Source organism: Paenibacillus sp. CECT 9249, assembly GCF_918697855.1.
Classification (GTDB): Bacteria; Bacillota; Bacilli; order Paenibacillales; family Paenibacillaceae; genus MSJ-34.
In genome coordinates this window covers 1-102,902 of the sequence record NZ_CAKKLI010000016.1, presented here as the reverse complement: position 1 = coordinate 102,902, position 102,902 = coordinate 1, and the positions used below count along the sequence as shown (strand labels likewise).

Annotated in this window: 84 protein-coding genes, 1 tRNA gene, 1 pseudogene and 2 riboswitches; of the genes and pseudogenes, 11 read left to right on the top strand and 75 right to left on the bottom strand. The window is 51.6% G+C overall.

Annotation, left to right across the window (positions count from 1 at the left end):
• Positions 1–553: 553 nt before the first annotated feature.
• From LQ229_RS13825 to LQ229_RS13785, 9 genes are all read right to left on the bottom strand, one after another.
• Positions 554–1,555 carry a polyprenyl synthetase family protein gene (locus tag LQ229_RS13825; protein ID WP_230192057.1) on the bottom strand — a complete coding sequence of 334 codons (1,002 nt, stop codon included), beginning with the start codon at positions 1,553–1,555 and terminating at the stop codon, positions 554–556.
• Positions 1,542–2,024, bottom strand: coding sequence for a hypothetical protein (locus LQ229_RS13820; RefSeq protein WP_216536416.1), 483 nt, complete (start codon positions 2,022–2,024; stop codon positions 1,542–1,544). The genes LQ229_RS13825 and LQ229_RS13820 overlap by 14 nt, the downstream gene beginning before the upstream one ends.
• 51 nt (positions 2,025–2,075) lie before the next feature.
• Complete coding sequence (locus tag LQ229_RS13815; RefSeq protein WP_230192056.1) at positions 2,076–3,950, bottom strand: FAD-dependent oxidoreductase; 1,875 nt, start codon at positions 3,948–3,950, stop codon at positions 2,076–2,078.
• A 44-nt stretch (positions 3,951–3,994) separates the two neighbouring features.
• Complete coding sequence (locus LQ229_RS13810; protein WP_230192055.1) at positions 3,995–4,891, bottom strand: FMN-binding protein; 897 nt, start codon at positions 4,889–4,891, stop codon at positions 3,995–3,997.
• 172 nt (positions 4,892–5,063) lie between these two features.
• The gene (locus LQ229_RS13805; protein WP_230192054.1) at positions 5,064–9,071 is read right to left on the bottom strand and encodes a sugar-binding domain-containing protein; all 4,008 of its coding nucleotides are present in this window, start codon (positions 9,069–9,071) and stop codon (positions 5,064–5,066) included.
• A gap of 378 nt (positions 9,072–9,449) precedes the next feature.
• Complete coding sequence (locus tag LQ229_RS13800; RefSeq protein WP_230192053.1) at positions 9,450–11,345, bottom strand: substrate-binding domain-containing protein; 1,896 nt, start codon at positions 11,343–11,345, stop codon at positions 9,450–9,452.
• Positions 11,342–12,547 carry a response regulator gene (locus tag LQ229_RS13795; RefSeq protein ID WP_230192052.1) on the bottom strand — a complete coding sequence of 402 codons (1,206 nt, stop codon included), beginning with the start codon at positions 12,545–12,547 and terminating at the stop codon, positions 11,342–11,344. The genes LQ229_RS13800 and LQ229_RS13795 overlap by 4 nt, the downstream gene beginning before the upstream one ends.
• 15 nt (positions 12,548–12,562) lie before the next feature.
• Positions 12,563–14,401 (bottom strand): sensor histidine kinase, encoded by a 1,839-nt coding sequence (locus LQ229_RS13790; RefSeq protein WP_230192051.1) that lies wholly within the window; start codon positions 14,399–14,401, stop codon positions 12,563–12,565.
• A gap of 126 nt (positions 14,402–14,527) precedes the next feature.
• Positions 14,528–15,208, bottom strand: a complete 681-nt coding sequence (locus LQ229_RS13785) for an NAD(P)H-binding protein (protein WP_230192050.1) — start codon at positions 15,206–15,208, stop codon at positions 14,528–14,530.
• A gap of 264 nt (positions 15,209–15,472) precedes the next feature.
• Between LQ229_RS13785 and LQ229_RS13780 the strand changes: the two genes are divergently transcribed.
• The gene (locus LQ229_RS13780) at positions 15,473–15,622 is read left to right on the top strand and encodes a hypothetical protein (RefSeq protein ID WP_230192049.1); all 150 of its coding nucleotides are present in this window, start codon (positions 15,473–15,475) and stop codon (positions 15,620–15,622) included.
• A gap of 89 nt (positions 15,623–15,711) precedes the next feature.
• On the opposite strand, the gene LQ229_RS13775 is transcribed toward LQ229_RS13780, so the two are convergent.
• The 6 genes from LQ229_RS13775 to LQ229_RS13750 form a co-directional block, all read right to left on the bottom strand.
• Positions 15,712–16,905: a GTP-binding protein gene (locus LQ229_RS13775; RefSeq protein WP_230192048.1), complete on the bottom strand. Its 1,194-nt coding sequence runs from the start codon at positions 16,903–16,905 to the stop codon at positions 15,712–15,714.
• 238 nt (positions 16,906–17,143) lie between these two features.
• Positions 17,144–17,755 carry an NAD(P)H:quinone oxidoreductase gene (gene wrbA / locus LQ229_RS13770; protein WP_230192047.1) on the bottom strand — a complete coding sequence of 204 codons (612 nt, stop codon included), beginning with the start codon at positions 17,753–17,755 and terminating at the stop codon, positions 17,144–17,146.
• 100 nt (positions 17,756–17,855) lie between these two features.
• Positions 17,856–18,659: a pirin family protein gene (locus LQ229_RS13765; protein ID WP_230192046.1), complete on the bottom strand. Its 804-nt coding sequence runs from the start codon at positions 18,657–18,659 to the stop codon at positions 17,856–17,858.
• Between the two features lie 58 nt (positions 18,660–18,717).
• Positions 18,718–19,155 carry a MarR family transcriptional regulator gene (locus LQ229_RS13760; RefSeq protein ID WP_216536406.1) on the bottom strand — a complete coding sequence of 146 codons (438 nt, stop codon included), beginning with the start codon at positions 19,153–19,155 and terminating at the stop codon, positions 18,718–18,720.
• A 119-nt stretch (positions 19,156–19,274) separates the two neighbouring features.
• The gene (locus LQ229_RS13755) at positions 19,275–19,508 is read right to left on the bottom strand and encodes a hypothetical protein (RefSeq protein ID WP_230192045.1); all 234 of its coding nucleotides are present in this window, start codon (positions 19,506–19,508) and stop codon (positions 19,275–19,277) included.
• Positions 19,505–19,873 (bottom strand): hypothetical protein, encoded by a 369-nt coding sequence (locus LQ229_RS13750; protein ID WP_230192044.1) that lies wholly within the window; start codon positions 19,871–19,873, stop codon positions 19,505–19,507. The genes LQ229_RS13755 and LQ229_RS13750 overlap by 4 nt, the downstream gene beginning before the upstream one ends.
• 176 nt (positions 19,874–20,049) lie before the next feature.
• Between LQ229_RS13750 and LQ229_RS13745 the strand changes: the two genes are divergently transcribed.
• Positions 20,050–20,457, top strand: a complete 408-nt coding sequence (locus tag LQ229_RS13745) for a hypothetical protein (RefSeq protein ID WP_230192043.1) — start codon at positions 20,050–20,052, stop codon at positions 20,455–20,457.
• 593 nt (positions 20,458–21,050) lie between these two features.
• On the opposite strand, the gene LQ229_RS13740 is transcribed toward LQ229_RS13745, so the two are convergent.
• The 11 genes from LQ229_RS13740 to LQ229_RS13690 form a co-directional block, all read right to left on the bottom strand.
• Positions 21,051–21,209, bottom strand: a complete 159-nt coding sequence (locus LQ229_RS13740; RefSeq protein ID WP_216536402.1) for a hypothetical protein — start codon at positions 21,207–21,209, stop codon at positions 21,051–21,053.
• Between the two features lie 101 nt (positions 21,210–21,310).
• On the bottom strand, positions 21,311–22,072 hold the full coding sequence (locus tag LQ229_RS13735) for a DeoR/GlpR family DNA-binding transcription regulator (RefSeq protein WP_216536401.1): 762 nt from the start codon (positions 22,070–22,072) through the stop codon (positions 21,311–21,313).
• 131 nt (positions 22,073–22,203) lie between these two features.
• The gene (locus LQ229_RS13730; RefSeq protein WP_216536400.1) at positions 22,204–22,887 is read right to left on the bottom strand and encodes a DNA alkylation repair protein; all 684 of its coding nucleotides are present in this window, start codon (positions 22,885–22,887) and stop codon (positions 22,204–22,206) included.
• Between the two features lie 657 nt (positions 22,888–23,544).
• Positions 23,545–24,150: a pentapeptide repeat-containing protein gene (locus tag LQ229_RS13725; protein ID WP_230192042.1), complete on the bottom strand. Its 606-nt coding sequence runs from the start codon at positions 24,148–24,150 to the stop codon at positions 23,545–23,547.
• A 1,288-nt stretch (positions 24,151–25,438) separates the two neighbouring features.
• Complete coding sequence (locus tag LQ229_RS13720) at positions 25,439–26,197, bottom strand: SDR family oxidoreductase (protein WP_230192041.1); 759 nt, start codon at positions 26,195–26,197, stop codon at positions 25,439–25,441.
• Between the two features lie 32 nt (positions 26,198–26,229).
• Positions 26,230–27,384 carry a mandelate racemase/muconate lactonizing enzyme family protein gene (locus LQ229_RS13715; protein WP_230192040.1) on the bottom strand — a complete coding sequence of 385 codons (1,155 nt, stop codon included), beginning with the start codon at positions 27,382–27,384 and terminating at the stop codon, positions 26,230–26,232.
• Between the two features lie 18 nt (positions 27,385–27,402).
• Entirely contained in the window at positions 27,403–28,251 is an 849-nt protein-coding gene (locus tag LQ229_RS13710; RefSeq protein ID WP_230192039.1) for a carbohydrate ABC transporter permease, read from the bottom strand.
• A 3-nt stretch (positions 28,252–28,254) separates the two neighbouring features.
• Entirely contained in the window at positions 28,255–29,127 is an 873-nt protein-coding gene (locus LQ229_RS13705; protein WP_230192038.1) for a sugar ABC transporter permease, read from the bottom strand.
• Positions 29,128–29,190: 63 nt separating this feature from the next.
• Positions 29,191–30,483, bottom strand: coding sequence for an ABC transporter substrate-binding protein (locus tag LQ229_RS13700; protein ID WP_230192037.1), 1,293 nt, complete (start codon positions 30,481–30,483; stop codon positions 29,191–29,193).
• Between the two features lie 25 nt (positions 30,484–30,508).
• On the bottom strand, positions 30,509–31,237 hold the full coding sequence (locus LQ229_RS13695; RefSeq protein WP_230192036.1) for a creatininase family protein: 729 nt from the start codon (positions 31,235–31,237) through the stop codon (positions 30,509–30,511).
• Between the two features lie 12 nt (positions 31,238–31,249).
• Positions 31,250–32,593 carry a hypothetical protein gene (locus LQ229_RS13690; RefSeq protein ID WP_230192035.1) on the bottom strand — a complete coding sequence of 448 codons (1,344 nt, stop codon included), beginning with the start codon at positions 32,591–32,593 and terminating at the stop codon, positions 31,250–31,252.
• A gap of 447 nt (positions 32,594–33,040) precedes the next feature.
• On the opposite strand from LQ229_RS13690, the gene LQ229_RS13685 reads away from it, so the two are divergent.
• Together LQ229_RS13685 and LQ229_RS13680 are read left to right on the top strand one after the other, a co-directional pair.
• Positions 33,041–34,051 carry a LacI family DNA-binding transcriptional regulator gene (locus tag LQ229_RS13685; protein WP_230192034.1) on the top strand — a complete coding sequence of 337 codons (1,011 nt, stop codon included), beginning with the start codon at positions 33,041–33,043 and terminating at the stop codon, positions 34,049–34,051.
• Positions 34,052–34,156: 105 nt separating this feature from the next.
• Complete coding sequence (locus LQ229_RS13680; protein WP_230192033.1) at positions 34,157–35,023, top strand: hypothetical protein; 867 nt, start codon at positions 34,157–34,159, stop codon at positions 35,021–35,023.
• Positions 35,024–35,539: 516 nt separating this feature from the next.
• Here LQ229_RS13680 and LQ229_RS13675 read toward each other — a convergent pair.
• From LQ229_RS13675 to LQ229_RS13575, 22 genes and pseudogenes are all read right to left on the bottom strand, one after another.
• Positions 35,540–36,211, bottom strand: coding sequence for a GNAT family N-acetyltransferase (locus LQ229_RS13675; protein ID WP_216536513.1), 672 nt, complete (start codon positions 36,209–36,211; stop codon positions 35,540–35,542).
• 33 nt (positions 36,212–36,244) lie between these two features.
• Positions 36,245–36,910 carry a GNAT family N-acetyltransferase gene (locus LQ229_RS13670; RefSeq protein ID WP_230192032.1) on the bottom strand — a complete coding sequence of 222 codons (666 nt, stop codon included), beginning with the start codon at positions 36,908–36,910 and terminating at the stop codon, positions 36,245–36,247.
• A 31-nt stretch (positions 36,911–36,941) separates the two neighbouring features.
• Positions 36,942–37,799, bottom strand: a complete 858-nt coding sequence (locus LQ229_RS13665; protein ID WP_230192031.1) for a carbon-nitrogen hydrolase family protein — start codon at positions 37,797–37,799, stop codon at positions 36,942–36,944.
• A gap of 57 nt (positions 37,800–37,856) precedes the next feature.
• On the bottom strand, positions 37,857–37,979 hold the full coding sequence (locus LQ229_RS27115) for a hypothetical protein (protein WP_290370035.1): 123 nt from the start codon (positions 37,977–37,979) through the stop codon (positions 37,857–37,859).
• A 244-nt stretch (positions 37,980–38,223) separates the two neighbouring features.
• Complete coding sequence (locus tag LQ229_RS13660; protein WP_230192030.1) at positions 38,224–39,231, bottom strand: iron ABC transporter permease; 1,008 nt, start codon at positions 39,229–39,231, stop codon at positions 38,224–38,226.
• Positions 39,228–40,236, bottom strand: a pseudogene (locus LQ229_RS13655) (iron ABC transporter permease). Before LQ229_RS13655 ends, LQ229_RS13660 begins: the two are co-directional and overlap by 4 nt.
• Positions 40,237–40,243: 7 nt before the next feature.
• Complete coding sequence (locus LQ229_RS13650) at positions 40,244–41,194, bottom strand: iron-hydroxamate ABC transporter substrate-binding protein (RefSeq protein WP_230192029.1); 951 nt, start codon at positions 41,192–41,194, stop codon at positions 40,244–40,246.
• A gap of 416 nt (positions 41,195–41,610) precedes the next feature.
• On the bottom strand, positions 41,611–43,041 hold the full coding sequence (locus LQ229_RS13645; RefSeq protein WP_230192028.1) for a M81 family metallopeptidase: 1,431 nt from the start codon (positions 43,039–43,041) through the stop codon (positions 41,611–41,613).
• A 19-nt stretch (positions 43,042–43,060) separates the two neighbouring features.
• Positions 43,061–44,431, bottom strand: coding sequence for a glycoside-pentoside-hexuronide (GPH):cation symporter (locus tag LQ229_RS13640; RefSeq protein ID WP_216536382.1), 1,371 nt, complete (start codon positions 44,429–44,431; stop codon positions 43,061–43,063).
• 74 nt (positions 44,432–44,505) lie between these two features.
• Positions 44,506–45,480: an ROK family glucokinase gene (locus LQ229_RS13635; protein ID WP_290370034.1), complete on the bottom strand. Its 975-nt coding sequence runs from the start codon at positions 45,478–45,480 to the stop codon at positions 44,506–44,508.
• A 39-nt stretch (positions 45,481–45,519) separates the two neighbouring features.
• Positions 45,520–46,254, bottom strand: coding sequence for a glucosamine-6-phosphate deaminase (locus tag LQ229_RS13630; protein WP_230192027.1), 735 nt, complete (start codon positions 46,252–46,254; stop codon positions 45,520–45,522).
• 262 nt (positions 46,255–46,516) lie between these two features.
• Positions 46,517–47,680 carry an ROK family transcriptional regulator gene (locus LQ229_RS13625; RefSeq protein ID WP_230192026.1) on the bottom strand — a complete coding sequence of 388 codons (1,164 nt, stop codon included), beginning with the start codon at positions 47,678–47,680 and terminating at the stop codon, positions 46,517–46,519.
• A 123-nt stretch (positions 47,681–47,803) separates the two neighbouring features.
• Positions 47,804–47,880, bottom strand: a tRNA-Pro gene (locus LQ229_RS13620).
• A gap of 150 nt (positions 47,881–48,030) precedes the next feature.
• Positions 48,031–50,034 carry a glutaminase family protein gene (locus tag LQ229_RS13615; RefSeq protein ID WP_230192025.1) on the bottom strand — a complete coding sequence of 668 codons (2,004 nt, stop codon included), beginning with the start codon at positions 50,032–50,034 and terminating at the stop codon, positions 48,031–48,033.
• A gap of 70 nt (positions 50,035–50,104) precedes the next feature.
• A complete protein-coding gene (locus tag LQ229_RS13610; protein ID WP_230192024.1) occupies positions 50,105–52,285 on the bottom strand; it encodes a hypothetical protein in 2,181 nt (726 codons plus the stop codon).
• Positions 52,282–55,332 (bottom strand): glycoside hydrolase family 38 C-terminal domain-containing protein, encoded by a 3,051-nt coding sequence (locus tag LQ229_RS13605; protein ID WP_230192023.1) that lies wholly within the window; start codon positions 55,330–55,332, stop codon positions 52,282–52,284. Before LQ229_RS13605 ends, LQ229_RS13610 begins: the two co-directional genes overlap by 4 nt.
• Before the next feature lie 43 nt (positions 55,333–55,375).
• Positions 55,376–56,839: an extracellular solute-binding protein gene (locus LQ229_RS13600; protein WP_216536376.1), complete on the bottom strand. Its 1,464-nt coding sequence runs from the start codon at positions 56,837–56,839 to the stop codon at positions 55,376–55,378.
• Between the two features lie 90 nt (positions 56,840–56,929).
• Positions 56,930–57,853, bottom strand: coding sequence for a carbohydrate ABC transporter permease (locus tag LQ229_RS13595; RefSeq protein ID WP_216541341.1), 924 nt, complete (start codon positions 57,851–57,853; stop codon positions 56,930–56,932).
• A 3-nt stretch (positions 57,854–57,856) separates the two neighbouring features.
• The gene (locus LQ229_RS13590) at positions 57,857–58,813 is read right to left on the bottom strand and encodes a sugar ABC transporter permease (protein ID WP_230192022.1); all 957 of its coding nucleotides are present in this window, start codon (positions 58,811–58,813) and stop codon (positions 57,857–57,859) included.
• A gap of 218 nt (positions 58,814–59,031) precedes the next feature.
• Positions 59,032–60,249: a GntR family transcriptional regulator gene (locus tag LQ229_RS13585; protein WP_230192021.1), complete on the bottom strand. Its 1,218-nt coding sequence runs from the start codon at positions 60,247–60,249 to the stop codon at positions 59,032–59,034.
• A 149-nt stretch (positions 60,250–60,398) separates the two neighbouring features.
• Complete coding sequence (locus tag LQ229_RS13580; RefSeq protein WP_216541344.1) at positions 60,399–60,593, bottom strand: hypothetical protein; 195 nt, start codon at positions 60,591–60,593, stop codon at positions 60,399–60,401.
• A 147-nt stretch (positions 60,594–60,740) separates the two neighbouring features.
• Positions 60,741–62,687, bottom strand: coding sequence for a heavy metal translocating P-type ATPase (locus LQ229_RS13575; protein ID WP_230192020.1), 1,947 nt, complete (start codon positions 62,685–62,687; stop codon positions 60,741–60,743).
• A 297-nt stretch (positions 62,688–62,984) separates the two neighbouring features.
• Between LQ229_RS13575 and rplK the strand changes: the two genes are divergently transcribed.
• Positions 62,985–63,407, top strand: coding sequence for a 50S ribosomal protein L11 (rplK, locus tag LQ229_RS13570; RefSeq protein ID WP_216541346.1), 423 nt, complete (start codon positions 62,985–62,987; stop codon positions 63,405–63,407).
• A 794-nt stretch (positions 63,408–64,201) separates the two neighbouring features.
• On the opposite strand, the gene araB is transcribed toward rplK, so the two are convergent.
• The 10 genes from araB to LQ229_RS13520 form a co-directional block, all read right to left on the bottom strand.
• The gene (araB, locus tag LQ229_RS13565; protein ID WP_230192019.1) at positions 64,202–65,869 is read right to left on the bottom strand and encodes a ribulokinase; all 1,668 of its coding nucleotides are present in this window, start codon (positions 65,867–65,869) and stop codon (positions 64,202–64,204) included.
• A 47-nt stretch (positions 65,870–65,916) separates the two neighbouring features.
• Positions 65,917–66,867, bottom strand: coding sequence for a sugar phosphate isomerase/epimerase family protein (locus LQ229_RS13560; protein WP_216541347.1), 951 nt, complete (start codon positions 66,865–66,867; stop codon positions 65,917–65,919).
• Positions 66,868–66,906: 39 nt separating this feature from the next.
• Positions 66,907–67,947: an autoinducer 2 ABC transporter substrate-binding protein gene (locus tag LQ229_RS13555; protein WP_230192018.1), complete on the bottom strand. Its 1,041-nt coding sequence runs from the start codon at positions 67,945–67,947 to the stop codon at positions 66,907–66,909.
• A 52-nt stretch (positions 67,948–67,999) separates the two neighbouring features.
• Positions 68,000–68,953, bottom strand: a complete 954-nt coding sequence (locus LQ229_RS13550; protein ID WP_230192017.1) for an ABC transporter permease — start codon at positions 68,951–68,953, stop codon at positions 68,000–68,002.
• 17 nt (positions 68,954–68,970) lie between these two features.
• Positions 68,971–69,954 carry an ABC transporter permease gene (locus LQ229_RS13545; RefSeq protein ID WP_216540335.1) on the bottom strand — a complete coding sequence of 328 codons (984 nt, stop codon included), beginning with the start codon at positions 69,952–69,954 and terminating at the stop codon, positions 68,971–68,973.
• The gene (locus LQ229_RS13540) at positions 69,947–71,491 is read right to left on the bottom strand and encodes a sugar ABC transporter ATP-binding protein (protein WP_230192016.1); all 1,545 of its coding nucleotides are present in this window, start codon (positions 71,489–71,491) and stop codon (positions 69,947–69,949) included. The genes LQ229_RS13545 and LQ229_RS13540 overlap by 8 nt, the downstream gene beginning before the upstream one ends.
• A 68-nt stretch (positions 71,492–71,559) precedes the next feature.
• Positions 71,560–72,498: a ribokinase gene (locus LQ229_RS13535; protein WP_230192015.1), complete on the bottom strand. Its 939-nt coding sequence runs from the start codon at positions 72,496–72,498 to the stop codon at positions 71,560–71,562.
• A 140-nt stretch (positions 72,499–72,638) separates the two neighbouring features.
• Complete coding sequence (locus tag LQ229_RS13530) at positions 72,639–73,400, bottom strand: DeoR/GlpR family DNA-binding transcription regulator (protein WP_230192014.1); 762 nt, start codon at positions 73,398–73,400, stop codon at positions 72,639–72,641.
• Between the two features lie 409 nt (positions 73,401–73,809).
• Entirely contained in the window at positions 73,810–74,736 is a 927-nt protein-coding gene (locus LQ229_RS13525; RefSeq protein WP_230192013.1) for a nucleoside hydrolase, read from the bottom strand.
• Positions 74,737–74,905: 169 nt separating this feature from the next.
• Positions 74,906–75,859 carry a YafY family protein gene (locus LQ229_RS13520; protein ID WP_230192012.1) on the bottom strand — a complete coding sequence of 318 codons (954 nt, stop codon included), beginning with the start codon at positions 75,857–75,859 and terminating at the stop codon, positions 74,906–74,908.
• 212 nt (positions 75,860–76,071) lie between these two features.
• On the opposite strand from LQ229_RS13520, the gene LQ229_RS13515 reads away from it, so the two are divergent.
• Together LQ229_RS13515 and LQ229_RS13510 are read left to right on the top strand one after the other, a co-directional pair.
• Positions 76,072–76,959 carry an ATP-binding cassette domain-containing protein gene (locus tag LQ229_RS13515; protein ID WP_230192011.1) on the top strand — a complete coding sequence of 296 codons (888 nt, stop codon included), beginning with the start codon at positions 76,072–76,074 and terminating at the stop codon, positions 76,957–76,959.
• Entirely contained in the window at positions 76,956–77,744 is a 789-nt protein-coding gene (locus LQ229_RS13510; RefSeq protein ID WP_230192010.1) for an ABC transporter permease, read from the top strand. The genes LQ229_RS13515 and LQ229_RS13510 overlap by 4 nt, the downstream gene beginning before the upstream one ends.
• 51 nt (positions 77,745–77,795) lie before the next feature.
• On the opposite strand, the gene LQ229_RS13505 is transcribed toward LQ229_RS13510, so the two are convergent.
• From LQ229_RS13505 to LQ229_RS13445, 13 genes are all read right to left on the bottom strand, one after another.
• On the bottom strand, positions 77,796–78,611 hold the full coding sequence (locus tag LQ229_RS13505; protein ID WP_230192009.1) for a TetR/AcrR family transcriptional regulator: 816 nt from the start codon (positions 78,609–78,611) through the stop codon (positions 77,796–77,798).
• 204 nt (positions 78,612–78,815) lie between these two features.
• Positions 78,816–79,256: a hypothetical protein gene (locus tag LQ229_RS13500; protein ID WP_216540326.1), complete on the bottom strand. Its 441-nt coding sequence runs from the start codon at positions 79,254–79,256 to the stop codon at positions 78,816–78,818.
• 31 nt (positions 79,257–79,287) lie between these two features.
• Positions 79,288–81,510, bottom strand: coding sequence for an MMPL family transporter (locus tag LQ229_RS13495; protein WP_230192008.1), 2,223 nt, complete (start codon positions 81,508–81,510; stop codon positions 79,288–79,290).
• A gap of 154 nt (positions 81,511–81,664) precedes the next feature.
• Positions 81,665–82,525, bottom strand: a complete 861-nt coding sequence (locus LQ229_RS13490) for a DUF3298 and DUF4163 domain-containing protein (protein ID WP_230192007.1) — start codon at positions 82,523–82,525, stop codon at positions 81,665–81,667.
• Between the two features lies 1 nt (position 82,526).
• Positions 82,527–83,030 carry a sigma-70 family RNA polymerase sigma factor gene (locus tag LQ229_RS13485; RefSeq protein WP_230192006.1) on the bottom strand — a complete coding sequence of 168 codons (504 nt, stop codon included), beginning with the start codon at positions 83,028–83,030 and terminating at the stop codon, positions 82,527–82,529.
• Positions 83,031–83,090: 60 nt separating this feature from the next.
• Entirely contained in the window at positions 83,091–83,270 is a 180-nt protein-coding gene (locus tag LQ229_RS13480; protein WP_230192005.1) for a hypothetical protein, read from the bottom strand.
• Positions 83,271–83,325: 55 nt separating this feature from the next.
• Positions 83,326–83,832, bottom strand: coding sequence for a hypothetical protein (locus LQ229_RS13475; protein WP_230192004.1), 507 nt, complete (start codon positions 83,830–83,832; stop codon positions 83,326–83,328).
• A gap of 167 nt (positions 83,833–83,999) precedes the next feature.
• Entirely contained in the window at positions 84,000–84,875 is an 876-nt protein-coding gene (locus LQ229_RS13470) for a hypothetical protein (protein ID WP_216540320.1), read from the bottom strand.
• Positions 84,876–85,154: 279 nt separating this feature from the next.
• A complete protein-coding gene (gene pgmB / locus LQ229_RS13465) occupies positions 85,155–85,793 on the bottom strand; it encodes a beta-phosphoglucomutase (protein WP_216540319.1) in 639 nt (212 codons plus the stop codon).
• Between the two features lie 65 nt (positions 85,794–85,858).
• Positions 85,859–88,150, bottom strand: a complete 2,292-nt coding sequence (locus LQ229_RS13460; protein ID WP_216540318.1) for a glycosyl hydrolase family 65 protein — start codon at positions 88,148–88,150, stop codon at positions 85,859–85,861.
• Positions 88,151–88,153: 3 nt separating this feature from the next.
• Positions 88,154–90,451 (bottom strand): glycosyl hydrolase family 65 protein, encoded by a 2,298-nt coding sequence (locus tag LQ229_RS13455; RefSeq protein ID WP_216540317.1) that lies wholly within the window; start codon positions 90,449–90,451, stop codon positions 88,154–88,156.
• A 721-nt stretch (positions 90,452–91,172) separates the two neighbouring features.
• Positions 91,173–94,574, bottom strand: coding sequence for a collagen binding domain-containing protein (locus LQ229_RS13450; RefSeq protein WP_356710721.1), 3,402 nt, complete (start codon positions 94,572–94,574; stop codon positions 91,173–91,175).
• Between the two features lie 461 nt (positions 94,575–95,035).
• On the bottom strand, positions 95,036–95,785 hold the full coding sequence (locus tag LQ229_RS13445) for a transglutaminase-like domain-containing protein (RefSeq protein WP_230192002.1): 750 nt from the start codon (positions 95,783–95,785) through the stop codon (positions 95,036–95,038).
• A 62-nt stretch (positions 95,786–95,847) separates the two neighbouring features.
• Positions 95,848–95,932, bottom strand: a riboswitch (cyclic di-GMP riboswitch).
• Between the two features lie 42 nt (positions 95,933–95,974).
• Positions 95,975–96,059: riboswitch (cyclic di-GMP riboswitch) on the bottom strand.
• Positions 96,060–96,622: 563 nt separating this feature from the next.
• On the opposite strand from LQ229_RS13445, the gene LQ229_RS27300 reads away from it, so the two are divergent.
• The 4 genes from LQ229_RS27300 (at position 96,623) to LQ229_RS13435 (ending at position 98,404) form a co-directional block, all read left to right on the top strand.
• On the top strand, positions 96,623–96,667 hold the full coding sequence (locus tag LQ229_RS27300) for an erythromycin resistance leader peptide (protein ID WP_156177705.1): 45 nt from the start codon (positions 96,623–96,625) through the stop codon (positions 96,665–96,667).
• 289 nt (positions 96,668–96,956) lie between these two features.
• The gene (gene erm, locus LQ229_RS13440) at positions 96,957–97,808 is read left to right on the top strand and encodes a 23S ribosomal RNA methyltransferase Erm (protein WP_230192001.1); all 852 of its coding nucleotides are present in this window, start codon (positions 96,957–96,959) and stop codon (positions 97,806–97,808) included.
• Positions 97,809–97,852: 44 nt separating this feature from the next.
• Complete coding sequence (locus LQ229_RS27110) at positions 97,853–97,975, top strand: hypothetical protein (RefSeq protein ID WP_290370033.1); 123 nt, start codon at positions 97,853–97,855, stop codon at positions 97,973–97,975.
• Positions 97,976–98,149: 174 nt separating this feature from the next.
• On the top strand, positions 98,150–98,404 hold the full coding sequence (locus LQ229_RS13435; RefSeq protein ID WP_230192000.1) for a transporter: 255 nt from the start codon (positions 98,150–98,152) through the stop codon (positions 98,402–98,404).
• A gap of 156 nt (positions 98,405–98,560) precedes the next feature.
• On the opposite strand, the gene rbsK is transcribed toward LQ229_RS13435, so the two are convergent.
• From rbsK to LQ229_RS13415, 4 genes are read right to left on the bottom strand one after another with little or no spacing between them, the layout of a single operon-like run.
• Complete coding sequence (gene rbsK / locus LQ229_RS13430) at positions 98,561–99,547, bottom strand: ribokinase (protein ID WP_230191999.1); 987 nt, start codon at positions 99,545–99,547, stop codon at positions 98,561–98,563.
• On the bottom strand, positions 99,523–100,272 hold the full coding sequence (locus tag LQ229_RS13425; protein ID WP_230191998.1) for a glutamine amidotransferase: 750 nt from the start codon (positions 100,270–100,272) through the stop codon (positions 99,523–99,525). The genes rbsK and LQ229_RS13425 overlap by 25 nt, the downstream gene beginning before the upstream one ends.
• A gap of 30 nt (positions 100,273–100,302) precedes the next feature.
• The gene (locus LQ229_RS13420; protein WP_216540308.1) at positions 100,303–101,271 is read right to left on the bottom strand and encodes an ABC transporter permease; all 969 of its coding nucleotides are present in this window, start codon (positions 101,269–101,271) and stop codon (positions 100,303–100,305) included.
• Positions 101,271–102,764: a sugar ABC transporter ATP-binding protein gene (locus LQ229_RS13415; protein WP_216540337.1), complete on the bottom strand. Its 1,494-nt coding sequence runs from the start codon at positions 102,762–102,764 to the stop codon at positions 101,271–101,273. The genes LQ229_RS13420 and LQ229_RS13415 overlap by 1 nt, the downstream gene beginning before the upstream one ends.
• Positions 102,765–102,902: the final 138 nt, after the last annotated feature.

Below are 102,902 nucleotides of genomic sequence, written 5' to 3'. Positions count from 1 at the left end.
AAATATTTCGATATGGCAGAGTTCCTCGAATGGCGCAAGACCAGGAAAAAAGGTGATTCAAAAGTAGTTCGGATTGGCTAGCACAATCTCAACGAGGATCATTTTACACACAATAATGGACTTGACCTCGAATCCGACGATATTGTTCGAAATTTCATACATAAATCGCGATTTCAGGCCCTGATGCAGTTTTGTATGCGAAAAATCACATTATTTTCTGCTACGTTTTCTACGTCAAAACCGTTCGCAATATCCCAGCATTTATGGAATGGGTGATTGTAGCTCCGAGCCACGACATTTATGGGATGATCGCTTGTACCTCCGAGCCCGGACATTCATTCGCGCAGTTGCTTCTGAGTCAAGGGGATAGCGGAAAGAGGGTTTCAAATCTATAATGGTAAGGTGTTCAGTCCAATTCATTGCGATCGTGCCAAGAGAATTTCCATTACGGGCTTCGACGGAATAGGATGAGCGAGGGCAGCATTTCTGACTCGATGGGATAGTGAACAGAAGAGAAACCGGAGGGGCCGTACGTTACTCCGAACAATGCAATCTATTGTCGGAGACGCGCCCGCTCCGGTTTCCCGGCGGCAAAATAACGCAGCAATGTTTCCAAGTCTCGATGCGCCGGGTAACGACCCAGCTTCCGAATCATCCCCTCCGCCTGCTGCAAATACGATTCGGCGAGTTGAAGCGATCGATCGATCGCTTCGCTCCCGGCGATCAGCCGTACCGCCGCGGCAAATTCCGCCAAGGGCGATGCGGCGTTCAGCGAGCGGATGCGCGGTCCAAGCCGCGGATCTTCCAGCGCATACAGAACGGGCAACGTCACGTTGCCGTTCCGTAAATCGCTACCCGCCGGTTTGCCGAGCGATTCGGGCGATGCGGTAAAATCCAGCACGTCGTCGCGGATTTGAAAGGCCATTCCGACGCATTCTCCGAACCGGTACAGCAGGTCGGCGGTTTGCGCATCGGCCCCGGAAGAACTGGCGCCAACCTGAAGGCAGGTAGCCATTAACAGCGCCGTTTTATTGTTCGTCTTCTCCAGATAACGCTCCAACGGCAAATCGAACTGAAACCGGCTGTTCAATTGCTGATACTCGCCCAAACAGAGCTTCGTCGTAAGAACGCCTGACAGCTTGCGAATATAGGGATTATCCTTGCCTTCGTATTCCGACAATAACTCCACCGAGCGGGCCATCATATAATTGGCGACATGCACCGCCTCGTTCACGCCGATTTTGACATGCAAAGCGGGTTCTCCGCGCCGCATCGCGGAACGGTCGATGATATCGTCGTGAATCAGCGAGGCGGCGTGGATAAATTCCGTAAATGCCGCGAAACGGATCGTCTTCCGTTGCGGACGCCCGGGACCGAACCGGCTGCCCACGACGACCATGACCGGGCGCAGCCGTTTCCCTCCCGCCCGGATGAGCTCCGTGACGCTTCGCACAATGGGCGAATTCCGCGGCACATCCGCATCGTATTTCACGATATTGATCATTTCCTTGTCGATCGGCTCCAGTTGAATACGCAGCGCCTCATGCAGTTTCATACGCAATCACCTTGCCCGCAGCCGAAGCCGAAGCCGGTTTGGGCAGGACGCCGGCCTGCCGCATCAAAAACGTCCGATACGCCTCATCCAGCAAATGCTCCCCCGCCTTGCCCGAGACGGCGCGAATCTGCAGTTTTTTAACGACAGGCGCAAGCCAGGCGAGCAGGTCGAACTCTTCCGCGCGGCATATCCAATCGTAATAACAGCCCAGCAAGTAATCGCCGTCCAATATCCGTTCGGTCAAGTCGGGATCGCTCGCCGTCAATCCGGCATGCCGGCGCATGGCCATACGTACCAGCAGATAACTGCCCAACAAATGGATTTGCCGATGACGGTCCGCTTCGCAGGCGCGAATCAGCGCCGCCATATCCGGCAGCAAGTTTACGGACGTTTCCAATCGAATGGACGTTTCCGGCGAGATATGTCTTTGCACCGTCGCAATCGTGTCTTGAATGAGCCCATGTTCCATGGCAAGCCCTCCTCGCCCGAATTTGCAAACAACATCCGGCAAACCAAACCTTTACTTTGTATACAGATACCAACGCTTGACGACAGGGATTCTCTTCCACCATCTTTGCAAGTGAGGCAAGACATAGTAATCAAGGCCCAATGTGCTGCCCGATCCGCCGATCAACGCGACGCCCCCGGCCAAGTACCAAAGCATTTCGTACGGCGCCATGCCCGAAGTCCATATCATCAGCCCCATCGCAATCGTTCCAATTGACGAAACGGCCGTGAATAACCCTAATATAAGCAGCGCGCCGAAGACGATCTCGCCGAGCACCATACCGGTTTGAAAGATGACGGCAAGCGTCGTGTAGCCCCCGTCGGCCGTATAGAAGAACGTATCCATGCTCCACTTCACCATCTGCTCGATGAACCCGGGCACGGGCAGAGCCTTCACGGCCGTCGCCGCGCTTTCTACCGCCGAAGCCGCGGACGACGCGTCTACGGTTTGCGTTACGGAATCTATCGCCTGCGAAGCCGCCGTCGTTCCGTCCACCGCCTTGGGAGGGATCAGGAAAATGTTCGTCGGATCCTTCCATACTTTGCCCAGCTTGTCGAGACCTTGCGACAGCCACATATAGCCGACGAACAAGCGCAGCGGAAACAGCCAGAAATTCGGCGAACGTTTGGCCAAATGCCCTCCGACGAAACTGCGCCGGTTGTTCTCATGGAAAAACTCATGCATCGCATAGTTCCAAACCTTGTGAAAGCCGAGCACTTGCAAAAAATAGACGATATTTATGAAATGCTTGCAAAACATAGCGAAAAATCCGCTTAACTTCACCTTCGTCTTCGGCGTTCCGATATAGGCAACGCCGTAGCGCCCGCCGATGCAAACCATCGTGCCGTGAAACGACGGCTTGTAAGATTTATGCCGCCCTTTCCGGATATCCGCCTCAATGTTGTGAGCGATCAATCCGGCCGAATGCTCCGCATTCTCCACCATCTGCGGCACAGGGCGCTCTTCCCCTTCGGGAATGTAGAAAATGTTGTCTCCGACGACATACACGTTCTCATGATCGACGCTTTGCAGTTTATCGTTCGTCACGATTCGCTTGCGGCCTTGCTGCCGGACATCCAATTTGCCCACCAATTCCGAGCCTTCGACGCCGGCCGTCCATACGATCGTGCCCGCCTTCAATTCGCCGCTCTCGCCGAGGCAGACCGCATCCTCCCTGACGCCCGTAATTTGCGTGCCGGTAATGATCTCAACATTCCTTTTGCGCAAATATCGTTCCGATTTGCGAATCAGGCTGTCCGGCAAGATCGGCAAAATTTTCGGCGCCATATCGGCCACGACGAGCCGCACTTCGGATTCGTCGATATGAAATTCCCGGCATAATTCTTCACGGTACTCGGCCAATTCGCCGATCAGCTCGATCCCCGTAAATCCGGCGCCGACTACGACGAATGTCAGCAATGTCCGGCGCTTCTCGGGATCGGTTTCCAAAGCCGCATCCCTAAACATTTGCCGGACCTGAAGTTTGAGCCGGACCGCATCCTCGAACGACCATAACGTAAACGCGTGTTCTTTGGCGCCGGGAATGCCGAAGAAGGTAGGCTTGCAACCCGTTCCGACAACCAGGTAATCGTAAGCGTACGTACTGCGTTTGGATTCCAGCTTGCGGCCCTGAAAATCGATATTCGTAATTTCATCCAGTACGACGTCGACTTTACGTCCTGCGAACACTTGCTTCAAGTCGATTTTCACCGCTTCTTCCGGCACCCGGCACGCCGCCACTTCATGCAGTTCCGTCAGCATCGTATGATAAGGTTTTTTATCGATTAAGGTAATGCTGATATCCGCATCTTTTTTAAATTTTTTCGCCAATTTCTTCGCTGTCAGCACGCCACCGTAACCGCCGCCCAGTACAACGATTCTTTTCATGCAGTTCACCCCGTTATTGGATCAAGCCCCGTTTTCGTCTTGCGTTACTTCGCGTTCGCCAACGCTTCCTCGGCTAATTGCACGAATTCCCCTACATGGATCGATACGCCGGATATCGCGTCGGCCGTCCCGTCTTCCTTCAAGGCGATCGCTTTCGGATCTTGCTTGTCAAGCAAGGCTTGCTCCATGATGGCCGCTTGCTCATGCCATTCGGATTGAGCCCCGCCCGCCTTCATGCCGTATTTGCCTTCCGCCGATTGTTTTTTCTTCGTATCGCCGCCGTCCTTATGCACCGCATCCCAGTTCGCCGCGACGATCGTTCCGTTTACGACCGTAAGATCCATCGTCCCTTTCCAGCCGGATTTGGCGTCAAACTCTTTGCCTTCCGCATGATACGCTCCGTCTTTAAACGGACCGGGTTGCGTCGGGCCTGCGGCCAGCGCTTTTTCCGCCAAACTTGTGAATTCTTTCACAGTTATGGACACGCCGGAAACCGCGTCGGTTTTCCCGTCCTCTTTTACCGCAATCGCTTTCGGATCTTGCTTTTCGATGAGAGCCTTCTCCATTAATTCCGCCTGTTCATGCCACTCCGATTGCGCGCCGCCCGCTTTCATGCCGTATTGGCCGGATTTGGAAGATTCCTTTTTATCCGGACCGCCGTTTTTGTGGGCACCCGTCCAATTGGCTTCGATAATTTTCCCGTCTTGCACCGTTAGCAGCACCATGTACTTCCACCCGGATTTTTCGGAAAATTGATCTTCTTGCGCAAAATAGATACCGTCCGCATAGGCTCCGCTTTCAACCTCCGGCGCCGGTTGCTCATCCGTCGTCGGCGTATCTTTCTCCGGCGGGGCCGTTTCTCCGCCGTTTTGGGCGCCGCAGCCTGCCAGCAATGCAAGCATCATCGCACCGATGAGCAATAAAATAGACCATTTCTTCATTATGACTCCTCCCGTTTGTCGCATATTGATTTGCAGGAATGATTTCGAACAAATCGTATCATAACGGCCCCTTAGAGTATGTAAAAATAATCACAAAGTCCTGGCCTCTCGCATGCACGGCAAAAAAGGCCAAGAATAAGCCTTGGCCTTTTAAGAGAGACTTCTCCCCGTTCTATGGGTTCAAAATTTTCCGCGCCAATATCGCCAAATCTTCGATGTCGACTTTGTTGTCGCCGTTCAAGTCGGCCGCTTTGGCAATCGCCCAATCCGGACTGCTGCTATCCTTGCCGTAATGGCTCGCCATAATCGCCAAGTCGCCGATCGTGAATTTGCCGTCACGGTTAAGGTCGCCGTCCGAACCTTCGCCGCCGCTGCCGCTCTCGATGCGTACGCTCAATTCGGCGGAAGCCGCTTCCTTCTCGACCCCTTCGCCATTAGCCAGTATCGCTCTGATCACCGATATGTTTCCCGACGAGTCGGGCTCGCCCTTCGCTTTAAATACGAGATTCACCAACTGCGCGTCTCCCGTAATCGCGTTGTCTTGCCCGATGCTCGCCAGCACCAGACGAACGGCGCCCGTTCCGTTATCGGCCCGATCGATGATTTGGACGCCTTCGGATACCGGCTTCACTTCCGTCAATTCGAACAGATCGGCGCGATAATTCACCGTAATGTCCGAAGCGTAAATGCTGTCGGCCACGTTGGCGACGCCCAGTCGCACCGTAAACGAATCGTCCTTCTTCACCGTACCGGCGCCTTGCAAAGTCATCGTCAATTCCTTCGTCGCGCTGGGCGATTGAATTGTAAAGTAATCGAAATCCGCATTGATCGACTCCCCGTCGGAGGAGGAAAATGCGTATAATCCGATTTGAATGCCGTTCAGATCGGCCGTCAACGGATCGGCGGCTTGCTGCCATTCCAGCCCGTTCCAGAAGTAGGTGGTATATACGTTTCCGGACTTCTTCACTTTCATGTATACTTCATCCGTCCCCGGATGCTTCGCCATATTCGTCGCTTTCGTATATTTGCGGTTGATTTCCTTGGCCGTTTCCAGGCTATACCCGTTCGCTCCCGTCGTATCCCAGACATGGCCGTATCTTACGTAATTGTCGATATCCTGCCAGACGATCAAACCGGCTTGCTGGTAATTTTTCCGGACGGGCGCCGTCACTTTCATGGTCGCTTCGAAATCCTCCCCGGGCACATCGCGTAAAAATACGTTTTTAATCGTATTTGATCCTTCATGCGTCTCGCCTTTTTGCGTTTTGATGCGCAAATGGCCGGGTTGTTCCGTCAAGGTCCACCCTTCCGCATCCGGATTGTAGACGTTCCATGACTCGTGCAGCGTCGCTTCGTCGAAATGATCCACCCATGCCTGGGCCGGGATCGTCGGCGCCGTTACAATGACGCTTTGTTTAAACTTTTTGACTGCGGCTTGCAATCGTTCGATCGCCTGCCCGATCTCTTCAGGGGTCGCGCCTGCGTTATCGGCTACCGCCTGGGCCGCATCGACGGCGCTTTGCAGTTCGTCCGCGGCCGATTGCGGATATTGTCCCGGCTTATCGCCGATGACCGCCCGATCAAGCTCCGCTTGCGCTTTGGAGATTTCCGCCCTCAAATCGGAAGCGTTATAGTCGCCGATCAATTCCCTGTGCGCTTCGGCAAGCCGCGCGAACTCCGCCTTCTCCACCTTGCGGTCGTACGAGAGCAAGCCGTTGATTTCCATCTCGACATCCGTGGTTTGCGTATAGACGGCGGCGCTTAACCCCGGTCTTTCCTTCAGTTCCTTGAGCCGGTTAATAAAGCTGATATACCGGTCCGTCAACGCTTTCACGCTGCTCTGCTCCTCGTAATTGAACACGTTCGAGTTCCATTCGTGGCCCGGCACTTTCAAGCCCAATCCCCCGTACTCCCCTAACACCGCGGCGCGGGTATCGGTCGGCTGCGGCGAATTCGGGGCAGGGTAATTATGCATATCGATGAGATGGCCGACATTCTTGTCCGTCCAGCCGCTCGCATTGTTAATGAGGCGAGTCGGATCGTAATTCATGGCCCAATTCGTCAACCGCTCGGTATCGTACTGTCCCCAGCCTTCGTTAAAGACGGTCCAAACAATGATAGAAGGATGATTGCGGAATTGATCGATCATTTCTTTGAACTCTTGCTCCAACTGGGCTCTGTTGTCCGCCGAGTCTCCGAATTTGCTTACCTGGTCTTGCCATACGACGACTCCGAGCTTATCCGTCCAATAAAACCAACGGTCCGGCTCGACCTTCATATGTTTGCGAATCATATTCATGCCCAGGTTTTTGACCGTTTCAATGTCGAACTTCAGCGCCTCGTCGGTCGGCGCCGTATATAATCCGTCCGGCCAATAGCCTTGATCGAGCGGGCCGAGCTGGAATATAAACTTGCCGTTAATGAGCGGACGGGTAATGCCGTCGACTTTGCCGAGCTTCACTTCGCGCATGCCGAAGTAGCTGGCCACTTCGTCGACCTTCTTCGATCCGTGCAGCAGATTGACTTTCAAATCGTACAAGAACGGATCGTCAGGCCACCATAAGCGGGGATTCGGAATCCGGATCGAAAGCTCTTCCCCTAATCGTCCCGTCGCGCGGGCAACCTCTTCCCCTTCCTTCAGAACGATCGCTTCCACCTTCTCGTTCTTCGCGCCTTTGCTTCCCGTCACTTTCAATTTCAACGATTCGTCGGCAAGCACCGGCGTCATATCGAGCTTGGCGATCGACGCTTTCGGTACGGGCTCCAGCCATACGGTCTGCCAAATGCCGGAGACGGGCGTATACCAGATGCCTTCCGGCGCCAGCCGCTGCTTCCCGATCGTGTAGCCGCCTTTGTCCGTCGGATCGTACACTTTGACGATCAGCTCGTTGGCGCCGGATTTCAAGTAATCGGTAATATCGAAGCTGAATCCGGTATATCCGCCCCGGTGGCTGCCGACTTCCCGTCCGTTGACATAGACGGTCGCCTCGAAATCGACGGCGCCGAAGTGAAGGTTGACGCGCTCGCCTCTCCAATCCGCGGGAATGGTAAATTGCCGTTTATACCACATCTTCTCCTCATGCCGTTCCAGGCCGGATAGCTTCGACTCGACCGCGAACGGAACGAGAATGGTCTCGCTTAACGTTTTGCCGGAAGGCAGCTCCGTCTGCTTGCTGCCGCTCTCGAATTCCCATTCGCCGTTCAAGTTCATCCACTTGTCGCGAACAAGCTGCGGCCGCGGATATTCCGGCAGCACATTGTTCTTATCCACTTGCTGCGCCCATGGAGATTCGATCATAAACTCGGATCCGTTCTCCACTTTCGGGGCGATAAACGTGCCTAACCGCTCTCCGTCTTGTCTCGCGATGCCCCCGTTCCCGTCGTAAGTAATCATGACCGCATTGTCTTTCTTATAGACGGGAATATCCCATTGCAGCGTCAACACGGACGGATCGTCCGGTTTAAGCGACACGCTTGTCGGCGTATGGTTGCGCAAGCCGGCCACCACTGTGAAATGCCGCGCCGCGTCAGCCGGAACCGGATTCAATCCGCCGGCGAAACGAAGCTCCGCATGCACCCCGTCCTCTAGAATGCGGCTTGATGCGGGACCGTGATTCACGAATCCGTCCGGCAAAACAAACGCCCCCGGCGGCACGATTTCCTTCGCCAAATTCGCGGCTGACCATTTCAAGGAAAGGTGGGCGCCGCCGAAGTTCTGGAAATATTCCAGCTTGAAATCGTATTTCCTTCCGGCTTCCATACGGATCGGAGCGCTTTTTTGCTCCTTGTCCCAATCGTCGACCCAATGGTCGATCGCCAATTTGCCGTCGATCCAAAGCCGGAATCCGTTGTCGCCGAGCAGGTAAAACGTATAATCGTCCGTAGCGGGCGCCGCGATTTTCCCTGTCCAGCGAACCGTATTGTATTCATCCTGACCGGTAAACGCTTTTAAAATCGGCTTCAAATTCGGATAATCGATATTCAAGTCCACCGTCGTCATCTTGAGCTCTTTAAAATCGAATTTGTCTCTCCCGGACGTAATATAATACTCCGCTTTCAACCCGTTTTTCTCGCCGCCGGATAATTGATCCTCTTCGGCCGCGAATGCCAGCGAAGCGCTGAACGCTTGGCAAATCAACATGAGAAAAGCCAACATGATCGACACCGTTTTCTTGTTCAATGCAGTTCTCTCCTTTCAAATGTTATGTTGCGGGCGTTCCAATCGCGCCTTGACGTTACATCTCCATGCACCTCCTTTAACGAATCCCGGCCAGACGCAGCGTTTCATCGATCCGCCTTCCTTTCTTTTGCCGACCTTTTCTATGAAAATAACGATCAACAATCATTCATATAGCATCAATGTATCAATTTCGACAAAAACCCGTCTTTTTCGATACATTTTGTATCATAACAGGTGTAAAAGAAGGCTCTAATTCAATTAGAACCCTCGCTTACTCTGATTTGTGTTTATTATAACTGGAAACCTGCGGAATGTATTTGCAATAATGGGTGAAAAGTTGCGAGATTCCGCATCATTGCGGCAGGATGCCGATCCTATTTAATACTCCCGGTTCGCCAGCTCCCGCTTGGCGGTTTCTTGCGTGAACACGCCTTCCGAAGTAATGATCTTCATCGGCAGTTCCTTGCCGGCCATGTAATCTTTGACGGCCTTCATCAATTGCGGCCCGAGCAGCGGCGTACATTCCACGACAAAATTCATCTTGCCGGCCGCGAGCGCTTTGAGCGCCGCCTTCGTCGCATCGATCGAGATGACGAGTATATCTTTGCCGGGGCGCAGCCCCGCATGCTCGATCGCTTCGATCGCCCCGAGAGCCATATCGTCGTTATGCGCGTAAACGACATGGATATTGCTTCCATGCTTCTTCAACGCTTCATGCATCAATTCTTTCCCGCTGATAAACGTAAAATCGCCCTGCAACGAATCGACGATCCGGTATTTCCCGTCTTGGGCGATAATATCTTCAAAGCCTTGTTTGCGGCCTGCCATCGGTCCGGAATCCTTCGTCCCCTGAAGCTCGACAATATTGACGCCGCCCTCCGCATCGGCGAGCTCCTGCACTAGCCACCGTGCGGCGCGGCGGCCTTCTTCGGTAAAATCGGAGCCGATATAGGCCGTCCACAACGAGTCGTCGCTTACCTTGACTTCCCTGTCGGAGAGAATGACCGGAATGCCGGCCTCTTTCGCTTCCCGCAGCACCTCATCCCAACCCGTCTTGATGACGGGCGAGAAGACGATGATATCCACCCGTTCGGCAATAAACTTTCGTATGTATTCGATCTGCTTCTCCTGCTGTTGATCCGCATCTTCGAATAATAGTTCGATGCCCTCTTCCTTGGCCGCGGAGATGACCGATTTGGTATGCGCGAGCCGCCAACCGCTCTCCGTTCCTACCTGGGCAAAGCCGATTCGAATCGGACGGTGATCCGTGATCCCGCGTCTCGGCTTCACCTCGGAAACGGCCGTTTTGCGTTCAAACGACTCCGCGTTATCGGCTGTAATTTGATGGCTTCGCAGTATAACTTTTTTCGGAATTCCTTTCTCTTCATTTAAAATGTCTACGGCATATTGTATCGCTTCCCCGCCGCCGGTAGGGCTCGTAAACGTGCCGGTCAGCACCCCGTTCTTGACGAGCTGCAATCCGCCGTTATCGCTGTTGACGCCGTCGACGCCAATAATTGTCACGCCGGAAATCCGATGATGCGCCAGCGCCTTGGAGGCGCCCAAAGCCATCGCGTCGTTATGGGCGAATATTAAATCGACATCGGCATGATCGGCCAGCAATTCGTTCAATTCGTCTTCGGATTTGTCCCGCTGCCAATCGGCATAGATCGAGGCGGCGATCCGGATGTCTTCCCGATCCGCAAGCGCCTCATGGAATCCGGCGCTTCGTTCCTCGACGGTCGGCGCCCCTTGCAAGCCTTTGATCTCGATAATTCGTTTGCCGCTCCCGTTGTCAAGCAATTGCTTGGCGTATTCGCCGGCCTTGCTGCCGATCAAGCGGTTATCCGTGCCGATATATAACGTATAATCGTACCCGGTTACGCCCCGTCCGAGCACGATGACCGGAATGTTGCGGAACGTGTCCGTAACGATGGGCGTGAGCATAACCGGATCGTCCAATGAAATAATAAGCAAATCGATGCCATAGCCCATCAGCTTGCGAACATCGTCCGCCTGTTGGCGGCTGTCGTTCGCGGCGTCGGTGAAGATGACGCGAAGATCGGCATGCTTCTCAACCTCCCGCTTAATCTCCTCGTTCATCATGACGCGCCACGGCTCGACGAGATTAGGCTGGGACACGCCGATCAAATATTTGACTTCGTCTTCCGCACTCTTGGCCCTTTGGCCGACGGTACCGTACGAATACAATCCGATCAGCAGCGCCAACAGACCGATACCAAGCAGCGCCGCCTTGACGATCGCGCTTCTCATGTCCGGTTCCCTTTGCGGTACGACATCGGAGAGATGCCGGTTATTTTTTTGAACGCGTTGCTGAAATAATGCTGGCTGTTGTACCCGACTTTCTCCGCAATTTCATACACTTTATAACCCGGATCGTTCATGAACAGCATCGCCCGTTGAATCCTCATCTTGGTCAAATAATCGATAAAGGAAAGCCCCACTTCTTTTTTCAGCAATTTGCTTAAATAAGCCGGACTGACCCGCACTTGATCGGCCACATCCTGCAGCGTAAGATTCGGCATGGCGTACGCTTGCTCCATCACCTTTTTGGCCAGCATGACAACCGGGGAATAGCTTCCTTTCACCGCAATCTCCTGCATCAGCTCGCGATAGGTCCCATCGGCGGCCCGATCGTCCTCACCTATAACTTTACCCGCGCAGACCGCTATTTTCCCCAATATTCGTTCAATTTGGCTTTGCATCCGCTCATACAGCTCGAACCAGTCGCACTCCGGCATGTCGGGCCCCAGTATGACAATTTGTCCCTTCTCGTCATGGAACACAATGTTCGTTTCTTTATTGCCGAGCACGTCCTCGATCACATTTTTGGAGGCGAACTCCAGCAGTTCTTTGCTCCATTCCCGCTTGGCCGCGCCGATGTCCGTACTTTGCACGACCTTGACCAACGACATTCGCGTGGCGGGGGTAATCGGCAGTTGCAAAAATTCGATGTTCCGGGCCGCTTCTTCGGGCGTCGTCAAACCGTGCACCCATTTGCGCAGAAAAGTGTCCCGGATAAGAAGAGAATTGCTCTGCAATTGATTATTCGCCCAAGACCGATGCTCCTCCTTGAATTTATGGTCTTCCAACGTTTGCAGCGCTTTATCGACCGTCTCCTTCAAATGGCTCTTCGACACCGGCTTCAATATGTAATCGAATACTTGCAGCTTTACGGCCTGCTGGGCATATTTGAACTCATCGTGCCCGGTAATGACGATAATGAGGCATGGATGTTCCGACTGCACGCGCTCGATGAAAGACAATCCGTCCAGAAACGGCATATTGATATCGACAAACATCAGATCGGGCTTGGCGGCCTTGGCAAGCTCCAGCGCCTCTATCCCGTCTTCCGCTTCTCCAACCAGCTCAATGCCCAGCTCTTCCCATGGCAGCACCTGCGTCAAACCGCGGCGAATTCTCGGTTCATCGTCGGCAATGGCCAATTTCCACATGGGTCCTTCCTCCTTTCATTCCATGGATACGCTTGCGTTTCCGTCACGCATCAGCGGCAACGATACGTTGATTCGGGTACCTTGTCCGTATTCGCTCTCCACTTCGATCCCGTACGCAGCGCCGTAGGTGAGGCGAATTCGCTCGTTCACGTTAAACAGCCCGTAGCCGCTCTTATATTCCGGGTTCCCGGCATGTTTCAAGCCGGCGTTGATTCGCGCGAGAGCTCCGGCATCGATGCCTACCCCGTCGTCGGCGACGGATAATACCAATCTCTCCTCGCGTTTGACCGCTTCGATCCGAATCATGCCTTTTCCTTTTTTCATCTTGATGCCGTGATAAATCGCATTTTCCACGAGCGGCTGCAAAATAAGTTTCAGTACGGTGCAATCCATCAGTTCATCGTCCGCCTCGATCCGGCAACTGAGCTTCCCTTCGTACCGCGCCATCTGGATAATCAAGTAGCTTTCCACATGTTTCAGTTCTTCCGCAAGCCGAATCGTTTCTTTGCCTTTGCTTAGCCCGATGCGGAACAAATTCGTCAAAGCGCCGACCATTTCCACAATGTCGTCGGCCTTCCGGTCTTGGGCCATCCATTGAATCGTGTCGAGCGTGTTGTACAAAAAATGCGGCTTGATCTGCTCCTGCAGCACTTTCAGCTCGGCTTCGCGCTTCTCCTTCTGCTCCGTATACACCAGTTGGATCAAACGCTCGATTTCTTGCACCATTTTGTTGAAGCTATGCCCGAGTTGGCCGATTTCGTCTTTGGAGCGGATATGAAACCGCAGCTGCATCTCCCCTTCCTCCACCCGCTTCATGAGACTGCGCAGCTTCCGGACGGGATTGATGATGGAATTGGTAAAAAACCATGAAATCATAACCGCCATCAACAGCGTAATCAGGACGACGACAACGGTATACAACTGCAGCTTGACGACAACGGATTGCGACTCGTCGAGCGGGAAGACGCCGACAATTTTCCAGTGAATATCTTCAAACCGGTTTTGCATAATTTGATAGGACCGGTTATGAATCGTTTTGACCATATTGATGTAACCGCTTTCTAACCAATCCGGATGTATGCGATACACCGCGGGATTGACCGGGGAATAGACGATGCCGCCTTGTTGATCCGTAATATAGACGAACCCGCTTTTCCCCAAGGAGACGGATTCGATCGTTCTTTGGATCACACTAAGTTCCAAATCCAGCAGCGCGACGCCGAGCACGGATCCCGTCTCGGGATCCTTCACCGCTTTGACGAAAGATAGCACCTGATCGGCGCTGTAGTTGTACTCTGTCTTCAAATTTCTGCCGATCGGCTTGCTGATCAGCCGCAGTTCGTCCGAATGACGCACCGTTTCCCGGTACCAAGCTTCGCTGGTCAGCGGATCGCGCACGATTTTCTCCAATTTGTTGCTAACGAATTGATCCGCCTCGTTCACGAGCAATATCCCGGCAATTTCCGGGTGATTGTTCTCGTACATCGCTATAACGCCTTGCACCTCGGCTCGATTCCGGGCTTGCGCCGCTTCGTCCAGCCCGTTCATTCGATAAAAAGAGACGACTTCGCGCTGATGCGTAATGTAATCCAAAATATTTTCCATTTCCGAGAAATAATGAACGATGTTGTGTTTGACCTGCCCCATCATTTGGATCGTATGTTCATTCGCCGTTTCTTCCATCGATCGTTTGTATAATGTAGTCCCGACCGCGCCCAGCGTCACGATGGAAACTAAAATAATGATGACAAAATACAAGAGCAGCTTAAAACGGATGCTGCGGTTGCGAAACCGTTGTACGGCATTTAGTACGAAATTTGCGAACACACGCTCACCCGTTTCTTTTTTCTTCATTATATCGAGTTTTGCGCCGCTTTCAAGATCCTCGAATTCTTTTTACTTCTTATTTTACAGATGCATGCAATCATTGTATTTATATTTAAAAGATATTTTTTACAATATTCGGTTCAATGTAGCGAACTAGCGCTCCGCGAATCGCTTGGCAAGCGCGGCGATTTGGTCGGACTGGTACAGATGCGTGCCCGGACGGTTCGTCATCGCCGCCGCAAGCATTCCTTGCGCAACCGTACGGGCATGGATCGGCTTATATTTGCGCAATGGCCCGAACATCGCGAAAGAAGCCGCTTGGGCCGCGGCTCCGCCGCATCGTTCGGCAAGACGAAACTCTTCCCGTTTGCCAAGCAGGAGCGAAGGCCGGAACAAATATAACGCCGGCAAATGCAGCGCAATCAAATCTTCTTCGACCTGGCCTTTCACCTGATGATAGAAAAAGGCGGAGTCCCGCTTGGCTCCCATTGCGGTCACGATCAGAAATTGTCCGGCCCCCGCCTGCTTGGCCAACCGGCCGAATCGATACGGATAGTCGCGATCCACCCGGCGAAAGGCTTCTTTCGTCTTCGCTTTTTTCATCGTCGTGCCTAACGTGCAGAATACGTCGGCCCCTTGGAAGTCGTCCGCAAATTCCGTATCCGCAAACGATTCGAAATCGATCGTCTTCTCAACGAGCTTCGCATGCTGCACATTTGCCGTTCTTCTGGCCAATATCACGACACGGTCGTAAGCCGGCGAATAAAGGAGCAATTGTAGCAACTCCTTGCCTACCAGTCCGGTAGCTCCCGCGACAACGGCTTTTTTTCCCATCCTGCATCCCCCTTTGCACGCAGCCATTAGCTGTTATTATTATATCCAACCAGTCGCCCAGAAGCAGCTTGACCGCGCGAAAAAGCCACTGCCGTTCGTTCATTCAGGACGGGCGGCAAATCGGCCTCCCGTGCGCTTGTCCCCGCGTCAATGGCGTACGAAAAAGGCGGATTGCCGACAGCAGCGGCCCAAGCGGTATTTTGTCCCGTGGCATAATATAACATGCAACAATAAAGAACTATCATGAAGCAAGGAGGAATTCAATTGTCATACCCAGTAGCAGGTGTCGGTGTCGGTCCCGGATGCGGCGGAGTCGGCGGATTCGGCGGATTTGGCGGAATCTTTACTTCGACGGGTGTCATTCTCGTTCTGTTCATCTTGCTCGTTATCGTAAGCCGCTCTTGGATCTTCTAATTTCCCTATGAAATAACAGGAACAAGGCAGTCTCGGATGTACCGGGGCTGCCTTGTTCGCGTTGTCCGGACCGGATTGCACGCTCGATATTACAGTTCCGCGCTATTAGGCAGCCTGTCCTCGAATCGGCTCCAATCGAGATCCATCTCATCATCGCGCAATAAACAACGATCCAATGATTCGATCATTCGCGGCTTGTCCATCTCCACCCCGATGAAGACAACCTTGCTCATGCGGTCGCCAAAGACCGGATCCCATTGTTTCGCCGATTCCGGATAAGCCTTCAGCGCCTCCTCCCGCTCCTTGCCCGGCAAGGAGGCGATCCAGTAACCCGCGGGACCGAACTGGATGGAATGTCCCGCCTGGCTGATCGTTTGGGCATACCGGTCGCGCGACGCCACCCAGACGATTCCTTTGGCGCGCACCGCCTCTTCCGGCCAATCATGCATCCATAACCTGAGCCGCTCCGGATGAAACGGCCGCCTCCGCTCGTAAACGAACGAGGATATGCCGTATTCTTCCGTCTCCGGCGTATGATGTTCTTTCCGCATTTCCTGAATCCACCCGGCCGACGTGCTGGAACGCTCGAAATCGAACCGTCCCGTATTCATAATTTCCGCCGGATCGACTCGGCCGTAGTTGGTGCAGATCAGTTTGGCGGTTGGTTGCAAGGCTCGGAGCACTTTGGTCAATTCCTCCAATTGATCCGGGTCGATGCTGTCGCATTTGTTCAATACGAGCACATCGCAAAATTCGATCTGATCGATCAATAAATCGACCACATCGCGCATATCGTCCGCCCCTACCGCTTGCTTCCGGTCAAGCAAGCTTTCGCCCGACGAGTAATCATGCCAGAAATTGTACGCATCCACGACCGTAACCATGCAATCCAAGCGGCAAAAAGCCGTCAAATCGATCCCGTTCGTCTCGTCGATATACGTGAACGTTTGCGCGACAGGGATCGGTTCGCCGACGCCCGTCGATTCGATCAATATATAATCGAAACGCTTCTCCTTGGCAAGCTTCTCCACCTCGCTCAGCAAATCTTCGCGCAGCGTGCAGCATATGCAGCCGTTCGACATTTCAACCAGCTTCTCGTCCACTCTGGAGAGTCCGCCTCCGCCTTGAATCAAATCCGCGTCGATATTGACTTCGCTCAAGTCGTTGACGATCACCGCCACTTTCATCCCCTGCCGATTGTTCAGCACATGATTCAACAGCGTCGTCTTCCCCGCTCCGAGGTAACCGCTCAGCACGGTGACAGGTATTTTCGATGATTCCATTCAGAATTCCCCTTCCTTATATGTAATGATTACGATTAATAGCGATAAAAAATAGGAACGGCTCTGCAAAAGGTATTGCTATTGCCTTCCTATTGTTTATTTTAATCGTAATAATTACGAATAATATTAAACTATCATACGCTTCTTCAAATGTCAAACCGCAAAAAACGCCGCTGCGCCCGGCCGATGTTGCTTGGCCTTGCGCGAACGGCGTTCATGAACGACGCCGGCTTATGGCTTATTGCTGCCCGTTTTTCACCCAACCGGCTACGGTTACGGTCCGCTTCGCTTGATGCTTGACCGCATCTTTCACGTTTTCAACCATGTTGCCGTTCTGGTCGACCGTGACGCTCGTACCGTACGGATTGCCTCCGGCCGCGAAAATGACGGGATCCGTATAGCCCGGCGCGGCGATGATCGCACCCCAATGATACATCATCGTATACAGGGACATGATCGTCTGCTCTTGTCCTCCGTGCGGGTTTTGCGCCGACGTCATCGCGCTGACGACTTTGTTGACAAGCTTGCCATGGAACCATAGTCCGCCGGTCGTATCGAGGAACTGCTTCATTTGCGCCGCCATGACGCCAAAACGAGTCGGTACGCTGAAAATAATCGCGTCCGCCCACTCCAAGTCGGCCAACGTTACGGTCGGAACGTCCTTCGTTTCGTCAACATGCGCTTTCCAAGCCGGGTTCGAATTGATCGCCGCTTCCGGCGCCAATTCGGGCACCTTCAATACTTTCACTTCGGCCCCCGCTTCTCTCGCTCCCTCTGCGGCCATTTCCGCCAGTTTGTAGTTCGTTCCCGTAGAGCTGTAATAAATGATCGCCAGTTTTACGTTAGACATGTTCCTAATCTCCTTTTGCGTATTTTTTATAGAATATCCTTATATAAGGAAATTCAAACGAATAAATGTCGCTCGTACCGGTATATTGGTCCGGAAGGCGCTAATTCCGTTTCGGATAGAGCGGATAATCGACCCGGGTCGGCACTTCGATGAGTATCGCCCGAAGCGCTTCGCCGCCGCCGGACCGGATGATCAGCGAACGGCCGCTTTCCGCGTCCGCTACGACAAAATCGCGATGCTTGAAATCGGTTCGCGCCGCATGTTGTTCCGAATCGTCGCCGCTTCCTTCAGGCAGCGAGGCAATCGACCCTTCGCCGCGAACGGCCAATAGCGCGAGCGAACGGCCCGCCGGGAGCTCGTGAACGTACTGCGCCCCCGATTCGATCCGCACATCCCACATATTCGCATCGGCAACCAACGCAATCGGCGACCCTTCGCCGATCACCTTCTTGCAGACCGCGCCTTTCCGTTCGGTTCGCGTAAACTGCGCATCCTCATATTGGCGGTAGGTCGGGTCGCGCCGCAGCGCATCGCGGATCGAAGGCTCAAACCAAATCTGGAATATTTCGGCGTCCGGTCCGACAAGCCGCTCGTTATGGTACACGCCGGATCCGGCCTGAATGACTTGGGCTCCGCCGGGACCGACAACGCTTTGCGTCCCGAGCGAATCGCCGTGATGCGCCTCGCCTTGTATGACATAAGTTACGATTTCAAACGCCTGATGGGGATGGGAATCGATGAAGCCTTCGCGCGGCGCGTGCGCCCATGCCCAATAAAATAGCGGGCCGATTCGTTTGACCGCCGATCCTTCCCTCGGGAAGCCGATCGGCTTCTGCTCTACGATCGCGCCGCCGTCGAATTCGCCTTTCCCTTGCAGCGCAGGCGGATATAAGCGAAATTGCATCGTTGTTCCCTCCTTGGATCGTAATTAGTTTGAATTCGAGATAATTATCGAAAAAAAATTACTGCAACTGTTTTTTTGCTTCTTTCCCGAGCTTTTTCAGCAATTGTAATGCCGTCTCTTTCTCTTGATCGTCCAAGCCTTGCACCGCTTTGCGAATCGCTTCCTCATGTTCCGGAAAGATATCGTCCAGCAATTGCCGGCCTTGATCGGATATTTCGGCAAAGGTGATGCGCCGGTCCTCCGGACATATCCTGCGGTTGAGCAGGCCTTTCTTCTCTAATTGGCCGACCACGTAGGTGATGCTTCCGCTTGCGAGCAATATTTTCTCCCCGATCTGCTGCAACGGATGCGCTCCTTTATGATACAGCAGTTCAAGAACGGCAAATTCCGTCGGGTTGATAAAGTGGCGGCGTATGTCCCGCTTCGCATGCTCCATGACCGATTGATAGGCGCGGGAAAGAGCGACGAACAACTCCAACGATACGTCTTTCTTCATAACGCTCCTCATTTCTTGCGAGTCTTGCGAGATATATCTCGAATTCGAGACAATTATACTCCCGTTGAATTGCCGATGTCAAGCGCCCGCGCTCATCCCGATTGTGGATCCCTGTAGTTTCAAACTTCTGCATACTGCCGGATGATGTCGTCCCGTTCCGCGCGCAGCAAAGCCAGCCTCGTCGCTATAATTTCCTGTTCTAGTTCGTCCATCGTCCTGCCGTACAGCATCAACTCGTGAGCGAGTTGTCCGCATTCCTTCGCGATCGCGACCAGCCTGTCGCCGCATTCCGAGTGAACCGCCAAACGTACGGCCCGTTTGCTGTATTCCTTCGGCTCGATTGCGTCGATCATCCTCTTTTCCCCTTCCTCTCGTATAATTCCCGCAGCAAACGTTCGTTATCCTCCGCCAAGTCGGCGGCAAGCCGCAGCGCTTCGTGGAGCGTGACGGGCGAGTGGATCGAACGGGAAGCCGATGCCTTCGACTCGCCGTTGTTCGTAGACAATATTCTGTCGCCGCCAAAAAAATGTTCCGCCTGCAACCCCTCTTCGACGCAAAGGTTGTAAATGCCCGCGAACAGCTTGCCTCCGCCTTTCTTCTCGCCTTTCAAAACCCGGTGCAAATAAGAGTATTCCACATTCAGCCGCGCTGCCAGTTCGGGAATGCTCCAATTCCGTTCCTCCGCAAGTTGCCGTAATGCGTCAATATTGATGTTCATTTGCTACCGCCCCCAACCCCAACATTGTCTGGTAACAACACTAAAATATCATGTCTGCGAACAACAGTCAATCTTTTTCGTTGCTTTTTAACGACATTGTTTTCCGGCAAAAATACCGTTATGATATTGCTCACGGACAATATCCCATGTAATATGAAGATACGGAGGGAATGCCGATGTCATTTAATAAGGAAAAATTCGCCGCGCTGCTCGGGCAGGCGAAAGGCAAGCGGTCGATCAACAAGTTCGGCGTCGATACCGGCGTTGACCCGGGGTATATTTCCCGTTTGATGCGGTCGCTTGTCGCCAACGCTCCGAGCGCGAACGTAATCAATAAATTAGCTTCCAAAGCGGATAACCAAGTTTCGGTCCGGCAATTGATGGAAGCGGCGGGTTATCTCGAACAGCCGGAAGAGATCGCCGAAGGAGCCGCCTCTTACCGGTTCGAGCGTCATGACAACCCGGAAGTGCAGCGGTTTATCCGGGATTTTCTGGACGCGCCGCAAGAACAACAGGTGGAGATGATCAAAGTGTGGCGAATCATGAAGGAAGTGGAGAAGCAGAACGGCGTGGATAAGGGATAATGGGTTCGGCGACGCAGCAGGCGGGCCGAAATAGCCGGGCGGGTGGCGGATATAGCTGCGCGGTCGGCGGCGGTTGATGAGCGGTTTCGCAACGCGGCCGGGCGGGCCGAATAGCTGGGCGGGTGGCGAATATATGGCTGTGCGAGGCGGCGGGGCGGTTGATGAGCGGTTCCGCGACGCAGCCGGGCGGACCGAAGCCGGGCAGTTGATAAGCCGATTGGATGATGGGGTTTCTCCACCGTACTGCGAGTTTCGCCATGCTGCGGGCAAAGCCGGTTGGATGATGGAGTTTCGCCGCCGTGCTGTTTCAACTCGGTACCGCTCATCCCGACCGGCCTGCTCGCATGCGTGCATGTTGTATAGAATACAACATATGCGGGGACGGAAAGGCGAACCTTAGCCGTAGCCTGTAAAATATACAACATATTTGCAACTTAAAGGCCATTTTGGCTAAATTGACCTGAAAATGTTGTACTTTTTGCAATATAGAGACAAAAAATTGATGATAAAGGGATAGTATGTTGTATTTCATACAACATACTATCCGATTCCAAGATCTCTCTAAGCGAAAGAACCGCGCTTGGGCGGTTCTTCTAATCTTCCGGCGTACGGTCGAGAATCAAATTGGTCACCGATGTGGAGTCCCCGCGTTCGATCTCTTCCTTCGACGCCTTTTCTTTCAATTCGTCCATTTCCAGCCCCGGCGCAATCGTCGGTTCATGCGGTTTCATTCGCTTTTCTTTGCTGCTCATTCCATACCACCCTCGCTTAGGATGCTCCTTTTCAAACGGAAATAACCGCTGAAAGCTCGCACCCCCCGGACGGGGAACCTGCCGAACGCATGTCGCGGTGTCTACCCGTCGATTTGCACGACGTCTACACCGAGCTCACGCAGGCCGGAAACGAATCCGTCAGGCGCGTTCTGATCCGTAACCAGCCGGTGAATGGCTTCCCAATCGGATACTTTCGTGAACGCCTGCACCCCGATTTTGCTGGAATCGGCAAGCAGTATCACTTGGCCGGCCTGTTCGATCATCTTCTGCTTCACTCTGGCCTGCGCTTCGTTCGATTCGCTGAGGCCTTTGTCCAAATGCAATCCTTTGCAAGACAGGAATGCCTTGTCCACAAAGTACGGCTCAAGCGAACGTTCGGCCAACGGGCCGACAAATGATAACGAAGCCGGCGAGAGCAGGCCGCCCACCGCAATGACTTCAATCTTCTCCTTGACGCTTAATTCTTGCGCGACTTTCATCGAGTTGGTCAACACCGTCAGCGGGATGTCCGGAATCAATGCCGCCATATACCAGGCCGTCGAACTGGCGTCGAGGATGATCCGCTCCCGCGGCGCGATATATTGAACCGCATATTGCGCGATTTGGCGCTTCTCGTCCATATTCATAATTTCCCGCTGGGCATGCGGAATTTCCGCGGCGGTTCTAACGCTAACCGCGCCGCCGTGGCTGCGGCGCAGTTTCCCTTCCAGCTCAAGCCGGGTCAAATCCCGGCGGATCGTCTCTTCCGTTACTCCGCACAGCTCGCTCAGCTCGTTCACCCGAATGCTGCCTCGTTCATTGACCAGGCGGACGATTCGCTCGTATCTTTCGGCTACTAGCATGCTTACACCGTTCCTCCATATGAAAACGTTCGTATGTTCGTCCCTCTATTATACCATTGCAAAGCCGATCCGCATACGCCATTTCCCCGTTCGTTTCCCTTCGTGCACGCTTGCTCCCTTCTTTTCGCGGCTTACTCCTCCGCCATTCCTTTCAGCGCTTCCCTTCGGCTAAGCGGCGCAAGGCGACGCTCCTGGACAAACCGGCGAACCGCGGCCGCATCCGTCTTCGCGTATTCCCTGAGCGCCCAACCGATAGCCTTCTGAATGAAAAATTCGCGCGACTCGCTGCAATTGTCGATATACCGGAAGAGCAACGGGACGTTCGTCTTCGCTTTATATTTCAATTGAAATAAAATAGCGGTACGCTGCAGCCACATATCGCCCGATGCGATCCATTTCTCCGGATAATCTTCGATCAGTTCCGGATATTTCAGCATGAAGGAACCGATTAGCTTGGAGGCGATCGGATCGATCGTATCCCACCACGGCTTGGTCGTTATTAATGTTTCGAACAGGCCGATATACGACTTGTCCAACTTTTTCACCCGTCGCTCCAGCATGTCCAGGGCGACATTTTGAAATTCCCTTTCGGGCAAAGCCCAAAGCCCTGTTACAACGTCCTGCAATTGACCGTCAGCCGGACTCCCGTACTCGGTATAGAACTGTTTCGTCAATGCCTTCCGCTCCGGCGCTTTCAATCCGATAAAATCGAATTGGTTCTTCATGTATGCGCGCATCGCCGCCGCTTGATCCGGATCGGCATGCGCCGCGAACGTTTCGGCCAGCCGCCGTATGTAATCCGCAGTGCTAAGCATTCGCTACCGCCCCTTTTCTCGCACTGATGCTATTCGTTGTACCTACATCTGATAACGGATGCAACGCGATTGGCTCCCCCGCACAATTAATGCTTAAAGTCCATCTACAAAAGTCGAGGTAGGGGGATTTCGCTCGAGCAACCGCTACCGTTGCATCACTTTAAAAACGGCCTAGGATGACGAAGCAATGCAGTCATCCTTTCAAACCATCCATTCGTAAAACTGCAATTGTGCATCTTTCCACCTGTGTTGATCGGTTGCTGCAGCAAAGCCTGCTAAAGAGTCATTTTTATAAAACCTTTGGCGGCTGACGGCCCGCGGGGCGGGGTAACGAAACATAGACACGCTAATCGCCTGTAAATCGCCTTGTTGCTCGCGTAACGAAATTGAAACACGCTAATGAGAGGAAAAAGCCGGTAAGACCGCCGATTTCCAATGAATAGCGATATGTGCTTTCGTTAGAATGAGATTGTCTTCTTTTTGAGCCCAATAAGGATTGTTAGTTTCGTTAGCGCCAAACTAGGAAGCGCGGGTCGGTGCGGGTCGCTTCGAATAGCGAGGCATCCCCTTCGATATGCGCAATAAAGCCAGTTACATCAACGGTCGCGAATAATGAAATGGACTCGCAATACATCTTTTTTCGCCTTGATGGTACAACTACTCCACCTTCGCCCCGTAAGAACGGGCGAACAAAACGGCCTGCACCGCATCCAGCCGCGCACCCTTAATCTCGAACGATTTGAAATCGACCCCGTCGAGCTTCGCTCCCCGCAAGTCGGCGCCGGCCATTTTCGCTTTGCCTAGACGGGCGCGAGAGAGGTCGGCGTCGCGCAGATCCGCCTTTTCCAAATCGCATTCGTACATATCCGCTTCGGTCAGCTTGATGCCGCGCAATTGTTGCTTAGAGAGCTTCACATGGCGCAGGTTTGTGTACGACCAATCTCCCCCGCGGATCGTCAAGCCGTCAAATTTGGCGGAAACGAAATCGGAACCGACCATTTTGCATTCTTCGAACTTGGAGACAAACAGATTGGCGCCGGCAAACGTACAATTCGTGAACGCCGATCTCTCATGAACCGAAGCGTTCAAATACGCCCCGGTAAAATCGCAATCGATAAACCGGCAGCCCGACGTCCATATTTCCTCCAAATGAGCGCCGCGAAAACGGCATCGCGTAAACGTGCAGTTCCGCAATTCCCCGTCTCGCAGCTCCGCTTGACTAAAATCTTTCTCCGCATATTCCTCACCATCGTATTGAACCATACGCCCGCCTCCCGGAACAGCTCCCGCGCAAGCTGTTTTCCTCCATTGTAAACGAATTATCGCATCGTGCAAACGCCTAAAATGACAAGCAAACGGTACATCATACCGTGCAAAGCATTTCATGACAAGCAACGGATCAACGCCAGAGCACTCATCCATGTCGTCGGATATCTATGCAAAACGTTCGGCTCATAAGCAACCGGTCCGTGGAAAGGGGCGGTACTTTTGCCGTTTTGAGAACGAATATGCCTTATTAAGACATCGCCGGGCGCTAATTCATCAACGATACGGCCTCGGTAACACCGGCGTTGCATCGAGAAATTGCTATCCGGACCGTACGGCTGTTATTTTGCGTCAAAACCGTTTATTCACGGTTTAGGCGGACATTGGTTCCGTTATCCGTTCGTCGGAGGGCTTATTTTTACGTTTTTGCCGCGAATAGAGGATCGTATGTCCGCGAACTGTCCGAAATTGGGCGTTTTGTCACAATCAGCTTCTTCGGTGTCCGCGAACTTGGGAGCGAGGCGGTAGAACCAATGTGAAGGAATCGTACGGTAATCCGCACAACTGTTTCAATATTGCCGAAAAAAGTTAATGCAACGCCAGTGATAATCCTGCTCAGGTATGCGAAAAATCGTACAAAACGAGTGCCGCTCGCTGCGAATCCATCGACTTAGTTCGAAATTTCATACATACTCGCCGATTTGAGCCCTATTCCCGCAAAGGTATACGAAAAATCGTACGAAACGAGCCGCGCACGCTGCGAATCCGTCGACTTAGTTCGAAATTTCATACATACTCGCCGATTTGAGCCCTGATCCCGCAAAGGTATACGAAAAATCGTACGAAACGAGCCGCGCACGCTGCGAATCCGTCGACTTAGTTCGAAATTTCATACATACTCGCCGATTTGAGCCCTATTCCCGCAAAGGTGTACGAATAATCGTACGAAACGAGCCGCGCACGCTGCGAATCCGTCGACTTAGTTCGAAATTTCATACATACTCGCCGATTTGAGCCCTATTCCCGCAAAGGTGCACGAATAATCGTACAAAACGAGCCGCGCACGCTGCGAATCCGCGAAAATAGCGGATTGGCGGGTATTAATAAGGAACTTTTATGCACTATTTCCGGCTAAGAGGAGGCTCCCATTCGAAAAGTGAAGTCGGCGCGTCGTGACAACCGGCCCAAGTTCGGCTCATGCCCGCGATCCCCGACCTAAGCGTGAACGCATAACGCAAAAAAGATCGCCCTCCGCCCCAAGAAACGAATGAACGATCTTCCCACATTATTCCCCGACGGATAAGCCGCCGTCGACGTACAAGATTTGACCGGTAATATAAGACGCCCGATCGGAAGCCAGAAACATCACCGCCTCGGCGATGTCACGGGGAGTCCCCGCCCGTCGCATCGGAATCCCTTTCGCGCCCGCGGGATCGGTCTGGCTTTCCATCCACGGCAATGTCGCCGGGGTGGCGACCAAGCCCGGAGCGACCGCGTTGAAGCGAATCCCGGCGGCGGCGTACTCCAGCGCAAGCGTTCTCGTCAACGTGTCGACGCTTCCTTTCGACCAGGAATAGGCGGAGAAGCCAGGAGCCCCGAGCGCCATCGTGGAAGAGATGCTGACGACGGAGCCCCGCTCCCGCTCCAGCATGCGCGGCAGGAAGGCTTGAATGCAGCGGACGCCGCTCATAATATTGGTTTGGTACGTATTCGCGAAATCTTCCTCGCTATGCCGCAATAGATCTCCGCCGCGGAAATTGACGCCCACATTATTGACCAGCACATCGGCATGGCCTAACCGTTCATTCACATAGGCCGCCAACGCGTTCACTCCGTCCGGTTGCGACAGATCGGCCTGCACGAATGCGATCCGCGGATTGCCCGAGTTACGGCAAATCTCCTCGCACGCTTCCGCTCCCGCCTCTCCGTTGCGGTCGGCGAACACGACGCTAGCTCCCTCCGCGGCGAAACTCTCCACGATGCCGCGGCCGATCCCCATCGCTCCGCCGGTGACGACGACATGCCGGCCCGCAAATTCTCCCACTAGCATCTCCTCCTTCGCATGATCGAACCGTCCTATTGCACCGCTAAAAATTGAAGTTTCTCCTCGTCCACTTCCACGCCAAGCCCCGGCCCTTCGGGTACGAGGAAACTGCCATCCGCGATACGAATCCGTTCGGTCAATACATCGTCGCCATGCGCCTGATACGTGCTGTCCATCGGATAGCTGAACGCCGGCATCGCGCTGGTCGCATGCAGGATGGCCGCCAGCTTGACGCCCATATCCCAGCCGCAATGGTGGGCCAGCGCCAGCTTTGCCTCCCGGGCGATCGCGGCGATGCGGGCCAGTTCGGACAGTCCGCCGAGCGGTTCGAAATCGACGACGGCGACATCGATGCAGCCTTCCGTAACGGCTCGCAGCAAATTGTTCGGGATGTAACAATCTTCATTAATGCCGATCGGCGTCGTCGTCCGGGAGCGAAGCGACTTCATATCGTCGAATTTATTGACGCCGATCGGCTGCTCGATATATTGCAGGCCGAGCTCTTCCACGCCGTGCAAATACCGGAGCGCCTGCAGCGTATCGTAGCCCTGGTTCATATCGACGCGAATGTCGAAATCCTCTCCGCCTGCTTCGCGCAGCGCCTGAGCGCGCCGAATATCCTTCAGGACGTCTACGCCGCCCTTCGTCTTGAGCGTGCGGTAGCCCTCCTCCTTCACCTGGCGCGCTTTCTCCTTCAATTCAGCCGGTTCCATCATGCCCGTGCAGTAACAAATATCGATACGCTCCCGAATCTTGCCGCCAAGCAAGGCGTACACCGGCTGATTCGCCGCTTTTCCCATAATATCCCAGCAAGCCGTCTCGATTGCCGCCAGGAAACATTTCGTATTAAGCTGAGGATTGTACACCGGGGCGAATTCCCGCATGATGCCGTTAATGTCGAAAGGATTCTTTCCGATCACGAGCGGTTTGATATAGTCCTCCAACAACGCTTTCGTCACTTTCCAATTCATGATCGCGTTCATCTCGCCCCAGCCGACGATTCCTTCGTCGGTCGTCACTCGAAAGATCAGGCTGTTCGTTCTTGTCGTGCCGATCTTGTCCTGACTGCCCCGGTAAGGCGCAATGCCGCCCTCCGTCAACGGAATGACCGGAATCTCGACAGCCATCATCTTGATATCTACGATTTTCATTTGTTCTCCCGCCTTCTGCTTTAATTTCAACCCCATCGATTCTCGCGGCAGCGATCATCCTTTAACGCCGCCCTGAGCGAGCCCTTGTACGAAATATTTCTGCAGCCAAAGGAACAGCAGAATGACCGGCAACGAGATGAGCGTGGATGCCGCCATCGTGCTGCCCCAATCCACTTCGAACATGGAGGAAAACTCCGTCAAGCCGATCGGCAACGTCCGCGAGGAATCCGAAGAAGTCAGAATGGAGGCCAGCACGAATTCGTTCCAGGACATAATAAACGCGTAGATGCCCGTAGCGGCAATCCCCGGCGCGGCCAACGGCAAAATAACGACCGCAAGCGCCTTCAAATGCGAGCAGCCGTCGATTTGCGCCGCTTCCTCCAATTCGCGCGGAATCGACAGGAAATAGCTTCTCGTCATCCAGGTGACGAGCGGCATCGTTAGAATGAGATGCGCGACGGCCAGCCCGATCGGCGAATCGAGCAAACGCAACCGCTGCAGCATGAAAAAGATCGGAATCATCAGCACCGTCAGCGGCAGCATCTGGCTGAACAGCATAAAGAGCGACAGCGGCCTGTTCCCTTTAAAGCGGTACCGCGCGAACCCGTACCCCGCGGCGCCGCCCAGAACGAGCGCAAACAAGGTAGCCATCGCCCCGACCATCAAGCTGTTGCCGAAATACCTTGGAATGGACGAGTCCCACAGGACGCGGGAATAATGCTCGAACGTGACGGCGCTCGGAATCCAGCGGGGCGGTATGCTTAAAATTTCCGTAGACGGTTTCAAGGACGTAGAGACCACCCATAAGAGCGGCAGCACGACACAAAGAACAAGCAGCGTCAGCACCGCGTAAGTGGCGACGACCCGAACCGAATACATCAAGCTTTTCTTGGCATGTCTCATCGCTTATTCCCCTCCCGCTTTGCGGATATACCATACCGCAAAAATCAAACTGACAACCAACTGCAACACGGACGTCGCCGCCGCCAAATGATAATTGAACGAACGGAAATGATCGTAAATGGATAAAGCCAATATCGTCGTGCTTCCCGCGGGGCCTCCCTGGGTTAAAATCCAAATGAGGGTAAATCCGTTCAACGACCAAATAATCAGCGTCAAAAGAGCGATAAAGGTAACATCCTTCAAAAGCGGCAAAAGGATATATCTGAGACGTTGATAAAGGCCCGCTCCGTCCAAATCGGCCACTTCGTACAAATCGCGCGGCACCGCCTGCAGGCCGGCGCTCATCATCAGCATGACAAACGGGAACGTCTCCCATACTTGCACGAACATGACCGACCAAATGGCAAGATGGGTATCCGATAACCACGATACCGGCTCCCGGATCAGATGCATGCTGAGCAGCATATGGTTCAGCATGCCGAAGTCGGAGCTGTACATCCATTTCCAGAGAACCGCCTTCACGACGCCCGGCGTAATCCAGGACAGCATGAGCAGGGTGCGCCAAATGTTCCTTCCTTTGACAAAATCCTGATTTAGCAGCAATGCCGAGCCGGTCCCGACGATGAAAGCGGCCGCCACCGTCACAACGGTCCACAGGGCCGTATTTTTCAAAATAACGGCGAACTGGGAAGACCGGAAAATCTCCGCATAATTGGCGAAACCGGCAAAGTCGAAGGAACCGAAGGCATTGGCGGAAAAGCTGAGCCGAGCGACGGAGACGATCGGATAGACAACCAATAGAAACGTCACGATCAGCCCCGGAGCGACGAACGCCATCCCCCGCTTTTCGTCCGCCGTGAATCTTCTGTCAAGCATAAGCATGCACCTCCCGTACGAACGCAGGGAAGCGGAACATCCCGCCCCCGCCTTCGCCGCTTTCTATTTCAGCAACGCGTCGATCTCCCGATTCGCTTGATCCATGGTCGCTTGAACATCTTTCTGTTCGAGAATAATCAACTGCATATTCCGGTACAGAATTTTCTCGATATCGGTCCAACGATCTGCAACCGGCTTCGTTTCGCCTTTATCCAACTGCTTGGCAAACGGTTGCAATAACGGATCGCTGAATTTCGGCAAGGTCAAGGCGCTCTTTCTGCCCGGAAAAGTGGCCGTCAACTCTCCCATATTTTCCGGTTCGGATAGAAATTGGATCAACCTCCAGCCCAAATCTTTCTTGCCGGCCGTTTGCGGCATGATGAAGGAAAATCCGTCAACAGTCGTCGTTCCCATCCCGTCCGGACCGGGCAGAACCGCCGTTCCCAATTCGATGGAAGGCTTGGCCTTCCGAATCGGCTCGATATCGAATTGTCCGCCGATATACATCGCCACCTTCTCGTTGACGAACAAATCCCGAACCCCTGTATTGTCAACCTCCATCGTACTCTTCGGCGCCGTTCCGTCGATAACGGTAGCGGTCAATTTGCGCATCGCTTCGACGGCTTCGGGACTGTTCAGAACGGCCTTTTTCCCCGTCTCGTCAAAGAAGGATCCGCCCTCTGTAAACAGCAACTGCATAAACCGGGTAATGGCGTTCGCCTGATTGCCTAACGGCCAAGCCATGCCGTATTGATCGATTTTGCCGTCGCCGTCCGTGTCGACGGTCAACTTCTCGGCCGCCTTGATAAACTCGTCCCACGTCTCCGGGAAACGATCGGGATCGAGTCCGGCCTTCTCGAACATGCCCTTATTATAGAGAATGCCCGATCCGTCGTGACGGAAAGGTATGCCGTACAAACTTCCGTCATAGGTGTTGATATCGAGCGCGGAAGGAATGATGTCGGACTTGTCCAAATCGCGCTCGACGTAATCATCAAGCTTTGCGAGCAAATTTTTGGCGGCATAGTCCTTCACGCGGGATTCCAGATCGGTGATCACTTCCGGCGCGTCGCTCGCCATAAGCGCTACGCGGATTTTATTCTCCATCGTATCCCATGTCGTCACGACGATATCGACCTTGATGTCCGGATTTTCGCTTTCAAACTTCGCTACCAGCTTTCTGGCCGTTTCTTCGTCCCAGTTCGGCACCCACCAGGAAATCGTTTGCTTTTTCCCTCCGCCGGCCGGCGCCTCGCTCCCGCCTCCTTGATTGCCGGAGCCGCCCGAACCGCTTCCGCAACCGATCGTTCCGATTAATAGCAACAATCCTATCAGGACAAGCAATGGCTTGCGCATATCCATTCCCCCTTCATCCATTCATTTATAGTTGCAAATCGCTCATATAATCGATAAGTTCATGCAGATTTTGCTTCGAAAGCTCCAACATTCGTTCTCCCAGTTTGAGATCGGTCTTCGTCGGATCCCCTGTCGCGCCCGTCGGCGTGAAATCCCGGACAACTTGGGAGATCATCGTTCCCCGGTAAAATTTCCCCCACTCGCCTGCGCCTTGCGCGGAAGCTTCGTAGAACTCCGGCATGACCGCATCGGGCTTAAGCGCCATCAGCATGGCCGTTTCCGCCTCGTCCGCATGCAGCGGCGGACGTCTGCCGTACATGCGGATAATCTCGGGCTCGATGCTTTCGAACCATGTCCAGACGACAATGTGAATCCGCTCCTCCATCATGACGTATCTCGCCATTTCTTTCAGCGGTTCGCGGTTGCCGCCGTGTCCGTTCACGATAATGACCTTGCGCACGCCGTGATACGCCAAGCTTGTGATCACTTCGCCGACATACTGTTTCAGCGTCTCCGGGCGAACCCACAACGAACCGGCGAAATGCCGGTGGTATTCCGCAACGCCTACGGGAAGCGAAGGGAGCATCATGACGTTCTCATGTCCTTCCGCTGTCCTGGACAAGCCTTCCGCAATGAACAAGTCGGTGCCGAGCGCCGCGTGCAGACCGTGTTGTTCGATGCTGCCAATCGGCAGAATCGCCACTTTTTTATTGGAAACGCTTTCCTTAAATTGCTGCCAAGTTACATCTTTCATCTTCTCACGCTCCTATTCGATTTCTCCCAGTTCGCGCAGTTGCTCGCCGAAGGCGACGATATTGTCTTTCGGCGCGTTTCCGTACCATAGATGCAGCATATACCCGTCGGCGCCGCCTTGATGGGCCATCTTCACCGCTTCGCGCACATCCTCCGGCGCGGCGGGAGGGTCCCCTACGAGCCCTGCGACGATTCGATGGCCGGAGCCGGCTTCAAGCTTGGCTTTCTTCACTTCGTAAAACACATTCTCCACATCGACGCCTTCGTCGACGAACCCTTGGAAGGAGTCCGGCCCGCTAAACGCTTTCAAACGGAAATATTGATCCAGCAATTCCTCTTCCTTAATTTCCGGGATCGCCTGTTGGATCCGCTTCAGCGGCTTCACCTCGAACGATCCGATGCGCTTATGGTACAGCATCAGCTTGCTCAGGTCGGTAAACTTCGACTGCGTATGGTAGAATTGGCCGAGCGTCCAGGAGAAGCTGGGCGAAACCAGATCGTTCGACAGCAAAATCGTCGGATCGATCCCCTTAACGAGTTTGTTCATGCCGATGACGAAATCGTCCACCGCCTCGCCCCGGAATTGGAGCCAGCGAATCAAATCCGGATGCTTGATCACGAACCGCAAAATATCGAACAAGCCACGGTACGAATCGGCCAAATTTTTAAAATTGTCGTACGTCAGCGTGGTCGCTTCCTTATGAATGGCGGCGATTTCCGCTTTGATCTTGTTTACGTCCAGCCCGCTGTCCTGCGCCTTTTTGACGCAATGATCGCAGAAGCAATTGCCTATAGCCAATTGACGCAGCGGATACAGCTCCGGCGGCACCCAATCCGGCACGACTTGGGGATCGTAGAAATCGATGCTGATGACATCCAGTTCGACTTCCCGGATTCCTTTATAATTTCTGAGGATATCTTCCGTTCTGCCGTAGAAGTATCCGCGCACGTCCGGATTCGACGGGCACATCCAATGCTTGCTTCGCTCTCCCGCGATATTGACGACGGCCGTATCGGGATACGCTGCGACAATCGGGTCGCTGACTCCTGGCGTAATGTCGAAGTCAAGACTGAGACCGTATTTTTTTGCAACCGCATTCAAATCGTTGAATTCGGAATTAATCAGATTGAATTTCGTACCGAATGCGTCCCCTTCGTTTTTTTCGTAGTCGATTTGAATCCAGGGATCGATTTTCGTATTGCGGTAAAATTGTTCGTTCACATCGAAAGCGTGCGCGATCCCCCCGTACATGACATGCTTGATTCCCGCCTCTTTGTAGCGCTGGAACGCCCGTTCGAGCCCTTCCGCATAATCTTCCTCAAAGACGGCCCATACGCCTACATACTTGTTTCCCATTTTTTTGTTCCTCCTCCGCTTGTCCCAAGCTGTAATTCGATCCAATCCTATTCCGCCCGTGTTTCTCGCAAGTCGCTTCGCCCGTCGAACGGCATCCCCTCCCTCGGTTCGGTTGATGACCTCCTTGTTACGCAAACATGCGATCAAAGAAATTTAAGGAAATTAATTTAAGAAATTATTTCCTATCGTGTGTTTGATTATACTGAAATGTTTTTTTAAAATCAATCCTATTTTTTCGTTCAAAACTACTTTTTTTCTTTGCAAAGATATGGAAAAACAATAATTTTCGCATGAATCACGAGAAATTGGCGATTATCGTTTGATATTTCACATCGTTTCCATTATCATAAAATATAAGGGTTTTTCGAAAAACTAACGAAATTTAATAGAAAATAATTTCTTTCCATCTTTCTTTCGCCCTATAGAGAAAAATAAGGAGTGAACAAATTGTCCGTTACGTTAAAGGAAATTGCCAAGGAATTAGGGGTTTCTCCTTCAACGATCTCGAAGGCCTTGAACGATCAACCGGGGGTTAGCGAAGATCTCCGCAACAAAATCATTCATGCGGTGAAGGAAAAAAATCTTCGTCCGAAGCAGCGCGGCAGCGGATTGGTCAAAGACAACACGTTGAATATCGTATTGATGGTGCGCATTAACCAATCGCTGGAGACCGATCCTTTCTATGCTTTGATTACCGAAGGGATCTCCAAAGAACTGCAGCATTATCGCAGCAATCTTCTGTACCATGTGCTGCACGAACGCCAGCCTGACGACGCCCTGTTCGCCGAAATATTCGAATCGAAGAGCGTGGACGGAGCCATTCTGATCGGCGCCGACCTGGAACCGAAGCTGTTCGAACGGATCTCCCGTCTGGAAATTCCCGCGGTGCTGGTCGACAATCAATATCCGGGTTTCTGCAGCGTGAACACGGATAACTATCGCGGGGCCTTGGAAGGCTTGAAGCATTTGGCCGAGTTCGGCCACAAGGACATCGTGTTTTTATCTGGACCGTTGGAGCATCAAAGCATTCGACAAAGATACCAGGGGTATTTGGACGGAATGAGGAATTACGCGCCCGAAGCCAAGCCCGCTCTGATAGAATGCGCGGGAGTCAGCGTAGACGACGGGTATCGGGCTCTCCAAGCTTATGCCGGCCGGAGCTTCACCGGCGTCTTCGCGGCGAACGACAAACTCGCCATCGGCGCCATCAAAGCGTTAAAGGAAGAAAAATATTCGATCCCCAAAGATATTAGCGTTATCGGCTTCGACGACATCGAATGGGGGCTGCATATGGAACCGGCCCTGACCACGATCCGCATCGCGAAGCATCAGATGGGCAGTCTGGCCGCCCAATTGCTCATGCATTATATCAACGGGGACGCCCCCCACTCCGTAGACGTGACCGTTGCCACGAAACTGGTCCCGCGCCAATCCGCCGCGGCGGCCGGCACGCGTTAATCGCTGCCAGCGATTGAAGTTGCGCAACGCTTACATTACAATAAGAAGAAAAGAGTATTTTCGCAGGTTGATAAGCTCTTTAGTCATCGTTTGGGAGTGAATGCAGTGGAAGATTTGAAGAAAGCTTACGAAATTCTCGGCTTGTCCGAGGACGCTACAAAGGAAGAAGTCGAAAAACGCTATTTTCTGTTGATTCGTAGAGACCGTGCCCGCAAAAACCGCAGCAACGATGACGAAGACTCGGCGGAAACGGTGACGATCGAACAGGTGAATCAAGCCTATAAGACGATCACGCAATACGAACAAAAGCTGCAAGACGAAGGCAAGCCGCAGCGTTCCGTTTTTGCGTCCCGACTCGATCATTTTTTCCACTATTATAAATTTCATGTCTTGGGAGCGATACTGCTCGTCGTCCTTATCGCCTATTTCGTAAACAGCATGATCGACCAGAGACAGCAGCGCGCAGCGGAAGCGTTGCTGCCGCCGGAAAATTTATCGGTCATGTATTTAGGGGAATTTTACAGCGAAGATCTGGACAAAGCGCAGGAAAGCATATTGCAGGCCTTTCCATCCTGGGAACGGGTCGGCGTCAGCATTACTTACTTCCCGCAAGAGGCGAAAGACCCGTACGATATCGCCATGCAGCAAAAGAGCATGATCACGCTGATGACGGAGAAGCCGGATATCTACATTACGGATAAATACAACTTTGAAAGACTGAGGGATCAAGGCCTCTTCTTGCGGTTGGACGAGCTGGAAAGCTCGCTGAAATCGCTGGACGATTCCTCCGTTTACCGTTACCGGGCGGAAGGCGACCAGTCGGAGCATATTTACGGCATCGATATGAGCGGCATTCCGTTCCTGAACGACATTCCCGTATCCGCCGCGAAGGAGAAAGTCGTTACGGTTCGCACCGACGCGCCCAACAAAGCCAACGCGCTCGCATTCATTCAGAAGTTGATCCATTCTTAACACGAGTGGTTAATAACGGGAAAAAATACCTTTATTTTGCCCGGTTCAATCGTAAAATTGAATTCAGCGCCAATTTCTCCATCTAAATTCGGGAAGCTTCCGTTGGAAATGGCGTTCTTGGCGAAAATAACGGTAGAAATTCCTTGTAAATCATTCCGTAGGACATTCGTGCGCATAGTAACGGTAGTTTTTCCGGTTAGGTTTCACCGGCGTTGCATTCACTTTTTTCAACATTCCAGGATCGCGGACACAGGAGACGCTAATTGTGACAAAAGGCCCGATTTGGGACAGTTTGCGGACATACGATCCTTTATTCGCGGTAAAAGCGTAAAAATAAGCCCTTCAACGAAGGAATAACGGAACCAATGTCCGCCTAAACGGCGAATAAGAGGTTTTGGCGCGAAATAACGGCCCTGCGTTCCGGATACCAATTTCCCGATGCAACGCTAAGCGGTTCGCGTTACTCGATTGATAAAAAACCCGTTGCATCGCATGCGATGAACGGGTTTTTCCTATTCAGATCGGCAGCAGCGCCACCTTATCTCTCGCTTCCAACGATTCGACCATCGCCAGCCATGCAGCCGGCTTGTTCGGCAAGACGGAATAATAACGCCGCAAGAATCGGACGACGAGCTCAGCCGGCAGTTCGCTTACATTGTCGTCTGTCGGCATAAAGCAAAGGTCGAGCCCTTCGACGGCCTCCCCGTCATTGTTCCAGGACGGATGCACATACGGAACATCGAGGCGCTTATACCCGAGATGGGACAGCACTTCACGGCGAACATACGGATCCATCGGCTTGACGCCGCCGAAATGGTGCTCCTCCGCCCGGTAAGGGTCGTATATTTCGGCGAACATGCCGAACAATTGCCGTCCGTTCGCCGCAGCGAGCGCTTGCAAATCTTCTTGCCTGTTGCGCCATAGGAAACGGCCGATTCCAAGCCCCGGCTTGCCGATCATCGTAAAATCGGTCATGGCTATATTAAAATCTTCATAATAGCGATATTCCGTCGCGCCGACGACATTCCCTTCGTCAACGGCGACAAATACGCGAATGCCGGGATCCTCCAAGGGCTCCTTCCACAGATCGTATTCCAGCACTTCCTCGGGCGGAAACACCTCCTGCATCATGCGATGCATCTTGGCAAACATCGGATCGGCAATATTCGTAATACGGCGGTATTCCATCTTCGACATCGTTCAACTCTCCTTCTTTCGTTCCTATGCGAGAAACGGATTTCTCCATTCCATCAACACGCCGTAATGGCAAGATTGTTCGTCTTCCAAATAATTCGCCGCGACGCTTACGGGCGTACGTCCGCAGCGGAGCAAGAACGTAACGACCGGATCTTTCAACTCCCCTTTGACCACCGCTTCGACATACCGTTCGGCCGTCATTTCCGCCGCAAACTTGCGATAGCCCGGCATTCTTCCTCCGCCGAGCAGCCGCCTGGCGCCGAGACGAACGACGGTTTCGTACATCGAGAACATGAGCCATTTGCCCAAGCCGAGCTTGCGGAAGGAAGGGCGGACGCATATATCTACCACATACAACGTATCCCCTTCCGGATCGTGGTTGCGGATATATCCGCCGTCGGTCATGTCCTCCCAACGATGGCCGGGGCGTTCCGGGTCGAAACGAACGAGCAAGCCTGTCATCGATCCCGCAATTTCCCCGTTCGCTTCCACGCAAAGGGCTCCTTCCGGGAACAGCGAGACATGGTTATGCAGCTGTTCCTCGTTCCACCACAATTCGGGCGGAAAAGGAGGGGGAAAGCTTTCCTGCTGGATTCGAATCAAATCGGCAAAATCTTCTTCGCGGTATCCCCGAATAACCGCCGGGACGGGACGATCTTGATCGAAAACGTATAATTCCTTACGATACATCGGTTACACGCTCCTTTATCCTTGATTTGCCTTAGTTCCAGTCCGGATACAAGTCGGTCCGGCGGTCGCGCCATGTCGTGACGGAACCGCGCTCGCGCACTTCATACAGCAGTTCCAGATCGAGGTCGGCGGTGACGATCATATCGTCGTTGATCTCCCCTTCTACGAGGATGCCGCGCGGCGGGAACGGAATGTCGTTCGGCGAGATGACCGCGGCTTGGCCGTAATTGGCGCGCATAAAGTCGACCGTCGGCAGCGATCCGACCGTCCCGGTCGTCACGACGTACACCTGATTCTCCACCGCCCGCGCATGGCTCGTATAGCGAACCCGGTAAAAGCCGTGGCGATCGTCGGTGCACGACGGGCAGAAGATGACGTCCGCCCCTTTGGCCTTGGCCATCCGCACAATTTCCGGAAATTCGATATCATAGCAAGTCAGCATCGCGATCGTCCCTTTTTCCGTCTCGAACACTTGCAACCCTTCGCCCGGCGTCATGTTCCACTCTTGAACTTCGGTAGGCGTAATATGCAGCTTGGCCTGCTCCCCCACGGTTCCGTCCGGATAAAATAAATGAGCGGTATTGTACAAGCGGTCGCCTTGCCGGGTGACATGGGTGCCGCCGATAATATGCATCTTCGTCCGCTTCGCCAATGCAACGAACAATTCGCGGTACCGCTCCGTAAAATCCGGCAAGTCGTTAATCGTCAGCGCTTGCCCTTGGCCGTTCCCGATCGACATGAGCTGGGTCGTGAAAAACTCCGGAAACAGCACGAATTCCGCGCCGAACTCTTCGGCCGTTTTCACGTAATGCTCCGATTGCGCCGCGAACTCCTCGAAAGAACGGATCGTACGAAGATGGTATTGGACTGCGGATACTCTCATTTTCATGAATAAAGCCCTCCCTTTCCTAAGCGGGAAAAAGCGGTTCGACCAACCGCCTCTTGCCTAGCTTCGATATTGTATCAAATCGATAAAAGCTTGCGCGTATTCCTGAAACTTCTCCATATTCGGGATATGGAACGTTTTATTTTCATAAGCGAACAACCCGTCGTCAACGCATTCCTTCAACGAGCGGTTCGCGCTCCTGAGAAGAGTGCAATTGCCGCAGCGAATTGTTCACATCCGGATCCTCGAATCGGTTTTGGTCATTTAACCTGTACTTAGTATAGAAGAGCCCCTAAGCTAAAGTCAAAAATAAATATGGAGGCGATTCGATGCGAAAATTGATCATTGATACCGATGCGGGAAGCGACGATGCCGTTGCAAAGAGGCCGGCGCTGCAGCCGGAAACAGCTGAGCGTCAGCCTCTTCTCTATTTTTTCAATAATAGAAACATAAAATAAGGAGCGCCGATGAACGCCACCATAATGCCTGCCGGAATGCCGTCCGGTTCGGCGATTTGCCGTCCGATCGTATCCGCGAGCAATAATAGCCATCCGCCGATAAGGATCGCGATCGGCAGAAACAGTTGATTTCGGGGCCCGACCAGCGCTTTGGCGATATGCGGCACCATCAGCCCGATGAAGGCGATTCCTCCCGTCACCGAAACGGCGGAAGCGGCGAGGGCGACGGCTGCGACCAGCAGGACGGCCCGTTCCTTCTCAACCGATACGCCGACGCCGATCGCAACGTGCTCGCTTAGTCCGAGCAAATTCAACCGATTCGCCTTGTACAAGGCGAACGGAACGAGCGCAAGCAGCCAAGGCATCATGGCCCCAATAACGGGCCAGTCCGTGCCCCAGACCGTACCCGCCAGCCATCTGGCGATAAAATCGACTTTGGACCGTTCTGCGGATGAGATCAACACGATCATTAGCCCGGAGAGCGCCATCGAAAATCCGACCCCGATCAGCACTAATCTGACGGGCTGCAAGCCGTTTTGCCGATGATAGGCGAATATATAGATCACAAGTGCGGTTAGCAGCGCGCCGGCAAAAGCGACGAGCGGCAGCAAGTAGACAAACGAGCCGACATTGACCGGGAAGAACAGGAAGAACACCGCGATGGCCGCCCCCGCGCCCGCGTTAATCCCGAGAATGCCCGGATCGGCCAAATCGTTCCGCGTAATGCCTTGCATTATCGCGCCCGACAACGCCAGCGCCATCCCTGCCAGCATCGTCACGAGCATGCGCGGCAAGCGAACGGAGAATAAAACGAATTCTTCCTTGAACGTGCCTTGGCCAAGCAGGGTGGGGACGAGCCTGTCGTAAGACAGCGAAGAATAGCCCAGCCCCATGCCGACGACGATCGTGATCGCTAAGAGCGCAAGCAACGCAAACAGCAATATTCGCTGTTTCATGATTAATGATTGCCTAATCATGAGAATGCCTTCCCCCCTTTATGAACGATAAAGAGAAAGAAAGGCAAGCCGACCGCCGCGACGATCGCTGCCACCGGCGTTTCATAGGGCGCGTTGACGGTGCGTCCGAGCGTATCGGCGAGCAGCATGAACAAAGCTCCCGTAACGGCGGACATCGGCAAGACAAAACGGTAATCGTTGCCGACCGCGGCGCGAACGATATGGGGAATCATTAACCCGATGAAGGTCAAATTCCCGACCAAAGCGACGGAAGCGCCGGCGAGCAGAATGATGACCAGGAACAGAACGGTTTTGATCGCGGCTGTTTTCTGCCCCAGCCCGACGGCGACTTCCTCGTTCAAGCTTAAAACGGTCAATTGTCTGGAGAGAAGCAGCGAAATGACGATGCCCGCCGCAATCAAAGGAACGATGATGCAGTTGGCTCCATGATGTGCCGATCGCGCCTCCGGCCGTCCACATCGAGACGTCTTTCGATATTTTGAAATAGATGCCGATCCCCTCCGCAATCGCATACAGAAACGCGGAGACGGCGGCGCCGGCCAGAACGATGCGCAGCGGGGAGAAGCCGCCTCTGCGCAGCGCGCCGATGCCGAATACCATCAAAGCCCCGGCGGCGGCGCCGATAAAACATGCGATCATGACATAGAAATAATTCGCCGACGGCAGCAAAGCGAGCGTAACGGCCAGGCCGGCGTTGGCGCCGGCGGTCAATCCGAGCAGCCCCGGATCGGCAAGCGGGTTTCTCGTCATGCCTTGCATGATGGCGCCGGAAACGGCCAGAGCCGCGCCGACGAACATGGCCGCAATTTCCCGCGGCAGACGGATTTCCCGAATGAGCGATAGCTTGCCGCCTTCCCCCTGGCCGGTCAGCGCCTGCCAGACGTCTTGGAGCGTCGTGTCTGCTGCTCCAAACACCATCGCCGCCGCGAACATGATGAGCAATAAGATGAATCCCGCCGTCAATTTATATAGAAATGGGATCGTTTTTCGATTCATTGTTGTCATCGGTCTCTCATCTTTCCAGAAAATGTTGGATAAAGAAATCAAGCTGATAGTCCAGCGTCAACGGATCGTTGAAATAAAACTCCTTCGCATCCGCTTCAAACACCCGGTTCGCTTTCACGGCAGGAATGTTGCGATACGTGTCGGTTTCCTGAAAGGAATTGTCCGTGTCCTTATTTTTGCTTAGTATGATATAGTCTCCGGCAAACTCCGGCAGCACCTCCAACGACAATGCGTAATAGCCGTTTTTCAACGCCGTTTCTTTCACCTTGTCCGGCATGTTCAGCTTCATTTCCTGATACAAAATTTCCGTACCGCGGCCCCAGTTGTCGCCGTACACGTAAAGCTGCTTGTCGAAGTTTTCAATGACGGAAACGGTTGCGTCCGCCCCGATCTTCGCTTTAATGTCTTCGCCCGCCTGTCCGGCGCGGCGTTTGAAATCGTCGACCCAAGCTCTCGCTTCCTTTTCTTTGTTCAACAGCTTGCCGATTTCGATATGCTGCGTTAAATAGTCGACCTTCCCGTACGTAAACGTCACCGTAGGCGCGATTTGCTTTAATTTGTCCACGTTTTTGATGTTGGAAAGGCCGATGATCAGATCGGGTTCCAATTCAATCAATTTTTCCAAATTTTCATCGGACACTTCTTCGACTTGCCGCAATTGTTCTTGAAAACGGGGATTCATTGTCGACCAGGAATCGACGCCGACAAGAGGGACGCCGAGAGCCATGACGTTGCCCGCGAACGACGACAATACGACGACGCGCTGCGGGTTGGCGGGAACCTCAATCGGTCCGTTCTCCGATTGATATGTAATCGTCGTTCCCGAAGCGCTTTCCGTGGCGGTTTCCGAAGCGGACTCCCCTCCGGCCGGGGAAGGCTTCTCCCCGGCGGCCCCGCCGCCGCAAGCGCTGAGCAACAGTACAAATATGAGCAGAACTGGAATGTATTTATAAGCCATTGGTTTCTTCTCCTTTGATTAAGTTTTAAGTGACGCACATCGGCTTGCCGGTCCGGGGATCGCGCCCGATTCCGGCACATAATTGATAATGATTATCATTTTCGTTTCACAATTTAAGATAATTGCTTTTATTTCAGTTGTCAACCATTATTTTGTTGCTTAGCCGACGGAAAAGTTGAATTCTCTCATTGAGAATGATAATCAATTGTGCATTCATAGCCTGGGAGTGAGACGGGAATGGATCAAGAGCAGCTATTCGATGTCACGATCATCGGAGGAGGCCCGGCGGGGCTTTATTCCGCTTTTTACAGAGGGCTTGTTCAGGCAGCGGAACCGTGAAATCGTCATAAAATCAACAAAAATGAGACTTCTTACGATAGGGCGATAGGGTAAGAAGTCTCATTTCAAGTTGTTTGTTAATTCATATCCATCGGGAAGAGCGGTCTCGGGATATGCTTATAATCGATGTTCTCGATCCGTTGATACGTAGCGCCCGGCGTCATCGCAAGAATATCGAGTTTGGAAATGGCGCTTAATTCGCTGAACAGGTACCCCTGTTTCACTACGATCACGTCGTATTCGTCCATATTCAGGCCCGCACGCGTAAAATGGTTGACGGTAATAAACGAATCGCCGCGGTTGGCGACAACGACGTCAAGATCTCCTGCGGAAACGGTGCAAACCTCTCCCACTTTATCGTCGGTCGCATTCAAATAGCCGAGGAGATCCCCTTTGCATTTCAACGTTCCTTCCAACAAAACCGGAGCGCTGTGCTCGTCGTGACCGGTGCCGATTGGAACGGATACGGCATCCCCGACTTGATGGGATTGCAGCTTCCGGTACGCTTCCGGGTCGTAAATCGCCGCAATAACCGCTTTTTTCCCGCCCAAATCTTTCGCGGCGAACAGCCGCAGCATCGATGTGCTCATCCCCGGCGCGCCGGCCGTCGTGTTGTCCCCCGAATCGGAAATAAACACAGGCTTGGCCGGTTCGCGAAGCGCTCTCTCCACCGCTTCGTCCGGCTCGAGCACGATTGCGTCGAACTCGAATTCATGGCGTCTGGCGTATATATAATCCGCCAGTTCCTTCAGCGCTTGCTCCGCTGCTTCTTCATATTGTTCGGATTCCGGGATCACAAAGACGGAAGACGCCGTATTCTCCGAATCGCTCCAGGCATGGCAAATGAAAAACGAGGCAGTGAGTATCCCTTCCCTTTGTTCGATCTCCGCCAGCTTCTGAAAGATCGAGCGGAGCGGCTCGCTCGCGCCGAGAGCCTTCTCGCCGGGAATAATCATCGGCAAGCGGGTGAACGAAGGTCTGATCCGCGCTTTACGGTTGATGCAGTCCAGCAAAAACCGGCCCGTCATTCTTTCCACTTCCGACTGATCGACATGCGGCACCGTCCGATAGGAACGAACGATGTTCACGTACTTATAGAAATCTTCCGCGATATTGCCGTGAATATCGAGGGTGATGGAAATCGGAATCTCTTCGCCTACGCATTCCCGTATTTCCTTCAACAAGGCAAGCTCGCCGGATCCGATCCCTTCCACGACCATCGCGCCGTGCAGATGCAGCCAAATTCCGTCGATATCGGGATGCTGCCGCAATACGGCTGCGATTTTATCGGCAAAATACCGGTACGTTTCTTGTTTCACGACGCCGGACGACAATGCGGTAGCGTAAATGGTCGGCACCACCTCCGCCCCATGCTCCCGGAACACCGCCGTGCTGGCGAGACGTTCTGCGGCTTTCTCTCCTTCGACCACGACGAAATCGTCGGTCGTCGTTAAGAACGGATTGAATGTATTGGTTTCGTGATATAAGCAGCCGACAACGATTTTCATTGATGTTTCCCCCATTCGTTTAGTGATTCAAGTCTTTCACGATCTCGCCATGATGCTTGTCCAAATTGTAGAAAAATAATACCCCTACTTGAAGAACGGTAATGATGATCGGCAGCCCCAGCATCATGTTACGGATTAACGATTGCACCTGTCCCGTAATAGCGGAAGGATCGTACCCGGCCCAGCCTAGCGCGTAAGCGAGGAAACTCGAACCTAGCGCGACGCCGAATTTGGTGGAGAAGCTGTAACTCGAAACGAGCAACCCTTCCGGACGGGTCCCGAACTTCCATTCCTGATAATCGATCGTATCGCCGAGCATCGTTAAATTGGCGGGGTCTCCATACCCTATCATAATATTAGCAATAAAGAACAGTGCGGCGAACATGACGGTGGATTTCCCTTCGACCAGAAAAAGCGCAGCGAGAAGCGCGATGGCAATGATATACATCAGCATGCTCGAATTGCGGCTGCTGTATTTGCGCAGGATCGATAAAGCGAAGAAACCTCCGACCAGGTTGGCGATATTCAACAAGGTAAGATAGAAAGGCACCATGTTAGGCTGTTCAAGCACATAATTGACATAATAAATGAGTACGCCGTTCATAATTCCCAGTCTGACAAACCATAGAAACGAGTTCACGGATGTAAGAACCCAGTATTTATTTTTCAACATTTGCACGAACGATTGCCGAATATTGGTATCCCTGTCCGCGTTGGCGCGTGCCTGGACTCTTTCCTTACAGTTCTTGAACGTCAGCCAAAACAAACTGATTCCGATCACCGAGTAAACGGCCATAACAAGCGGAAAACCGAGCTGCTGATTGCCGCCGCCCAACAAATTGACCAAAGGCAAGGTAAGCGACGCGACCATAATCGCTCCGATGGAACGTCCGATCGCCCGGTAACTGTTCAGTTCGCCCTTTTCTTTGGAGTCCCTTGACATCATCGGCATCAGCGCGCCGTAAGGAATATTGATCGCTGTATAGATGATTCCGAGCAGCCCGTAAGTAATATAGGCGTAGACCAGTTTGCCGCTATGCGACAGGTCGGGTGTAATAAAGGTAATGACACTTAATATTCCGAACGGCACCGCCACATGAAGCAAATACGGACGGGCTTTGCCGTGCTTGCTTTTCGTTTTGTCGACGATCATTCCCATGATCGGATCGTTAAGCGCATCGAAAATCCGCGTAATGAGAAATAACGTACCGACGGCAACGGCAGCGATTCCAAACACATCGGTATAAAAAAACAGTAGATAGCTGTTCACCATGCCCCACACAAAATTGGATGCGATATCGCCGTAACCGTAACTTATTTTTTCCCTCAGACTTAGCCTTTGCGAACTTTTCTCCAACCCGGGCCCTTCATTGACAGCAACTTGATTCATCGGACTTTCACTCCTTTTCACGTATAGGAAGTTCGTTAAACGCTTCCATTTCCCCGCTGGGAAATGTACAAGTTTTACCTGTACATTCCTTTTTGCGTTTGTTGCATGACCAGATACGCCGCGCCTATCATTCCCGCATCGTTGCCCAATCGGGCGATGTTGATTTCGCACGCTCGGCTGATTCGCGGCAAGGAATACGTTCGAAACGAATCGATCACCGGCCGAAGCAGTTGATCCCCGGCTTGCGATACGCCTCCGCCGATCACAATGATCGACGGGTTAATGACGGCGGCCGCGCCTGCCAATACGAATCCGAGCAGATCGGCGATTCGCCGAATCACGCGCTCGCATCCCGGATCGCCTTGCCTTGCCGCATCGAACACGTCTTTCGCGTCAATCGTCCCCTTGTTGCTATATAAGGCGGCTAAAGCGCCGTTCGGATCATCTTTCATTTGCTCCATCGCTTGGCGCACAATGCCCGTGGCGGAAGCGACCGTATCCAGGCAGCCCGTCCGGCCGCAGTTGCACGGATAGCCGTTCGGATCCGCAATGATGTGGCCGATTTCGCCGGCCGTTCCGTTCGTGCCGCTCAATATTTCGCCGTTCGCGATAATGCCGCTGCCGACTCCCGTGCCAAGCGTAATGGCGATCAGGTCTTTGGCGCGGTTGCCGCCGCCCTTCCAATTCTCGCCCAAAGCAACCATATTGGCGTCGTTCTCGACAAAGACCGGCAACCCCGACCGTTCTTGCAACTGCGCTCCCAAATCATAGTTTTTCCAACCTACATTGACCGCTTCATGGACAACGCCCGTGTTTTTATCGGTAAATCCCGGCGCGCCGACTCCGATTCCGATCAGCTTGTCCTTCGCGATATGCAATTCGGTCAGCTTGGATGATACGGAACGCCAAATATCGTCCACAATGTGCTTGCCCAGGTTTTCCCGGTTGGTGGGGATTTCCCATTTATGAGCAATATCCCCTTCCTTCGTCAATAACCCGATTTTGACGGTTGTTCCTCCTATATCGATGCCGATCATTGTCTCATCCACAGATGCCACCCACTATCCAACTAGAGTCATACGGCCCGTCTATTCTTTCTTCTCTAATAAGGAAGCCGCCGCTTCGTCAATAATAAACGTCGCGTTCGGATGCGCCCGCAAGATCGAAGCCGGGCATTCCTCGGAGATCGGTCCCTCGATCGCCGCCTTGACGGCCTCGGCCTTTCTTTCGCCTGAAGCGACCAGCAGAACTTCCTTCGCTTCCATAATGTCCGCGAGCCCCAATGTCAGCATTTGCGTAGGCGCTTCCTCCCGGGTTAAACCGCAATACCCCATCGTGCTTCGGATCGTGGATTCATGGCTGTCCGCGCAGAACAAACGGGATTGAAAAGAAGCGCCGGGCTCGTTAGCGCCCAAGTGGCCGTTGACTCCAAGCCCCACAATTTGCAAGTCGCGCGGGTACTTGTTCAATACGGCGTTATACCGGTCAATCTCGGATTGGAGATCCTTCACGCTTCCGTCCAACAATTCGACGATTTTCGGCCGGGACCGGATCAAGCCGTAAAACTTTTTCTGCATATACGTATACACGGTAAACGGCTTGTTTCTGTCCGCAATATATTCGTCCAGATTCATGACAACCGAGTTTTCCACCGATAATTCTCCGCGATTAATCGCTTCCACCCATAGTTCGAATACGCGATCGTAGCTTGCTCCGGTCGTCGTGTTCACGACTGCGTTTGCGTTCTTTCGAAACGTGCCGGCAATCACTTCGAAAGCTTTTTGCGACATTTCTTCGTAATCTTTGGTTCGAATAATTTTCATGTTCAATCTCCTTTTCCTCCTTTTACTAAACTAAGATTATATATTTAAATGAAAAACAGAAATAATTTCGTGAAATTACGTGGTTTCCTCTGCTCGTTACGCTTTATTGTTAAACTTAGTTTAGTAATTGGAATTATAGCACCCTTCTTGATACGATGCAACAGGTTTTTAGAAAAGGAATAAAGTGCCATGCATCAAAAAAACCCTTGCCGCCTCGGCGCATTGCAGCAGTGAAGCAGGCGCAGGTCGGAAGGGTTGTCTCTTAAATATCATCGTTGGAAAATCGTAGAAACTCGTCTAATACGAGCGCGCTTGCGCCGATGACTCCGCTATCTTTCCCGATGCTTGGGCGGATAATGTGAAACGAATTTCGCAAAGGGGCCCAAACGTATTTATTCGTGATCGCTTGAATATGATCCCCTAGCGCAGGGAACTCTTCCATCATAGGGCCTGCAAGCAAGACACCCTGCGGATTGTACATGCAAATTGCGTTCGAAATCGCCAAACCGAGATATTCGCGCGCCCGGTCGATCAATCTTACGGCCCAGTCTTCCTTACGTTCGTAGGCGGCAATGACTTCCTTCATGCTTTTCTGGGCTTGTTTTTCAATCTCGGAGGAACAGACGAACGTTTGCAAGCAACCGAGTCTCCCGCAATCGCACATCGCCCCGTCCGGCTCCATCGTAATATGCCCGATTTCGCCAAGCGTATTGCGATAGCCGCGCAGCATTTCGCCGTTGATCATGACCGCGCCTCCGACGCCGCTGCCGACATAGATGCAGACGGAATCCCTGAATTCCGTCATATTGCCGAACAGGCTTTCCGATAACAGCACCGTCCGAACATGATTGTCCACGTATACGACATAGTCCAGTTTTTGTTCCAGGTAGGCTTTAATCGGCACATTCTCCCAATGAAATTGCGGCACCATGAGCGCTTCGCCGCCAGGCCAAGAGATGAGCCCGGGCATGCTGACTCCGACGGCTATAATTTTGTCGGCGATTTCCGAGCCGGCCTTCCCGATCAACCCGGAAATTTCTTGCGCAATTCGTTCCAACACGGCTTCCGCCTCTTGCTTCGCATTAAAGTCCAAATATTTCTTTTCCATCACTTCGCCGGTCAATGTAACGATCCCGATATGGATCGCGTTCCAGTCCATTTCAACCCCGACAATATACGTTCCCGCCGGGTTGAGTTCCAACAGGGCGGCTCTTCTGCCGACCTCCCCCTCCGTTTGCCCGACCTCGATGACCAGCCCGTCGTTCATCAGTTCTTTGATGATTTTGCCGACGCTTGTATTGCTCATCTTCGTGATTTCGGCCAATTGCGTTCTGGATATTTGCTTATGTTTTTGAATTAAGCTTAGCAACATAAAATAGTGATACTTCCGTATGCGCCCTTGATCATATTTTAAATTAAACGACATTCCGACGCTCCTCTCTTCCTGCTTTATCTTACTAATATTGGTTATTCAATTCAGTTTAATTATTATAGACGCAATAGACACAAAAAAATCGCGACCCGAAAGCCACGATGCTTTGATGTATGATGGTCGGAACGACAGGACTTGAACCTGCGACCTCTTGGTCCCGAACCAAGCGCTCTACCAAGCTGAGCTACGTCCCGATCTAGTAGTGCAAGTCATTAAGGACAACGATCTTATTATCGCAAACCTGGGCGAGGATGTCAACTGAAAAATGCTTCCAGCCGCCCGGAACCGGTCCGGACGGCGATATGCATCGACAATATCAACAAAATTATGCGCGATTCATAACGTTATCGAACCCGCTTCTCCTTCAAAAGTTTCATAAAAATCCCGCCTACCACGCTGCGATGCTGAAAATTCATTTGCCTTGCTGTTTTCGTATCATACCAATCCGTAAAAGGAACGCGGTCCGCCGTTTCGTTCAACGCATCCCACAACGGTTCGATCAATCGGGCGAATTGCTCTTGGTCGGATGCCAACGTTGCGGCCCATACCAACCAGTCGGCTTTCGTATAAGTCTCCCTGCTGTCCAAAGGCACTCCGTATTTATTCTGCTTCGTTAAGTACCAGGCGACTTCTTGCTGCGCAATTCTTTCGTTGAAAATACCGGTTTCGAAGATGATGTCCCATATTAAATTATACTTTAAGCTCCAAGTTTCCTCCTGTCCGAAAGCAAGCTTATAATGATCCCGTTCGCTCGCCATATGTTCCCACTTGATCGCCATCTCTTTCGCAGCCATTCGATAGCGTTCCGCTTCAGCGTGATGGCCCATCAGACCATAAAGGAGAGAGCAGCTCGCGACACCCATGATCGCCTTCATCGACAAATTGGCGTTTCTGGCCAAATGGCCGGCAAAATCGTCCGTACATAACTGATTCTCAGGATCCAAACCGTACTCAAGCAAATAATCGGCCCAGCCGGATAAAAGCTCCCAATTCTCTTTCGCAAAATCCGCCCGCTTCTCCGCCAAACAGACCGCCGCCGCCATGACCAGCATATTCCCGCATTCCTCGACCGGCATTTGCCCTTCTCTGGCATTTCCCGAATATACTTGCCCATTGGCAAGCGGATATTGTCCGACATCATGCGGGGCAAACTCGAACGGCCATGCCTCGCTTTGCGCATATTGAAAGATAGGTCTCATCATCCCTTTCACTAACTCGGGATTATACAGCAAGAATAAAGGAATGGAAGGGTAGCTCACATCAACGGTGGCAATGCAGCCATTGCTGAAGCATTCCTTGGACATAAATAAGAGCTTTCCGTCCCGATCCGTTACCAGTTTGTGAGCCGCGATCGCCTGCCGGTACGCAAGGGCCAGAAGTTCGGCGTACTTCTCTCCCCCCGCGCGAATTCCATCCTGCCGCAGCTGTCGATCGAAAGCTTCGCAACGCGCCATAATGCCTGAAAACTCCGCGAACGCGGCCGCAATCATCTCGAAAGCCGACATCCCGCTTTTTTTCCAATACGCCTGAAGCTTCTCGCCGAAATATTCAATCGCATATACGTCGTCATAGGCCAGAACGATGACATTCGAAACCTCATCGGCCCTTACTTCCCCGCAATCCCAAGTGAAGGCCATCACCACGTTATGCTCCCGAACCGCTTGGGGCATCGTCATCCCGTCGGATGGAGAAATTTGCCCATTTCTCACAAATTGTTTCCTAATATCCGCCGAATCGATATAGGTTTGCATATCGGCAGCGTTGTTCACAGCCAAATAAAACTGGCCCCAATCAATTCTTACATCGTCACCTGAACGGTGTAAGCAATCTTGTTCCTCATGGCTCATCTGCAGCATAACCAATCCGCCCACTTCATCCCGCCGCCAAACCACTCTTTGGTCGCTGGAATTCACGCACCACTCTCCGGTGACATCATAGTAAATTTGAACGCGATGGGGCTTGTCGTCAATCGAACGAACGGAAAAACTTACATAAGATGCAGGTCTTGATAAAAGTTCCAACTCATCCATTAGCAACGGAGTCGTGAAACTTACCTTTAAACGGATTCCCGACTCTTCAAACCAATACGTGCTGGTAAGGGGCGTCAATTGAAATTCGGTTTGCGTCATCGGTTTCGGTTCGGTGTAATAGTTTTCGGCGTTCGGCTCTACGCAACCGGCAAATCTCCATGGCGCGCCGTCAATGAGAATCAATCCCGTCATTGCATTCCTTTTGCCGGTCCAATGTCTTGTGAAATCGTCACTCAATCGATCCGCCATCGACCAAACGCTGAAATACGGATCAACCGTCACTAAAGGCACCGCAGGCGGGCGTATAACAGTCCTCATCTGTCTTCTCCTCCTCTCCCTTGATCAGGGACAATGTAATATCAAAATATTGACTTCCTCAGATCGCTTCTCATTTAGCGATCGCGATACGCACATGTTGGGCGCGATTTTCATAGCGAATCAGCACCGTTTGCGTCATTTCGTCCCATTCGAAAGGAAGCGTCGTATCGTCCCCGCCGACAGTCATCGCAACCCTCGACGGTTTGGCGGAACAATAAATTCTCGCCGCAGCAAGCACCGATCGGGGACCTCTTGCCGTAAAGGAGATCGACCGCGAATCTTCCGTAAAGTTATCGATTCTGGAAGATGCGGCGATCACCCCGCTTCTCTCCGCTTTGTCAAATTCCATGTCATACAACAAAGCCTGCTTTCCCGGTTGGATGGCAACGCGGCGAACAATCGGCAAACGAGGATCGAATAGATCGACAAAACAACCGGTCAATTCCAGCGGATGGTCATGGACGGACTCGTTCATCACCGATGCGATGACATACGGGCCTCGGCGTATCATGAAATAATTCGAAGGAATCCAACGGATGGCCGGGTCGTTCAAATTGTCCATCGCCTCTCGAACCGCATCGCGAAGCCTCTGCGCCCCCTCGGCGCTCAAGGTTAATCGGTCCGGACTAATACGCATATAGCGAACCAACCCGTTCCCGACGCGCGTCACGCCTTCCTGCGCCTGGAGATCCAAACCTAAGCATTCAAACAGATGCTCTCTGGGAGTCCGGTACCTTCGTTTTCCGCGATTCCACCATTCTTTGACCTTATGGTACGGATCGCTGTCATCCCCGACATAGAGCAGCGCGCCGCCGTCTCTCACCCATTGCGCCAGCGCATTGTGCAGGTCCGGATATTCCGGTTTCATAAATTCGTAGCTTACAATTAACAATCGATAACCATCCAAATAGCCGGGGAACCTTCTTACATTATCGAGCTGTACCGGCCGAACATGCAATCCATGCTTCACAAGCGGCAGCGTCAGTCCGTAAAAATGCGAGAAATGAAGCAATTCCAACGCGTATTCGTCCGTTATTTCCACTTCGTTCGTACCATCGTATTTCAGCATAAAACCGGCAGTCTCCACGCCCGGACGCATGCGCTGATACATCGCCGAATCGGCTAGCAACACGCCTATCTGGGTTTCGTTTCCGCAAATTTGAACATCCGGCTGGTCCATGCCGCCCAGCGAATGCATAATCGTTAACAATACGGTCGCATAATGTGCCGGTATCCCCTCTTTGCCGTTTCCGTCTTCGCGAGGGTATTGCCCTTCGAAAATGCGCCTCGGCCAAGGAGCGACTTCATAATGGGACACTTCCGGATGCAGCAGCGACGCCGTCAGCGTCTTCAAATAATTTTCCTCATAATCCTTCCAATTTCGTTTCGGATCGTCTTCGATCGGATCGTGCAAAAACCACATGCGGCGGTCGGTTCCCCGCACCAGTTCCTGCATCATGCCGTATTCCAAAAACGCCGTTTCGAACGTTCTTTCCGCTCTGCGTCCCTCATAAACATTCGCAGTACGGGACGTACCGGTCCATATTTGAGCGATATAGCCGTTGATCGACGGCAAATCAAGCAGTTTCGATTCCGGGCTGACGATGCGCCACTGCGTATAATTGATCAAGCTATGCGTCGGTACGTAAAATCTCAGCGGCCGGTTGTACCGGACCATCGAATACTCCTTGAGCGCGGAACAAAGCCGGTCAAGGCATCGCGCGTACAGGTAGGCTTTCAGCTTTGAAGCGCGGTACTGCGCATCCTCCGATTCGTGAGGCGCAATCCAAGGCTCGTTATAGTAATGTTGCCATTCCCGCTTGAACGCCTCCGAATATCCGCCTTCCACCCAAAATTCCGGCTCCTCCAAATGGATCGCGTCGACCCCCTCGTCCACAGCGGGACGAATGCGATGGAATAAATAATCGGAGAATGCGATTGTCGGCACCATATACGGGATATCGGCCGACGTTCCGTGTATGATATGTTCCCCACCCTTGTAGCATTGCGCTTCATCCCAATGCGGGCGGCCGTCAAATTCCCCGTTCAAGTAATCCTGATATCCTCCCCAGGATACTCCGGTCATAAGATGCACTCGATACCCTTGTTCTCTCCATTGCCCGATTCGCTTCGGCATCGACTCATTGATTCCATAAACCATGACGAAATCCGTCTGCAGATCGTATGTTTCTCCGTAAGCGCCCCCTTCCTGAAACCCGGTGCGCTCTTCTTCCCGGCATCTGTTCTTCATGTCTTCTCCCCTCCTTCAATCAGGTCCATAGTAGAGTTCCCCGGCGCATGACGAAATCGCGCCCGAATCGTCTTGATTTCAAAGGGAGTAAATTGCAATTCCGCTCGCGAACCGTTGTCCTGAAGAACGGCGACCGGTGTTTCCATCAAATCCGCTTCCTCGATCGAGAGGCATTCCAGACCGAAGGATATCGTTCCGCGCGCACTAGACCCGGCTGTTTCATACAGGCGAACAATGATATGATCGCTGTCCTCCGCCTTCTTTACCGATTCCACCATAATATGCGGATGATCGATTTGAACCAACTGAAGCGGTTCTTGCTTCGCCGTATCCGCTTGCGATGCTTCCGCTACGGCAAGGGGGATGTTGAATTCGTATCCTTTGCGATAAACGCTCGCTTGAATAAAGTCGCCTGCATGCGGATACAACGCATAGGCAAACTGATGCGCCGCACGGTCCGCGGCCGGGTCGGGATACGACGGACTCCTGAGCAGGTTCAAGTCCAAAACGTTGTTAAGCGCGCTATGTCCGTATTTGCAATCATTGAGCAGCGCCACTCCGTAATCCGGTTGCGACAGGTCGATATAGTGATGGGCGCAAATTTCATCCTTCGCAAACTCGATCGCAGTATTGCGCGTCGTCGGACGTTTCAAATAGCCGAATTGAATCTCGCAATTGGCTTGATCGCTATAGACGGAGGTCGGGAAAGACACCCTCAACATCTTGCCCGATTCTCTCCAGTCCGCTTCTACGGCGAACTCTATGACAGAAGAATCCGCGGTCAATATAGTACGCAGGGAAAGGGCAGATTCCCCATAGCGATACTTCTGTTCGACGATGGCCTTAGGGCCATCGATATACGACGCGCTTCTCTCCAGCTTCATCGTTCCCGCGACCGTCTCGCGGTAATCGCGCGGAAAATCCCAAGCGTCTCCGTCGTCATAGTAAATCGTAAAGACGTTGGCTTTGGACCCTTTCCGTATCGTTTCCCGCCCGGACGACTTGTCGTATACGGAAACAATGCTGCCGTCTTCGTCGAAACGTACAAACAAACGGTTATTTTCAAGAACTTGCCCTTCCGACTTCAGGCCGTTTATCGCGTGTTTCCGAACCGCATCTTTAAGTTTCCGGTATCCCATCGCAGGCACGCAGACGAAATGCCATGCGCCTTCCCATTTCACCCACTCCTTGCGTTCCCACGGCAATGAATTGAACAAAACCGGCTCTTTGGCCCAGCCCGCCAACCCGGCAACGCGCCCGTACGCTTCTTCCGACATGGAACGAACCTGCCGCAACAGCGTCTCATATCGTTCCAACGATTCATCGTACACTCTTCCAATAGAGGAACCGGGCAAAATATCGTGGAATTGGTACAGCAGCACCTCTTTCCATATTTGCTCGAGTTTTGCGCCCGGATACGGAGCGCCGCCGAGAACCCATAAAAGCGATGCGGCAAACTCCAATTCTCGCAAACTCTTCTCCAATTTACGGTTATACCGCTTGTTGCGGCTTTGCGAAGTTAGCGTCCCCTGATGTTTTTCCAGGTATAATTCCCCTTTGAACGTCCGGAACCGCGGCACATCTTTCTCCAACCGCAGGAAGAAGGAGAGGGAGTGCTCCTGTACGACAGGCGGAAGACCGGCCAAATTTTTCTCCCGTGCCAACCGTTCCAGATGCTCCTCACCCGGCCCGCCTCCTCCGTCGCCGATTCCGAACAGCATGAGCGCATGATCCGACACGTTTTTGTCCAAATAGTTGCGTTCGATCTTCGCTAACGATCTCGGCGCGGCAGGGCTGTTGTACGTATCCTCCGGCGGAAGATGCGTCAAGATGCGAGTCCCGTCTATTCCTTCCCATAGAAAGCTGTGATGCGGATGCGTATTATACACGCTCCAGGACAACTTCTGGGTCATCATATAATCAATGCCCGACTTTTTGAGGATCTGGGGCAGACTTCCCGCGTATCCGAATACATCCGGCATCCACAGCACCTTCGCGTCCTTGCCGAACTCTTGTTGAAAGAACCGTTTCCCGTATAAAATTTGCCGTACAAGCGCTTCGCCTCCGGAAATATTCGTATCCGGTTCGACCCACATCGCGCCTTGAACTTCCCACCGGCCTTCCAGGATACGTTTCTTCACCTTGTCGTACAGCTTCGGATAGCGTTCCTTGATCCATTGATAAAGCTGCGGCTGACTGGCGCCGAACACATAATCCGGGTATTTCTCCATATTGCGCAGCACGGTCGAGAACGTCCGCGCCCCCTTGCGGATCGTTTCACGGATTGGCCACAACCAGGCAAGATCGAGATGCGCATGCCCGATGGCGCTTACCGTAATCGCAGGGTCTCCGCCTCGCTTGGCCAATTCTCCGGCTATTCTAGCGCTTGCGCGAAATGCATGGTCGGCGTCGAGGACGGGCAATAGATTCGACGCTTCGTACAAGCTTTGATAGATTTGAGCTTTTCTGGCGCTTGTGTCAGGCAATTGCTCAGCCAACTCCGCCAACACTTCAAAATCGTAGTACAATTTACGGATCTCTTCATGACAAACGGCGATCTCGGCTTCCTTTAACGTCCCGCTGCGGTATTTGCCAAACAAATCGTTACACCCGGCATCGCCCCACAAATCGATGATTTCTCCGCCTTCGGCAGACGGACTGACATCCACCACTCTCTTGCCGGGAAGACCGAGGCTATCATCGAACTCGGAATTGATGTTCGTTAATCCTTGACGAGGCGTCCCCTCGCCATCCACCAAACATAGCTCGCCGTTCACGTCGATCAATAGCACGACTTTGCGGCCGTTTAGCGAACGGGGCACAACGCCTTCGAAATGAAACCAGGCGCAGTCCCATAATTCTCCCCATTGATCCCCCGGTCTCAATTGTATTTTTGTGCCGCTTTCCCTTTCCGCATAAGGAACCGGTTCTTTGGTTACCCATGCCGTTACAGATAACGATGATACCGGTTGATAGATAGCCATTTGCAGTTTCGACAATGTATGCTTCACCTTGTTCATGATGACCGGAGTCGTTTCATACGGCATTTGTTTTCACTCCATCTCTCTTGATTATCCTCATTGAAGGATATTATTTCGTTGCAGCTTCCGCTCTTTTTTGTGCGTCGTCCAATATCGTTTTGATATCCCCTTTCGTCATAATTGATTTGGTCACCGCATCGCCAAAAATTTGCCATACTTTGGAGTTTTCCTTCGCGAACGTCGGAAGGCCCTGCACATTCCCCGCCATGGCCAGATAATGCTGGTACATCTCCGGATGTTTGGTTTGATAATCGTTCGATTCGGCGATCTTATTCAATACCGGCGACCGCACTCCGGTATCCGCAATAAGCTGTTGAATTTCTTCGCTGTACATGGCCCGAATATATTCAAAAGCAGCTTCTTTGTTCTTCGCATCTTTCGGAACCGAATGGAAGGCGGCGCCGATCGTAATGTTGCCGGCCTTACCGTCCGAAGACAGCGGGATCGGAGACATGCCGTACTCGATTCCGATAGCGGAACTTTCAATGGCGCGCCAAGGTCCGTCGATTAAATAAGCGATTTGCCCCTTTTTAAATGCGTCAAAATAAGTGCCTTCATTCGTGTTGGCCATTAAACCGGCAGGATGGAAGCCGTTCAGTTCTCTCAAAAACGTTACCGTCTCCACGTTGGCGTCGCTGTTGAAAGTCGGATTTCCTTGCCCGTCCGCGAAACCGCCGCCATTGACAATCAGCAATGTGCCATAACGCAAGTATCCTCCCGCATTGGGACCGGCGTATACGCCGCCGCCGAAAAATTTGCCGTTTCCGACCGCCGTAATTTTGCTCAAGTTGTCTGCCAGCTCTTCCCAAGTCGCGGGCGCTTTATCCGGATCTAATCCGGCATCCCTCAACAGCTTCTTATTCCAGAACAAACTGTTTACTCCCGGCTGGGAAGCAAAGCCGTATATTTTCCCGTCGTACTCCATCGGCTTCCAGGCGGCCGGCGCGATATGTTCCCTTATGTATTGCTCCATATCTTCCGGGAACGGCTCAAGCAGCCCTTGTTGGGCAAAACCGGGCATTTGCGTTTCGCCGACGATAATATCGGGAATATTCTGCGCGAGGAATCCTGCCGTTTGCTTCTGGATCAGCTGTTCTCCCCAACCCCAATCTTCCGTTTTCAATGTAATATGATTGCTTGCCAATTTATCGTTGATGATCGATTGATACAAATATCCAAATACGTTCGGATTCACGTCGCCGCCCGGCGTGTAGTTGAAATCTTCTTCTGCCGGTTTGGGCTGTAACGTTTCGTCCTCAAGGAGCGAGGTCTTCTTTTTGTCCAGCAATTCGGTCACGATGCCGACGCCAATGCCAACGGCGCCTTCGTTTAAGACGGTAATGGTTACGTTCCCGTTCTCCTTCGAACCGGACGGTTCCTTTTCAGCGGTTTGGGTATCGCCCTCTGCTGCGCCCGTATTCTCCGCATTTCCCGACGAGCATGCCGTCATCCCGATCGTCAGCATAAGCGCAAGGATCGCCGCGATCACTGTTCCTTTCGAGTTCATCAGCATTTTTTGCCCCTCCAATCTTTAAATATAAGATACATGAAAACAATAGCATACCAATATGACATATTCAATATGTTTTTTAATTCTTTTATATCATCCTTTGATGCCCGTGTTAGCCAAACCTTGAACGATGTACTTTTGAAAGAAGAAAAAAATAAGCAACGCAGGCAGCGTAATTCCCAGACTTAACGTAATAATCAACGGGTAGTTAATGACCGCGCCCGGACTGGCTCCTACGGATGAAATCCGCGTAATGGCCGCTGGAAGCGTTTGCAAATCGTCGCTATTGGTATAGAAAAACGGGGTAATAAAATCATTCCAGGTTCCAAGCGCAGTCGTAATGGCTATAAAGGCCATAATCGGAAGCTGCAACGGAAATAAAATTTGAAAAATCACTCTAAGCGTACCGGCTCCGTCCACAATTGCCGCTTCGTCAAGTTCGATAGGAACTTTCTCCAACGATTGCTTGACCAGGAAAGTGCCCATGATGTTAATCGCGGGGCCGCCGATCAAATAAACCCACCACGAATTTAAAATACCGGTTCCGCCGGTAAAAATATCATTTCCGCCGGCAAACGGAAATCTTGCAAATTCCAAATATGTAGGGATGATAGCCAACGTTCCCGGAATCATTTGCGTTGCGAGCAAGATCAAAAACAACTGATCTTTCCCTTTAAATTTCAAACGGGCAAACACATAACCGGCCAAAAAGGAAGTAAGCAGCGCCCACAGCGTGTTATATACCGTTCGTATCATTGAATTCCGGAGGTACGTCGTTACCGCCGCGTCTTTCGAACCCATGATGAGCGCCTTGTAGTTGGCTAGCGTCGGAGCTTCGGGAATCGGAAAGATCCCTAATATCGTGGATGTAAATTCCGTTTTGCTGAAAAAACCCGCCAAAATCATAAAGACAAGCGGATAGATCAGCGCCAAGCCGAAGCCAAGGAGCAGGATATGCCCCAGCAGATGCACCGCTGTGAATTGTTTTTTTATTGTCAACCGCAACGTTCCGCTCATCGCTTATCGCCCCCTCTTGAGCGGTTTCATCGGTATCGTCGTCCGTCTATCGGATTTGGTCGACCAATTATAATACAACACGGTTGATACAATAACGATGACCGCCATAATCAACGACGACGCTCCGGCCATGCCCAAATTAAAATCCCAGAAGCCGTCGCGGTAAATTCGGAAAACAAGAACTTCCGTTTGCCCATAAGGACCGCCGTTCGTAATGAATAGTACCTGTTCGTAAATTTGAATCGCCCCGATCAGGCTGGTGATCACAATATAAGTCGCAATCGGCTTCAGCCCCGGCAGCGTAACAAACCGCAGCTTCTCCCAGCGGCCCGCGCCGTCGATTTCCGCCACCTCGTACAACGCGGGATCGACAGATTGCAACCCTGCAAGCCAAATAAGAGCAGCACCTCCCACTCCTTTCCATACGGAGTATACGACGATCCAAAAGATGCCCCAAGCCGCCGAATACTGCCATACGATCGGCTCTTTGCCGAGCGATTTCAAGATGTTATTAATAACGCCGTTATTGGTATCCAAGAAAATATTAAATACTTGCGTTGTAGCTACTGTGGACGTCACCGCGGGAATATACCAAATGGACCGGTAAAACCCTTTCCCGAATAATGGCATATTCATAAGCAGCGCAGCGCCGAAACCTGAGATTAGCGTGACGGCGGTTACCAACGAACCCAACCAAATCGATCTCCACAACGCAGCGGTATAAACCGGATTTTGAAAAAAATGCACGAAGTTATCGATCCAAATAAATTTGGGCGAATTATTCAAGCCTACCCATTCAAAGAAACCGAGAAAAAAGCCGAATAAAGTGGGAAATCCCGAAACAAGCAGCCAGAACAGTACCATCGGCATTAGGATGGCTGCCGCAATGAGCGCGTCTCGGTGTCTGATCATGCAGCGCTTCAACGAAGAATCCCCTAATTGGTCAACCGCTTTTGCCATACTCATCCCTCCTTTGCAGATTTGATTTTTATTAATGTTTCATTTGTAATATTAAATATAAATAACATAACTAATTATGTCAAGATATTGCATCTCACCCAATTCTCCTAAAACCTTCCTGAAACACAAAGTCCCTGGAAATGCCGATCGGCAATCCCAGGGACTTGAAGCGAAACATGTAAAGCGGCAAGATGAGCTTGCCGCTTTACAATCGGTATTTAGTTTTTCATTGCCGGGCCGGTCGAATTGCGTTTCACCAATTCCGGTTGTAAAATGATTCTCTTATATCTAAGATTTTCATTGGTTTGGCGATCCAGCATGTTTAACAAAATTTTCGCCGCCTCTTCTCCCATCGCGCCTTCCGATTGAGAGATATGCGAGAAAGCCCCGAACTCGTCCAACTCGGGCGAAGGATCGTCGAAGGTGAGGATGGAGACATCCTCCGGGACTCGGAGTCCGATTTGTTTGCAAATCGCAAAGATATGCAATCCCAGTCTGCCATTTAGCGTGATAAATGCGGTAGCCATCCGGCTTTTAATAAATCGATAAAGGGGATGTCCGGGATCGACTTTGTAATCCACGGTAAAGTCCGTCAAGATTAGGGCAGGGTTAATCATCGCCTTGTTTTGCTTCAACGCTTCCATATATCCGTTGATTCGGTCTTCGACCGTAATAGTCGGAAGCGGGGAATCCGAGCATATCGCAATATCCCGATGCCCGAGACTCCAAAGGTAATCCACGGCGAGCTTGCCGCCGATCAGGCCGTCGCTGCGGACGATGTTCGTCTCGACTCCGGGAAAATACCGGTCGATCAGAACGAATGGATATCCTTTCAGCTTCAGCGCTAAAATTTCCTCATTGTAAGTTTCCGCATCGCAAGGAAAGATCATCAATCCCGCCGCATCTTTTTCGATCAAATCGATGATCGCTTCCTTTTCCCGCTCGATTGAATTGTAAGTTTGTACAATCTGCAGACGGTATTCGCTGTTTTCTATCACTCTGTTAATACCGTGAATTAATCGTAACGCAAAGTAATCTACCAGAACAGGCATGATCAATCCGATCATTTTTTTGCGGACCCTTGGGATCGAATGGCTCGCCGCCGTTAGATCCGGATGAAGATCGGACCCTTCGGTATAAAGCGCCGCGGCCGGGGCTTGGAGATACGGGCCGGCTTCTTGCCGGATGCTGTGTCTCGACATGATTTTGTCAATCTCATCGCTTACGAAACTGCCTCTGCCCGGTATACGGTAAATCCAGCCTTCCTTTGCCAAATCGGTCAAAGCGTTGGCGACCGTAATCCGGCTAACGTCGAATTGTTCCATCAGTTCTTTTTCAGAAGGAATTTTATCGTTTGCTTTCAAATCGCCTTTCAGAATAAGATCTTTAAAGTGTTCTTGGATTTTCATATATAACGGTTGTCTATCGTTATGCATCACTTGCTCCCCTATCTTCAAATCAATTACTATAACGATATATCTTTTATGTCATTTAGTCAAATTCCCCGGCTTTGTCCAAATAAAAAACCGCCCGGGAGCTAGCTCCGAGCGGCGTATGGCGTCTCACCAATACGATTGAATAGACGTTATGAATTTCTCGGGTTCATGAACAAGCCCCGAATTTTATCCCAATGGGAGCGATTCGCTGGCTCTTCCGGTCCGGCAACCGGTACCGTATTCCAACGCTCGCGCGCACGGCGGTCGTTCTCCATCGCAATAAATAAACAGAAGCTCCCCAGCAATACTAAAACTGCCGTTGCAATTGGAAGTAACAAATTCATGGTAACGTCTCCTCACGATCAAAAATGATAATCATTATCATTCATTATACAGAAGTAATTCGAGAATCTCAACCGTTATTTGCAAAAAAAAAGTTCCGGCTCGTTACGAGCCGGAACTACGCGCAAAACATGGGTAAAATGATATGATTATCGCAGTAATCGAAGTCCGTTGAGAATGACGAGAATCGTGCTTCCTTCGTGGCCGACGACGCCCAGCGGCAGGGCAAGGCCTTCGAGGAAGTTGGCGCATATGAGCAAGGCGATGACCGAAATGGCGAATACGATATTTTGCTTGACGATTCTTCTCGTTCGTTGGCCTAACGTGATCGCTGCGGCGATTTTCTCGATATCGTCGTTCATGAGGACGAGATCCGCCGTTTCCAGCGCCGCATCGCTGCCGGCCGCGCCCATAGCGATGCCGACGGTAGCCGTCGCGAGCGCCGGGGCGTCGTTTACGCCGTCGCCGACCATGGCTACATTGCCGTACGTTTGCTTCAATTCCTTCACGCGGTTCACTTTATCCTCCGGCAGCAGCTCGGCGTAGACGAGATCGATACCCGCTTCGTCGGCAATCGCCCGGGCGGTTCTTTGCTGATCGCCGGTCAACATGGCGACTTTGATCCCTTTCTTCCGCAATTCGGCGATCGCCGCCTTGGCTTGCGTACGAATGCTGTCCTGGAGCGCGATCACGCCCGCGATTCCGCGCGTATTCGCCATCAGCACGACCGTCTTGCCCTGCTCCTCCAACCGGTGAACTGCCGTCCTAATGTCCTGGGTCATCATGCTCTCTTCCATTAACGTCGGTTTCCCAATCTTCCATACTTCGCCGTGCAATTCGGCCTGCACTCCCCACCCGGTGAGCGATGTCAATTCGGTCGGACGATCCGTCTCGATTCCCCGTTCCTTCGCCGTTTGCACGATCGCCTTGGCCAGCGGATGCTCGGACAAGCTTTCGATCGATGCCGCAAGCCGCAGCATTTCCGTTTCTCCGTACCCTTGGCAAGCGATCAAATCGGTCACCTGCGGACGGCCGCTTGTCAGCGTGCCGGTCTTATCGAACGCAATGACTTTCGTCTGCGCCAAATGTTCGAGATGCGCTCCGCCTTTGAACAGCAGCCCTTTTCTCGCGCCGTTGGAAATGGCGGACAGCATCGCGGGCATAATCGACGCGACTAATGCGCATGGAGAGGCGACGACGAGAAATACCATCGCTTTGTAAAACGTATCGTTCCAGGACCACTGAAGCAAGAACGGCGGAAGAAGAATCAGCAGCAGCGTCACCAGCACGATCGAGCGGGCGTAAATCCGTTCGAACCGTTCGATAAACCGCTGCGACGCCGGCATTTCGCTCTGCGCTTCCTGCACAAGGCGAATAATTTTCGCAAACAATGTCGATTCGCTCGTTTGGCTTACTTGAACGAATAGCGCCCCCGGCCCGTTCAACGTTCCCGCGAACACTTCATCGCCCGAGCTTTTATCCACCGGGATCGATTCGCCCGTAATCGAAGCTTGATTGACCGCGGAAGCTCCTTCCGTCACCGTGCCGTCCGCCGGGATGCGCTCGCCCGGTTTGACCAGAACGATATCGCCGACTTCCAATTGCTCGATCGCGACAGTCGTTTCTTCCCCGTCGCGGTATAGCACCGCCGTCTCCGGCTTCAAATCCATCAAGGCGGCAATATCCCGGTGGCTGCGCGCCATCGTGTAGCTTTCCAAGGCGCCGCTCAACGAAAAAATAAAGATGAGTACGGCTCCCTCGGTCCAATATCCGATCGACGCCGCGCCGATCGCCGCGAACACCATGAGCAGATTGACGTCCAAATCCCGCTCCTGGAACAGCGTTTGAAGCCCTTCCTTCGTTTTGACATACCCGCCGACGACAAACGCGAGCAAATAAAGCGCTACGGCCCAAGGATGAGAGAATTGCTCTATGCTCCAGGCGGCCGCGATCAATATTCCGCTCGCAAGCGCGGCGGCCGCTTCCCCGTATCTCTGCAGCCATGGCGCGTCCTTCCGTTTGCCGGAAGCGGCGTTCTCTTGCGGAGACGGGTTATCTTTAACGTAACTATCTGTCGTATTGAATGATGAAATCATTGCAGTCACACTCCTTCGTCTTGAGAATGAGAACCATTGTTAATACCCTTAAAACGGCGCATGCTGCTCCACTAATCGGGAGCAGCATGCTGATCGAGAATGATTCTCGTTTTTACACTATTCAATTATTTTGCATCAATCAAACTTACTTTATAATCATTATAATCTAGACGAGTAGAAATGTAAACTACTTTTTTGCCTAAAATCAGCAAATGTATCCGTATTGACTCTCACGCAACGTGATGCCCTATAATCTCCCGTAGGCGCCGATCAATCATGAAAAAAGGGTGAAAGTGTATGAAAGCAGTAAAAAGAATCGTCAAGCTGGATTTGGAGGCGGGCAAAGCGAATCCCGCAAAAGTCGGCAAGGATCTAGCGCCCGCGGGGATCAATCTTCTAGGTTTTTGCAACCAATACAATGAAATGACCAAAAGCCAAACCGGATTCGTCATTCCGGCGGAAATTACCGTATATGAGGATCGAAGCTTCGATATCAAGTTGAAAACGCCGCCTGCCGCTTTTTTGTTGAAAAAATACGCGGGCGTTGCGAGAGGAGCGGCGAAACCGGGCAGCGAAACGGTTGGCAGCATTACCCGGGACGAGCTGCGCAAAATCGCCGAGATCAAGCTCCCGGACTTGAACACGGTCGATATCGAAAGCGCCATGAAAACGATCGCCGGAACGGCGAAAAATATGGGGATCCGCATTGAAGAGACTTGAAAGAAAGGGCGGCATCTTGAGATCGGCTCCGCGTTCGAGCGCATCCAAAGAAACAGCGTGGAGTTGGTAAAGGACTGGCGTTGCATCGAAGAAGGCTGCGGATTCGAGTTTGTCGGATGTTATCATACGTGATGGGTCGGCAACCGACCGTGCGAAGGCGATCCGCGCGGATCTACGCTTCTTAGCTTGGCGCTGACGAAACTGACAATCCTTATTGGGCGTTAAAATGAAGACGGCGTCATTCTAACGAATGTACAAAGCGTTATTCATTGGAAATCGGCCGTTTATCGCCTTTTTCCCCTCATTAGCGTGTTTTAGATTCGTTACACGAGCAACAAGGCGATTTACAGGCGATTAGCGTGTATACGTTTCGTTAGCCCGTCCCGCCCGACAGGCCGTCAGCCGCTTGCGGTATGATGAAATTGCCTCTTTTCGCAGGCTTTGCTGAAGCAACCGATCAAAACGAGTGAAAAGATGCACAATTGCGGGCTTCTGCACGAATGATCCTTCATTGCCGGCTATTCTTTCACGCTGGGGCGGCTATGATGTACAATGTACAACATTTCGCTTTCCTCGCTAGGAAGACGATGCCTATGCTGCAGTTTGTACAACATTTTGGGGGTGAAACGGGCTATTTTGCCTCAGCACTTGCGATTATGATGTACAAAGTGCAACATCGTGGCCTGCGAGGGCTTGTCCCCCCTTAAAATGTTGTATTCCGTACAACTTGCGATACGATGTGCGAAGCCATAAACGAACAGAACATAGGCCAAGAATGGCCTATGTTCCGCTGCTTACCCGATGACTTCGCGCTTGATGCTTTTCAACCGTTTCATCACATCGTTATCGCCGCGTCCGAAATAATCGTACAGCGTCTTGTACTCAGCGTACAACCGCTCGTACACGCGCACGTTTTCCGGAATCGGCTTGTAATACTCTTCCTTCACTTTGCCGATCGCCCGCGCCGCGTCCGATATCGACGCGAAACCGCCGCGAGCTTCTCCGGCCGCCACCGCCCCGAACATAGCCGCGCCGTAAGCCGGCGTTTGCGGCGATGCGGCGATGCGGATTTCCATATTGGTCACGTCCGCATAAATTTGCATCATCAGCTTGTTCTTCTCGGCGATGCCGCCTGCCGCGTACAATTGGCGCACCGGCACGCCGTTCTCGCGGAACGCGTCGATAATGACTTTCGTGCCGTAGGCCGTCGCTTCGATGAGCGCCCGGTATATTTCTTCCGGCTTCGTTAACAGCGTAGCTCCGATCAGTACTCCGGTCAGATCGGCATCGACAAGCGTCGAACGGTTGCCGTTCCACCAATCCAAGGCGAGCAGTCCGCTCTCGCCCGCCCGCAGCCGCGAAGCCTTCTCCGTCAGCAATTCATGAATCCCGACGCCTTTGTCTTCCGCTTCCTTCTGCAGCTCGGCGGGCACGCAATGCGCGGTAAACCATTCGAAATGGTCACCGACGCAAGACTGTCCCGCTTCATAGCCTTCATAGCCGGGCATCGCGCCGTCGCTGACGACGCCGCACATGCCGGGCACGATCCGTTCCTCCTCGCCAAGCAGAATGTGGCAAGTGGACGTTCCCATAATCATCAGCATATGGCCCGGTTCCGTAATGCCGACGGCCGGCAAGGAAACATGGGCGTCGACATTGCCGACGGCCACCGCCGTTCCCGGCTTGAGCCCGGTCAGCAATGCGGCCTGCTCCGTAATTTCTCCCGCTTTCGTTCCGAGCGGATAGATCGACTCGCTCAATTTATCCGCTACGAGACGTTCCAACCGGGGATCGAGCGCCTTGAAAAATTCGGCCGAAGGATACCCTTCCCGCTTATGCCACAATCCTTTATACCCTGCGGTGCAGCTGTTGCGCTTCTCCTCGCCGGTCAATTGATACACGATCCAATCCGCCGCTTCCATAATCCGGTCGGCGGCCTCGTAGATTTCCGGCGCTTCGTTGACGATTTGCCACACCTTCGGCACGAGCCATTCCGAAGAGATTTTGCCGCCGTACCGGGCGAGGAACGATTCCCCGCGCGCCGCGGCGATCTCGTTCAGCCGGTTCGCTTCCTCCTGCGCGGCATGATGTTTCCACAGCTTCACATAGCTGTGCGGATTGCCGCGGTATGGCTCCAACATGCACAGCGGCGTACCGTCCCGTTTGGTCGGCAAAATGGTGCAGGACGTAAAATCGATCCCGACGCCGATGACGTCTTCGGCGCTGACGCCCGATATGCGCAGCACCTCGGGAATCGTCGTTTGCAGCACTTCCAAGTAGTCGGCGGGATGCTGCAGCGCCCAATCGGGCGGCAAAGCGGTGACGCCGTCCGGCAAAAATTCGTCCATTACGCCATGCGTATACGATTTCACCGCAGCGGCCACTTCCCGGCCGGTCTCGATCTCGATGAGCAGCGCCCGGCCCGACTGCGTGCCGTAATCCACTCCGATGCTGTATTTCATCATATCCCTCCTTCGATTGCGACGTATGAAACGAGGGCCGTCTCCATCTACGCCTGACTTAATACCGCTTCTTCCCTGGCGCGGAAATAGTCGACCGACGTTTGCACCATCCGGTCGAGAAGCTGCTTGTCCGGCTTGCCGTACATGGCCGGATACGGGTCTCCGCCCGGACCGAGCGGCTCCGGCGTCACGAATCGGCCTTCCCGGTTGAAGCCGAGCAAGTAAAGCGCCATAATGATTGTGTCGAAGTCCATCGAGCCTTCGCCAAGCGCGCGGCGGTTGCTGTCCGCGACATGCAGATTGAGCAATTGTTCGCCGGCGGCGAGCAGCGCTTCCCCGATATGCGATTCCTCCGCCTGCATATGATAGGTGTCGGCGTTCATATGCCGGACGCCCGGATGATCGACCGCTTCGATATACGCTTTCGCCTCTTCGATCGTATGCACGAAACTGACTTCCGCCGAACGTACCGGCTCGATCGCCGCCTGGATGCCGTACTTCGTAAATTCGTCGGCGACAAGCCGGAGCGTTTCGACGCTGCGGGCGAACTCCATATCGTCGTACGCTTTCGGCCGTCCTACAGCGCCGGGAACGACGAGCAAATATTTCCCGCCTACGGCGGCGGTAAATTCGAGCTCGCGCTTGATGTAATCCACCGCCGCCTGGCGGGCGGCGGCGCTGTTACTTGCCAGATCGTTGGCGGCTGAGAACATGCCGCATACGCCGGCGACCTGGATCCGGTAACGTTCCAATATTTCCTTCGTTTCTTTCACTTTATAGCCGAGGTCGGGACCGTAATGATTGCCGTGCAGCTCAATATAGGTTACTCCGTATTGATTCAACCGGGCGGCGGATTCCGCGAGCGGCTCCATGCCGAAGCCCCAGTTGCTCCAAGAGAAATTGAGCCGCCGCTCGAAACGTTCCGGAGCCTTCCGCTTCCATTCGAGAAAAGCGGAGCGAATCTTCTCGTTTTTCAGTTCAAAGTTTTGCAGCGGCATCTTTCGCACCCCTTTTCTATCTAGACGATCGCGTCACAATTAGAAATTGTAGTCGCCCGCGTTTTCTTTCGTAAAGTCCGACGGAGGTCCAAGAATAACCGTTTTGCCGTCTTCTTTCACTTCGACTTTGCCGATGTTCGGAATGTCTTGTCCGTTCTCAATCGTCTTGCCTTCCGCCAATTCTTTCGCAGCGGCAACGGTCAAGTAACCGAGGTTGACCGGATTCCAGAGCGTTGCCGTATCAAGCGAACCGTCTTCCAGGAACGGCTTGGAATCGGTAGGCAAGGCGACGCCGATCAGCGATACTTTATCTTGCAGCCCTTTCTCCTGAATCGCTTGCGCCGCGCCGAGCGGAGCAACGGTGGAATAAGCGAGAATGCCGTCCAGATCCGGATTTGCTTTCAACAGGTCAAGCGTTTTTTGATATGCAACTTGCTGTTTTTCGTCCGTACCGATTTTTTCGCCGATAATTTTCAGGTTCGGATATTTTTCTTCAATTTGCTTGAGCGACCAATCGATCCATGTGTTCAAGTTCTGCGCGGACAATCCGCCCGTCACAATCGCAACATTGCCTTCTTCTTTGCCCATCGCTTGAACGAGCAGGTCGGCCATATGGCGTCCGTATACTTCATCGTCTACTTGTTGAACCGACAAATCGACGACGGATTGATCCGCTTTCGTATCCCAGTCCATCACTTTAATGCCTTGCGCTTTCGCTTTCTTCAATACCGGCGTCAATGCGGCCGGATCGTTCGGCGCCACGGCGATAACGTCGACTTTTTTCGAGATCAAATCTTCGATCACTTTCACCTGCGCCGCCGCGTCCGCTTGGGTCGGGCCTGTGTAGATGACTTCTACGCCGAGATCCTCTCCGGCTTGTTTCGCTCCTTGCTCGGAAGCGTTAAAGTACGGGATGCCGATCAATTTCGGCACGACCGCAATTTTAAGCGATCCGGACGTTTGGGACGGCTCTTGCGCCGCATCTCCGCCCGGCGCCGGCGCGGCGCCTTTCTGGCCGCATCCTGCCAACAAACCTAATACAAGCATTCCAGACAATAATCCTGTTGCTAACTTCTTCATGTGTGACTCCTCCTCTTAATGCTTTTTATATAAATTTGGGTAAAACCTGGAGTTAGGCCGGCTTGGCGGTTTTGAGCTTCTTCTGTCCCCGCTTGGCCGAGAAGTAATTGACGATCAGCACCGCGATAAGCACAACGCCGATCAAAATGTTGATCACCATGCCCGGTACGCCGAGCAAGTTCAAACCGCTGGATAAGATTTGGAAAATGCCCGCGCCGAAAATGACGCCGATCACTTTCCCGTAACCGCCGGATATGCTTGTGCCTCCCAGCACGGCAACGGCGATGCTCTGCAATTGATAAGAGCTTCCCAAGTCCACCTTGGCGGAATTGTAGCGGCTTGTCATAATAACGGCCGCGATGAACGCCATCAAAGCGGAGAACAAATAAACGTACATAATGACGCGCTTCGTATTAATGCCGGAGAACAGCGTCGCTACCGGGTTGTTGCCGGCCATGTACACGCTGCGCCCCCAGACGGTTTTGTTCAACATATACCATGCGGCAAGCGCGACGACCCCGAAGATGATGATCGGAAGCGGAATGCCCAATATATCGTTGTTGCCGATTACGGAGTAGCTATCCGGGAAGCCGGAGACGCTGTTCCCTTTCGTGACGAGCAGTATGATGCCTTTAAAGAGCGTCATCGTGCCGAGCGTCACCAGAATCGGCGAGACGCCGACGATCGAGACGAAAAATCCGTTAATCAGGCCGCAGAGCAGCGCGACAACGAGGCCGACGGCGAGCGCCGCGTATATCGGCATCCCTTCCACCATGCAATAGGCCATCGCCACACCGGAGAGCGCGGCGACGAACGTAATCGACAAATCGATGCCCGCCGTCAAGATCACAGCCATCATGCCTAAGGACAAGATGCCGAGCTCCGGAAGCTGAAAGAGCATGCTGTTCAAGTTATACGGATCGATAAAGCCCGGTACGAACACGGCCATAACCGCAAATAAACCGAGAAAGACCAATCCTAAAATCCATTCTTTGGAAAGTTTCATATTCGCTCACCTCTTTTCTATCCGTCCACTTCGACTTTGGCCAGCTTCATTTCTTCTCTTCTGCGCTTGATCATGTCATAGGAAACGGCGAGCAAAATGATCGCCCCTGTAATGATCTCCTGCCAAAATGTGTTGATATGGGCTAATATCAACCCGTTTTGCATGATGCCGAGCAGAAGCACGCCGAGGAACGTGCCGAGCATCGAGCCCGATCCCCCCAGAATATTCGCTCCGCCCAGGACGACGGCCGCAATGACCGTCAGCTCGAAGCCGTTGAATCCGTTCGGATCGACGCCTTTCGTATATGCGGTTTGCACGATCGCGGCGATGCCGGCCAGGAAGCCCATATAGGTATACACGAAAATTTGCACATTGCTGACGTTCATGCCGACGCGAACCGCCGAAACCGGATTGCCCCCGATCGAGAGAACCGAGCGTCCGATCGATAAATATTTCAGCACGAACCAGGTAAATATAACCGTAGCGAGAAAAATAACGATCAAAATCGATACGCCGGCGATTTTCAAGTTCGCGAAGCTGATGAAGCTTGCCGGCAGCGCGCTGCTGTTCATATACGCACCGTTCGTAATAAAGAGCGTCGCCCCGGAAATAATGCTCATCGTGCCGAGCGTGGCGACGATCGGCGGTATTTTCGTCTTGGAAACGAGCAGGCCGTTGATCAGTCCCATCAGCGCGCCGGCGATCGGCGCGACGACGAAGATGGCGATCAGGCTGAAGGAGCTTGCCTGCATCGCGACGGCGACTTTCCCGATTACCACCGTGACCGCGGCCGTAACCGCCGCAACCGATACGTCAATTCCGCCGGTAATAATGATCAGCGTCATGCCGACGGCCAGAATGCCCAGGACGGAATTCGCCTTCAAAATATCCATGATGTTCTCGCCCGTTAGAAAGACCGGATTGGCGATCGACAGCGCGACGACCAGCAGCAGCACGATCATGCCGATTCCGAGCTCTTTCGATTTGAACAAGTTAGCCATGCGCTTTCACCCCGCTTTGCGGCTTTGATTTCATTTGTTGCTGCGACCCGAGCAAGGCAAGATTCATAATTTTCTCTTGCGTCGCTTCTTGAATGCCGAGCTCCCCGGCGATCGTCCCTTTGCGCATAACCAGGATCCGGTCGCTGACAGCCAGCACTTCGCCCAAGTCGGACGAAATCATAATGATGGCCATGCCTTCCCGCGCCAGTTTGCGCAGCAGCCTATGAATCTCCCGTTTCGCGCCGATATCGATCCCGTTGGTAGGCTCGTCCACGATCAATATTTTCGGATGGGTCGCCAGCCATTTGGCGATAACAACCTTCTGCTGATTGCCGCCCGACATATTGCCGGTGTCCATATGCGGCAGATTCGGGCGAATATCGAGCGATGCAATGTATTCCTTCGTCAGCTCGAGTTCCTTCTTCGCCTGGATGCTGCCTAGCGCGTTGGTAAGCTTCTTAATGATGGCGAGCGTCGTATTGCGGACGATCGACTGCTGCAGCACGAGCCCTTCGCGTTGCCTGCTCTCCGGCACGTAAGCGATGCCATTCTTGACCGCCGCTTCCGTGGAGGGCAGACGCAAAGGATGTCCTTCCAACTCCATCGTGCCCGAATCGGGACGATGCAAGCCGAATAACGCATGCGCCAGTTCCGTCCGTCCCGAACCGACCAAGCCCGTAATGCCGACGATTTCCCCTTTATGCAGCGTGAAGGAAACGTCTTTGAAATTGCCCCGCTTGGACAGCGATTTCACTTGCAGCACCGGCTCGCCTTGCTGATGCTCGTCGCGCTCGACTTCTTCCAGCTTCCGGCCGACCATGAGTTGAATCAGTTTCTCTTCGTTCATCTCTTCCTTGTCGTATACGCCGATATATTTGCCGTCGCGCAATACCGTGATCCGGTCGGATACGGTGAACAATTCTTCCATCTTATGGCTGACGAAAAGAATCGCGATTCCTTTCGCTTTCAAATCGGCGATGACCTTATACAGCAGTTCGACTTCCCCCGACGATAGCGACGACGTAGGTTCGTCCATGATAATGAGCTTGGCGTCGAAGGCGATGGCGCGTGCGATCGCAACCAATTGCTGCTTGGCGATGCTCAGCTTCTCCAACGTCGTATTGACATCGATTTCAAAACCGAGCTCCTGCAGCGTTTGCTTCGCAATCCGGCGCATTTCTCCCCATTTGACGAGCTTGACGCTGCCTTTGCCGGCATCCCGGCCTGCGCAAATATTTTCCGCGACGCTTAAGTTCGGAAACAGGCTCAAGTCTTGATAAATAATCGAAATGCCTCGCAATGTCGCGTCGATCGGCTTGCTAATATTGGCTTGTTCCCCTTCAAAGACGAACGATCCGCCCAGGTCGGGCATTTCTACGCCGGCCAATATTTTAATTAATGTCGATTTTCCCGCTCCGTTTTCCCCGATCAGCGCATGAACTTCGCCAGGCCGAACTTCGAGCCGGACTTGATCGAGCGCTTTCACTCCGGGGTACGTTTTGCTTATGTTTTTCATTTCGAGCAACAGGTTACTCAACCGGAACACCCCCTAGAAACTCGCAAACTATGAAATATGAAATGTTAATTATTTAATAAAATAACGAATTATGTCATTAAAAAGCGTTGCAAATTCCGCTCGTCGATAAATTTCTCGACTTCTTCAATCGTCGGTATCCCGATTTGCGGCCCTAAACGCGTTACTTTTAAGGCGCTTACAACGCTGGCGAACCGCGCCGCCTGAAACAAATTTTTCCCCTCGGACAGCGAGCAGGCGAGCGCACCCGAGAATGTGTCCCCTACAACCGTGTCGACGGCTTCGACCGGAATCGCGTCGATGAACTCCCAATGTCCGGAAGCGTACACTAACGCGCCGCGATGCCCCATCTTAATAATCGAATTGTGAATGCCGATCGTTTCGAAGTAGCGGCACGCTTCGACCGCATCGTCCACGCCGTTCACATCGATCCCCGTCAAATATTTCGTTTCCTGCTCGTTCGGAATGAGGATGTCGGCGTACCGGATCGCACGCATCGTAATTCCTTCCACCGGAGCCGGATCGACAATGACGAGCAGCCCGTATTCCTTGGCGTACTTCATCGCCTGAACGACGGCTTCCTCCGCAACCTCAAGCTGTGCGAGCAGTACGCCGCATTCCTTGATGCGCTCCGCCGTCCGGTCGATATCGGCCGCGGACAATAACGCGTTGGCGCCGGGCGCGTTGACCATCGTTCTTTCCGCGATCGCGTCGATAATAATGGTCGTCAGGCCGGTGCCGGCCAGCGGCGTTCGTTTGACGGAAGTAATATCGATTCGATTGTTCCGCAAGTCCGCAAGCAAGTTGTCGCCGAAATAATCCGCCCCCACCGAACTGATCAGAACGGGCTCTTTCCCCAGCTTTGCTACGGCTGTTGCGGCATTTCCCCCTTTGCCGCCCGAAAGAACCATTCCCTTTTCGCCTGATATGTTCTCGCCGCGATTCGGGTACTTCTGCGTTGTAATGATAATGTCGGTGTTTAAGCTACCCACTATGCATATTTTTTTCATGGCGATGTCTCCTTGTCACATGTCCAATGTAACCACTTTCACATTTTTGTTTCAAGACATCCTCCGCAATTAAAACGATAGAAAACCAAGTCAAAAATGTTTCAAATAAAAAAAGCGAAACAAAAATGGTTTTTGTTTCGCTAATGCGCCAGAAAGACATTCAAGCCTTTATTTTTTAACAAAGTCAAATTGTTGACGGACAGTCCCTGGTCGATGACCAATTTATCCAATTGCTTCAGCCCTACCAAGCTTGTCAACGACCGTTTGCCGAACTGGTTATGATCCGCCATCAGAATGACTTCGTCCGCGTTTTTAATGAATTGCTGCTTCACTTGCCCTTCCATTTCGTCGTTCTCGAAAACGCCGAATTCCAGATCGAAACCGCTGCAGGACATAAAATATTTGCCTAACCGATAATTGTCCACCGATTTCTCGGCCATTGCCCCGACGAAGGAGGATAGTTTGTGATTGACGTATCCCCCGATCGTAATTAAACGAATATTCGGCTTATTGATAAGCTCCAGCGTAATCGGGATCGAATTGGTGATGACGGTAATTTCGCGGTCGTCCAGCTCTTTGGCAAGCTGCAACGAATAATCGCTGCTGTCGAGTCCGATAATGTCGTCCTCTTCAATGAACTGCAAAGCCTCCTTCGCAATCGAAATTTTCACGTCCAGATTGGAGATTTGCCGCTGAAGCGGCGTATGTTGAACCAATACGGCCCCCCCGTGCGTCCGCTGTATCAGCTTCTCCTTCTCCAACGCTTCGAGGTCTCTGCGAATCGTTTCCTTCGTTACATTGAACTTGCGGCTCAAATTCGCAACATAGACGGTACCCGATTGCACGATCAAGTCGTAGATTTCTTTTTGCCTTTCTACGGCCAGTCTGTTTTTCTTCATCATCCTGTTGTTTTCTCCTCGTGCATGTTTGCTTTATTTTGCCTTTTCCTTTTGATTATTATGAAAAACAACTCAAAACACACATCAAAAACGCATGTTCAAATAAGAAACATAGCGTAAACAAAAAGAATGCGTTTCCCGTTTTTGCTTTTCATTCGGATTCGTTGCAATCAATCGTTAAGGGAAATGGACATCGCAGGACATTTCACGCTGCCCGTGCGAGCGGAGACCGGTCGATCAGCACATGAAAAAGATAAAAAGAGGGGGGGGTGGAGAACATGCAGGCTTGGCTGCATTATACTCGAAAAGAGCCATCCTCACAAGTGGCGGCATTCGATTTGCCGTCCTTGAAAACGGAATGCAACCGCTAAAATGAAAAAGCATAGGCCGGGGCAGCCAATGCTTCCATATCTTATGAATATGCCTTCAGCGAACGGAACAACAGCTCCCAGAAACGTTCGGTATCGATTCCTGTCGCGACTTGCACGTTCGGCTTGTTGCGCGTAACGCCGATTAAGTCGACTACGGTCCGGCCTGCCGTTATCTCGCCTTTCGTTTCAATATCCACATATAAGTCTTCGGTCGTCAGAATGCCGGGGTCGATGACGGCCGCCACCGCGCACGGATCGTGCAAAGGACCGCCCTCCATATGGTAGAACGATTGATAAGATTTGCTGAAAAAAGAAAGCCATAAAGCGACAATATCGCTTACGGGGTTGCGCAGCGCGCGAATCGATTCGACGATTTGCGGCGTCGCGATCACTTGATGGGTTACGTCAAGCCCGATCATCGTAATCGGCACTCCGCTATGGAACACGATTTTGGCGGCCTCCGGATCGACCAATATATTGAACTCCGCCGACGGGGTGCGGTTCCCTCTGCCGATGGCTCCGCCCATCAGCACCATTCGCTTGATTTTGCTCTTCAATTCGGGGTAAGCGAGCAGCAACACCGCAATATTCGTAAGCGGGCCGACGGGAATTAAAGTAACCGGCCCGTCCGCCTCGTCAATCGCCTTTTTGAGCCAATCGACCGCGTTGAACGACGTAATCGCCGCATCGCTCTCCGGCAAATCCACGCCGTCGAGTCCGGTTTCTCCATGAATCATCTCGGCAATAATCGGATCGCGCATCATCGGCCTCGCATGTCCGCGGGCGATCTCGATGCTCCGGCCCGTTAAAGCGACGACTTTACGCGCGTTTTCCGTCGTCTTCTCAAGCGTTTGATTTCCGGCAACCGTCGTAATGCCGAGAAGTTCCAGCTCAGGAGCTTTGGCGGCCATCAAAATGGCGATCGCGTCGTCATGTCCCGGATCCACGTCAAGAATTACTTTTTCCATGTTGTCTGCCTCCTGTTCCATGTTTGCCCTATCCCTGCATGCAAATCGCACATCGGCTTGTTTTATCATTGTATGCGTTTTCAAGGATGAGTATAGTGTACTGCCGTCTCGCCCAAGTTGTCAATCGCAGACCGAGCGGCACGCAGCCGCACGGTCCATAACGCTTCAATTAATTCCCCCCATACATCGTGACGATCGACTTCGCTTGGCCGATAACGCTCTCGCGCAATTCGGGCGGCGCAAGCGCCTCCGCAAGCGGCCCGTACCCGAGCAAAATTTCGCATGCTGACGAAAGCGTATTAAATTCGACGTCCGCCTCGATCCAGCCGTTCTCCGCAGGTTCGGTGCGAATAAGCTTCAAGTAACGCTGCTGGCTCATCCGGGGCAACGCCTTTTCATGGAAACGCAGCCGTGCGGGATAGCGGGGCAGTTGCTCCTTGAATTGTTTCGTCGATTGCTCCCAGTATGAGGCCAAATCGAACGAATCCGGGCGTTGAAACGACTCTTCCAAGAGTCTTGGATTGGCAATGCGCGAAATCCGGTACGTGCGTATGTCTCCTTCCGCCGCGGCGACAAGATACCAAATGGCGCCTTTGGCGACCAGGCCCAACGGTTCGACAATCCGTTCCGTTACTTCTTCGTCCCGGGAATACTGCATGCGCAGCTTCTTTTGCTGCCAAACGGCGTCTTGCACGATCGGCAAGGCGGGAAGCGACTCGGCCGATTGATGCCACCCCGCTCCGTCGATATGAATGCGTTCGCGCACCATGGCGGCATCTTCGCGGAGACGCGCGGGAAACGCGGCGACCAGTTTCTGAAACGCATCGTGAAATACGTTGTCCAATCCCAGATCGCTCAGCAGCGAGGAAGAATGCGCCAGCAGCAGCGATTGCATTTCTTCCGCTTTCAACCCGGTCAAGTTCGTCCGGTATCCTTCCGCGAGCGCCCATCCGCCCTGCGCCCCCCGTTCGGCGAATACCGGAATTCCGGCTGCGCTCAAAGCCTCCATATCGCGATGAATCGTCCGTTCGGACACTTCCAGCTTCTCCGACAGTTCCCGCGAACTCAACCGGCCGTTGTTTTGCAACAATAAGATGATGGATATTAATCGGTCCGCTCTCAAATTCTCTCCCCTTCCGGGCTCTCGCCCGTTGCCGCATTTCTACTTATTATATGACATTTGATGTCATAAACCAAAATCATGTTGGCGCTGCTTCCGCATTCGATGAAAACGAATTTCTAAAAATCTTTATTGTTGTGTAATTACTGTTTATAATATATACTGTTTATATATAAAACAGTTTATCAGATATACAAAAGAAAGGATGAATGAGGATGGATCGGTTCGCTATTGAAATTTCAGGTTTGCGCAAATCGTTCGGAAAGCAACTCGTCCTGGACGGCATCGACCTTCACGTGCCCGCCGGATCGGTTTTTGCGCTGCTTGGCCCTAACGGCGCCGGCAAAACGACATTGATCCATATTTTATCGACGCTTGTCGCGTCCGACGAAGGTTCGGTTCGCGTAGCGGGGTATGATGTCGCAACGCAAAAAAACGAGGTGAAGCGTTCGATCAGCCTGACCGGGCAATTCGCCGCCGTCGACGAAGTGTTAACCGCCGAAGAGAATTTGCGCATGATTTGCAGATTATCCGGGCTGTCCGCGGCGGAATCGCGGATCCGAACGGCCGAACTGTTGAAGCGATTCGACCTTGAGGCAGCGGCCCGCAAGTTGGTCAAGACGTATTCGGGAGGGATGCGCCGCCGCCTGGATATCGCCGTCAGCCTGGTCGTCAGCCGGCCGGTGCTGTTTCTGGATGAGCCGACGACAGGCCTTGATACGCGCAGCCGCCGCGCCCTATGGGACGTAATTCTTGAGCTCAAAGAACGAGGCATTACGATTTTTCTCACGACGCAATACTTGGAAGAAGCGGATCAACTCGCCGATACGATTGCAGTCATCGCCGATGGGCGCGTTGTGGCGCAAGGGTCTGCGGAAGAACTGAAATCGCGCGTTGGCGGCGCCGTGCTGGAACTCTATAATGCAAATGACGAAATCATCCGTAAAATTCCGACCAGCGGCAGCATTCATGATGTCAGCAAAGCGCTGCAAAACGCGGCCCATCAGGTACCGCAAGGAACACGCGTCAATCTCACAAGACCCAATATGGATGATGTGTTTATCGCATTGACAACGAAAGAAACGGAGGAGGCAATCGGATGACAACACCGACCCATATCACGAAATCGGCATCTTTCGGCGTAACGAACGCCGTCTTCATCGGGCGAAGCATTCGCCATAGTATGCGTAATATAGACGCTCTCATTATGGCGATCATGCTTCCTGTTATGCTTATGTTGTTGTTTACCTATGTATTCGGCGGAGCGCTTGATTCCAGCGGGCAATACGTGAACTATGTCGTGCCGGGCATTATATTGCTATGCGCCGGATTCGGATCGTCAAGCACCGCCTACGACGTAGCGACGGACATGACGAACGGCATCATCGACCGGTTTCGTACGATGCCGATTCGGAGCATGAGCGTCATTACCGGCCATGTCGTCGCAAGCTTGGCCCGGAATATGCTGGCGACGGGCATCGTCATTGGAGTGGCCTTGCTCATCGGCTTTCGCCCCTCTGCCGGCGCAATCGGATGGATCTTGGCGATCGGGATTATCGCCTTGTTCATCCTGACGATGACATGGCTGTTCGCCGCCATAGGTCTTGTCGCCAGCAGCCCGTCGGCTGCAAGCGGATACGGCTTTATTCTGCTGTTCCTCCCCTATCTGTCGAGCGCCTTCGTTCCGACGGATACGATGCCGGCATGGCTGCGCGGCGTGGCGGACAATCAGCCGATCACGCCGGTCATCGAAGCGATCCGCGGACTGCTGATAGGAACGCCGGATTGGCGAAATAGCGGGTTGGCCGTCGGCTGGTGCGCTCTTATTCTGCTCGTCGCGATTTTATGGAGCGTTTTGACATTCCGCCGGAGAGCGGGACGGCGCTAGAGCGAACAACGGCTGCAGCGATTGCTGCAGCCGTTGTTTTGTTCCGCGCTGTTATTTTCCCTGATTGTCTTGCGATTCCTCTTGCAACTTTGCGTGAAGATAATACTCGATGCCGTCAAGAATCCGTTCCAACCCGAAATCCAAATCGTTCAATGCGGCATCCTCGTTTTCATGTTCGCCGGCATATACGCCCGACATGACAATAGGATGCAAATACGGATATTGATCCGCACGAACGAGCTTCTTGAGCGCCGCGCTATAATTGACGCCGCTGAACTGTTCGGGAGTGCATCCGGCCTGAAATGCGCGATTCATATCGCGGTGCAGAATCCCCATCGAACGCGCATAACCGCTGATCAAAAGAACGATGGCCATTTTCTCGTGCTCGTTGAACGGAAAATTCTTCATCGCCCGAAGCATCCAATCAACAAATTTCAGGTTGTTCGGACCAATCGGTGTGCCGGTAATCGGAATTTCCGCAAACCAAGGATGATCCGTAAAAATTTTAATGCATGCACTAGTATAATCGCGCATGGATTCGCGCCAATCCTTTTCGTCTTCCTCAGGCGGAATAGGGATGTCGCTTACAGCCTCTTGCATGAGTAGAAGCAGGTCCTCTTTGCTTGGAATGTATCTGTACAGCGACATCGCGGTATATCCTAATTCCGCTGCGACCCGGCTCATGGACACAGCGGAGAGACCGTCTTGATCCGCAATTTCTACCGCTTTCCCGACAATTTGGGAAATGCTCATCTCCCGCTTCGGTCCCCGCTGCGGCGGTTTTACCAACCCCCAGCTGATCGCCGCGCCTTTGGGCAAGTTTTTCGCTATTTCTTCTATTTCATCTATTTCGTCGTCTTTCGCCACGATTGCTCCCCCCAGTCCTCCAACGAAAAAAATTGTTTATCCTATAAACAGTATACCATATTTTTAACGAAAGGATAATGAACGGAAAATGAATGGAGTGTTACAAAGATGTTCGGTTTGGAAAATTAGCCACGAGCGATAGCGATGAAGCCATAAAAAAAGGCTGCCCCTGACAGGGGCAACCGTCTCATCGATTCCGAAGCTTTATATTCTCAGACTGACAACCAGCACGACCCCTAATATCAGCACCATAAAGCCGGCCAGAACCGTCAAATAACCGTTTAGCTTGACGGCTTGCGCTGAACCGTCACGAAGGCGTCTTCTCACCTTGCTTCCCCATATTCCGGTAATGATCAGAGCGAGAATGATGATCATCCCCCCGCCCTTTTCCATGACTTCCAGCCAAACAGGCTTACCCTTTCCCAAGCCCATCTGTATAATAAGGAATACTCCGCTGATTAGAACCAGAACGGCGCCGGGATGAGCGAACAGACTGAAGGTGCGGATAACCCTTTGGGCCAACGTGTTGCCCGTCTCCGAGCCTAATTGCTTTTGCAACATGCCGAGCACGACCGTTTTCGCCAAGAGCGCACCTAGCCACAGGAACAAACCGGCCAGATGCAGAAACAACCAAAATCCGAACATTTTGTTACCTCCTTCCTTTACTCCTGTGAAATTACTCTCCAATAGTTGTATTTACTTTGGTTTCCTGAACATTTTTCCCTTTACCGCCAGACAGGCTTAGTATGGAAGGAAGCAGCATCCCGCGAACGAGAAACGTATCCGTCAAAATCCCCAGCGTCATGGTCATTCCGAACAAGAACAGCTCCTGAAGCGGCTGTGTAATCAGAACGCAGAAGGTGGCAGCCAGAATAATCCCCGCCGAAGAAATGACGCTTCCGGTTCTCGAGACTCCCCTGCGGACGGCCTCTCTCCATTCGTATTTTCTCGCTTCCTCCTTGATCCGGGACACGAGCATAATGTTGTAGTCAACGCCTAAAGCAATAAGGAACACAAAAGTATAGACCGGCAGACGGTAGCTGACCGCCTCGTACCCGAGAACGTTGTGAAAGATTATCCAGCCCAGCCCCATCGTCGCTGTATAGGATAACAGGATGGTTGCCATCATATAAACTGCCAGTAAAATCGATCTCGTCTGCAAGGCGAGCATGATCGCAATAAACAGGGTAATCAGCGAGAAGGCGACCAGAATATCGCGTTGATTCATCGTGCGTACGTCCGCTTGCTCCGCAGTCTGCCCCGCATAGTACAGGGAATAACGAGACGGGTCCAGTCCGCTGTCTTTCAATAATGCGGCGCTCTTCCCCCTAAGCCCTTCTATCAAATCCAAAGCGGCCGGGTCGTAAGGATTATCCTTCAAGGTTACTTGCAGTTTGACGGCCGTTCGGGATTCCGCCATAAAGTTTCTGGGCAGAGACGCATCCGGTTTGGCCAAATCAGATGTTATCTCCGGTTTGATCTCATAAATACCATCCTCGCTTTGAAGCGATTCTGTGAGAGCCGCCAGTTTGTTGACAAAGGACTCCGTCAGTTCTATCTCCTTGTCCGAATGCAGCACGACGGAAACCGGTGCGAGTTTCCCCGGAGGAAAACGGTCCTCCAATATTTCAAAGCCTTGCCGTGAAGAAATATCTTCGGGGAAGGATTTCATCAAATTAAACGAATAGCTCATATTGCCGATGTTGAAGGAAGATGCGCCGAGCAGCAGCAGCAATACGATTGCTGTCGCCGCCGGTTTTTTAGTGACAAATGCACCCATGCCGGTCCAGAAGCCTTTCGGCTTGACCGCCTCATCCTGCAGTTTGGGAACGAAAGGCCAGAACACTTTTCTCCCGATCAGAGCAAATAAGGCGGGGATCAGCGTTAAACCTCCAATCAGCATGACGAACACCGCGACCGAAAAAACCGGGGCAAAATGATGATAAGGCTTGAAGACCGCAGTAAACAATGTGAGCATGGCTATAAAAACCGTAGCTCCGCTGAACAGAATCGGCTCCGCCACCTGAGCCATAGCGACCTTCATGGCATCATACTTGGAACCGATTTTCTTGAGTTCCTCCCGGTATCGGGAAATCACGAATAAGCAATAATCGGTCAAGACGGCGAAGAGCAGAATCATCATGATGGACAATGCTTGTTTGTCAATGACAAACCATCCGTTCATGGCTGCGATTCCCAACACACGATCCACGACCTGATAGACCATGACCGCAATGAGTAACGGGAGTAACGCAAGAAGCGGGGAACGGTAAATCAAGATCAGGATAACGAGAATCAGCCCGATCGTGGCCAGCATCAATACGAAATCCGCATTTTTAAAGAGGGTAATCGTATCCGACGCAATTCCGGCCGGGCCTGTAATTTCAAATTGCAGACCTGTCCCCTTAATTTGCTCAACGTGGCTTCTGATTTCCTTCAAAGTATCGTAGATTTGACTGGATTCCAGATCTTTTTCCAAAGCCACATTCAGCAGCAGAGTTGACTGGTCTTCCGAGAACATCTTGTCTTGAACGGCTTCGGGAAACCGGTGAAACGGCAGGGCGCTCGCGACATGCCGCGGCTTGTCTTCCGAAGCCAGCCACTCGCTAATCTGCTTGATCTTCTCACGATCTTCGGTCGGCATCTTCTCTTGACTATGAAATACGAGCAGAGCCACCAATCCGTCATTGGACGGAAAATACTCGTCCATAATCGCTTGCGCAGCGGCTGATGGGGTATTGTCGCGCACGCTTCCTTCCCCACTGCTGACCGCATAAGGCTTTGACCCCGGAGCGAGAGCGCTTAGAGCGAGAATAACGATCAGCCAACAAGCGATAACGATTTTGGCGCCTCTTGGGCTGCTGACCATCCGGGCCCAACGGTGAAAAAAACGATCCATTCCGACTTATAACCTCCTGTTCTGAGTCTGCCATGATTGTAGGACAGGAATATGAACGGACGATGAACGGAGCATTACAAATGCGGCAAAGCCGCCGCAAAACGACCGTCCCCAAGAAAAGGAACGGTCGTTCGCTATACAATATCGATATTTTTTATTTGATATACTCATTGCTTACTAATGCATCGGCAATCGCATCGGTCGGTATGACAAATTCCAACACGCCCATATACCCTGGGGCGACTTCGTATTTATCAAAGGAGATGACCAGTTTGCCTTGATCGTTAATGTAAAAACTTTGATCTTTTGCAATGGTTTCAAAACTCATTGGACCTTCTACCCAATAAACCTTTTCGGGGTCCGCCTTCATCTGCTCTCTCATCTGTTCCTTAATATTTTCGGTAATTAAGCTGATATAGCTATCGTCTTTAAATAAACTCGGCAAGGTGATCAAAAGTTGATTTTTCTTGTCTACCGTGTCGTATGAAAATATTGTCGAGGATGAACCAACCGTATTTACGACATATCTTCCTACGACGAGGATCTGATCATTGTCGGTTTTGATTACATAATCGCTTTCTACACCTACATGACCTCCGCCGTTATTCTTTAACTCCTCCATCTCAGCCGTGAAATCGTTATACAGTTTTTTGCTTTCTTCGAGATATTTGTTGTTTAAGGCGGCTTCTAACGTTTTATTTTCCATGTTCGTAACGGCAGGCACTTTAATATCGGCTTTGGCGGTCTCCTCATCTACTTGAAATTCTGTAAAAGTGAGCACCTTAACAAGCGAGCCGACCAACGGCACTTCCGATAAGGCATTTGCAAAGGCGGGACTGGCATTAATTCCTGCTATCAAGATCACAGCCGCCGCTCCGACCCCAACAAGAGGTTTCATCATGCTCACACGTCTTTTCTTTCTTTGCTGCAGGGCTTTCTTCACGACGAAATCCAATTCATCGGGAATAGGCGTATTCTTATATTTTCTTTTCAATTGTTCCAGTTGTTCGCTCATCTTACTTTACCTCCTCCAACATTTCGCTGTTCATTTGAATGCGAAGTTTGCGAAGCGCTTGATACAATCGCGTTTTTACAGTACTGACGTTTTCATTCATCACTTCCGCAATTTCTTCAATTTTTAAATCTTCAAAATATCGAAGAACAATCACAGTCCGATAAGGATGGGGCAATTCATCCATAGCCTTCTCGAGATCAATGTCCGGGTAGGCATCTTCCCTTGCCGGACTATGCAATTCCAATGTCTTATCGTCTACAAGCTGAACCCTCTTCTGTTTCCTTAGGAAATCGAGCGATGTATTCACCACGATCCTGTAAAACCAGCTTTTCATCGAACCTTCCGATTTTAAGGTTGTTGACGATGCCAGAGCCTTATGGATAGATTCCTGAACAATATCCAAAGCATTTTCCGCATTTTTCACATAACTGAAGGCCAATCGATACACATTCTCCTTGTTTTCCGTTATAAAACAAACGAGTAATTTCTCTAACGTGGAATCCATTTAAAAAACTCCCTTTAATACGCGTATCAAATTTTGTCGGTTAACCGAAAAAAACTTACTTTATTTTAGCAGTGCGAAAGACTTTTTCATGTCCAAATCGCTATTTGCCCCAGGATTGGCGCTGAATTCCTGATGATCGTCAAAAACAGCTTTGAGTTTATTGTCTGCCCAAGCCACGACAAGATGATTCACGTATCCGCCGTTTCCTCCTTGAGGGACTGTTACAATCATATCGTCCACTTTAAAACTGAAACTTTCTTTACGTGTTGATTTTTCATTTCTAATCCTCCATCTCCTATTTCGATAGCCTTACATTATGCAAGACGTGCGAGACAACTAAAAAGTTTGTTTCCGGTCTTCGTTCGGATGTATTCATTGAGATGCTCTCGATTGAGTCAGCAATCAGCGAAACGTAGGCCTCGGCTCCCTCCGTTTTCAGATGGACACCGTCCCCGGCAAACCAATCCGCTTTATCCGCACTGTAGGAATACCAGTCAATCAGCGTGACGTTGGCACGATCTTCGGCGGCTTGTGCCAGCATTTCGTTCACAGTAGCTTGCCACTTTCGCGGTACACGAGTGTTGACCAGCATGATCTGTCGTTCGTCCCCCAGGCTGTCCAGTACACCGTTCAATGTTTTGGACGAGAACGGTCCATTCGTTCCAAGTTCAATGATAACCACCTTTCCCAATTTCCGATCCGATTCGAGTTGTTTTGTATCTTCAAGCGCATCGGACATTTGCCGACCCACTTTACCGTCAATAACGATGCCGGGCAGAAATTCTTTCAGTTGGGGCTTCACACCGAGTATAACCGAATCGCCTATAGCCGTAATCCATTCGTATGAATCCGCAGACGATCTTCGAGGTGAATCATTCTCCCGATAAGTATGCCTTTAAAAACGACAAAAAGCCCCACATAGTGGGACGCACGACGGATGACTTATTTTTTTCTTTTTATGAGCTAATGCTACCAGGTCGATAGAGCCGTCCTTTTCCAACTGTTTTGCGCAACGCAAACATATACATATTGGTCGTCCCAAGCCATCTGCCCCTGACTGCAGGGTTCGGTCGACGAAGCGGGCGTATGTTTGTCGCGGATGCGCAGCTTGTCTCCGTTTACGTCAAGCTTGGTGTCAGGGTCATTCACACCTATCCCGACATTGCCCTCGCCACGCTGCAGGGTGATCACGGACTCGACCGGGTTGCCGTCATCGCCGTAACGGACGAACTGCAGGTCGGCCCCCGTATTGCTCCCCGCTTCCTTCGAGCTGTTCGCCCGGACGGCCCATCTCGGCTTCGTCTCATTATCCTTGCCGGCTACGCTGAACTGAAGGTCACGGTTCGTCCCTGTTTCCCCCGCTACCCGCAAAATGCCGCTCATCACATTGAAGTTTGACGAATGGGTGCGGATCTCGCTCACGTCGGTGTCATAGGGAATTTCAAACCGGGTGAAGAGCTGGTTCGCATATTGTCCGTTTGGCGACATTGTCGTCTCGAACGAGAGATGTTTATGGTCGTGCTGCTCCGGATTGTTGGCCTTGTCATGGGAAATAATCGCCGTTTTATCATGGTCGTTCTCGTCGGCCCAGACGATCGCCGGCTTGGCTCGATCCGCCGTCCATTGCAGCCTGATCAGGTCGGATTGATGCCCCTCCCGGTTGATCCACTTTTTGTCGGTGGACAGATGCAAATGCTCATTGTGTGGAATGCGGATTTCGCCACCGGTCTTTTCGGCTTGTCCCAACGTTCCGGCCGCGCCCTGTTTCTGATCCGTACAGCCGATGCCCAGCAAGCAGACGCTCCCCAACAGAACCGATACCATCATCGCCTTCGATAATTTCATTGCACTTCCCTCCGTTATCGTTGTGATTTGATCTTGTTCGTTTTTTAGATCTTTTCGTTCGTTTTAACGAACAATCGACTTGGTCTGATCGTATTATAACAACACACGGCGTACAAGCATTTCCCGGAAAAATGATTCTTTTTGCCTATAAATAACGTAATCCGAAAGTATCGGTCAAAAGCAGCTCCGGCATTTATGTCCGAAGCTGCTTATCTTTAATCACTCATATGAATTTGACATATTTCTCAATCTTATCAATCCGCTCTGTGCCTATACCTGCTATTCACGGACCAACTCATCGAGGCCGCCGATCACCCAATCCGCCGCCGATAAAATATCGGGGCTGCCGATGCCGATCGCGCCGCAGCCTGCCGCTTTACCGGCTTCAACTCCCGCCGCCGCGTCCTCGAACACGACGCAGTCGGCCGGAGCCAGTCCAAGCGCCGCGCTGGCCGCCAGGAACACCTCCGGGTCCGGCTTCGCCTTGGACACCTTCGTGCCGTCTATCACCGCGTCGAACAACGTCGCGATGCCCAGCCGCTCAAGAATGAAAGCCGCATTCTTGCTGGCGGAGCCGAGCGCAATCTTCACGCCCTGCCTGCGCAGCTGCTGCAAATACTCCTTCGCGCCCGGCAATATTTCCGAAGGCTCCAACCGGGAAATATACCCGACATATTCCTTATTCTTCATATCGGCCATTTGCTGACGCTCGGCCTCATCCGCTTCCACGCCGCCCACCTCAAGCAAAATTTGCAGCGACTCCATCCGGCTAACCCCTTTGAGCCGCTCGTTGTCCCTTTCGGTAAATTCAAAGCCAAGCCGGTTAGCCAGCGAGCGCCAGGCCAGATAATGGTATTTCGCCGTATCCACGATCACTCCGTCCAAATCAAAGATAGCGCCTTTCATCGTTTCCAACATGCCGTTCTCTCCTCTATCAAGAAATCATCAATGACTACGGTCCTTTGCGTCCACTTGTTAACGCATCATTTGTAGGAAAAAGACATATGCTGCCCGGGTGCCACCATGGCGCTCTCCCTATCCCCCGCATCGTTCCGGCGTTCAATGCGGAATTCCATCGCCGCCTGGTTATCTTCCGAAGCTTCCACCCTCACTTGACCCGTTTCGATCGTAACGATGAAACCGGCTCCCCTAAGCTGAAGCGGGAAGCTTACCGCCCTCCACGCCGCCGGCAATGACGGTGCAATCGTAACGGCCTGCCCGTCGAAGCGCAAACCGGCGAAACCTAGCACGGCAGCCATCCATGCGCCTCCGTTCGCCGCAGGATGCGTTCCTCCGATATACAAATCGCCGACGTACTGTTTGGAATCGCCGGTCAAATCGATCGTTGCCGTGCGTTTGAAGTAAGGGTAGGCCCAGTCCGATAAGCCGATATCCGCAGCGACAAGGGCGTAAATGCAATAGCTAAGGCTTGAGCCGTGTTCGGTACGGGGTTCGTAATACTCCCAGTTGCTCCGTTTCATCCCCCTGCTATACTCATCCTTGAACAGATGCAGCATGAGGACAACGTCCGCCTGCTTCAAAATTTGCGTCGTCGTAGCCAGTCCGTTCCCCCCGCCCAGATACTCGTGCCGGTTCAATATTCTGGACTTCAATTGCGCAAGCGTAACGTCCTCCAAGGCAAAATACCGGTCGAACTGCTCGATCACTCCGCTCCCTTCCGCAGGCTGCGGAATATATAAACGATCATGCATGTCGCGAAGCTGCTCCGTCGCGATCCTGCCGCCTGCCGTAAGAGACTTGGCAAGGCCCGGATATTTGTCCTGCAGATAAGCCAGGACCTCCAGCGCGATATTCAGGCAGCGTTTCGCCATCGCATTCGTAAACGCGTTATTGTTGACCCGCTCGTGATATTCGTCCGGCCCGGTAACATCCAAAATTTCGTATCGCGATCGATAAGGGTTATAGTAAGCGTATGAATAGAAGAAGCGGGCGCACTCCAGAACCGCTTCCGCCCCTCCGTCCAGCAGGATGCTGTCATCTCCGGTAAAGATGAAATACTGCCATATGCCATAAGCTACATCCGCGCTAATATGCACCTGTTTATCGCGGAAATAGGTACGCATCGGACGTCCGGTGAATACATCGTTCACATTGAACAACGTACAGGCATCATCGCCGGTCTCCTGGCTCTCCCAAGCATAGAAAGCTCCGGCATAGCCGTATTCCGCCGCCTTCCTGCGCGCTCCATCCAGCGTATGGACGCGGTACATCATCAGATTGCGGGCGATGCTCGGCTGGGTGTACAAGAAGAAAGGCAGCATGAACATTTCGGTATCCCAGAAAACAGCCCCTTTATATACTTGACCCGATAAGCCCCGCGCCGGAATAGACAGCTTCTCCGAATGGCCGGGAGCGATAATATGCAACTGATAGAGGCTATAACGCAAAGCGAGCTGCGCTTCGTCGTCCCCTTCGATTCGCACATCGGAGAGCTTCCATTTCCGCTCCCACCGGGCTGCATGCTCTGCAAGCAGACTTTCGTACCCTGCCGCAGCGGCCTCCCGGCTGGCCTCTGCCGCTGCGGCGGCGCAATCCGCTTCCCCATCCAACCCGGTAAATACGGAAACATAGGTAACGAAAGTATAAGTCTCTCCGGCTTGTGCCGCCAGACGAATCTCCCTGCCAAGAAAATGATCGAGGGCGAGGCTGCGACGCTCCCCGAACAAACAGGCAAGCGTATGGCCAACCGACACCGGCATGTTCAGCTCATGCGTCCATCCGGTCAAAGTCAGCGTATCTTCTTGCTCCGCACTTTCCATCCGCTCCAAATGAGGGCCGTTAATATCCCATACCTGACCGTCAATTCCGGTTGTGATGATGAGCTCGCTCGGCTTGCTGCAAGTGACCGACACGCGGTTTGCGAGCAGGTGAAGGCGTTCCATGCTGCAGAAGCGTTCGGATTCGACCGTAACGGTCCGGCCGTCCGCTGCCGGATAGACCGTCTTGCGGCGATGTACGCCATGGCGTATATCCAGCTCCTGCTCATGCGCAAGCGGCTCAAGCTCAAGTACGCTTAGCGGCTTGCCGTCGCATACGATTCTGGTCGACAGCCCGTTAGGAGCATTGATCGGCTCGCGCCATTGATCGCCTACTTTGTCATATAGACCGGCCGGAATCGTTGCCGTCAACTCCGAGCGAGCGAACTCATCCAGCGTCCCGCGGTACCCCATATAACCGTTGCCGATCATAAATTTATTGCCGTTCGCCGCTATCCGTTCCTTATCGAAGCCGTTCTCCCGAATAATCCAGTTCATCGCTTACCCCACCTTCTCCAGACTCAGCTCGATGCCTGCCGGACCCACAATATAATCCTGGCCATAAACGTTGATCTCGACGGGATCGCCGCTGCGCACGCTAATTTTCACCTGCTGCCGGTCCACTTCAACCGCAAGTTGCGTGCCCCCGTACGTGATCGGGAAGGAATATTGATTCCACCGCTCCGGAATGCTCGGGTTGAAGAGCAGCTTATCCCCGTCGGAGCGCATACCGCCGAATCCGTACACGATATTCATCCAGGCAGCCGCAATCGAAGTCGTATGCAGCCCCTCTCTCGTATTGCGGTTGTAATTGTCCAGATCAAGCCTTGTCGCAAACTCGAAGAACTTGTAGGCCTCCTCCTGCCTGCCGATCTCTGCGGCCAGAATAGAGTGAATCGACGGCGATAAGGACGATTCGTGGATACACCTCGCCTCGTAATAATCGTAATTGGCCCGCTTGGCTTCAAGAGAGAACTCCCCGCTGTACAGGAACATAAACATTAGCACGTCCGGCTGCTTGATCATGTCATAGCGATAGAGCCGATCATACGACCAATGCGAATAGAGCGGAAATTCCGTAACCGGAATCGAATGAATGTCGAGATGCGGCATATCGAAAAACCCGTCATGCTCCTCATAAATTCCCGTCTCCTCATCATACGGAATCTTCATGTTGTCGGCCTTGTTCTTCCAATCCAGCCGTTCCTGTACCGTCAATCCGAGACGGTCCGACAGACCGGCAAAGGCGGGCCGATCCGCTTCCTCCATCTCGGCAATGGTCTGAAGCGTAAACTCGAACATCTTCTTCGCCATCAGATTGATGTAGCAATTGTTGTTCACCATGAGCTGGAACTCATCCGGCCCCATGACTCCGAAATAGCCATACTTCCCGCTCTTCTGGCCCCACTGTCCCCGGGACGCATAGAAACGGCTAATCTGAATGAGCATTTCCAGCCCCTTCTCATATAGAAACGCCTTGTCACCCGTCATATTCACATAATGGCGGAGCCCGTATGCCACTGCCGTACCTACATGAAGCTGCAAATTGGAATGCTGCCACAGATCGCAGCTCTCCGTTCCGTCGATCGTCGCGATCGGATAGAACGCCCCCTCGCAGTCAAGCTCCTTCGCCCGTTCCAACGCATGCGGCAGCGTCTTGTAGCGGAATTCCAGCAAGCTGCGCGCCGCCTTCGGATTGTTGAAAATATAGAAAGGCAGGCAATACGATTCCGTATCCCAGAAGGCCAGACCGCGGTAGGCTTCCCCGGTCAGCCCCTTCGCTCCGATGTTGAAGCCCGGATTATCGCCATGATAGGTTTGATACAATTGGAAGATACAAAAGCGAATCCCTTGCTGATTGTCCGGATCCCCGTCGATGACGATGTCGGAATGCTCCCACACTTGCGCCCAATACCGCTCCTGCTCCTCTGCCGCAGACTCGTAATTCACCCCGGCATACCGCTCGGCCAGCTTCATCCCTTCGTCCCAGACGTCCTCGTGGCTCCGCTCCGGCTCTTTATTCGCAACATTGATCACCAGCTTATCGAGAACAGCCGGTTCGCCTTTCTTTAGCTCCAACAAAATATCATGGCCCGTGAAATTATATTCGCTTACCGGCACGCTCTCGGCTGTCTTCGGCAAATCCAGCCTATAGCTTGAGAACAGGCGGTTGCGGGTGTTGGCCGTTTGTCCGAGCATGGCGGAAATTCCCTGCTTACTGCCTTGCTTCACGCTCTCCCAGTACCTGAAATTCCGATCCTCATGGATGGTCGAGAAATCCAATCCGGCGATAATGCGAGCCGCACCGGAGAAGTTCAACGGCTTCAGCACGATCCGTTGGCAGCCCAAATTCGATACTCGCATACTGATCAGCCGTTCGAATGTAAGCTGTACGCTCTTCCCGTTCCGCAGATGCCAGACGAGTTGCCGCGAATAGATTCCCCGCTTGAAATCCAGCTCCCTGCGGAAATCGGAGAACGCGGCGGTTCCCATATCAAAGGTTTCATCGTCGATTGTAATGCGCGTATACAGCCAGTCTACTCCGTTAACCATGAAACGCAGCGACCGGATGATCCCCTTATAATGCGCTCCAACTTCGCTCTCCTCGAATAACCCGTTGAAATAGCTTCCTAATAATGTATCCCCGCTATAGCCTTCCTCGACATAGCCGCGAACCCCCATATATTCATTGCCTAACGAGAAAATAGATTCCGACACCCGGTTTCGTTCCGGATCGAATCCCTCCTCTATAATCTTCCATGGATCAACTGCTAAATATTTGTCCGCAATCTTCGGCATATCCGATCTCTCCCTCTTGTATTGGTGTTCTGTTCCAATCAAAGCAAAACGCCGTTATGTCTACCCATTCAGATTAGCCAAAAGAAAGCATTACACGAATGTCCAGGTCTAACGAGTTTATGTGCGATCTTACTGAATTGAGCTGATTATTCTCTGTTCGTATCGCGAATGGTTTCTGCGAAAAAGCTGCGTCGTCTTGCACTTCCGGCGGACCCTAGTTCCCTTATATTGGCTAAATGAGCGTTATTGCGGTGATTGACGGACACACCTTCCGCTAATTGCCCCGAAACGGGTCCAAATCGGGCGTTTTGTCACAGATAACAGATCCTGTGTCCGCAACATGCCGAAAAAGGGGTATTTGGGCAAAAATAAGGGATCCTGTGTCCGTCATCGCGAACGGTTAGGAAAAAAAGCCCGCGATCATCCGGAAATTTTCGTGCCGTCCCCCCACCGAAGCGAGAAAAAGATGTCTTTTCGCAGGTGGTTGAAAATGGCGTGTCTGCGAAAATCGTTGTGATGCGGATCGACTATCAAAGTGCCTTATAAGGGAGCGAAAATTCCTTATTGTCTGCGATTGGTGCGGTTTTACGGGGCAGAGGCACTTTCGTTCCCAATCATAGAACAAGCCGCGCTCGGGTTTCTCAAATCATTGGCCACAGGGGAGAGATCATAAAAAAAACCCCCTCCCCCGGCTTCCGCCGGGAAAGGGGAAATTCAACCTTTATTGCTGTTTCGTACGTTTTCGTCCCATGAAACCGCCCAGAACGATCAATGCCAGACCTGTCGCATAGAAAGGCCAATGACTGTCCTCTCCCGTTTTCGGGAGCAGAGGCCCTGGCTTGTCGCCCTTGGGAGTTTCGTCGACACCGCCGCGCGGTATGTTCTCATCGTCTACTTCGACCAACGGGTCTTCCGGCCGATCTGCCGGCGGCTCTTCCGGGTCTACTCCTCCGAGCGGCGTTTCTTCGTCGTCAATCTCTTCCGTCTCTGCCGGAGGATTCACCGGATCCGGATCGGCCGGCGTGCTCGTTCCCGGCGGCGTTGTAGATCCGCCAGGTTCTTGCGGGTTGCCTGGATTTCCCGGATTCGAAGGATTGCCAGGATCGACCGGCGTTCTCTTTTTGCTGTTCGTTACCGTAATTTTCTTGACGAATGCGTCTTGCGCAATGCTCGAAACAATGGTGATGTTGATCTTGGCATCGTCGATGACGTAACCGTCCGGAGCGGCCAACTCCTCCAAAATATACTCGCCGTACAACAACTTAGAGAACAGGATCTTTCCTTCTTCATTCGTCGTTCGAACGATAGGCGTCCGTTCGCCTTTTGCATCATATAAAGCGAATTTGGCTCCCGCCAACCTTTTGGACGAATCCGCCTTATCCGTCTTCGTTACTTCCAAGCTTCCCGTAACACCGCCGCCTGAACCCGAGCCGGAAGATGTGCGGACGATAATTTCCTCCGTCGTTTCTCTTGTTTCGGTCGTGATTTGTTCCCCTTCGAAGGAAACCGTATTGCTGACCTTGGATTTGTCCGGAGCGTTAATAAAGGACTGGTACTCCAAAATGTAAGCCGAATCGATATCCTTCAAGAAGACCAACTCAAATCTTTCTTCGTCGTTATCCTCTCTTGTAATCTTCAGCGTATAATCCGTGTCTCGGATTAACTCTTCGGCCTTGGCGATGTCGCCCTTCTCGTTTACCGTTGTGGCGTACAAACGGAAGGAATCCTCGATTAAAATTTGGTTATCGCTCGGCTTATCGACGATTTTGGCATTGGAAACATGCGATTGCCCTTCGTTGATGCGAATGGTCCAATCGATTTTGTTTCCGTTCTGCTTACCGTTCTTGGTCACATATTCGCCGCCGTGGGGAATCGGCACTTTCGCGTCCCACTCGGCGACCGTTTCGTTTCCGCTCTGAAGGACAGCCTTATTGTTTACTGCAGCCGGAACCAATTCTCCCTGAAGCGATGTTTCAAACGTGATCCAATACGGAGAATCGATGCCATCCTTAAACTCTACGCTCAACGTATTATCGTTCCGACTGTCGGGCAACGTTGCGGTATAGCGGTCGGCGGGAACCTCTTTTCCTTTTTGTACGCCGTTCCACCAGCCCAGCAAAGTCATTTCATGCACTTTGAGGGATCCCTCAACGTAGGTTTGCCCTTTGGCCAACCGGTCAATAACTTTGGCCGGGTTGATTGTATTTTTGTTGTAGTTGACCTTGATGTTCCATGTAATCTTCTTCTCGACGGCATCGTAAGATCCGTCTTTGGCGCCGTTATGTTGCGTCAGAGTGTCAGGCCAAAATTCGGCGTCGCTCTCGATCGGCCCTTTGGATTCGCCGTTTTCCGTCCAAGTAAGAATCGCTCTGTTCAAAAATGGAGCCTTCGTTTTGTCCGGTTTCCATTCGTTATTAAACTTGGTTTCATACACGATCAGATAAGTATCCGTGATGATCCCGTTAAAATGAACTTCGAAACCTGCGCGCGGATCCTCGGAGACAACCGTGTAATCATTGTCGGAAACGGCTTTCCCGTCAGCCGTTACAATTCTCAACGTCTCCGGCAAAAATTCGAGCCCGCCGTTCGGAAATACGTCCTTCACGACGACATTGTCCATCGGGTATTTGTCCAAATTGACCCGAATCGTCCATGTTGTCGTTTTTGCGTTATAATCGGTTTTGTGTTCGTATTTTTCATTCGTATTGAATTTGTTCAGAATGACGCGCTCAAGAGGTTGGCCGGCCTCCTTGCTGCCGCCTTCCGTCGTTACCAGATTCTTGACTGTCTTATTCTCGTCTACCCGATCCGTAACTTTGGTTTCATACACGATGGTGTACGCCGAATCGATGTCGGAGTTGAACTGCAGATCGAAACCCAACTTCCCATCTTGATCCGGTTTTCCCAATACATTCAATTCGTACGCATCATTGTCCAGTTCTTCTTTCGTTTGTCCCTTATAGATCTTGAACGAACCGTCGATCCATTGCAGCCTGCCGTCGAACCGGTCTTGCAACCACGCGTCTTCTTTATCAATTTTTTTGTTGCCGAAGTTGTATCTTATTTCCCAGGCAATCGTTTGTGTCGCAGGATCGTATTTCGCCGCTTTCTTGGCCAATAATTCTCCGCGTTTCACGGTAACGGTAGCTGTCGCGGAGACGTCTTTCAAGTCCTCTCCCGACAGCGTAGCCGTGTTGGCAAACTTGGTCTCTTCTCCCACAACGCGCGTCGCATATTGCACACGATAAGCTTTATTAATCGTTTCGTCGCGGAAAGAAAGCTTGAAACCCGCGCCCGAAGAATCGATTTCGATCGCATACGCTTGCGGATCGAGCTCGGCTCCCGTCGCCGTCGAACCGTCGCCGTTCACTTGAAGGCGGTACACTTTAATGGAATCCGCGATCAATTCCAATCCATCCGGTGTCGGGTCCGTCACAACCGCATGTTTGATCGCTTCTAATTGTTTATTGATATCAATCGTCCACTGAATGTCGCCGCTCTCGACCAAATCGCCGCGTTTCTCCAACGCGGTTCCGGACTCGGGCTTGATTTGCACCGTAACGGTTTGCTCCCCGCCCTTCACCGGGAATACGATGGTAACTTCCGTATTGCCATTGACAACCTCTTTGGTGAATTCCGTGCGGATTTGCAACGTACCGCTCACGCGGGAATGATTCTCCACGTAATCGTTGAAAGTCATCACTACCTGTCCGCTGCGATCTACCGTAAAGTTGCCCACCGTTCCGCCGTCGGCCGTGGTCAGAGGCGCATCGATATCCGTGAAAATTTCAAATTGACGCGGCAATTGGAACGTGAATTTGTCTCCCGCTTTGTAGCCGTGTGGATCCGGCAATTCCCATTCGTAATATAAGTTGACCGCCGAGCCGATTTCCAAGCGGCTGTCCGGATTCAGAACCGTATCAACAACATTTCCCTGCTCGTCCGTAAGGGTCACTTTCGTTAAAATGCTGCCCGATTCCTCCGGCGATGGATTGTATACGGCGTCCGTTACCGTACCGGTTTCATTTTCCCCGGCCTCGACGAGCAACAAACTTTCGGGTGTTGCCGATTCATCCGCTTGCACAACACCTCCGACAAACATACTTTGTAAAATAAGCAACAAACCAATGATAACTACACTTGCCTTTTTTCCCATTTTGATAACATTTCTCCTAATCTTATTTTAAATATCCTTGAAGCGTCAGTCCGGCTGTTCCAAACCTTTCCACGACCAACTCCCTCCATGATTGATGGACCCATACCCATTGTAAACCCCGCCTCTTAACAAATTCTAAACATGGTTCATGCGATATGTCGTCGATTCGGTATTATAGATTTTAAAGGTATTAGTTATCTTTAATTGAATAAAAAAAGAAGTGTCATATAACTATATTGAGTTTCCGCACAAGATCCGACATTTTCTGATTTAAACACGGACTTAAAAACTCTATAATAACTATTATGTTTCATTACGTCAAGGATAAAGCATACCTTCGTTTTTCTTGGATAAGTACATTTCACAAAAGAAATGAATCAACGTAAAAAAGAAGTCCCGAGTGCACACTCAAGGCTTCCATGCCTATCTTAATAATGTTTCGTCGCAGTATATTTGGATGCGTCTTTGATCATGTCGAAAGCGGTGCTGCTGCCATTCCAACCCGCATCCACCGTTGTATCGATAGTCACCCATTGATGGTCCAAATACACTTTGTTCCAGGCATGGTACGTATCGACATACTCGCTCTTGCCCATAACCAATTGAGTCGGAATATCGACGCTTCTCAACATTGCGGCAAATAAGGAAGCGTATCCGTAACAAATCGCTTTGTTCGACGTCAAGATCGGATCGATCTGAGGCACATACTCCCCGGAAACTGCCAAACTATCATCGTATTTAATATGGTTGATAATATAATTGTAGATCGCCTTCACTTTATCCGTATCCGCGGTCAGATCTTCGGTTAACTCCTTCGCCTTGCGAACGGCTTGATTCGCCTCTTTCCAACTTACATTCTGAATGGAATTCAGATATACTTTCGCGTTATCGGCCAGTTCAAGCTTGATCGTATCCTTCTTCATCACTCGATATTTATTGTCGCTGACATGCTCCAATACGCTAACGGTGTACTCGCCGTTGCCCGATTGAAGAGGAAAGGCGTCTACCTTGCCGGGCTTCAAAGTATAGGTGTACTTCTCCTCGCCTTTGGCAATCTGGAGTTTGGTTTTCACACCCGTTTTCACATCATATGCAACGCTTACAATTCCATCCTTCACATTGGCTTTATTCAACCAGGCGCTTCCTTCTTCGGCGTGAACCGGCATTGCTTGCAACATGGAACAAAAAATAAAAACTGCTGATAGAAACAGTACGAACTTGCACACTCTATAAAACTCCCTTCGGCGGCCAGGCTGCCATCTTATAGTTAAGAAGGCCCTATAGCTTTGCGTCCCTGCCTTTCGACAGGTTTGCCATTATCGTGTAAAGCTTTATTTTGGGGAAGAAAAACAAAAAAAGCTTGTCCCTTCGGTAACTGGCTGCCATCTTATCATAAGAGAAGGCCCTGTAGCTTTGCGTCCCTGCCTTTCAACAGGTTTGCCATTATCGTGAATTCGCTTTGTTGCTCATATTCTATCATATCTATCATTTAAAATCTATCGCTTTAGTATAGAATTGGGAAAAATGGGTAACAAAAGGCCATATCAATGAAAAAGGAGCGATTGAAATGCAAAAAATCACTGTTTGACGCTTGTAATTAACAGATTACCTGCGAATATCGGACCAATATGCCCGGCGGGCCGCATAAGTTGGCGGAACTGGAATATTGGGAAGTAGCGAGCGGGAACAAGCGATACCGCAAATACAGCTTACGAAACCTAGCATCGTTATTCGAAGGAAATGGAGCTTCTATATTTTCTTACGAAACTAGAAATTGTTATTCATCAAAATAGTAGGTAATGCGGCGGTATTTCGCTCTAATAACGTCTTGGAGTTTCGTTGAATTTGAAATGGCATCGATTTTACGGCTATAGCGTTTCTCAAGTTCGTTAGCGCCATTCAGATGCTGTGTTCGTACGCCGAAGCTGAATCGAAGATGGAATCGTTGACTTTTTCCGCAAAACCATTTATATTGATAGTTATATTTTTTAAAATTCAAGGAGGATTATTAAAAAGTGACACATTCAATGAGACTGCGTTTCCCTACTTTGAACCGGTAATTGAATACGTTCAAAGGCTCTGCTTGCGTAGGCGGAGTAAACGGGATCAGTCTGTCCTTTTTTAATAATCTTCATGTTCGCATAGCAAATATGTAATGTGTAGAAAGGCGGATCGTTCTGCCTTTCTTTTTTTATGGATTGTTTACCTTCTTTTGCAAGACAAAAGGAAGGTTTATTAGGTGACGGCTACCTTGGCAAACCCCTTAATTAAAGATGGGTCTTCTTCCCTTTACTCTGAATCGCAGGCAGATCGCCTGTGATTTTTTTAATTGCGAAAGGCGGAGATAATATGACCAAAAAAATTCATAAGTACAGCGGGAAAAAGTTAAGCCGCGGGGAGCCTCCCAATTTTTCCGGCCAGCATTTGATGCATAACAAGAAGTTGATTCATGAAATTGTCGATCGAGCGAATATAAGCATCGAAGATACCGTTTTAGAGTTGGGAGCTGGAAAGGGCGCCTTGACAACTGTGTTGAATCAAAGAGCCGGAAAGGTATTAGCGGTGGAATACGATGCCAAATTTGTCGACATACTCAAACGGAAAACCGCGCAACATCCAAATACAATCATTATTCATCAAGACATGATGAAAATCCGTTTGCCCAAAGAAAAGTTTGTTGTTGTCTCCAATATTCCGTACGCCATCACAACGCCAATTATGAAGAAGCTTCTGAACCATCCTTCAAGCAGCTTTCAAAGAGGCGTCATCGTCATGGAAAAAGGAGCGGCCAGACGATTCACGCAAAACTTCATTAAAAATGCTTATGTTTTAGTTTGGAGAATGCGGTTCGACATTCGCTTGGTGAAAACCATTTCCCGAGATCATTTCTCCCCTCCTCCCAAGGTGGACTCGGCCATGGTGACGATCACACGCAAAAAAGAAGCGGTTATAGCGTCCAAAGATTGCATTGCTTTTGCAGGGCTTGCCGAATACGCGCTAAAAGAACCGCAAAGCCCTATCGATTTGGCTTTACGAGGGATCTTTACTCCGCCCCAAATGAAGCATTTGAGAAGGAATCTAAAAATGAACCATGAACAGCTTATCGGAACACTCAATGAAAAACAATGGGGGACGGTTTTTCAAACAATGGTTCAAATGGTACCGCGTCATTATTGGCCAAGAGCAAACAAGAGGACATGAGACCGTTTTTGAAGAAAAAAATCCAACTTCCTTAAAATAGGCAGTTGGATTTTTGTTCGGTTACGTCCGTCAACGATATCGCAGCCATGGTTGCTCATCTAGCTGGAGAAAGCGAACGCTTTGTTACCGGAGCGTCGATTGCCGTCGACGGCAGGTTTGGAGCTTGACACGGACGGCATATGCGGCGGCGTGGGAAACTGGAGGTAGCGATTGTTGGAATGGCGCTAGGAGAAAATGGCAAACGGGCGGGCTCCCGCATATGATACCTCAACATATTCTTGCTGAGGTGTTCAATTATTCAGAGTACAGGTCAAACAACCCTTTGTAAGGAGTGAAGTCCAATGGCATTTATGCCGCTGTCCCCGCCTCCTCCATTCGTCCCAACTCCAACCGCTACATCATATATTATCGACTGCTTACAAAATTACACTTATGTTTGGTTATGGAATGGGGAAAGTTTCTGGTTTTATCCAACACGTGTTGAATATGGAGAAGTTTCTGGTTATCGTTGGAATGGCGCATTCTGGGCATTTTACGGGATTGATCCAAGACTTATCATGTCTGTTTCATGTCCTCCAATCCCCACTCTTTACTAAAAATTTAGAGAGCCATATTGTTGATTCCACAAACAACGATGAGCGTATCATGCCATCCGCTCGCATCACTAGCATACGGGTCCACACTAGTCGTTTACCCCTGCAACAAGCTGCAGGGGTATCTATTCATGCATGAATCAAAATCAGTATGTCCGCTTACAGGAGTCTCGACTCTTCGATCTGATGTTCCGAAGCGAAAGTCATGACTTCCTGTAAATCGGGGTATGAGCTTGACGTCCCTAATCTCGTTACCGAGAGCGCGGCAGCGGCAGAGGCATAAAAAACGACGTCATCCATAGATAAACCTTGAAGCAGGAAATAAGAGAACGCGCCATTGAAACAATCGCCGGCTCCGGACGTGTCAATTGCATTCACCTTAAAAGAAGGATACAGAACCGACTTTTCCTCGCTTTGGTATAAAACTCCCTTGCTTCCTAACGTGACAATCAGGTTCTTGACACTGTATTCCCTGATTACTTTCATTCCGGCTTCTTTTATTTCTTGGATGGAAGCCAGACTTGCACATTTCGAAAGTAATTTCAACTCATGCTCGTTAGGCGTTAAGTAATCGATTCCCCTCAAGGCGGATTGATCCAAGTCTAATACAGGCGCCGGGTTAACGATAACTGTTTTGTTATGTTTTTTCGCTAGTTGTATCGCTGTTTCTATCGTTTCTTTCGGTATTTCAAACTGTACCAAAATGGCGTCAACCTCAGAGATGACCGCTTCATTGCTCATCATATCGTCGGATGAAAATAAATTATTCGCTCCAGGCGAGACAACGATGATATTTTCCCCTTGGCTGTTTACAATAATCTGAGCCGTACCTGTTTTGCATCCCTGTTCTTGTCGAACCAAATCTGCGTTGATATGTTGTTTTTTGAGAAACTGAACAGCTTCCGCTCCAAAAGAGTCAGCGCCTACTTTGGCCAAAAAAGTCGTATCTTGCCCCATTTTGGCCGCCGCTACGGCTTGATTGGCCCCCTTTCCGCCCGGACATGTGAAGAAGGAGGAACCCAAAACGGTTTCACCCGGAGCCGGAAGGCGGTCCGTCATAGAAATGAGATCAACGTTATAGCTTCCTACTACAAGCAATTTTTTCATCAGCCTATTTGGTTTCACGATTCCTTGGCCGCCAGCCATTTCACGCTATTGGTCCATAAACGGTTATAATGCTGCCATTCGACAAACTCTTTCGGACCCCAGTGCGGTGCAAAATCACTTGCAAATGCTAGCGTTCTGCCTTTTCCAAACTCTCCTACCGCAAGAAATGCGTTTCCGTTATGTTCCGCTAGAACCGTTCCCGAATCCTTTGCTTGAATGCGATTATATCCCAAGAAATGCGGCCATGCTCCATGAATCCCTTCCAAGATCGGATGTTCGGGGGAAACAATATGGATATGCAGACCTTCCGGAGCTTCAAAGCGATCGTCAAACGGATGCATGGTAACCGGCAATATTTCTTCGATGGCTGTGTCTTTGTATTTGGCCTTTGCATCAATCCCTTGGAAGGACATGTAGCCCCCAACCATCGCAAATCCCCCTCCAAGGCTTACATACTCCTTGATCAAGTTAAGACGGTTCACAGCCAATTCGGACTTTGAGAATGTGCTGTTGGACAAAAGTAAAGTGTTCGAGCCGATATCGCTTAATATAACAACATGATAGCGATTGAGTTCCTCTAAAGTCGTTGGGAATTTCTCCGGGGCGTCATGATTTGGAATAAAATCCATCTCAATCCCCGCTTCTTCCATAGCAGAGCGAAACCACTCAATTCCTTCCGCGTACTCCGAATTTGTAAATGTATCGAAACCTTTAATATGAATAATATGTTTCACCCAAGATTCGCCAGCCACTAATATTTTCATTGTGATTCCCTCCACATGTTCGTTATCTATTTATTCTTTTCGGAATTGATCAATCCAAACAGCGCCGACAATAATTAAACCAAGCGTAATCATTTGCCAATAGGAGGAGACGCCAAGTAAATTCAGTCCGTTGCTTATCACCCCGGTAATAAGGGCTCCGATCAGCGTGCCGATAATACTCCCTTTCCCTCCGGAGAAGCTTGTCCCGCCAATGACAACGGCAGCAATCGCATCAAGCTCCATCGATGTACCGGCGCTTGGTTGGCCGGAGTTTAATCTTGAGGCCAGAATAATTCCCGCGATGGCAGCGGCAAGCCCGCTAATAACAAATACGGAAACTTTCGTAGATTTGGTTTTGATGCCCGAAAGCCGCGCAGCCTCTTCATTTCCGCCAAGAGCATATACATTTCTTCCAAACCTGGTGTATTTCAAGACGATAAATCCTACAATAAAACAAACGGCCATCACGACAACCGGAAAGGGAATCGGGCCGATATAGCCTCTTCCAATGAAAGAAAAGCTTTCCGGCAAATTGCTGATCGGATATCCGTCGGTATACACCAAGGAAAGTCCTCTTGCAATCGTCATCATACCGAGAGTTACAATAAATGAAGGGATTCTTCCATAGGTCGTAACGAACCCGTTAATAAAACCAAGCGCTACTCCGAGCAGTAAGCCAATAATTATGGAAACCGTTACCGGCAAGCCTGAGATCATGAAGCCGGTGGTCAGACATCCGATCAGGGCAACAATTGAACCGACACTTAAGTCGATTTCTCCGGATAAAATAACGAACGTCATTCCTATGCCTAAAATCGCAACAATCGTAATTTGTCTAGCAACGTTCAATAAGTTGTAAGCTGTTAAAAAACTATCCGATAATAAACTCATCGTAATGAAAAGTAGGATAAAAACAATGACAATTCCCATGTTTTTCCGTAATTGGCTTAGAAAAACTCCTTCGGATCCTGCCTTGATCTTCGCGTCGACACCCACCATTATCGTCCTCCTGTAGCATGGTACATAATTCGCTCCTGGGTTACCTCATGTTTTGATAATGTACCCGTTATTTCCCCTTCGTACATCACCAACACATTATCGCTTAACCCAATAATCTCGGACAATTCGGATGAGATCAAAATAATTGATTTTCCTTGCCCTGCCATGCTAATAATTAACTTATAAATTTCCGCCTTCGCTCCGACGTCGATCCCGCGCGTCGGCTCGTCAAATATGAGGACATCGGTGTCGGCGTTCATCCATTTGCCTAGCACTACCTTCTGCTGATTGCCTCCACTAAGCCTCTTCACGATTTGATTCACATTCGATGTTTTGATCTGAAGCTCTTGAATGTACTTTTCCGTAATTTCAATTTCTTTCTTCGGATGAACCAATCCATTGACAATAGCGTTTCCCAAGTTTGCCATCATCGCGTTTTCGCGTACGCTAAGTTCGATAACTAATCCTTGATTCTTCCTATCCTCCGGAACAAGTCCAATCCCGTTCTTAATCGCTTGATGAGGCGATTTAAATGTAACCGCCTTAGACCTTAGGAAGATTTCGCCGGCATCGGGACGATCCGCGCCAAAAATTAAGCGCGCCAGTTCCGTTCTGCCTGCCCCCACCAATCCGGCAACACCTAATATTTCGCCTTTATGAAGGGTAAAGCTTACATTCTTAACGTATTTTCCGCGACACAATCCCTTTACGGCAAGGACCTCTTCTTTAAATTCCTTAACCTCTTTCTCCGGAAAAGTCTGATCTAACGGTCGTCCCACCATCATTTCAATTAAAGAATCTTTGGTAAGATCGCAGGTATCTTTCGTGCCAACATAAGTACCGTCCCGTAATACCGCGATCCTGTCGCAAACGCTAAATAATTCCTCCAACCGATGACTGACGAAAATAATCGTGATTCCTTTTGCTTTCAGCTCACGCACCTGACGCAACAAAATCTCGGTTTCTTCTCCGGTTAATGTGGCCGTAGGTTCATCCATAATCAGCACATTGGCTTTGGTGGCCAGAGCTTTGGAGATTTCAACCATTTGCTGCTTGGCGACAGACAGATTGGATACTTTCTCCATCACGTTAATATCCAAGTTAAGCTGCTCCAGTACTTGTATGGCATCTTCCTTTAATTTTTTCCAATTTACCAAACCGTTCTTTAGCGGGAGCTTTCCTAAATAAATATTCTCTACCACGGATAGGCTAGGAATTAAATTAAATTCTTGATAAATCACGGATAGTCCCAAATTTTGAGCTTCAATCGGATGCCTGACTTCAAAAGGTTCTCCGTTTAGCAGTATTTCGCCGGAATCTTTTTGGTGCGCGCCGGCCAAAATTTTGATTAAGGTTGATTTGCCGGCGCCATTCTCGCCGATTAAACCCAGGATCTCCCCCTTGCGTACGTCAAAGGAGATATCTGAAAGCGCCTTTACTCCAGAAAAGGTTTTGCTTACGTTTTTAATTTCCAATATACTCGTAGAAGACATAGCAATTCCTACCTCATATAGTATTTCTTGAAGGCAGTTTTGAGTTTACTTCCAGTCCCCTAGGGGACTGGCGGCCGCCTTCAAAATTTCCAGTTGATCTTTGAAAAATAAATTTGGGACTGGACTTTCCGGAATGCC

What these genes read in the sequence shown, in the direction of transcription:
- LQ229_RS13590 (WP_230192022.1), bottom strand. Translation starts at nt 58,813, where the DNA reads ATGGCAAAAGCGGTTGACCAATTAGGGGATTCTTCGTTGAAGCGCTGC.
- LQ229_RS13745 (WP_230192043.1), top strand. Translation starts at nt 20,050, where the DNA reads ATGTCATTTAATAAGGAAAAATTCGCCGCGCTGCTCGGGCAGGCGAAA.
- LQ229_RS13650 (WP_230192029.1), bottom strand. Translation starts at nt 41,194, where the DNA reads ATGGCTTATAAATACATTCCAGTTCTGCTCATATTTGTACTGTTGCTC.
- pgmB (WP_216540319.1), bottom strand. Translation starts at nt 85,793, where the DNA reads ATGTTGGAAACGATGAAAGGCGCTATCTTTGATTTGGACGGAGTGATC.
- LQ229_RS13730 (WP_216536400.1), bottom strand. Translation starts at nt 22,887, where the DNA reads ATGCTTAGCACTGCGGATTACATACGGCGGCTGGCCGAAACGTTCGCG.
- LQ229_RS13710 (WP_230192039.1), bottom strand. Translation starts at nt 28,251, where the DNA reads ATGAGACATGCCAAGAAAAGCTTGATGTATTCGGTTCGGGTCGTCGCC.
- LQ229_RS13795 (WP_230192052.1), bottom strand. Translation starts at nt 12,547, where the DNA reads ATGTGGAAATTGGCCATTGCCGACGATGAACCGAGAATTCGCCGCGGT.
- LQ229_RS13630 (WP_230192027.1), bottom strand. Translation starts at nt 46,254, where the DNA reads ATGAAAATTATTCGAACCAAAGATTACGAAGAAATGTCGCAAAAAGCT.
- LQ229_RS13695 (WP_230192036.1), bottom strand. Translation starts at nt 31,237, where the DNA reads ATGAAAGATGTAACTTGGCAGCAATTTAAGGAAAGCGTTTCCAATAAA.
- LQ229_RS13810 (WP_230192055.1), bottom strand. Translation starts at nt 4,891, where the DNA reads ATGAAGAAATGGTCTATTTTATTGCTCATCGGTGCGATGATGCTTGCA.
- LQ229_RS13725 (WP_230192042.1), bottom strand. Translation starts at nt 24,150, where the DNA reads ATGGTTCAATACGATGGTGAGGAATATGCGGAGAAAGATTTTAGTCAA.
- LQ229_RS13490 (WP_230192007.1), bottom strand. Translation starts at nt 82,525, where the DNA reads ATGAGCGAACAACTGGAACAATTGAAAAGAAAATATAAGAATACGCCT.
- LQ229_RS13555 (WP_230192018.1), bottom strand. Translation starts at nt 67,947, where the DNA reads ATGAAGAAGTTAGCAACAGGATTATTGTCTGGAATGCTTGTATTAGGT.
- rbsK (WP_230191999.1), bottom strand. Translation starts at nt 99,547, where the DNA reads ATGGCTGGCGGCCAAGGAATCGTGAAACCAAATAGGCTGATGAAAAAA.
- LQ229_RS13755 (WP_230192045.1), bottom strand. Translation starts at nt 19,508, where the DNA reads ATGATCGACGCAATCGAGCCGAAGGAATACAGCAAACGGGCCGTACGT.
- LQ229_RS13600 (WP_216536376.1), bottom strand. Translation starts at nt 56,839, where the DNA reads ATGCTGATGAACTCGAAAGGAACAGTGATCGCGGCGATCCTTGCGCTT.
- wrbA (WP_230192047.1), bottom strand. Translation starts at nt 17,755, where the DNA reads ATGTCTAACGTAAAACTGGCGATCATTTATTACAGCTCTACGGGAACG.
- LQ229_RS13500 (WP_216540326.1), bottom strand. Translation starts at nt 79,256, where the DNA reads ATGTTCGGATTTTGGTTGTTTCTGCATCTGGCCGGTTTGTTCCTGTGG.
- LQ229_RS13660 (WP_230192030.1), bottom strand. Translation starts at nt 39,231, where the DNA reads ATGATTAGGCAATCATTAATCATGAAACAGCGAATATTGCTGTTTGCG.
- LQ229_RS13545 (WP_216540335.1), bottom strand. Translation starts at nt 69,954, where the DNA reads ATGGCTAACTTGTTCAAATCGAAAGAGCTCGGAATCGGCATGATCGTG.
- LQ229_RS13580 (WP_216541344.1), bottom strand. Translation starts at nt 60,593, where the DNA reads ATGAATTTGTTACTTCCAATTGCAACGGCAGTTTTAGTATTGCTGGGG.
- LQ229_RS13690 (WP_230192035.1), bottom strand. Translation starts at nt 32,593, where the DNA reads ATGGGAAACAAGTATGTAGGCGTATGGGCCGTCTTTGAGGAAGATTAT.
- LQ229_RS13785 (WP_230192050.1), bottom strand. Translation starts at nt 15,208, where the DNA reads ATGGGAAAAAAAGCCGTTGTCGCGGGAGCTACCGGACTGGTAGGCAAG.
- LQ229_RS13595 (WP_216541341.1), bottom strand. Translation starts at nt 57,853, where the DNA reads ATGAGCGGAACGTTGCGGTTGACAATAAAAAAACAATTCACAGCGGTG.
- LQ229_RS13435 (WP_230192000.1), top strand. Translation starts at nt 98,150, where the DNA reads ATGGCATTTATGCCGCTGTCCCCGCCTCCTCCATTCGTCCCAACTCCA.
- LQ229_RS13420 (WP_216540308.1), bottom strand. Translation starts at nt 101,271, where the DNA reads ATGGTGGGTGTCGACGCGAAGATCAAGGCAGGATCCGAAGGAGTTTTT.
- LQ229_RS13815 (WP_230192056.1), bottom strand. Translation starts at nt 3,950, where the DNA reads ATGAAAAGAATCGTTGTACTGGGCGGCGGTTACGGTGGCGTGCTGACA.
- LQ229_RS13700 (WP_230192037.1), bottom strand. Translation starts at nt 30,483, where the DNA reads ATGCGCAAGCCATTGCTTGTCCTGATAGGATTGTTGCTATTAATCGGA.
- LQ229_RS13740 (WP_216536402.1), bottom strand. Translation starts at nt 21,209, where the DNA reads ATGAGCAGCAAAGAAAAGCGAATGAAACCGCATGAACCGACGATTGCG.
- LQ229_RS13760 (WP_216536406.1), bottom strand. Translation starts at nt 19,155, where the DNA reads ATGAAGAAAGACGTATCGTTGGAGTTGTTCGTCGCTCTTTCCCGCGCC.
- LQ229_RS13825 (WP_230192057.1), bottom strand. Translation starts at nt 1,555, where the DNA reads ATGAAACTGCATGAGGCGCTGCGTATTCAACTGGAGCCGATCGACAAG.
- LQ229_RS13530 (WP_230192014.1), bottom strand. Translation starts at nt 73,400, where the DNA reads ATGATGAAGAAAAACAGACTGGCCGTAGAAAGGCAAAAAGAAATCTAC.
- LQ229_RS13415 (WP_216540337.1), bottom strand. Translation starts at nt 102,764, where the DNA reads ATGTCTTCTACGAGTATATTGGAAATTAAAAACGTAAGCAAAACCTTT.
- LQ229_RS13470 (WP_216540320.1), bottom strand. Translation starts at nt 84,875, where the DNA reads ATGAAATTATCGAAGGCGATGATGGTATCGGTTCTGTTGGGGAGCGTC.
- LQ229_RS13765 (WP_230192046.1), bottom strand. Translation starts at nt 18,659, where the DNA reads ATGCAATTTCGCTTATATCCGCCTGCGCTGCAAGGGAAAGGCGAATTC.
- LQ229_RS13585 (WP_230192021.1), bottom strand. Translation starts at nt 60,249, where the DNA reads ATGCATAACGATAGACAACCGTTATATATGAAAATCCAAGAACACTTT.
- LQ229_RS13665 (WP_230192031.1), bottom strand. Translation starts at nt 37,799, where the DNA reads ATGAAAATGAGAGTATCCGCAGTCCAATACCATCTTCGTACGATCCGT.
- LQ229_RS13515 (WP_230192011.1), top strand. Translation starts at nt 76,072, where the DNA reads ATGGATCGGTTCGCTATTGAAATTTCAGGTTTGCGCAAATCGTTCGGA.
- LQ229_RS13495 (WP_230192008.1), bottom strand. Translation starts at nt 81,510, where the DNA reads ATGGATCGTTTTTTTCACCGTTGGGCCCGGATGGTCAGCAGCCCAAGA.
- LQ229_RS13525 (WP_230192013.1), bottom strand. Translation starts at nt 74,736, where the DNA reads ATGGAAAAAGTAATTCTTGACGTGGATCCGGGACATGACGACGCGATC.
- LQ229_RS13535 (WP_230192015.1), bottom strand. Translation starts at nt 72,498, where the DNA reads ATGAAAAAAATATGCATAGTGGGTAGCTTAAACACCGACATTATCATT.
- LQ229_RS13715 (WP_230192040.1), bottom strand. Translation starts at nt 27,384, where the DNA reads ATGGGGTTGAAATTAAAGCAGAAGGCGGGAGAACAAATGAAAATCGTA.
- LQ229_RS13735 (WP_216536401.1), bottom strand. Translation starts at nt 22,072, where the DNA reads ATGCTAGTAGCCGAAAGATACGAGCGAATCGTCCGCCTGGTCAATGAA.
- LQ229_RS13670 (WP_230192032.1), bottom strand. Translation starts at nt 36,910, where the DNA reads ATGTATCGTAAGGAATTATACGTTTTCGATCAAGATCGTCCCGTCCCG.
- LQ229_RS13820 (WP_216536416.1), bottom strand. Translation starts at nt 2,024, where the DNA reads ATGGAACATGGGCTCATTCAAGACACGATTGCGACGGTGCAAAGACAT.
- LQ229_RS13460 (WP_216540318.1), bottom strand. Translation starts at nt 88,150, where the DNA reads ATGAACTGGATTATTCGGGAGAACGGCTTCGATAAGGAACGGATAGCG.
- LQ229_RS13675 (WP_216536513.1), bottom strand. Translation starts at nt 36,211, where the DNA reads ATGGAATACCGCCGTATTACGAATATTGCCGATCCGATGTTTGCCAAG.
- LQ229_RS13625 (WP_230192026.1), bottom strand. Translation starts at nt 47,680, where the DNA reads ATGTCGTTTAATTTAAAATATGATCAAGGGCGCATACGGAAGTATCAC.
- LQ229_RS13790 (WP_230192051.1), bottom strand. Translation starts at nt 14,401, where the DNA reads ATGAAGAAAAAAGAAACGGGTGAGCGTGTGTTCGCAAATTTCGTACTA.
- LQ229_RS13750 (WP_230192044.1), bottom strand. Translation starts at nt 19,873, where the DNA reads ATGAACATCAATATTGACGCATTACGGCAACTTGCGGAGGAACGGAAT.
- LQ229_RS13510 (WP_230192010.1), top strand. Translation starts at nt 76,956, where the DNA reads ATGACAACACCGACCCATATCACGAAATCGGCATCTTTCGGCGTAACG.
- LQ229_RS13445 (WP_230192002.1), bottom strand. Translation starts at nt 95,785, where the DNA reads ATGTTGCAAGCAATGCCGGTTCACGCCGAAGAAGGAAGCGCCTGGTTG.
- LQ229_RS13605 (WP_230192023.1), bottom strand. Translation starts at nt 55,332, where the DNA reads ATGCCGTATGAAACGACTCCGGTCATCATGAACAAGGTGAAGCATACA.
- LQ229_RS13485 (WP_230192006.1), bottom strand. Translation starts at nt 83,030, where the DNA reads ATGGATTCCACGTTAGAGAAATTACTCGTTTGTTTTATAACGGAAAAC.
- LQ229_RS13775 (WP_230192048.1), bottom strand. Translation starts at nt 16,905, where the DNA reads ATGGAATCATCGAAAATACCTGTCACCGTGCTGAGCGGTTACCTCGGA.
- LQ229_RS13550 (WP_230192017.1), bottom strand. Translation starts at nt 68,953, where the DNA reads ATGAAACTTTCCAAAGAATGGATTTTAGGATTGGTCTTTCTCGGTTTA.
- LQ229_RS13610 (WP_230192024.1), bottom strand. Translation starts at nt 52,285, where the DNA reads ATGAAGAACAGATGCCGGGAAGAAGAGCGCACCGGGTTTCAGGAAGGG.
- LQ229_RS13800 (WP_230192053.1), bottom strand. Translation starts at nt 11,345, where the DNA reads ATGAGAAGCGCGATCGTCAAGGCGGCGCTGCTTGGTATCGGTCTGTTG.
- LQ229_RS13575 (WP_230192020.1), bottom strand. Translation starts at nt 62,687, where the DNA reads ATGATTTCATCATTCAATACGACAGATAGTTACGTTAAAGATAACCCG.
- LQ229_RS13615 (WP_230192025.1), bottom strand. Translation starts at nt 50,034, where the DNA reads ATGAGGACTGTTATACGCCCGCCTGCGGTGCCTTTAGTGACGGTTGAT.
- LQ229_RS13645 (WP_230192028.1), bottom strand. Translation starts at nt 43,041, where the DNA reads ATGAAAATCGTTGTCGGCTGCTTATATCACGAAACCAATACATTCAAT.
- LQ229_RS13705 (WP_230192038.1), bottom strand. Translation starts at nt 29,127, where the DNA reads ATGCTTGACAGAAGATTCACGGCGGACGAAAAGCGGGGGATGGCGTTC.
- LQ229_RS13425 (WP_230191998.1), bottom strand. Translation starts at nt 100,272, where the DNA reads ATGAAAATATTAGTGGCTGGCGAATCTTGGGTGAAACATATTATTCAT.
- LQ229_RS13640 (WP_216536382.1), bottom strand. Translation starts at nt 44,431, where the DNA reads ATGAATCAAGTTGCTGTCAATGAAGGGCCCGGGTTGGAGAAAAGTTCG.
- erm (WP_230192001.1), top strand. Translation starts at nt 96,957, where the DNA reads ATGACCAAAAAAATTCATAAGTACAGCGGGAAAAAGTTAAGCCGCGGG.
- LQ229_RS13455 (WP_216540317.1), bottom strand. Translation starts at nt 90,451, where the DNA reads ATGCCGAAGATTGCGGACAAATATTTAGCAGTTGATCCATGGAAGATT.
- rplK (WP_216541346.1), top strand. Translation starts at nt 62,985, where the DNA reads ATGAAAGCAGTAAAAAGAATCGTCAAGCTGGATTTGGAGGCGGGCAAA.
- araB (WP_230192019.1), bottom strand. Translation starts at nt 65,869, where the DNA reads ATGAAATACAGCATCGGAGTGGATTACGGCACGCAGTCGGGCCGGGCG.
- LQ229_RS13560 (WP_216541347.1), bottom strand. Translation starts at nt 66,867, where the DNA reads ATGCCGCTGCAAAACTTTGAACTGAAAAACGAGAAGATTCGCTCCGCT.